Here is a 115,343-nt window from a genome sequence, read left to right as displayed (position 1 = left end):
GCGAAGGGGCTGAAGAGGATCCACAGGGCATCTAGGCGACCTACACTGCCGTCACCTACGGCAAGCCAGCCGCTGATAGCTGAACGCAACACCTGCCAGCCGGTTTGGTTATCGGGAAGAAGTGCGCCACCGCTAACCGCAGTGCTCCCCCACAGGCGCGCCGTGGCAAGGAGCATGCACAAGAGGACAAAACCGAGGATGAGCAGGCGGGCCTTGCGTGTGGCCGTCACCCACAGCTTTTTCTCTTTCTCTTCCAGGGGGTGGGGGCGATTGGCGAGTTGGATTTTTTCGCGAGCCGTGCGGGCAAGATCGCGTTTGCCTACACGAACATCTTTTCCGCGCGCCTCCAATTCCCGTATTGCCGAGGCGCGAACCTGGGTGTCCGCATTCTTTTTTGCCTCGCTAATAAGGCGTTTTCCTCGAATAATCGCTGGAATATCGGCGAGGATTCCGAAACCGCCTCGAATTTCGCCGTCCGCCAAGGCAAGCTCTTTGGTACACAGGCGCGCCAGAGCACGCAGTGGTGTGAGGAGAAGGTAGCCGAGGAAAATAAAGGGAACAAAGGCTGAAGGCGCGGCGAGCAGGGCGTTATAGATTTGTGCCCGGCGGCGTTTGGCGAAGGAGCCTCGCCCGCTTTCTCCTAGGGATGCGCGGGCATGGCGCACTTTCGCCTGGGGCACAACAACAACACGCCAACCGGCATAGTGGAGGCGTCGGCAAAATTCGAGCCCGTCCCCAAACGGCCCGAGGTGTTCATTCATTCCCCCTACCGCTTCGAAAGCTGTTGAGCGAATCAACATCCCGGCACTTCCCACGCCTAACACATCGGAACGGTTATCGAGTTGCCCTCCGTCCCGGTCATCTACGTCAACTTCCGGGACGCGCCGAGCCGTCCGGGTTGCACGGATTCCGACTTCAAGAAGTTTGGATGAATCCTCCCACGCTATCTGTTTGGGACCTGCCGCACCAAGGGTTGGTGAGGTGTCTAGGGCGCGGGAGAGTTCGTAGAGGGCATCGGGTTCGGGGGCGCTGTCCTCATGCACAATCCAGTAGAGGGTTGTTGGAGATACGGGCTTGTCGAGTTTCGCTATTTCAGCGTTCACTGCTTGCCCAAGAGTTGCGTAGTTTTCGTCGTCAACATTGACGATATTCACGGTTTCTGGTTTCAGGTTTGACTGTTCAACTGCGCGCTTCGTGTGGAAAAGATAGGGCGAGTTTGTTCTGGTGAATATAAATGCGTGGATTGTGAGAGCCATTATTCACCACTGGCTTTGTGGCGCCTTTCTTTGGCGATGCGCCTGCGATCATTATCGGACATTCCACCCCAGATTCCGTGACGGATATCGTGTTGAAGGGCGTATTCTAAGCATTCTTTGATAACAGGACATTCATGGCATACGGCTGTAGCCGGTGCAGTGGAACCACCTTTTTCGGGGAAGAATAAATCGGGATCGGTTTGTGCGCAGAGAGCTAGTTCACGCCAGGGTTGGGAGAATCCCTCAGCCTTTTCGTAACCGAGGTCAAAAATACCTGTCATGCGCTGTTGCGCTTCGGCACGCTGTTGCGTTACCGAATCCGCCACATATAGGGCATGAAGTTTTTTAGACACAAACCCTCCTCTTTTTCCGTTCCTTTATAAATTACACGCGTGTAACCCCCTTAAGTCAAGCAGGAACAAAAATTTACCCCATAGCGTATATATCAGCGTAGCCAAAAAGATAAAACCCTGAATTTTTCTTGAGTAAAAAGTCCTAGGTTTGCCGTTGCGGTAGTTTTTTCGTCCAAAATACGGGAAGATATAGGAATGAGAGGAATTATTCTTGCCGGTGGCTCCGGAACTCGGTTAAACCCGATTACGCTTGGTACGTCCAAACAGCTCGTACCCGTGTACGACAAGCCCATGATTTACTATCCGCTCACAACGCTAATGCTTGCTGGAATCCAGGATATTCTCGTTATTACGACGGTTGAGGACGCCCCGGCTTTCCACAGGCTTCTTGGAGACGGTGATCAGTTCGGAATTAATCTTCAGTTCGCGCAACAAAAAGTGCCCGACGGGCTGGCGCGTGCGTTCACAATTGGCGCAGATTTCATTGGCGACCAACCCGCAGGGCTTGTTCTCGGTGATAATATTTTCTATGGCCCGTCGATGGGGCGCCGCCTAGAGCGCAACACCAACCCTGATGGTGGAGCCGTTTTCGCCTACCACGTCTCCGACCCGCGCTCCTACGGTGTTGTTGAATTCGACGAGAACTTCAACGCTATTTCTATTGAAGAAAAGCCCGAAAAGCCAAAGTCTCATTTCGCTGTTCCCGGCCTCTATTTCTACGATAACGACGTTGTGGAAATTGCCCGTAATCTCAAGCCTTCGGCGCGTGGCGAATACGAAATCACCGACGTGAACCGCGAATATTTGAACGCCGGAAAGCTCAAGGTTGAAGTCCTAGACCGCGGCACCGCCTGGTTGGACACCGGCACTTTCGATTCCCTCGCCGATGCAACGAACTTTGTGCGCACCATCCAGGCCCGCCAAGGTTTGTCCGTCGGTTGCCCCGAGGAAGTCGCTTGGCGCCGTGGTTTCTTGAACGACGACGAACTGCGTGTTCGCGCCGAAAAACTGGTGAAATCCGGCTACGGCACCTACCTCCTGAGCCTGCTCGAGTCCAAGCACGACGTGCCGTCCTCTAACCTCTAATTTATTGGCGTTAGGAAGCTACGACAAAGGTACGTACTGTAATGTTCAAATTGTGGGGAGTGCGGATTTTCCACACTCCCCACAATTATTTTAATTTTTTTGAGATCTGTCCTCGACATAAAGTTTTCGTGAAATAAAGTTGTATACCATGACAAGAACCGTGGCATAAATCTTTGATACCGGCTCTGAAATACCGCAAATTTCTACGAAAACATAAAGGAAAATCTGATTGGCGACCAATCCGATGAGGGTAAGAATGGTAAAGATAATAAATTCTTTACGTTTACTTCGATCATCACGAGATTTAAACACATATCTCATACTTAATAGGTAATTAACAATGATTCCTATGGAGTACGAAATCGTGCTCGAAACAATGTAGTTAATTGATAGGGTGTATGTGAAAAATAAAAATCCACAATAATCTACCAGAGTTGAAATCACACCGACAAAGCCGAAACGAAAAACTTGCTTAATCAATGCTACGTATTTTTCGATTGTCATAGATTCTCTTTACTGCCCCATTAATATTTGACGTGCAAAGAGTGCAAATGTTGGCAGGATGTAAACATACAGACCAGCGTTATATAGATATACAGTTCCTGTTGATACCGACGGTTCCGTTATAGCTGAAGCCCTTGTTAGAGGAGAAGTGCCCGAAACCATCGCATCGGCTAATTTCATACGCTGAGCGCACAACACGCAGATTCCAATCATTAATGCGATAGCAAAAGCATAAATCACTTGTGGTAGATTCAGACCTAGTTTGTCAGCAATAGATTGGAAAGAGGGGAGTCCCGAATATTTAATACCTAAGAGTTTCGGGATCACTCCCCCATTAATCATGTTTTGATCCATGTAAATCGAGAAAAATATAACTGAATGCGCGATGATGAACACAAAGAAACCAGTGGCGAGAACCATGAGTTCCTGCATTTTTGGATGTCCTGCAATAAGAATGGCAAGGAAAGGGGTAACCAATATCCACCAGTACGTATTTGCCTGGAAAAGGACAAAGGGCAGGGCTAAAGAAATAAATGCGAGGTATATTGCCTTGTGGCGGAAATCTTCCTCGCTCTTTGGGGAGGATACATACGCATATATAGTAATTAACGCCAATGCAACCAATGCAAGTGAAACGTATCCGAAACTGAACGGTATACCATTATCAATTAACTTTGAGAAAAGATGCGCTCTTTGAGCCTTGGCAATCTCATACCCCGGCATTTTTTGTTGAAGAAGTTCAGTAACCAAGGTAACTGAAACGCCCAATGCCCCATATTTCATTAAGGGAAGAACCCGTTTTTCAACGAAAAGAATAAGGGGTGCAAACGCAAAGAAAGCGAACATTTTGCAGGCAATAGCAAGAGACATGATTAATGAAAACTTTATGTAATCATGTTGCACATAGAAAACCATCGCTGTAATAAAGAATACAAGAGTAATGACGTCATATTGCCAGAACACAGCATCGGCGAAAAGCGTAATAGGTGAAGCAAGATAAAGATACGCAGCCCACTTAGCAGTCCCCGAATCATACTCAAGCTTGCGTGCTAATTTTCCAACAAACCACGCAGTGAGGCACAGTAACGCAACAATAACAAGTTGTGTATACCTTACACATAACATTACCTGTGTCGCATTTGTGTAATCAAAACCGGTAAAAAGTGCCAGAATAATCGCGATTGGTATAAGGAAAATAGCAATAATCGCATAGAAAACAAAACCATACATGGCGATCATGATGGTTGAATCGGCAGAAATCGAATAGAAATTAACGAAGTTACCTGTGCAGATAGACCAGATAAGCAACATCGCATGTTGCACAGTAGCGTGCAGGTCTGAAAGATCGCGTAAGAAGAATAGAAAACCGATAAGCATCGACACAGCAGGAATAGCCCACTGCACCCGCGAAGGGCCCCGACTCAATGATATTTGCCTCAATGCACTAGCCTTTCATGTGTAACATCTGGTGGAGAAGGAACTATTCGATAGTTGTATGTGGAGATACATCTTCTTTTGTTCCGCCAATAATGGCAGGACGGTTTTCTCGTAAATAATCATTAGGATGAGAAAGAATAACAAAAAGTGGGCGCCCCATCGCCATGGATACCGAGGCTCCAAGATATTCCGCAATCACACCCAAAGAAATAAGAATTAAACCGGAGGTGACAAGTATGGTAATAATTGTTGATGACCAACCGATTGCTGTGGCAGGATGTACCATTTTGTTAACAAAAACGACGATTGCCATAACAAAACCTAAGATTGCTGTGAACCAACCAAAGAAGGATACAATGCGCAGACTCTGCGTCCCACTAGATACGACCATGCGTTTAAAATGAGCAAATAACGAGCGGAAAGTGTACCCAGATTTATGGTCGCCTTCATCACGCAAGTTCACTCCGGCAACCGCAACGGTAGAAATCCATCCCAAAGCAACATCCATGTAAACACCGTTACCAGCCGTTTTCGCTGCCGCGCGCGCAATTTCGCCGAGGATTAATCGGAAACTATTGTAATTCACGGAATCCTTAGTATTAAGAAGGAAATCAACAACTTTTTTCGCACCGCGAGATGCTATATTTCGTACAAACCCGTGCGGAGGCGCATTTAAGGGTTTTGCGTACACCAATGTTGCCGTTTCATTAATTGCTTGATCAAGGAGAATCCCAATATCGAAAGGATTCTGTTGTCCATCTTCATCTATGGTAACAACCCACTGACCTGTTGATTGAGTAATACCAGCGAGTGTGGCGGCATGTTGACCAAAATTACGCGAAAGCCACACAACTTTTAACCACGGATAACGCAAGGATAATTCACGCAGAACTTCAGGTGAGTTATCGTGGCCATGGTCATACACGCATATAACTTCATCAATAGTCCACGTATTGCTGTGTGGAGATGTATTGACACCTGTAAGCTGTTCAAGTTCAGCAAAGAGAGCAGGCAACGTGGAAGCTCCTTGATAAACCGGAATAACAACAGAAATTGAATGCAGAGTCTTTTCCGACATACTCCAACTTTCTTCTTCACACAATGTTTCTAGGTGTTTTACGTTTACTTATGGAGAAACTGCGCCTCAACCATAAGAAAATATTCACATTTCGAAACTATAGCCTGAAATAGTCATTCTTTGCGAAAAGGTGACGATTCGTATAACGCAATATCTAAAGAGCCATTCTTCTGTGGCATAATATCGATAGCGAGTGGTGTTTCAATATAAACCTCCTTGCGCAGAATTGATTTTGCGTTTCATCACGTTTCACTACACGCTTCTACACTTCTCATGCACATATAACGCATCACTCGGAAGGGAACGGAGCATGGATTTTTTAATTTTTGGCGGAAACGGATTTATTGGTTCTCATCTCGTTGATTCGCTTCGTTCTCGAGGGCATGACGTCAGTGTCTTTGACCTTTTCGACGGCTCGCGCCCTCATTGGGAAGCCAAAGATGTCACCTGCATTTCCGGAAATTTCCTTAACGTAGCAGAGGTTGCATCTGCTCTACATGGACATACCAACGTCGTTCATCTTCTCTCCCTCACCGACCCTGCGACTTCCCAAGCAGACCCTACTGTCGATATTCGGGCAAATCTCTTATCTTCTGTCACCCTTTTTCAAGCATGTGTACAAGCGAATGTGAAACATGTGTATTTCGCATCAAGTGGAGGAACCGTTTACGGAGTGCAAGAAGATAAGCAATTCTTCAAAGAAACCGATCCCACGTACCCCATCTCCCCCTACGGAATTGGAAAACTCTCTATCGAGCACTACCTTGATTATTTCAGAACCTCACACGGTTTAAACTCAACAATTTTCAGGATTTCAAATCCTTACGGAACACGGCAAAACCCTAATAAACGTCAAGGAATTATCCCGATCTTCCTCCAAAACATCCTTCACAATAAACCGTTAACAATTATGGGTGACGGCTCGATGACCCGTGACTATATTTATGTCCAAGATTTAGCAAAACTCATGGCACACGCAATGACTACCGATAATCCACATCACGTTTACAATCTTGGTTCCGGAACATCTACCAGTGTCAACGATATTGTTCATGCCATAACAGATGTTGTTGATTATTCTCCCGTTTGTGAGCACATCCCCGCCCCCGCATCCTACGTTCCCCATGTGGGGCTCGATATCTCACGGTGGATAACCGATTTTGGTGAGATGTCACTCAAACCTCTCCATGAAGGTATTCAGGCTACGTGGAATGAAATTTCTTCCCACGTAGCTTAACCCCACTGGCTCAACACATCAGTGATGTGTTGAGCCAGTCTTTCGTGAAGGTGCATTTTCGCACCTTCAAACAGCAAATGGATATGTTTTCGTTTGAGAAAGCCGGCCATCTGAGGTATACACTCTGAAATGAGTCCAGTAAATACCAGGTTGTGGCTTCCATGACGCCCACGGGCCTCTAAACTGAGTCACCCATTCCTTCTTACCTACGTCGTAAATAAGGATTTCGGTTCGCGCGCGTGGATTATTTGAAACGGCGCCCAGGAGGATATCGTTTGTACGCCATCCAGCATAGGTTCCATCCACCGCTGTTGTACCTGCCTGATACTTAAAGCTAATAGTTCTCATACCTATAAAGTCGTGCGTTTGAGCATGGCGCACTTCAACATGGAGCCAATAATTACCTTCTTCTGAACTCCATCCCGCCCAGTTTGCAGAATTCCAGCCCTGGAATTCTTTCCACTTTTTTGTGTCCAGGTTGTACTGCATAAAACGATATTCCAAAGGTACCGCTGATACGGGCGGGGCTATACCCACAGCAATATCTTCCTGACGTATTATCCAGGTCATATTCACAGGAGGATTTTTGTACCCAAACGCATTAAGATCAACTTTTCCTTGGATACCTGGCACGCGGCCACTTGACGTGTACTGCCATCCTCTATAGTTTTCATGATAATTAAAGCCGGGCCTTTTGCTGTAAGCGGCAACCCAATGTGTTTTCGCATGGATTGAGGGCTTATTCAGAACCCCATTCAACATTGCCCTGTAAGAATACACCGAAAGATTTGTGTATCCCGCTGCTTGCATGGTGGACCACCAGCTGTTAATAATACGTTCATATGCCTCAGGAGTTCTAGGAGACATGTGGGTACGTCCATCGCTAGGGTCTTTCCAGACAAATTCTTCGAGATCGTACACCACGGGGAGAGCCATATCTGAAGGCCTGACACCAGCTTTTTGTAACACGCTGATCATGTCACGTGCTTCTTGCACGGCATCTCTCTCATCTTCAGCATAAGAAAAATGGTAGACACCAAAAGGCATATTCACACTGCGGGCTCCATTGATATTACGGACCGCATAACCGTCCTCGTTCCCGCCACTTCCAAAGCCGGTACGAATAATCGCGCCTTCAATACCTGAATTCTTCACTGCCTGCCAGTCAATGCCCTTTTGCCACTTTGAAACATCAATAACTTTTTTGGCATCTTGAGCAAAAAGCTGTCCATCTCCATCAAAGAACGCTTTTGTTCCATTGTATGTTCCCCATCGCGCTCCCTGTTCATTACCGTCTTTAGGAGGAGAAGTAAGAGATTGGGCAAACGACGAAGGAATAACTGAACGCGAGCCAGCTACACCACCAAAAGTTTTAGGCGTTTGAGAAGCTAAAGATGGCCCGCTATTCGTCGAACCTTCAACTTCACCACTCTTTGTTGGATGACTACCCGGAGTTCCTTCCTTCTCAACCACCTTATTGTTATCTGGAGAAGTTTTCTTCTGACCAGGATCTGTTTTTTTCATCGTGTCCGGGTTGGGATTGCCACCTTCGGCACGAATATGTTCGCGGACATCTCCAACTTCTACCGGAATGAAAGACTCACCATTTGTTTTCGCTAAAGGATCGGGCGGAGTACCCCTGCTACCAACAATCTTTTTGTCTGTAATAACCGCACCGGTTTGGGCATTCTTAATTTCCCCGTCTTTGGTGAATACCACGTTTGGAGCAACAAGCTTATCTTTATCGCTAAGAGAGCTTGCAATCTTATCGGGTAGTTTCTGCCCGCCATTATCTTCAATATCTTGCGAGACCTCATTTGCCACGCCTTTATGCGTAGGAAATGATACTGCACCAGCCTGAACAAAACTCAAAGGGATAGTAAGCAATCCCACGAGCAATCCACTCACTACACGACGGTTCTGCATAGCCACTCCATTTTCGGATGATAGACAACCAAATCTTTAACTAAATTAAATTAACATGGCACGCGGAAAATCTCTATATGACACAACTCAAGGAGTCCTATCCCACTCGTCAAATAAACTAACTATTTTCCACCTAAAACAACAGGCGCAGCAACTTCCCAACGCTCTTTCCAGTTGCCGATTGGCTTGACACCTTCACGATGTAGAGCATCATGGCCTAGCACGGAGAAGTGTGGGCGAGGCGCCGCGCGATTAAATGAAGCAGAGGTTGCCTCTTCAACGCTTTCAGGGTCTGCCCCTAAATAGCCCACGATTTCACGCGCAAAACTCCACCAATTAGTGCGCCCCTGCGCTGTTCCGTGGTAGGTGCCAGAAGGAATATCTGCTTCAACCATGCGGATAATGAGGTCTGCAAGATCAACCGTCCATGTAGGCTGTCCAACTTCGTCGGTCACAACTTTCAATGTTTCGCCTTCAGAAAGGCGCTGCTGTATTTTCTTGGGGAAGCTCGAACCCTTAGCGCCGTACAACCAAGCGCTTCGAATAATGTAATAGTTGTCTGTTTCGCTACGAACCGCCCATTCGCCGGCGGCCTTGGTTCGTCCGTAGGCTCCCGTGGGTTGCATAATGACATCTTCTGAATACGGGCTTATAGCATCTCCGGAGAACACGTAATCGTTGGACACCTGAACGAATTTCACGCCAAGTTCCTTACAACGGCGAGCAAGAATTTGCGGTCCGGTTGCATTAATACTAAACGCCTCGGCTTCGTCTTGTTCGGCTTCGTCAATAGCCGTGAACGCCGCCACGTTAACAACAACATCGGTGTCTTTAATAAGCTGTGAAACAGCCTGAGGATCGGTAATATCCAGTTCATCTTTATCGACGGCAAGAACATCTTGGTCACGTTCGATAAGCATTTTCACCAAATCTGTTCCGAGCATACCGTGAGCACCCGTAACAACCCACCGCATAATTCCTCCACTCGTCACGCAATCCTATTTATCACACTAGAAATACTAAGAGTACTCGTTTAATTCTCAACTTTCTTTACCGCCTACATCACAATATGCCCCTGACAGACACGCTACAATTGGAAATACAGTCTTTACCCATTGAATAAAAGAGAAGGTTTTCCATGGAAATTCGCGAATTGAAGATTAAAGGTGCTTGGGAAGTCACAACAAAGCATTTCCCCGATGAACGTGGCATATTCCTTGAAGCCTACAAATCCAGCGAGTTTGAAAAAGCTGTTGGCCACAAGATTGACCTTCGTCAGGCAAATATTTCCGTCTCTAAAGCGGGGACGGTTCGTGGTATTCATTTCGCGGATGTTCCGCCCAGCCAGGCAAAATATGTTGTGTGCCCGCGTGGCGCCGTTCTCGATTTCGTTATCGATATCCGCGTTGGTTCCCCAACTTTTGGACAGTGGGATAGTGTTCTTCTCGATGATGTTTCACGCAAGGCGATTTACATTTCTGAAGGGCTCGGGCACTGTTTCGTCGCCCTTGAAGATGATTCAACCGTTCTGTATATGTGCAGTGCGGAATATGCTCCCGGGCGCGAACACGGCGTGAATCCGCTGTGCAAGTGCGTGGGCTTGGAATTCCCGGAAACTGATCGTAACGGCAATAAGCTCGAACTCCTCCTCTCCCCCAAGGATACCGAGGCGCTTGGCTTGTGCAAGGCGAAGAAGGCGGGCCTCCTCCCCTCATATGAGGACGTCCAAGAGTTCATCGCCACGTTGGACAAGTAGACGTTGGTTTTTCGACGACGGCACACTGTAGCCGTCGTCGTGATTTTTAAGGAGAAGTGATGGCTGACAGCGCCTTTCCGCAAGGTGATAGCAACGCTTGTATTGCCGTGTTTATTACCTATAAACCGGGAACGGATTGCGCACGCCAACTTGAGGCTCTTGCTCCACAGGTTGCGAAAATCCTTGTTGTTGATAATGGTAGCGACGAGGAAAATTGTGCGCTTTTGCGTAGCAAGGTTGAATCGCTAGGCGGTGAGTTCATCGGGCTTGGGGACAATTACGGCATTGCTGCCGCGCAAAATATTGGGATTAGGCGTGCTAAAGAGTTAGGCGCGCGCTATGTTCTTATTTCGGACCACGATTCGATTGCTTCCCCAACAATGGTTTCCGGACTTATCGAGGCCGCCAATAGCGATCCACTCATTGCTGGGGCTGGGCCACTTCCTTCCGAGAACCGCGAGGGAGCCGATCAGCTCGTGTATGTGGCTCGTAAGTGGTCGCCGAAACGCGCTCGCCCTGAGGAACTCGCGCAACCGACTCTAGATGTTCCCTTCCTCATTGCCTCCGGGTGCCTGCTCAAAATGGAAGCGCTCGACGATATTGGGCTTATGAACCAATCCATGTTTATTGACCACGTTGATTTGGAGTGGGGCTTGCGTGCACTCAAAGCCGGCTGGCGCCTCATCGCCGTTCCATCAAAGCACCTCGAGCATTCGCTTGGCGATGAAGTGGTCCAACTACCCGGGCGCGCCCAACCCGTCCACGTTCATTCCCCAATCCGTAACTACTATATCTTGCGTAACACCCTCCACATGGTACGTTCCGGGCTAATGCCTCCCAAATGGCGGATCCGCTACACATGGTGGGCAATGAAATATATGGCTTTCAATGGACTACTTGCTGATAGGCTACCGGATCGTCGAAAAATGATGTGGCACGCACTTAAGGATGGTTACCGGCACAGATTGGGGAAAATCGGGAAAGATACGTAACTTCGCGTAAACATCCCTAGGTAAGGCATGGTAGTACCCCGGCAAACACCTGGCAACAGATAATCAATCGCATATGAGGTGGCGCGTACATGAACTCCATAAAACACCATCCGAATGCAGATATAATCCAGAGGAATATCTCACTCCATCCGGTGTTCATACACGAAAACTTGATTATTTCACGTAGTATCGTTACAGATATTGATTTATCGAAAGGTTTGCTTTGACTGATAATACGCGGACTTACAACGCACTCGCGTATGAGCGTTTCGATCGTTTATCACACGAAGATTTGCGTCCAGTAGCACCCACACAGGGAAGGATTCGTGGCACACGCGCATCCTGGGTAGCGATTTGGGAATATCGAAATCTGTGGTGGCTTCTTGTGAAACGCGAGCTTAAAGCACGCTACAAAGATTCAGTTCTTGGCTTCCTATGGACATTAATCCGTCCACTCATTCAGCTTTTTATCTACTATTTTGCAATTGGTAAAATTCTGGGCGCAGAACGAGGAATCCCTGATTTTGCAGTCTATATTTTTGCTGGGCTTACGCTCTGGCAGCTTTTTAGTGAAATTGTTGCCTCGGGAACCACATCAATTATTGCCAATGCCGGGGTTATTAAAAAAGTCTATTTGCCCCGTGAAATATTCCCTCTCGCAGCAACTGGTGCCTCGGTCATTAATTTTGTTGCACAAATGGTTATTCTGGTGTTCGGGGCCTATTTTATTCGAGGAATTGATATTGTTCCGTTCATGATATATATCCCGGCAAGTATCCTTGTTGCCCTTGTTTATGGGGTTGCCTGCGCCCTGTGGCTATCTGCCGTGAACGTGTATTTACGTGATGTTCAATATCTTGTTGAAGTTGCACTCCTTGTGGGCATGTGGCTGTGCCCCATTCTCTATTCCTTCTCCATGGTTATCAGTATGGCTCCTGCATGGGTAGCTACAGTATTTTCCTGGAATCCTCTCAGCCTTGCAGTCATGGGAATGCAGGCAGGAGTGTGGAAAGCAGGTACGTTAACACAGGCAGTGTACCCTCCGAAACTCCTTACACATATAGGTATTGTGTTGGCAATTGGAATTGTCCTTATTTTCGTTGCTCAACGATACTTTGCGCGCAAGCAGAAAAACTTTGCTCAGGAGCTTTAAATGCCAGAATATACACGTCCCGATACTGCCAACGTCATCGAAGCTCGCGATATTGTCAAAAAATTTACGATGAAAAAAGCGAAATCTCTCAAAGAACGTATCGTCAATTTTGGCAGAACTAAAGCCCACGAGAAAAAATTCACTGCTCTCGATCATGTCAACCTTGAATTACGAGCCGGTGAATCTCTTGGACTAGCAGGGCCAAATGGTTCTGGAAAATCAACATTGTTAAAACATATTGGCGGGATTCTTACCCCAGATTCCGGGGAAGTTTTTGTTCGCGGACGTGTAGCTGCACTTCTTGAGCTTGGTGCAGGCTTCCACCCCGACCTTACGGGGCTGGAAAACATTTACCTTAATGCCTCTATTCTCGGTCTAACAAACGAAGAAATTGATGAACAACTAGAGTCCATTATTGAATTTTCCGGAATTCGTGATTTCATTGGAACTCAAGTTAAGTTCTATTCCTCCGGAATGTATGTGCGTTTAGCCTTTGCCGTCGCCGTTCATTCAAATCCGGATATTCTCCTGGTTGATGAAGTTCTTGCAGTGGGCGATGAGCCGTTCCAACGCAAATGCATGAATAAAATTAAACAATTCCAGGAAGAAGGCCGCTCCATTATCCTTGTTTCACATTCTGCGGAACAAATTATGGAGGTGTGCGATCGCGCCGTCGTCCTACAACACGGGAAAGTGATTGCAGAAGGTCCCGCAAAGGAAGCAATGGCTGTTTTGCATAAAACTTACGCTGATGAATTACAATCCTCCCTTGAAACAACCGAAAATAGCGAAGACAGCATAGTAAAAATTAACGACGTGACGATAGTTTCACCACTTAAGGACTACTACAACGGAGAAAAGTATCATTCCTCAGGCAAGGATCTTGATGTGCGTGTCAACATTACAGCACAACAACCCTTCAGCAACTACGACGTCATCATAGATATTGAAGACCTTGAAGAAACACTCGTTTTTGGGATAGATACCCGTTGGCGTCGCTACGCTATGCCGACGATAAACGGTGAAACTGCTATTACCTTCCACCTTCCCACCTTCTATATTGGGGATGGGAAATACGTTTTCAATGTGAAAATTCTAGACTCCTACGGAGTCCCCCAAGCAAGTAGCTACCGGACCTCGCTCTTTACCGTTCACAGCGACGCCATGACGAAAGGATACGTCAAAACATTCCCAACAATCCACGTGACCTCTAAAGATATCGACCAAGATGTTGTTGACGTAAAACCACAATCTTAGTATTTCGTTTTTATCCTAAAATATCACATCTAAGGTTGCCTCAATGGTTGAGCGTTGAGGCAACCTTTATTTTGCCGGATAACTTTAGCAAACCTTTTACACACACACATAATCCATATCAAAATGTACCCACGCAAAGAAAGAGCTTTCCAAGCTCCGAGCGAGTTTTACTTCTCTTAGCATAGAAACCCGGTAGGATGGGACTGTTAACGGCACGTTCATATGATGCCGATGTGTATTTTTTCTAGGAAAGGAAAACCATGCGCGTTCTTGTCACCGGTGGAGCCGGCTTTATTGGCGCTAATTTTGTTCACCAAACCGCAAAAATGTACCCCGATGCCAAGATTACAATCCTTGACAAAATGACATATGCGGCCAACCCGGATTCCATCAAGGGCGTGCCGAATACGGAACTCGTCGTCGGCGATATTGCGGATATGGACATCGTCGACCCTCTGGTCAAAGATTCCGATATCGTTGTGAACTTCGCGGCTGAATCTCACAACGATAATTCCTTAACAAACCCGCGTCCTTTCATTGATTCCAACATTATTGGAACCTACACCATCCTCGAAGCATGCCGTCGCCACAAGGTGCGGCTCCACCACATTTCTACCGATGAAGTTTATGGCGATCTTGCCATCGACGAACCCCGAAAATTCCTCCCCGGAGACCCTTACATCGGCTCCTCCCCCTACTCGGCATCCAAGGCGGCCTCGGATCTCCTTGTCCACGCCTGGGTACGTAGCTTCAAGATCGAAGCCACCATCTCCAACTGCTCCAACAACTACGGCCCCTACCAACACGTTGAAAAACTCATTCCGCGCACCGTCACCAACCTCATGGACGGCATTCGCCCCCGCGTCTACGGAACAGGCGAACAGGTTCGTGATTGGATCCACGTGATTGATCACAACACCGCCGTATGGGACATTATTAACAAGGGACGTGTTGGCGAAGTTTATCTCATTGGCGCTAACGGCGAACTCAATAACCTTCAGGTTATCCAGATGATTAACGAAGAATTCGGGCGCGAAGCCGACGATTTCGACCACGTAGCAGACCGCGCAGGACACGATCAGCGTTACGCCATAGATAACTCCAAACTCGTTGAAGAAACCGGATGGACACCAGAATTCACGAACTTCCGCGAAGGCCTGCACCAAACCGTTGAATGGTACAAGAACAATGAAGCCTGGTGGCGTCCATCAAAGGAAGCCGTTGAGGCAAAATACAAGAAGGCCGGACACTAAAAACCAGGTTCGCAAAGGCGGAGAAAAACCGGGTTGCGCAAAGGGCTAACCCTAAAATCCAGGTTTGCTAGCTCAGACACTACAAACCCAGACTTGCAAAGGCGGACGCCAAAAATCCGTGTTCGCAACCGACGCAGTGGTTCTTCACCTTGAGGTATTCGTGAAATTAATAATTCAGAGCTGTGGGCGCGTTTGCAACTGTGGACGCGCCCACAAGTATCTGCCGTCCTCACGTTATCTGGGTTGCTTTTCGCGTCCGTAGGAACGTGCCAGCACACAATCTGTCATGCTCTCGAGGAATACGCCCTCTCGGCTACCTGCTCGGACGCGCCCACACGTATGTTTAACACTCAGTTCTCTCACAACTCGCGCTTTTGCCCGGGACATGCACAACCCCACCCAAAGGGCTAAAATTGAGGACGTGAAGAAAGAAGAAGTTAAAGATCCCATTGTCTGGATCGACTGTGAAATGACCGGCTTGGACCTATCGATTGATGAACTTGTTGAAATTTCCGTCGTCGTCACTGATGGTGATTTAAACCCCGTGGATGAAGGTATTGATATTGTTATTCGCCCCAGCGAAGCGGCTGAAAACAGTATGGGTGACTTCGTTCGCGATATGCACACGAACTCGGGGCTCATTAACGAATGGGTGCAGGGCGTGGCTCTCGGGGAGGCGGAGCAGCAGGTTCTCGACTATCTTTCAGCGCGCATCCCCGCAGGCAAGGCACCCCTCGGTGGCAATTCCGTTGGCACCGATAAGATGTTCCTCGAAAAATACATGCCGAAGCTCATCGAATTCCTCCACTATCGTATTATCGACGTCTCCTCCCTCAAAGAGCTCACGAAGCGTTGGTATCCGCGCGTGTATTTTGCCAGCCCCAAAAAATTCGGAAACCACCGCGCCCTCGGCGATATTTACGATTCCATTGACGAGTTGCGTTACTATCGTGAGGTTCTTTTCCCGCACGACGACGGCCCCAACGTTTCCGAATCGGAAAAAATTGCGCATACAGTCGAAGGCAAGACGGCGAAACTGGTGTCCGCGGATTCGCCAACAACACCAGCATCAGCAGATAGCGCGGAATAGCGCGAAACAGCACGGAATAGCGCGAAACAGCACGGAATAGCGCGAAACAGCACGGAATAGCGCGAAACAGCACGGAATAGCGCGAAACAGCGCCTATATTTCTGAAGGAATTCCCGCAATTGCCGGCGCTTCAGGGCGCCTTGAATGCCTACACGAACCCGCCGGACAAATATCGGGCGCTGGGCCTAGAGGTGTTAACGCTGGGCGCTGAGCCCGCGGTGTGCCCTTCAATCGCTCCTCCACCAAATCGGCAAGTCCTCGAATGAACATTGGATTTAACTCCGGGGTGGCGGTGCGTATAAAAGCCAGACCGCATTTCGCGGCCGTCGCTCGCGCCTCATTATCCAAATCCCACAGGACTTCCATGTGATCGGATACAAAACCGATGGGAACAACCACAACAGCGGTACGTCCCTGACCCGGCAATTCTTCAATCACATCGTTAATATCCGGTTCCAACCACGGAACATGCGGAGGGCCACTACGCGACTGGTAAACCAAACGATAATTGAGCCTCTGCCCAACACGATTTTCCACTTCGCCACGCACGGCATCGATGGCTTCGCGATGCTGTTGGACATAGAGTCCATATTCCTGGCAAGCGGCAACAACGTCCTCAATCGTCGTCGTACAAGAATGAATTGAATCAACGCAATCTTTGGATCCCGCATTGTGATGGACGACGGAGGTTGTTGTGTATTCTGGTTCGGAACCTACATCTGAGGGTACGTGTTCCGGTATGGTGCCATGAGTTGAAGCTGCACATTCTGAAACAGAGTCTATACCGGCAACTACACTTTCTGAAATAGAGTCGATACCGGCAACTGTGTTTTTTGAAACAGAACCAGCCAAAACCTCACGCATATTAGGCCCAGACCGCGCATTATCGGCGCATGGAATCGAGTGCGTCGTAAATAAAACCTCAATATTTTTCGGCGCATGTCCTTCTTCAAGCAACCGCACATACGCCTGCGTAAGATCCTCAATAAAGGGTGTCAAAAAACCGGGGTGGTTGAAATATTCTCGAATTTTATCGACGGTGACCGCGCCGCGCAACCCAGTATGCTCCAGGGCGTTCGCGAAATCCTCCCGGTATTGGCGGCACGACGAATAGCCCGAATATGCTGAGGTCGTTACCGCAAGTAAAGTGCGATGTCCCGCCCGATATGCTTCTTCAACAGCTTCATGCGTATATGGCGCCCAGTTACGATTCCCCAAATAGACAGGGATAGTGAAGCCACGGCTGTTCAGTTCTTCCTCCAGAGCCTCCCGCAAACGCATATTTTGTTCGTTAATCGGGGAAACTCCGCCGTTGAGTCGATAGTGAACCGCTACTTCCTCCAGGCGTTCATCGGGAATCCCGCGCCCTGCCGTCACATTGCGCAGGAAGGGCACAACATCTGCCTGCCCGTCCGGCCCGCCAAAGCTGGCAAGAATCACGGCGTCGTAAGCAACCGGTTCCTCAACCCACAGATTTCCCGCTCGAACAGAACGCCCAACAGTTTCGCAGGCACCATACACGTATTCGCCAGGGTGTAGTTCTGCACTATTGGCAGGCGCTGAGGGCGCCTTACGCGCCGCAATCTCTTCCGCTTGGGCTCGAGAATGTTCACAAATACTCTCTGTTTTTTCGCTTATGCAGGCGTGTGCAGACGTCGCGTCTGATTCACACACCTGCCGCGAATTTTTGGGTGTTAATAGGCTCATAGGTATCGAAGAACGACCGGAAGCTCCCCGTATTCGATGCGTCGCCCAAAGTGGAAGGGAAGCTCATTCTTCATGTACATGCGCGCCTTGGTGTAGCGCATAGTTCGCATAAGTTCGACAAGTTCCGTCGGATCATCGCTCTCGAAGGCAAGCATCCACTCGTAGTCGCTCATAGCGAACGCAGCAACCGTGTTGGCAAGAACATTCGTGAACTTTGAGGCCTCAGACCCGTGTTCACGTAACATAAGGGCGCGCTCACGATTATCCATGAGGTACCAGTCCGCCTTGCGCACGAAGGGATAAATCGTAATCCACTTCCTGGGGGCGTGTCCTTCCTGGAACGCCGGCGCGTGCATCCTGTTGAATTCCGCAATAACGTGAACGCCACCAACCTGCCAGATGGGTTCCAGCCCAGCGAACAGAGGAGTCTTACGAATATCACGCATAAGAGCCTGGATATCTTGCAAATTCGGTCCGTGTACCCACACGAGCAGATCTGCACCAGCTCGGAAGTTGGATACGTCATACACGCCACGCACCGTCACGCGGCTCTTGTAGCTTTCAACGACATCCTCGAAGAGCTTCACTGCTTCTTCCGGATTATCAATGTCGGTTCCGCCCAGGGGGCGTTTAAAAATTGAATAGAGCGCGTATTGCGCCTTTGCGTCACGTTTCTGGTCGTGTGCCGTCCAGCTTGGATTTTTCTCCGGATGGTCATTAGTCACATTTTGTTCAGCCATACGCATATCCTATCTAAAAAGGAATTAGGTCCCTAATTTTGCGAGCGTGTGTCGATAAAAACGTCAATTATTGCTTGCGTTTTCTTGTGAATATGAAGGTCGACGACGCCCTGCGCACAGTCCGTCCGCGCATTTCTACGTACATTCGGTTCGCACACTTCTACGCGCCCCCGTTCGTCGTATAGTGGCGGATTTTCTTTGCACACCAGCCCAACGGTAAGTAGGGAAGGTGGTGGGGGCATGTGAGTGGGCAAATTTTTCCTCGCACACCAGACCAACGGTAGGTGGCACGCTTAGGAAGTGGCAGAATACCGGCGGATTTTTCCTTGAACGCCAGCCCAACGGTAAGGGCCGGTGGTTTGGCTCGGGGTTTCAAAATCTTCACTGTCTGTTCGCAACGCTGCGTGCATCACGCGATAGGTGCGGAAATCGACCTCGGTGCGCGCATCCAGCATGTCCATGACGCTTCGCGCATCCGCCCCCGTTTGAGCCAACACCTCCCGATAGCCAGGCTGCGGCACGGCGCAGAAGAATTCGCTCACCGCCCCACTGCCGTAACTAAACATCCCGATTTTTTTGTGCGTTAAATCTTCGGAATCGTTGCCGAGAAGGGAGGCCAAACCAATATAGAGAGCCGCCGTATAGGAATTTCCAATATGGCTGCCGTAAATGAGCCCGGCTTCGATAACGGAATCGTCCGTGTTCACGGTGTCGTTAGTGGCTTGCCGATGAACCCCCGTGTACTCCATGAGCCGGGCGTGTGCCTTACGCGCCATTTTGCCAAAGGGCTGATGATGGACAAAGCGCGCAAACTCGCCAATATCTCTGCCCCCATACGCGCGATAATCATCCCACGCCCCCGTAAACGCATCCATGTAAGCATCCATGGAAACGTGCCCGTGAACGTAAGGAGTGCTGGAATCGTTGGGGCGCCAAAAATCGTTAATGTCCAGGGTGTAGACCCCGCTGACCGGCTCAATTTCCACGAGTCGCGGGTTTGCGCTCACGAGCATCGCCACCGCACCCGCGCCCTGAGTTGGTTCCCCGGACTCGTCCGTCGTATATCTTGCAATATCGGAGGCAATAACAAGCGCTTTTTCTTCCGGATTACGTGCGACGAAAGCTAACGCAGTTTGTAATGCCGCGGTGCCACCATAGCACGCTTCTTTTAGTTCGACGGTGCGGATATGGCGAGGCAGTCCAAGAATTCCATGAATGAACACGCCACCCGCTTTGGATTGGTCCACGCCGGATTCTGAGGCGTACAAAAGTGTGCGGATACCATCCGTTCCCGTATGCGCAAGGAGTTTTGTGGCAGCTTCGGCTCCCATGGTGATGGCATCTTCGTCGAGAGCGGGAATACTCATACGTTCCTGCCCGAGTCCCTTATGGTATTTTCCGACGGGAACATCCAGTGCGTCCGCGAGTGCGGAAAGCGGCACCTGAACATGCGTTGTAGCAAGCGCTAATGCGTCAATTCCAACAGAAACCATTATTTCGCCTCGCTTTCTGGGCGGCTGCGGACTTCGACGCCGTGAATTGGGCAAGCCTCCACAGACGATGCGGGCGTGGCAGTTTGAGAATATGTTTGCTTGGGCGATACCTGCGCCTTATTTTTACCACGCTCGAATTTTCGGTGCGTGTGCATGAGTTCACCCGGATTGGTTTGCGCCGCCATTAAAGAAAGCTCCCCGCATAACACAACCGCGGCAATCAAACCCGCAAGCCTGCGCGAATTCACGCCCGGTTCCACGTTTTCACGCAAGCCCATGCGCTCCATCGTCTCGTCAATATTCGGCAAATCCTTGCCGTTCCCCACCGTCCCCACAATCAGATGCGGTAACGTGACAGAAAAATAGAGTCCTCCGTCGCGCTTCTCAACATGTGTGAAGCCTTGTGAACCTTCCACAATATTTGCACCGTCCTGTCCGCAAGCAAGATAGACAGCGAGGAGCATATTAGCATAATGTGCGTTAGCGCTTCTCAGCGCCCCCGCAAGCGTGGATCCCACCCAGTTCTTCCGATAATTTAGCTCTGCCATCGCATCCGCGTTTGTGCGCAGACGCTTAGCAAGAACCTCGTCGGGAATAAAAATATCGGCAATGACGCGCCGGCCACGCCCTAATATGCCGTTCACCGCGGACGGTTTCTTATCAATACAGTAATTTCCGGAAATGGAGCCGTATTCGAGTTCGGGGTGCGCCGCCGAGATTGCCTGCATCAACGCTTCGGATGCCTGGGTTGCCATGTTGTGTCCGGAAGCATCCCCGGTTGCGTATTCGCAACGGATATAGAGAAGATTTCCGACGATTTCCGGGTGAAGTGCAAGAAGTTGTGCGAAACGAGACTGCCCGGAAACAACGTTTTCCCACTGCGGGAAGCGGTCGAGAATATCGAGACATGCCTGGCTTGCGGTGTGGGCATCCGGCGCAATAAAAAGGATGGAGCGGGTCATGCGCTCATCAACGACGGTGATGTGGATGCCGCCATCGACCATGCGCGAAACATCGGCGCCACGGTTACATGAGGGCCACAGCGGGCTTTCGTAGGTTGCGAGGGGCACCTCGGCTTCGCCTGTGATGTCACCGCTAAGGCGGATGGGGCCAACCCATTTTGTGGGGATGGGCGTAACTGAATCTGGGATTACTCGTGAATCTTGCACATATATAGCGTACTAACTGCGCGCCTGAATTACTTTCTTCCTTCACATATTTGTGAGCTTGCCGCGAAATTTCACAGGCTCGACGCGGTGTGCGTCACGTGTAACGCGCAAAGCACCCTACGCGAAGCGAACGAGATCTCCGTGCAAGGTTACATCTGCGTTCGCAAGATCCGAAACTCGACGAGCCCCGAGAAGTGCCATGAGAGAACGCGAGTGCTCGGCCCACATTCCCAGTGTTTCGACGACGGCCTCCTCGCCAATCTGCGCCCTACGCAAAAAATGTCCCGCAACGCCCACAGCTTTGGCGCCCAACGCAAGCCCTCGCATCAGATCTAGTGGCGTGCGAACTCCCCCGCTCGCCGCAAGCGTTGGCAGTGCAGGGTGGATGAATTCGGTGGCACCCGGTTTCAAGGAACGCAGTCCGGTGGCAAGAAGGCACATCGCGGCGCTTTGTCCAAAACCGGCCATGTATGCGAAGTCCTTTAGCCGTCGTCGTTCATTTTCAATCGTGGCAAAATTAATGCCCCCGCGGCCGGACACGTCCGCAAACTCAACACCGGCGGAGGCGAGCTGGCGAAGAGTGCGCACAGACAACCCAAACCCGACCTCTTTGACGACTACGGGAACCTCAACGCCCTTCCGGATCCTTTCAATAGTGGCGAGCCAGTGGGAAAATTCGCGGTCGCCCTCGGGCATAATGAGTTCCTGAACGGCATTCACGTGAACTTGGAGGGCGTTTGCTTGAAGAAGATCCACGGCGCGTTTGGCATCGTCCACGCTTCGATTTACGCCAATATTGGCGAAAATAAAACCATCCGGGTTTTCCTCGCGAATCACCGTGAAGGTGTGGGCAAGCTCCGGATAATCAAGGGCAACACTGGTAGACCCCGACGCCATAGGCACGTGATATTCACGCGCGGCCACAGCCAGTCGGCGGTTAAGTTCGCCGGTGGCATGGCTTCCGCCCGTCATGGCGTTAATGTAGAATGGCGTGGCCCAACGGGCTCCAGCAAATTCCGTGGAAATATCGACGCTGGCGACGTCGCAAGCACCCAGGGCGTGATGGACAAATTCAACATTATCCCAGTCGTTGCGCTGTTCTTCTTGCGCAAGGGCATGGGCGACGTGATCGTCTTTACGCGAAGAATGAAGGGGCTGGTGGGAAAAAGTACTCACTCGGATTCCTCCTTCGTGGTATGAGTTTCGTTGGCGCCGGGCGAAGTCCCTCGCGGTAAGGGGTGGGAATCGATATAAGAGTTGGAGGAAGATTCGGCGCGGTTCTCTGCGGAAACCTTGGCGGAAACCTTCACGCAAGAGGTGGCGGAAGCCCCGGCGTGGGGCTCGGCAGGCGGGGTGACACGAAGAGGTAAAGGCTCGATTCCGGCGCTACGCCACTGGTTCAAAAGCTCAGCGTGATCACTACCTTCGGGCATAAAAGCAATCCCACAATCTCCGCCACCTGCGCCAGAGGATTTCCCGACTCCCCCACAATTTTCGGCACAATCGGCAAGGTGCTTAAGGAGCGGGGTTTCAATCACAACGCCCGTTTCTCGCTCCAAGGCGTTGAGGATTGAACGCGCCTGACGAATATCGTGCGCAATGCTTTCGCCTGCGCGCAGATGCCCCACCAGAGATTTCACCATTGCATCGGAAGATTTGAAGAGTTCGGTGACGGCTTGGGAGGCCACGCCCGCGCGGGTTCGGGATCGGCTCGTCACCTTACTTACTGCATATTCTGTGGAGGCTGGGGTGCCCGTCCACCCCACGAGGAAATCTGCCCGCGCGGGCGGTAGCTGCACCATGCACACCTCATCCCACACGCTTGATTGCAGCGTGCTCGTCACGGAATTTCGTTCGGCAAACTCCCGTATTTTCGCCCGTTCCGGACTCCGATACAGCACCCAGCCACGCAAAACAGCGGCCGCAATATCCCCGCCACTTGCCTTCGGCTCGCGCCGAACCACGGATATCATTGCCAGCTTATACACATCTAACCGGCTCAACTCAATCCCATAGAGCTGTGCCACAGCATCAATAATCGCCACGGTAATCGCAGCCGACGAGCCCAAACCGTACTTTCTGCCGTCGTCCTCAACCAACTCCGAAGAAATCTCTATATCATAGAGCCGCGCTTCAAAGGAACGTTCTGCACGGAGTTTCTCTATCGTCGTAATAGCATTTGCTACATAATCTTCACGCACGGCGTCAAAAACCGGTACGCCATCAACATGCCTCCACACAATAGGCGCAAAATGCCCGCCGCGTGTGCGAATTGTCCCCTCCCCGTCCGCGAGAGTCAGCTTCACATGAATAAATTTATTAACGGCGACGATAACAGCCACTCGTTCCGGCTGCACAATAGCATACTCGCCAGCGACATAGAGTTTGCCCGGCGCTCGGGTATGAATCACGATTCCTTCACACCCTTATTCACCAAATTTAAAGAACGACGAAAGTTGTTCCGTTACCGAACCGCCCAAATTGTTCACGTGTTCTGTTAAGCCACCCAAAGTTTCCGACAGCCCATCTACCCCAGGAATACCTTCAACAAAATTAGTGGCGTTGTCGCCAAGATTTCCGACGTGCTCCGCAACAGCTTCCATAGGATTCACAATATTACCGACTTGTTCAGCAACAGCAGCAACAGGATTGCCCATACCTGTTAAACGCGAAAGAAAATCAAACACCATCTGGTAACTCCCCGCTATTTTTTACGGCTTCAGCTATTATGCCATCCATATCAAGATGAGTATCGCACAGATGTGCCCCTCGCCCAGGTCCAGCAATCTGTGTACTTCCAAACCTCGACGCCTCTCTGGCGACCTTTTCGGCAAACTCGGGCTTCGTCAACAACACAACATTCGCGCCAGCATCCGAGGTGGCATAAACAGGGATACCGCGAGTGCGAGCCTGGTAAGCATACTCCCACACAGCCCAACTTTCGGGAGAAAGATACAGAATTGGTGGTTGCGCACTCATAATCACAGAGTGCATACGTAAAGCACTCAGCTCTGTTAACTCACCAATCCGCTCAAAATCGCCCTTTGCGCAAGCCTCCAACATATGAGGAAGCATCTGGCGCGTACTGGCCACCCACGCCTCATGGAAAGGAGAGGTTTCCTGCGTCCTCCTCATTCCCTCACGGGAGGTCACATCCTTATGAGTATTATCAAGAACAACCGTCACCATCGCCATCTCGGGCGCATCAACTGATTCCGCCACAGAAGTACAATCATCGCCCTCATGCCAGACGGCAACCCCGCTACACACACTCCTCGTTGCGCTACCCGAACCGCGCCGAGCCAAACGTGAAAGCTCCCGAGTATCAAGCTCCACCCCGTACTCAGCTACAGCGGCAACAACTAGGGCTGCGAACCCGGAAGCGGAAGACGCCAAACCCGCACCCGTCGGCCCGTCATTCACGGACACAACGTCAAGAAAAGGTAATTGAGGCGTTTCTTTTTCACACTCCGCCTTCATTTTTGCCGCACAGACGCTACGCACAACATCGAGAACCCGAGAAATTCGGCCAGTTGCACGCGTCCCAGCTAAACTGCCATTCAAAAAAAGGCGATCCGCACTAGCACCGGGGCGAACGCGAACCGTCGTCGTCGTCGGATGAATATCAAGAGTGAGAGAAAGCGAACCCGTCTGGGGAAGCATGAGCTCCTCATCAGCCTTCCCCCAATATTTAATAAGAGCAATATTTGGATATGCACGCGCAGTTTTCATGAACGCAACCTTCGTGAGGGGTCAACCCATGTCGGCCACGCATTACGCGCACCCGACTTTTTCAATTCCTGCGCCATAAACTCCGCTTCTTTTCGGCTCGTCGCAAGCGCAATAATGCACCCGCCGACGCCGCCCCCTGTAAGTTTCGCGCCTAATGCCCCGCAACTACGAGCAACACCCACAAGGTGATTCAACTCCGGGCAGGACACGCCAAGATCGCACAACATCTCGTGAGCACGCCACATATTCGCGCCCATAGCTTCAAGATCGCCCATACCCAACTGATCCACTGCCACGTTGGAAAACGAGCCAAGCTCCTTAATCATCGCATCAACCCGCGTCGAATCTTTTTCACGACGGTTTCGCACACCCATCACAGCTTTGCGTGTAGCGCCCGGAACACCCGTATCGGCAATCACCATGTGGACACGTTCGCCCACATAGACGCATTCAACTCGTGGCAAGACGAACTTAATCACGCCATTTGCTTGAACCGCGTGAGCATCCATGCCCGACGGCCTTCCGTGTGCCACGCGCTCAGCCGTCTGTGTTAAACGGAAAATCTGTTCCTTATCGAGGCGAACACCGGCGGCCTGCGCAACTGCCGTAATAACAGCCGACGCCACGGCAGCTGAAGAACCCAGCCCGCGAGCATACGGAATATCTGAATAAATCGTCACGTGCGCACCCATTCCGGGGGCAACAAAATCAAGAGCCGCATCGATTGCCGCAATAATCGGGCTCAAACTTGTAGGAGCCAAAGCAACCGGGCCACGATACAGTTCAGAATTCAGGACGGTTTCACCCATTGTGAGCGTCGCATTAGCTAAAACAGGGAGCACGTGAACCGGGAAAGCAATAGCGGGCGCACCATACACCACAGCATGTTCTCCAAAAAGAATGGCTTTACCGTGGGCGCGCCCCACACCAATATTTAATTTAGGTATGCCCGTATGGGTATCAAATACAGACAGTTGTTGCGATGTACTCAAAACCCACATTCCTCCATGGACGACGACAATTCTTCATTCATGACAAATAAAACACAATGATAGCCGCATCGTTACGACGTGGCACCCTGTCGCTATTTTACGTGAATAATCTCTATAGTAACCTGTAAAACGCCCGCGATGTAGCTTTATATGCGTCACCACGTCATGGTGCGTAACACCTGTAGCGCCTCGGCACACAACATGCAGGCGGGGATACCACTCTGGCACCGCCCGCCTACGCGCCTTTTATGCACAAGGAACGCTCACTAAACAACGCTCCTCAAATGCTCAGGGGCAGTTCGTAAAGGTGAAAATCCGAAACTTTCTTTCCGGGATAATCTAGCGTGAAGGGTCCCATGTCTGTAAACCCGTGCTTTTCGTAGAGCCTGCGCCCCGGAATATTTTCGGTTACTGCGTCCAGGCGGATTGCTCCAATACCGTGGCGAGGAGCTTGCGCAATGAGGCTATCCACGAGGAAATCTGCAACTCCTTGCCCTTGAGCCCAGGGGGCAACACCAAAAATATGAAGGACCCAGATATTTTTTCCACCATCGAGCGGGAGAACCTTCCACGGCGCTTTTTCTGCCCCAGAAACATGTTCGTGATTCACGGCAAAAGCCCCCAGGATGCCACTATCAACAACTCCTGCGATGCCACTGTCAGCAACACCCGCGACACCACTGTCAGCAACACCCGCGACACCACTGTCAGCAGATCCAGCGGTGTCCTCATCCGAAGTACTCGGGGCATTTTTGTCCCTAGACCTCGCACTATCGCAATCCGCATTCACACATGCCAGCCACATATTCCCCGCTTCTACATGGAAACGCAGATCGTCTGGGCGCGGGTGGTTCTCTGAATGCCAGTGGCAGTAATCCACGGTTTTCCCTAAATGTTCCTTAACGGCTTCATACATTGCAAGAATGTTGGGGTAATCGTCGATTGTTGCTTGACGGAAAATAAGAGATGTGGATTCGTTATGAGGCATGAGCGTAGTTTCGGCGTCGTAAAAATTGGTGTTCCCAGTTAGTTTAACAACCTTGGGTAAAAACGAAGCAAGGCCCAGGAAAACCTGGACCTTGCACGGGGTGGCCAACGGGACTTGAACCCGCGACCTTCTGGACCACAACCAGATGCTCTACCGGCTGAGCTATGGCCACCATACGTGCCGTTCCAGCGCGAGAACCGGATTGGCAACAGATATAAATCTTACCTAAAGACGAGGATTTTCACCAGTAAAGGCAATGTGAGGACTGACACCCCTCACGTGCTCAACCATTTCCTTTACGCCCGAAGCCCAGCACAGCGCTCGAAGCCATCATTGGGTTTGAACCCTATTAAAGCGCCCAAGTCCTTTCGCTGAGTTTGAACCCTTAAAGCGCCCAAACCTTACCACTTGGCTCGAACCATAATGGCATCCGCAAATTTATCAAGAAATTCGGGATTTTGATCGAGGTACAGGGATCCGTCGATCAATGAAATTTCCATAATAAAGAAGCCGTTAGGATCATTAGGTGCAGGAACCAAATCGACACGATTAAAGAGCAACAGATGATCGCGCCCAATCTTGGTGCGAATCGCGTCGTGAAGAGCGTGCCTAACTTCCTCACCCCACCGCCATTCTTTTTCGCGCGGGTTTGACGAACGCACAACTTCCTCGTGAATATCGTCCCCTGAACGGAAACGCGGATGCAACATGGGCGCTTTTTCCACAAGATAGGACGCCACCCCGTTAAGGAATACCAGGGAAATCTCGCCACTACGGTCAATATCCTCAAGGTAGCGTTGCACCATAACGGTTCTACCACGATCCAATTCATGTTGGGCGTGAAGAATCGCCTGACTGCGAGACATCGGGTCGGTTGCCGTGTATCGCCCGGTTCCGCGCCCGCCACTTGACACCGCAGGTTTAACGACGAAATCGCCGTGTGCCGGGAAACGGGTGTGAATCTGGTGCTTGGATAAATCTTCCCCGGCTTCCAGCCACGTGGTTGGAATTGTGGGCAAACCGCGCTTTTCTAAGTCAAGCAAATAGTGTTTATCCGAGTTCCATTCCATAACTCCAGGATGGTTGAGAACCTTGGGGACGCTGTGCGCCCACTCAATAAAATGTTTGCGATCTTTCCCGTAATCACGGACGGATCGAATTACGACGACACCAGCATCGCTCCAATCAGCATCTGGATCATTCCAGATTTTAATTTGAGGTTCAAGTCCTCGTTCTCGAAGAGCATCGGGCAAACCGGCTTCGCTGGGGTCAAGATTTGGCAAGTCGGAGCTTGTGACAAGAGTTACTTTAGGATCAGACACATACCCATACTACCGCCCCCCAAGGAAAATACCTAACTTTCCAGAAATAAAAAGGACGACGACACCAACCGGTGTGCCGTCGTCCCTTATACTTCACGTAATTATGCGCATATTACCCGCATAATGGCATGTTCATATCCGAATTTTATTGAGGACCTTGCCTTAATTTTTTAAGACGCAGCCTTAACAACGCTATCGACCTTATCCTGCAGTTCCTTCCAGGACACAATGAACTTATCTACGCCTTCGCGCTCAAGAAGCTCGGTTACGTCCTTCATGTCCACGCCAGCCTTCTCGAGAGCCGCAAAGTGTTCGCGTGCAGCCTTAATATTCGGCTCGATGGTGTTTCCGATAACTTCGCCGTGATCGAATGTTGCCTCCAAAGTCTTACCGGGCATAGTGTTCACCGTATTCGGGGCAACGAGTTCCGTCACGTAGAGCGTATCGGGAAGAGCCGGGTTCTTCACACCGGTTGATGCCCAGAGGGGACGCTGAACATGAGCGCCAGCCTTCAACAATTCCTGAGCCTCGGGCTGTGCGAAACGCTGTTCAAACAGCTCGTATGCCAGGCGCGCATTGGCAAGCCCCGCCTTGAAACGAAGATCGAAGGCTTCCGGCGTCCCAATAGCGTCCAGGCGCTTATCAACTTCCGTATCCACGCGGGAAACGAAGAAGGATGCGACGCTACGAATCGTTGAAAGATCAACGCCGGCGTCCTTCGCCTTCTTCAAACCTTCAAGATAGGCATCGATGACTTCGCCGTAGCGTTCGAGAGAGAAAATGAGCGTCACATTCACGCTAATTCCGCGTGCTATTGTTGCCGTGATTGCGGGCAGACCCTCTTTGGTTGCCGGAATCTTAATCATGGCGTTGGGCTTGCCAACTTTCTCCCACAGCTCAGCTGCCTGCGTTGCGGTTGCTTCTGTTTCGAATGCGAGTTCGGGGGAAACTTCAATGGACACACGCCCATCTTCTCCGTCGGTTGCGTCGTAAATCGGGCGAAGAACATCGCATGCGTTTTTTACGTCGGTAATAATAAGCGGGAAGATTGCGGCATCTTTTTCCGCACCTTCTGCCGCCACTTCCTTAATCTGTGTGGCGTATTCTTCGCCACCCGTGATGGCGTTAGCGAAAATCGTGGGATTTGTTGTCACGCCAGTCACTGTACGGTCGTCGAGATATTTTTTGAGCCCACCTGATGCGATAAGCCCGCGGGAAAGATCGTCAAGCCAAATGGATACGCCTTCTTTGGCGAGATTCTGTGTTGGTGTAGACATATATGTTCCTTCATACTATGTTGCGAGTAACACATTAAGTGTACACTTTTCCGCGGTTTCTAGCAGTCCGTATCGCTACACATCGTCGTTTGTTGTGACGGTAGAGGTTTGTTACAACGGCAACGGTTTGTTGCTACAACGAAGATTTGTTACGCCCCCAAGCCCGGTGCGTGGCCCTCCACTGTCAACAAGGCAAGCCCGCCCGTGCAAAAAAGCATCGCGCGTCAGCTACAGACGTCGCCCGTCGTCTTTTTCAAACAAATTCTGGACGTTACCCCAAATTCTGCGAATATCTCCAGGGTGGTTCATGGTATAGAGATGGATTCCATCAACACCGTTCGCAGCCAAATCGCTGATTTGCTGGGAGGCATACACCACCCCGGCTGAACGCAAGATATTTGTATCGTCGCCCCATTTATCCAACAGCAAATAAACGGTTTTGGGTATTGTTACCCCGCCACGTTTCGCCATGTTTATCGTGGATTTCATGGACATAATGGGCATAATCCCCGCCTCAACGGGAACGGTAATTCCTGCCGCGTCCAACATGTCGCGGAAACGATAGAATTTTTCGTTATCGTAAAAAAGCTGGGAAATGAGGGTGGTGGCTCCGGCGTCTACCTTGCGTTTGAGATTCTCAACATCCTGTTTCATATCCGGGCATTCGCTATGTCCTTCCGGGTAGCACGCCCCGAAAACAAGCATATCGGGATGTTTTTCGCGAATATAGGCAACTAGTTCGTTCGCGTAGTTGAAACGCCCCTGCGGTTCATAGCCCTCAAGCTGATCACCACGCAGGGCGAGAACGGCTCTCACCCCGGCCGCTTCAAACATGTCCAGGGTTTGATCAACCCGTTCTTCGCTCGAATAGAGAGCCGTCAGGTGCGTCACCACCGGGATGCGATATTCCTGACGGATTGTGTGGGCAATTCTTGCCGTAATCGTCCTATCGGATTGAGAACCATGCCCGTACGTGACCGAAATAAAATCGGGTTGCAGATCCGCTAAGCCGTCGAGGGTGTCATAAATGGTTCCGACGGTAGCGTTCCGGCGTGGCGGGAAAACTTCGAGGGAAAAAATGGGGCGTCGCATCAGTTAACTCACAGATTTTCGTAGAGATCGCGTTGCGGCAACAACATGTTCAAGCGACGGCCACGTTTCAGCGTTTCCGCGTGTTTTCAAGCCACAATCGGGGTTAATCCACACCTGATGTACATCTATTTTTGCCAGGATTTCTTTGATTCGTCCCTCGATTTCCACCTGTGTTGGGATTCTCGGGGAGTGGATATCGTATACGCCCGGCCCAACCTGAGTCTGGAAATGTGCGTCCTCAATGGCATCCAACACCACGAGTTCACCACGCGAGGCTTCGAAGGAAATCACGTCCGCGTCCATTGCGTCAATATCGCGGATTATATCGTTGAATTCGGAATAGCACATGTGGGTATGGATTTGCGTTGTTGGTTTTACGCCGGAATGCACAAGGCGGAAGGCCGGAATTGCCCAATCCAAATATTTCGTGTGCCAATCGCTCTTACGTAGCGGTAGCTTTTCGCGCAGGGCTGCTTCGTCGATCTGAATAACCCTAATTCCGGTGGCTTCCAAATCCAAAACCTCATCGCGGATTGCGAGCGCCAACTGCGTGGTCTGCTCCTCGTTACTCATATCTTCGCGTGGCCAGGACCAATTCAAAATCGTGACCGGCCCGGTAAGCATCCCTTTCACCGGATGGTCCGTGTTACTTTGAGCAAAAGCAGACCATTCCACAGTCATTGGTTCAGCCCGGCTAACATCTGACCACACGATTGGAGGCTTTACGCATCGCGTCCCGTAGGACTGCACCCAGGCATTCTTGGTGAACTTGAAACCATTGAGGTGTTGCCCGAAGTACTCGACCATGTCGTTGCGTTCAAATTCTCCATGAACCAAAACATCCAAGCCAGTGTTTTCTTGGGCGCGGAGGCAGGAAATAATCTGTTCCGCTATGAAAGTATGGTAATCGCTTTCGCTCATTTCTCCCCGCCGGAACCTCGCCCTCGCAACGCGAACTTCCTGTGTTTGCGGGAAGGAACCGATTGTTGTGGTGGGTAAGATGGGCAGGCACAGGGCGGCGCGTTGAGCAACCGCTCGCTCGTCGCGCGCCGGTGTGCGCACATAGTTCGCGTCGGTTAAATCAGCAATACGCTGTGCCAGTTGAGCATCACGCTCCACACGGTTGCCCGCAAAAAGGCTTACGTTCTGTGCAAGAATCGCTTCTTTTTCTGCCTCCGGGGTGTGTGGATCCGCAAGAACCGCAATATCTCGCAGTTCTCCAAGCTTTTCCACCGCGAAAGCGAAATGTTGCGTAACCTCAGCCGCTAGATCCGTTTCATCTGCTGTGGTGTAGGGAACGTGAAGAAGGGAACATGCGGTGTTCACCGCAATATTTTCTGTATGCTTGCGGAGTCTGGTGAGAGTTTCCAGAGTATCCGCATAGTTATTTCTCCAAATGTTACGTCCGTTCACGACCCCGGCACATAGTGTTGTATGCGGATTTACACCATTTTTTTCGACGACGGCGAGGTTCTCTTCTTTACCCTCCACAAGATCAAGGCCAACAGCATCAAAACCTAGGGCCTGGACGGCTTCATAAACATCCGCAATATGACCGAAATATGTGTTGAGTAAAATCTTGGCGCCATCTTCACGAGCGTTAAGAATAGGTTCATAGAGGGAGGTGAAGAACGCAATATCGTCGTCGTTCTTGTCGAGAACAAGGTACGGTTCATCAAACTGGAGCCACGTGGCACCGAGCGTAACAAACTTACGAACAATCTCCACATATGTCGCAATAAGGCTACCGACGAGTTCTGGGGTGGGAACAAGGGGTTCGTTTGAGGCGTCGGTTGCGAGTTTAAAGAATGTGTAGGGGCCGATGAGCACGGGTTTTGTGGCGATTCCCTGGGTGAGCGCCTCCGTGAATTCATCGAATGGTTTTGTGCTTGAAAGACGGAACGGGGTGCCAGGATCGACTTCCGGAACGAGATAGTGGTAATTCGTCGTGAACCATTTTTTCATCGGTAGTGCCGTGACGTCCCCGCGTTCGTCCTGATAGCCACGAGCCATAGCGAAGAGGGTTTCTTCGGGACTCTCGAAACCGAGGGCGCTGTAACGTTGCGGAATAGCTCCCAGCAAAATTGCGGTATCGAGGACCTGATCGTAATAACTGAAATCGTTACTGGGGATGAGCGTAATTCCGGCGTCTTTTTGAGCCTGCCAGTGGCTTGCACGCAATTCGGCTGCGACCTTGCGCATCTCTTCGATGGGAGTCATTCCCTTCCAGTAGTTTTCGATCGCTTTTTTCAGTTCTCTGTGCTGTCCAATGCGTGGAAAACCCGAAACGCTGGTAATAGTTGGCATAGTGACTCCCAAAATTGCCGAATACTTTCCTCCAAGATTTCCAGGAGTGCCCGGCCGTGTCAAGGAGCGGCTAAATCCGGCGCTTGCGTGCGCCAACGGCAATCACGCCACCGGCCGGCAAAACTTTCGCGGGATCAAGCTCCTCGGGAAGCGCCGATAAAACGAGAGAAAAAACAGCAGGTTTAGCCTGCGTCAACTCAAGTTTTCCGTTGTTTCGCTGCGCCAACTGCCGGGCAACATACAGCCCGATTCCCGTCGACCCTCCCGTGGAAAAGCCCTTCGTAAAAATTGTTTGCGCAAATTCCTCATCCACTCCCTTACCTTCATCGGCAACCTGAATCACCACGGTGCGTCCCTGCGCGTTTGAGGTCACCGTCGTCGTACCTTTTCCGTAACGGAGCGAATTTTCGACGAGGGTCGCAATAATTTGGGAAAGTGCGCGAGGGTCAGCCAAAACCGGGCCATGTTTTCCAGCTTTGAACGTGATTTTTCGGTACGCGAGCGCGAAAGGACGTGCCCACTCGGACAGTTGCTGAGTGAAAATCGGTTGAAGGGCAACAGCTTCGCTCTGCGCCTGAATATGGTGAGAAGATTCCAAAAGGTTGGTGACAACATTGGTGAGTCGCTCCACCTGTTCCAGGCACGCATTAACCTCAGACTTCACATCCTTATCGTCGGTAAGGTATTCAATTTCTTCCAAACGCATCGACAAAGAAGTAAGAGGCGTACGCAACTGATGTGACGCATCCGCAGAAAATTGGCGCTCGGCGCTAAGACGCCCGGCAACGCGATCCCCTGCGCGTTCGATTTCATTAAAAACAAGGTCGATTTCTTCAATTCCACTGGGTGTAATCACCGGGCGCGTCGTCCCCGACCCCAGCTGTTCGGTAGCTGCCGCAAGATAAATCAGCGGTGCCGAAATCTTACGCGACTGCCACAACGCGAGCGCCACCGCAAGGATGACCGTAGCCACAATGCCTATTATTTCAAGGCAGAAAAACACAATCATATCGTGGCGCACGGTGAGATAGCTCAGGTCGCGCCCCCACACGCGCCACACCGTGAAGGCAATTGGTCCGGTCAACAATATGATGGCGACACCTGCAACCATCGTGGTCATGAGGAGGAAACGTCGGCGCATTATTCAGTCTTATTCAGCCTCGAACCGGAATCCCACTCCGCGTACCGTCGCGATATATCGTGGTTTTTCCACATCCTCGCCAAGTTTTCTGCGCAACCACGAAATGTGCATATCCAGTTTCTTTGTGGATTCGGCGTTTCCCTCACCCCAGACGGTTGAGAGAAGTTTTTCACGGCTAATGGCATTGCCCGCGTCACTCATTAGGGCAACGAGAAGATCGAATTCTTTGTTGGTCAAGTGAAGTTCGCGTCCGTTTTTTGACACCGTTCTGGCGGGAATATCAAGGCTAATATCTTGGATCGTAAGAATCTCCGGGGCATTTGTAGATCCGCGATCCCAGCGACGCAGAAGTGCGCGCACACGTGCAAGAAGTTCTGCCAGCCGGAAAGGCTTAGTGACGTAATCATCCGCCCCAACATCCAGCCCAACCACCATATCTACTTCTTCACTGCGCGCTGTGAGAATAAGGATTGGGAAATCGTATCCTTGGTTGCGCGCGTTGCGTGCCACATCAAGCCCGTCCATATCGGGTAAACCCAAATCGAGGAGCATAATCTCAATGCCAGATTCGCATTCATCGAGCGCGTCAAGCGCTTCCTGCCCGGTTGTTGCCGTCAAAATAGTGTAGCCTTCACGGCTCAGAGCGCGGGTGAGCGGCTCAGAGATTGAGGTGTCGTCTTCAACAAGTAGCAAGGTAGTCACGGTTACAGTCTATTCCACATTGTGCACTACATTTGAGGTAGTCCGATATCAGAATTTTTACGACGGAGTTCGAAAACTCGTTTTTCCCCGAGCCCTTGAAGGTTCGTATTTCCCACATCAATCATATGGAACTGATCTTTCGCCACCATCGACAATCTTTGGGTAAGCGATTTTGTGGTAAGAATTGTTCCCGGGGAAGCTATGTCTGCGAGGCGAGCCACGAGATTGACAGGCGGGCCGAAAACATCCCCGAAACGTCCGAGGATTTTCCCCCATGTGAGGGAGGCGCGAACGGCAGGCAATTCAGGAACGTTGCGGAATTGCTCAACTGCTTTACATACGACGTTTGCTCCAGTGAGAACATCGTCGGCGACAAAGAGGAAAGCGTCACCCATGGATTTCACAACGCGCCCGCCATTGGAGGTGATGACGGCTCTACACACGTAATCGAAACGCTCGATGAGTGAAGCAAACTGAGAAACGTTGAGATGCTCCGTACGGTTGGTGAAGGAAACAATATCTATAAAACCAACGGCTCTAAATACGCGGTTTGCTTGGCTTTCGTCACTATCCATTTGCTCAATTTCAGCTTCGGCGTGCCGGATAAGCGCCGCCATTTGCCGATTCCACGCATATTCGAAAAGCTCAGAAATGAAGAGTTTATTATCGTGGAAGTAATCGAGAGCCCAGCGATGTGCAGAGGCCGTATTGTAGTTGAAGGCGCGTTGAGCATATTCAACGAGGGTTTCCATATGCCACTGTAGGAGCCTGTCACTCATATGGGAATCTGCGCGCAGAAGCGAGGAAATCCCGGCGTCGTCAAGCAGGTCATATTTAATAGCGAGCCCCAAATCTTTCATGGCTTTGATGTCGCCGTCGGAAAAAATGCGCTCCTCATTATCGTCTTCAATGGTTGGGAATCCCATGAGAAGCCAGAATCTGCGGATTTTATCTTTGGGCAATCCGCTAAGTTGTTCTGCTTGCTCTAACGTGTATTGGGCTTTGCCACCCTCAAGTTCGTCGATGAAAGATTCGGAAAGATGTTGTGTGTAGGTTTCGTAGTATTCTTCAGATTTTTCAGAAACTTCGCTTTCCGTTTCGGGCGTGTGCGTTATCGGTTCATCTTCCCATGTTCCTTCGCGTGGGATGACGACGCGTCCCTGGATTGTTTCAAATCCGCCGGTTTGGGGCTGATTTTCCATGGCTTTTTCGTACATTGATTGAATGAGGTTCGACGACATTCCGCGTTCTTCGTCTATTGATAATGAGTAAGGACCCGATTGAGACGCAGACGAGTGAAAAGTCGGTGATACACCCTGACTTTCCGTTGTCTTAAAATCCATTTTTTCGGGAAACACTTTATACTCGATTCTTCATCTTTAAGCGCACCGCCCCAACCCACGGACAGTGTTTTATGTCACACTTTAGTCTATGTGTGCATTAATGTCCAACCCTTAATTTTATCCTCCACGCACCTTCGGCACATAACTACATACCGCCTCGCATAACACGCCACTAATTTCGTACGCCCCTACACCTCGTTAATGAAGGAAAAGACGCGAACACCGTCGCTACCCACACCTACACCCACACCTACACACCTACCACACATCTCTGATTTCGTTCTTCCATCAAAACGTTTGCCTACGCACTTACCACATAACGAAGCACAGCAACACCGGCGAGTAAGATAAAATCAGTGTTTCGTCGACGAAAGTTGTAGGAATGAATACTAGAAACGTTTCCCATACGCGCCTTCCCCATCTCACTCTCACACTGGCAAGTAAATCACCCGCGCGTCTGGCAACCCTCCGCAACGCTGGTATTCACGCTAATGTTCAAGTGTCGGGAGTTGATGAAGAAGAGGTATTACGAAACATCCAAGCAACCCCCACACGCCAGGTTATGGCGCTGGCGAGCGCGAAAAGCCGTGCCGTTGCGCGGAATCTTCACACACCTACGGATTTCGTTATTGGTTGCGATTCTATGTTTGAATTCGACGGCGTTGTGTACGGAAAACCTCACTCTCCCGAAAACGCGCGAGAACGCTTGTTGGCGATGTCTGGAAAAACAGGCATTCTTCACACCGGACATTGCCTCGTTCATGTGGGGAGTGGAAAATCTTTGGCCGGCGTGAGCCACGCGCGCGTAACTTTTGCGCCGTTTAGCGCGGAATTTATTGATGCTTATATTGCCACCGGAGAGCCGATCGAGGTTGCGGGATCATTTACCGCCGACGGGTTGGGTGGCAGTTTCATCGATAATATCGAGGGTGATTATCACGGTGTTGTAGGGATTTCCCTGCCACTGTTGCGCCAGCTTATGGAGGGTTTCGGGCTGAGCCTCACGCAATTGTGGGAACCGCCGTTTGAACCTGAATATGGGACCCTCAGTGATGAAGCAGCAACATTATTGGCAACAAAATCTAAGCGCGGACATAGGAATGCGGATGGCTTTATGTTGTGCTCGTGCGGGCATACGCATTGGGGCATGAACGGCGCGGGTGGAATCCTGGCTTTTCGTGAACATTTTGAGCTGGGCGAAGACAAAGCTCACGACGTCGGCAAACAAAGAGAACGAGGGTCGCTAAACGAACAAGAGCACTTCGCGAGCCACACCACGCTAGATAAGGCTACAACAAACCACACAGAGCATCGCTTAAACCACGAGAACCACCACGGGCCGGAACTCCAAGTCCTACTTCAACTTCGTAGCCTGTGGAGCCATTCGGGCGGAACATGGGGATTCCCCGGTGGTGCCGTCAATTGGTCCGAGACTCCGTGGGAAGGTGCTTCACGCGAATTCGAGGAAGAAACTAGCATTTCTCCCTCTATTTTCAAGCCTGTGGGTGAGTATGTTCTCGACCATAACGATTGGCAATATTCTACGTTCGTAGCTCAATGTCCCGATGGTGTTGAAGCAATTAAGGATAAGGAGTCCTCCGAATTGCGTTGGGTCAATATTGACGACGTTGAAACCCTACCTCTTCTGCCGTCATTCGCTGCTTCATGGTCGATGTTAAAAGAGAAGTTTATCCTTTAATTTAGCAAAATATATGCCGACATATGTGATGGGAAAAGTGATGAGTGGTCATATTTTTGACCGTTGATAGGTGACGAGCCGTCACATTTTGACCGTTGATGTGGTTTGCTAGTTGTCGTTAATACCTTCAGGAAGTTCCGCAACATAGGGGTGATCGAAGGATTGGGGGCCGAGGGCTTGCGCTCCTCCCGGTGAGCCGAGTTCGTTAAAGAATTCTGCGTTCACTGACGTAAAAATTGACCATTCTTCCGGAACGTCATCTTCGTAAAATATGGCTTCTGTGGGGCACACCAGTTCGCAAGCTCCGCAGTCAACACATTCGTCTGGGTTGATATAGAGGGTGCGTTCGCCTTCATAAATGCAGTCAACCGGGCATTCGTCAACACATCCTCTGTCTTTAACATCGACACAGGGAAGCGCAATAACGTATGCCATGTGAAACTCCTTTCTTACCCTTATACACTACCCGCCACGTTTCACGTTGAAAAGGCAGGTTAGGCTTACTCCCTGTTGTTTTTCAGCACATGTTACATGCACAACAACTCATGTAGTACAGAGGATAGAGGACAAAATTGGAGGATATGGATATAACGTGGTGCCCCGGATATAAGAGGGAACTCTTATATCCGGGGCACGGGTTGTGGCAATGTGCTAATAAATTTTAGTTGCAGACGACTCCATTGAAGGGCTGATAGGTCCAGTCGTAGGAAGAATCCTCAATAACCTTCCCCTTTTCTTTCACTGTCCGGCCAACCGTCACCGTGAATCCTCGCCCGAATGCGGGTTCCGGCGTGCAACCGGGCCCGGATTTGTGCACAACGACAGGGGACCTATAGTTTCGAGGTTGCGAAGTTGTTGTTGTAACCTCAAAGTACTTGGTTGACCACAGCTTTGTTACGACTCGTCCGTTCTCGACGTATGCTTCCACAACGGCACCGTATGGGGTGCGGTTCTTCCACTTAACGTCGATTTGGCCACCCCAGAATGTGGATTCGCGTCCCATCGGGTAACGATCGAAGTACTTGGAGTGTGGCTTGTGCTCAATATTTTCCATACCCGCCAGGTATCCGATGTTGAAGGTGTTGGTTGCAAGTTGCGAAAGTCCTCCACCCAACGCTTTTGTAATATATCCGTTAACGACGACGTCGGAGGACACGTATCCTGAATTGCCATCGACTTCCCCTAGAGCTTTCTCAAGCGAGAAGGTTTCTCCGGGTTTAACGAGTGTATTGTTAATTGCTTTCGTTCCCACGCGAAGGTTTGTTGTACGCACAGAATCATTCGTCAATGGCGTGGAAATTTCGGCAACTACTTCTTTCACTCCCAGCGCATCAGCGTCTTTTGTGGAGAAAGCTGCCGGGACTTTACCTGTTTTCACTGTCATCACGCGATCTTTTGCGTCACTTTTTTGCATGGTTTCCAACAGCAGTTTCTTCAACTCCTCATCGGGAATACCTGTTCCATCCTCTGACGGGATAATTTGCGGAGTTGTGTGATTTACGATTTCAATACGTGCATCTTTACCGGGTTTGATTTTCTCTGGAACCTGTTTTTGCAGTATGGCGACGCTGTTTTTAGCGTTAATATCCACTGTCAGTTTGTTATCGACAACGGGGAAAGATGTCACGGACGCCAAATTTTCTGGTGTGAAATGAGCTTTTGCCTCATCGACGGTGACGTCAACATTCCCGGATACGATTGTTTTTGCCGTCGTATCCGCAAATTGTTGGGCGATTTTATCCGTAACAGCAGGATCTGTTTCCTCAAGTTTTAGAGCAATTTCTTTTTTACCCTCGAAGGCTTGAGATGTAAGAAGAGTTTGAGCTTTCTTGGCATTTACCAGCATTCCGGCTTTTCCCGGACCAACTTTCGGATTGGTGCCTTCAAATTTCACACTTGCATTAACAGGCTGGGTTCCCGATTCTTCGTTGAGAAGATTAATGTACGACGTGTATGTGGCATTATCAATCTTTGCTTGAGGTTCGAGTGTTTTCTTTCCACCGAATAGATGACCAAATACTTTGGCTGGGTTCAAACTAAACCCTGTTGTTCCATTCAAGGTTTTCTGCGTATCTAGGGCAACACCGTATTCTTTTGGCGTGATTTCATTCTTGTAGTCGCCAACCGTCACGGTAATTTTCTGTGCAAGGCGCGCCTCGATTTCTTTATCTAGTTTTTTGGTTGCGGAATCCTTTGTCAGTCCGCCGATATCAATTCCCGCCACTCGCGTACCTGAGGCGACGGTGTTCTTTATCATGTAGGCGTAGCCAACATACATAAGGGTAAGGAGAACAAGGATTCCAACAATAATGGCAGTCCAGAGTTTTCCTCGTCTGTTTTTAGTAACGGAACCCTTATTTTCCCCGTTTTTATCCGACGGTGTATCAACCTGTGTTTCTTCACCTGTAGCGTTATAGCTCGGGAAAGGCGCTTGTTGCACCGGCTGTTGCATGGTGTTATCTATGCCGTCGCCCTCACTGTTGTGCTCGGGATAAGGAAAAGGCCGTGCTGTTGGTTCTTCCGGAGTTCCGTTCACAATACTTCCTTCTAAATTCGTGAGAAATAATATTTGAAACTACGTTTAGTTTACTTGTTTTTACGTCGTATGCCGGGCCATAATCCACACACTGAATTTAATATTAGCCACACATGTGCCAGCCAGGGTTTGACGACCAATATGTTTTCATTCCAGGGAAAATATACCAATATGATGGTCAGCGCAAAAGATGTTAGATAAAAAGCAATCCATCCTTCTACTCCGCAGGCATCCCATACATATAGGGCGCCTGTGGCTACAAGTATTCCTGCAAGGATTAAACCCGCATACCATACGTCTGTCCCGAGGACGGGAAATCCTGCCATTCCTGCGTGGGTGAGGGTGCCAAGCAATGCGGTGAACATCCCTATAATAATCCCCATGGCTACGCGGAAAGCTAGGCGCCATTGTGCAGTTCTGTATCTGACAGATGCGTGTTTACTCAATTGCAGTTTGTTCACCGTTTCCCTACTTCCTTTGCCGTTCTCGCTTTTTACGCCCTGCAATACGTCCGCGTTGTGTGCTATCAAGAATAACTTTACGTACACGAACCGCTTCGGGTGTGACTTCAATACATTCGTCTTCGGCAGCGAATTCGATGGCTTCTTCCAACGTGAGTTTGTGTGGAGCTTGAAGGGTTTCGAAAACTTCAGCCGTGGCACTTCGCATATTTGTCATTTCTTTGGCGCGTACCACGTTGACGTCCATATCTTCGTCTCGCGGATTTTCACCCACGACTTCACCTTCATAGACTTCCCATCCGGGTTCAACGAAGAACGTTCCTCGATTTTCTAAACGTTGTAGCGCATAGGCGGTAACCTGCCCGGCTCTGTCCGAAACAAGGGATCCTGTGGCGCGGGATTCAATCTCTCCCATCCAAGGTGCGTATCCTTCCGCAATGGAGGACGCAATACCATTTCCGCGTGTTTGGGTGAGGAATTGGGATCTGAAACCAATCATTCCGCGTGCTGGAACGATGAATTCCATGCGAACCCATCCGCTTCCATGATTGTTCATGGTTTCCATACGGCCTTTGCGGGTGGCCATAAGCTGTGTAACTGTTCCCAGGAATTCTTCGGGAACGTCAATAGTGGTGCGTTGCATGGGTTCTTGGCGAACTCCGTCAATCATTTGTGTCACAACCTGTGGTTTTCCGACGGTGAGTTCAAAACCTTCACGCCTCATTTGTTCGACGAGGATAGCGAGGGCAAGTTCTCCGCGATCTTGCACTTCCCATGCATCCGGGCGGTCTGTGGGGAGAACGCGAATAGAAACATTCCCAACAAGTTCGGCATCGAGTCGATCTTTGACTTGACGTGCCGTGAGTTTGTGGCCTTTGCCGTCTTTTCCGGCAAGGGGTGAGGTGTTGATTCCAATCGTCATGGAAATGGCGGGTGGATCGACATGGATGGGAGGAAGCGGGTGGGGATCATTGGGATCCACGAGCGAATCTCCGATAGTGATGCCATCAATACCAGCAATGGCAACAATATCTCCGGGATGTGCTTCCTTCGCGGGTTTACGTTCCAAACCTTCTGTGACGAGGAGTTCGGAGATGTGTGCGGTTGTGGTTGTTTGCCCGCTATGGCGTACCCACCCAACGGTTGCGCCCTTCTTTAAAACACCGGAATAGACGCGCAGGAGCGCCAACCTTCCAAGGAATGGGGAGGCATCTAGATTCGTGACCTGCGCCACGAAGGGAGCGTCTTCTTCATAGGTTGGTGCGGGAATGTAGGTGAGGATGGCGCGGAAGAGCGGCTCAAGATCGGGGCTATCGGGAAGTTGCCCGTTGTCTGGCATGTTGAGCGAGGCACGTCCGGCTTTCGCGGATGCGTAAATCACCGGTGTTTCGAGTAGCGCATCCATCATGTCCGCATCTGGATCTTCAAGATCGGATGCCAGGGAAAGGAGCAAATCTTGCGTTTCTTCTTCAACTTCAGCGATTCTCGCATCCGGACGATCGACTTTATTAATAACGACGATAACTGGGAGTTTTGCTTCTAATGCTTTACGAAGAACAAATCGTGTTTGTGGGAGAGGGCCTTCGGATGAATCGACGAGGAGGACCACTCCATCCACCATCGCTAACCCGCGTTCTACTTCCCCGCCGAAATCTGCGTGACCTGGCGTGTCGATAACGTTAATGGTGATGCCGTTAGGTGAGTTAAATTCTTCAGCCGATGGGCCTTTGTAGGTGATTGCCGTGTTCTTTGCGAGGATTGTGATGCCTTTTTCACGTTCAAGCTCGCCTGAATCCATGACACGCACGCCTGTTTTTTCGACGGTATCGCGCTCCCCGAAAGCACCACCTTGCCACATGAGGGCATCGACGAGTGTTGTTTTTCCATGATCAACGTGGGCAACGATAGCGACATTTCGCAAATCGTAACGTGTTTTCACCTGTGTCCTACTTTCTATAACGCATTGCGTTGTTCGGGTTATGTGCGTTTTTCCCTGCTGGCTGGGCGTGTTCAGCAGAAATTTCTCGCGTACTTATCGTTGTCCTATACTCGATTCTGTACTCGATTCTGTACTCGCAGGTATCTCTATCCTGTAAACGCACGGGATTTATCGTACTCTTATCATTTAATCTGCGCCGTTAAGGAACGAAGTATAAGCTGGAAATCACAACATATACCACTTTTGAAAAACAATAAGATTGAATTACTTCGCTACAACAATCACATATCTTGAACGTTTTGACACTCAGCTCCTCAACCGAATCTCACACACGCTCCCACACCGGAAACCTTATCCGAACATCACATACTCCCCCATACTCCCGCACACAATCGATACATAGTGTAGAGATCATCCACATGCGATATTTCACGTGCTGAATGCATGGAAAGAAGCGGAATTCCCACATCGACTGTTGGTATTCCTAGACGAGTTGCCGTGAGTGGCCCCGTGGTTGTTCCGCAGGGAATAGCATTATTAGACACGAAAGATTGCAGTTTCGCTCCGGCAGATTGAGCAAATTTTCGTAGCATAGCGATGCCGTAAGCATCAGATGCATATCGTTGAAGTGCATTTATTTTAATGAGTACGCCTTCGCCAGCTACCGGAGGGTGATCCGGATCATAATGTTCGGGATAATTAGGGTTGAGTGAATGCCCAGTATCAGCGCTCACACACAATGAACGCGCACAAATCCGTTCATAGGCTTCCTCCCCTTGCGACCACAAGCCAATAATGCGCCGTAATATGCTTTCCAAAAATGGGCCACATGCACCCGAGGATGTTCCTGAACCGACCTCCTCATGGTCAAAAGCTACGAAAAGAGGAATAGCTGTGTCCATTATCGCCGTTGTCCCCTCGGCTAGCGAACGTGCACAATCCTCCATGGCACGCATGCTTGCAAAAACGGAAACTAGATTATCTTGGCGTCCAGAGGAAAAATATGATCCATTAACATGAGGTGGCTCCACACAGTATGAATGCAAATCATGCCCGGCAATATCTGAGGCACGCAAACCATCTACCTTGATTTCTGAAGCATTACTCCCCTGAACGCCTACCGGCCGAGCACTGCCGGCGATAAGATCCCAAAAATCTTCGCTCCTCGTGTACACGGGATGAATATCTTTTTGACGATTGATCTCTAGTTTGTCTCTATTTCCCCCAATAAGATGGGGCGCAAGCTGAGGAAGAACCATGCATGCCGGCGTTTTTACCAAATGCACATTCCCATCCATGTCCACAACACGCCCGGCAATCCCCATATCCCGATTCAACCAAGAATTGAGAAGCGGACCGCCATACACCTCAACATCAACCTGCGTGAAAGCCCCGTGGAACGAAACACCTTCCGGTTTCACCTTGAGACACGGTGAATCCGTATGGGATCCGATAATCCGCAGAGTCGCCCGGGAGGCATCCATTTTTTCTTCAGGCAACATGAAGGCAATAACAGCGCCTCCACGAATAACGTAAAACCCGCCACCTCGCACACTCTCTAACCAGGAATCCTCTTCCCGTAGACGTGTGAAACCACACGCATCTAACCTTGACGCAATGCGCGAAACTGCATGATACGACGTCGGCGAAGCCTCAATAAAGCCCGCAAAATCTGCAACATATTCCCTCTGAGTAACCATGAATTCAGTTTATCAAGGGGGTCCCTCATTATTTTTCGTGCGAACTTTTCGCCATCACGCGAACATAACGCACGTCCTCCGTCGTCGTGTATATATCATAAAAACAACGCGGAAAGAACCCCAAACCACACATGTCTCTCATATGGCATCCGAAAAACCCTCACAAACTTGCATACACAGGCATAATGCGTAGAATTCTTCCATGAGCAAACTTCACGAGGTCTCTTCCTCCTCGCGCGGTGCAGATGAAAAAAAGAAACCTCATAGCTCTCACGAGGCGACTTCTCATCCCCGCTCCATGAAGCGAAATGCACTCCTCGGGCTCGCGGCCCTCGGTGTTGTTTTCGGAGATATTGGCACCAGCCCGCTCTATGTTCTTCGGGCTGTTTTTACCGTACATGACGGGGCCGTCGCGCTTAACGAGAGCAATATTTACGGCGTCATATCCCTTATTATTTGGGTCCTTATTATTATCGTCACAGGCAAATACGTTTTAAACGTTCTGCGCGCCGATTACGACGGCGAAGGCGGAATTAGCGCCATGGTGACCCTCGTGCGTTCCCGGCTTAAAGCGCGCCCGAAAACTTCCACCTATCTTATTTATGTCGGCATGTTTGGTGCGGCGCTATTTTTTGGCGACAGTGTGATTACACCGGCAATTTCCGTCCTCTCCGCAATTGAGGGAACCCTCGTGGCAATGCCGGATTTGTCTCAATCTTTCGTTGTTCCCGTCGCCCTGGGAATTCTTATTGCCTTGTTCTCCGCACAACGTTTCGGCACCGAAAAAGTGGGGCACGTTTTTGGGCCAATCATGGCATGTTGGTTTATTGTGTTGGCTGCCATCGGGATCCCTCATATTCTTCACAACCCCGCGATTATTCGAGCACTTTCGCCACAATACGCCATCGCTTTTATTGCCTATCACCCCTTCGTAGCTTTCGTTGCCCTAGGCGCCATTGTGCTTGCCGTGACCGGCGCGGAAGCCCTCTACGCGGATATTGCGCATTTCGGGCGCCAACCGATTACGGGTGCGTGGTTCGTTTTCGTTCTTCCCTCGCTGTGCATCAACTATCTTGGTCAGGGCGCTAACCTTTTAGCGGATATGAACAATGTGCGCGACCCCTTCTTCACCATGGTTCCCCAATCGTATGCTTTAGCGTTGACATTATTGGCGACGGTAGCCACCGTTATTGCCGCGCAGGCTGTTATTGCGGGATCGTATTCTGTTGCTCGCCAGGTCTCCCGCCTCGGGTATCTTCCGCATCTTACGGTTCGCCACACATCCGCACGCGAATCGACGCAGGTTTATTTACCTGGTGTGAACACTCTACTTATGGTTGCGGTGTCCTGCGTGATCATTATTTTCCAGGATTCTGAGCGGTTGTCCTCTGCTTACGGTTTGGCTGTCTCTACCGATTTCCTTCTTACGACGATGCTCCTCATTACCGTTACGCATCTTGTATGGCGTTGGAAACCCGTGTGGACAGTGCTCATGGGCGGAATTTTGCTCTGCATTGAAATACCGTTATTCGCCGCAAATTGCGCAAAAATTTTCACAGGTGGTTGGTTGCCACTTGTTATTGCGAGCGCCCTCATGATTGTGATGACAACATGGCGACGTGGAGAAAAAATTATTACTGCGAAACGCGCGGCAAATGAAGGTCCTCTTCAAGACTTCCTCTTCCTTCTTGAAAAACAACCGCCTCGACGTATTCCAGGAACCGCGATTTACCCGCATTCCCTTATCAATACGGCACCGTTTGCGCTGAAAGTTAATACTAAAATCAACAGGGCACTTCACGACCATGTGATTATTTTGTCCCTGAAAACGGCGCCACGTCCCTATATTGCCCAGGAAGATCGTGTCAAAATTGAGCGACTTTCCACCCAGGGTGTCGTTCACTTTACCATTACCTACGGCTTTATGGATTCACGTAATGTTCCCGAGGATTTATTGTGGGCGCAGAAGGAATTCGGGCTCACAACATGGAAGCTCCATCAGGCAACCTGGATGCTCAGCCATATTGATGTGCAGGTAGCGAAAAAATCCAGGATGAGCACGTTGCGGACAAAACTTTTTGTGTTCCTCTCCAAGCTTTCTGCCTCCCCGCAATGGAATAAATCTCTGCCACGTTCTCGAACTTTGGAATTAGCGCGAACGGTTGCTATTTAGTAGCTCTTGGGTGAGTGAATAATCCGCAACTCTTTAATTTTTTCGAGCAAGATATGCGCGATATGGTAGCGATTAACTATGTGGGGTAGCCGGCTTCGGCTACCCCACATAGTTAATCGGCCAGTCGGCTAGCCCACATAGTGTGCGTTATTTACCGACGCGCCCGTGAATCGCTACAAGGGCAACGCGAAGTGCCGGCTCGAGGGAAGCCTCGGGATCCGCATAGAAGAACGGGGAGTGGTTGGCGGGCGGGTTTTCGCCGAACTTTTCAACCTGTTCGCTACCCATTCCACCATAGAGCCAGAACACACTGGGAACACCAATCGCATCACCCCAGTACACAAAATCTTCGGAAAAACCGAAGGATTCCTTAACAATATTCAAGGGCGCACATTCAGGAAGCCCGCCACTTCGCGAAAAACCAGATTGGCCATCCTCGTTGGCATGATTGGCAAAGACCTTTTCTGCTGCCTCAACCAGTTCACGGCGCAAACGTTCGGTTGCTTCGGGCTCATTCGTCGTCGCAACAACGTGACGAATACAGCGAATGAAGGGTTCAGGAGCTCCGCTCGCTTCTGCCTCCGCTCGGGCAATACGTGCAATCCCGTCTCCAATAATCTTCCCGGTTTCCTCGTCCCTAAAACGGGTATTAATAAGCAATTGAGCCGAATCGGGAATAATGTTATCCGCTGTACCTGCAACAAACTTCCCCACCGTCACAACCGCGTTTTTATCGGGATTCGTCATGCGGGCAACGATGGTTTGGAGTCGCATCACAACGGAGGCACCCAAAACGACCGGGTCAATTGCGGTGTGGGGCTGGGAGCCGTGTCCGCCACGCCCACGCATAATAATTTCGTAGCCCTCGCTCCCCGGAAGCGCCCCACCTGGGTAAAGGCTCACCCATCCTGCCGGGCGAGGCACCACATGGGCGCCATACATGACCTCAGGATGTGGCATGCGATCCCACATTCCGTCCTTGATCATGAGGTGCGCACCTTCCGCACTCTCCTCGGCAGCCTGGGCGATAAACACAATCGTCCCGCTCCACAGCTGAGGATGCGCAGCAAAAGCACGAGCCGCCCCAAGGAACACAGCCATATGGGAATCATGCCCGCAGGCGTGCATCACACCTTCGTTTTCCGAGGCAAAGGGCAACCCGGTGTCCTCCTGGACCGGCAAACCATCCATATCCGCGCGGTACCCCACACAAGGCCCTTCCCCGTTTCGCATGACGCAGGCAAAACCAGGAGTACTTGCGCTCTCAACAAACTCAAGGGTGACCCCTGGCCCGCACTCCATATTTTCCAGCTTGGTGCGTAATCTTTTCGCTGTAGCAACCTCTTGAAGGGAGCGCTCGGGGAAACGGTGAAATTCTTTTTGCGCCTCGTGAAGGGTGCGTAGTTCTTCATCTGTTGGTAAAAGTTCGACGGGTAACATGATTCTCCTTCATCCTTCTATAGTTTAGCTGTCACCTGGAAAAGTGAAGAGAATTCTCGGCGTTCTTCACACCATTTGCCAGCGCGTCGTCGAAAATATGCCTTCTGCGCACCCCAATAAAACGTAACATAACAGAATCGTTATATTCGCATTTTTCCCAGGTTTCACATAACTAGCTTGGGTAGTATATATATAAAAGGTCAGACAGGAGGTGCGCCATGTATCGCAATATTTTTTGGGATTTAGGCGGAACCATGGTGGATACATATCCTCAATTGGACACTATGCTGGCTGGCGTCGTGAAAAAATCAGGATACAACGTCCTTGATCTCAATGTTGCGCAGTTAACTCGCGTCTCCACAAAACATGCAATCAATGTTCTCAGCGAACGTTTCGGAATCCCTGAAGAAGAGTTCCGCACAGCAGAGCGCGCCCTCAAACACTGTTGGGAAACGAATCCACCCTGGCCCATGCCCGGCATCACGGACATTCTTGACCGCGTCAAAAGCGTCGGTGGTTTAAACCTTGTCGTGACGAATAGAGATAGGAAAAGTGCGGAAGCGTTGTTGCGTGGTTTAGGTCTTGATGTTGACGATATTGTATGTCCCGAGGACGGATTCCCGCGCAAACCAGATTCGGCAATGCACCTCTATTTCCTGGACAAGTATGGTCTTGAGCTGTCGGAATGTCTCGCGGTCGGGGATCGATCCATTGATATTAACGTTGCTCACGCCGTGGGAATGGATGTAGCTCTTTTAGAAACACCGGGAGTGCCCATGGACGCTCCTGATGCGGATATTCACATTCAGGCGCTTGCCCAGCTTCTCCGTCTAATCGGCTAAGTTCTTTTTTCAGGGCTTGTGGCAAGTTCTTTCCTCAGGGCTTGCAGATTATTCCGATTATCGTCGCCAATATTCTCTTACAAAAATCCTGGGCCATTAACACCCGCTTGTGGCTTATTCGTCAACGAACTGAATAAGGTAAGATTTCATACATAGTATTTCTTGGGAGAAGGTTTATGCAGGGAACGTGCTTAATTACAGGTGGAGCTGGTTTTATTGGTTGCGCATTGAGCCATTTGCTTGTGGGAAAATTTGACAGAATTGTTGCGGTGGATAACCTACATCCCCAAGTTCACGCCAAACCCGTTCGCCCTATCGGCTTACATCCTCATGTGGAGCTCGTTATCGGAGATGTTGCGAACAACGCCATGTGGGATTCTCTGTTGAAGGACACGAAACCCACCGTTGTGATTCATTTGGCTGCAGAAACGGGAACTTCTCAGTCGCTCCTTGAAGCCACGCGCCATGCAACGGTAAATGTTATCGGCACAACCCAAATGACGGATGCTTTTGCGCGCCACGATACTATCCCGGAAAAGATTATCCTTCCCTCGTCTCGCGCAGTATATGGCGAAGGTCGCTGGCAGGATGAGAACGGAGAATTCGTCTACCCGGGTATGCGTACCCACGAAATGCTGGTGAATGGCGAGTGGGATTTCAAGAATTTACATCCAACAGCTCAGGAAGCATCAACCGTTACCGCTAATCCAGCCAATGTTTACGCGGCCACCAAGTTGGCTCAGGAAAACCTGCTTGCTTCTTGGTGCGGTTCGATGGGAAGCGAATGCGTCACGTTCCGCCTCCAAAACGTCTACGGTGTTGGTCAGTCCCTCACAAATCCCTACACCGGGATTATCTCCATGTTTGTGCGTTGGGCCAAAGCTGGGAAAACCATTCCCGTGTACGAAGATGGCAATATTATCCGTGATTTTGTGTATATTTCAGATGTCGCTGAGGCAATTGTTGCCGGCGTCCTTCACGGGCATGCCACTCCTCACGCCTACGATGTAGGAACGGGCGTTCAAACAAGCGTTATGGATGTAGCACGTATTGCAACCACCACCTACGGCGCCCCAGAACCACAGATAACCGGGCAGTTCCGTGAAGGAGATATTCGCGCCGGTTGGGCAGATATTTCCCGCACGACGAAGGATCTGGGATGGGAACCTCGCGTGTCTCTTCAGGAAGGAATGCGTTTGCTCACCACCTGGTTGGATGAGGGTGGGCAGATTTAGTCCCGCGCTTGGCTATCTGGAAAAATCGCCAAACAACACTAGACCTTTAACGTGTGTCTTCCCCTGAATAATGTACGGGAGGGCACACGTTTTTCCTGATACCTTTATCCAAAATACCCTTCGATAGTCAACAACTCGCGTTTCATCTCCACTCCCCCGCCATAGTTGCCGAGGTTTCCACCGCTTCGAATAATGCGATGGCAAGGTAAAAATATGGGGAGAAGATTCGAGGCACACCCCATTCCCGCAGCGCGCACAGCTTTAGGATTCCCTGCGAGGCCTGCTATATCCTTGTACGTGGCGGTTTTCACATACGGCACGTGAGAGAGCGACAATTGAGCGCGGTGCGTGAAGTTCAGATAATCCTTGGCTACGAGGGCAAATTCGTAAGCGTCCTCAGGAAGAAGATGCTTCGCTTGTTCGACGATATCCGCGTATTGCGCCACCTGTTCCTTATTCGTCGCCCCTGTGGGGACGCGAAGAAACTGATGGACATCAAGGGGAACCGTGAAGATTCGGCGTTTTCCAGTGAAGTATTCGGCTATTTGTGTTTGTGCCGTGTGAAGGATTGTTCCTGCATTGAGTTTCTTCTGTGAAAGGTTTATGTATTCACTGGGGGTGGCGGAGCCACTCTGTTCAGTAATACTGTATTCGACGGATAAATCCTTCTGCTGCGCACAACCTTCTTCACTTCTAAGGGGCTCGGCCCCGTTATCCGAGGTGATATTAACAGGCGTTAATGAACCTGGAAATACAGGGTTCCCGCAGTGGTTTCTAGTCGGAAGATGAACATGCACAATGCCCGTGTCAGACGCGCACAACCCTATTTTCCCCCACGGGGATTGGACACTTCCCTTGAGAACACAACCTTCCATAATTTAACGATAGACGATGAGATGTAGTGTTGCGTACCCCTTTCGTCGTAACGAAGATTTGCAACTATGATGCTACTTGGCCTTTGTCCCGCCTACCTTTGCAATCCCTGCGAAAACGCCTTTCATCACATAGCGATGGACATGGAAAAGAACGTATCCACAGACACCTGTGAGTACACAAATATTTCCGAACGCAAAGTATTTAGCCGCAGTTCCATATGTTGTGATGGGAGAAAGACTGAACATCACCATAATAATGACGTGGTGAACGAGGAAAATCGCGTAGGAATATTTGGACACCCACGCAATAACTTTGCGGATTGGTTGCCTGTCAAGAAATTCTGCTAGAACGGCGAGTATCACAAATGCCGCAATACCAACAAAGGTTGTGGCAACATCTTCCGGTATTTGTGGAAGAAGTGAGGAAGCAATAAGAATTCCTAATGCGGGGACTACGGCCCATACCGGGAGCTTTTTCCAGTATTGCGCCATATAGATTCCAAAGAACAGTTCAATAATCCTGACCGGCAAGAAAATCGCGGGTGCTACGTAATGGGTTCCTGAATACCACCAGAAAAGGAAACCTCCCCAAATGGCGACTCCAACTATTGCCGTTATCCACGGGAATCGTTGAACTCCCCAGAGCATAATCGGGAAAAAGAAGTAGAAGATGACAATAAAGCCGAGGAACCATTCACCCAATAAGTACATGTTCGGCAGGCCAAGATTTGCGACCATACCGTCCACACCGAGAATACTGAAGATTACCGACCATTTTGGTTGCCCGTTGGCTAGTGGCCGCAGGTGTAAAGCAAACAGTGTGAAGGCTCCAACAATGTAAGCAATCCAAAACATAGGGTAGATTCCCATGAACCTGCGGTAAAAATAGTGGCGCAGATTCATTCTTTTCCCGTATGTTACCGTGAGGGCCGAGGCCGAAATAATGAGGAAGAGGGAAACCCCCAAATTGCCCACAAAGATATTGAACGGGTTATTGAATAGTAACCAGCCACCGTTTGAAAAAAACGGATTGTTGAAATGTGTGAGGACAATGAGGAAGACACTGAGAGCGCGAATAAAATCAAGGTAAAACAGTCTTTTTCTTTTCGGTTTAACCGTAGTTTCATTGACTTTACTCACGGAATTTTGTTCATTCTTCCCTGATATGCTCTCTCCATTCATATGAATTACTATCTCCTGATTTTACGGTAAAGCTGACGTAATTGATTGTATGCGGAACTCGGTAAAACCTTACGCAAAACCCGAACAGGAAGCCGTCCAGCAGCAATATTATTCATGGGTAGTTGCCAGGTGCGAAGAATATTCTGCGTGTAGTAATCAAGATTTGTTAGTTCCAAACGGCTAAACTCGTCTGAAAAGCAATATGCCGAGAAGTAACCTTCGGACTGAGGGACATAAGCATAAGCACGTTCAATAGCGTGAAGAATGGTTCCGTCTGTATTATTTGGTTCTGGCGGAAAATCTTCATATGTCCAGCCATAATCATACAGTGGTTTCAATGCTTCTGGACGGAACCAGAACATAGTTCCAAGCGGAGCGACTGGTTCCTTGCTATTCGTTAACGGAACATTGGCACCTAGTTTTTTGAGCAGTTTCTGCGTATTGTAAAAATTCGGACCCCAGCTTGACATGATGTACACAGGGAAATATTCTCCGTGGTTCGGAGCTGTAGGGAACATCATGCCCAGGCGTGGTTCTTCATCAAACTTATTAATAAGATTTTCCACATATTCTTTTGTCGGGAAAAGATTATCAAAACATTTACGTGCGAACCCTTCCCCAACGGATCCCTGACTAAGCTGAGTTACCTTTTTATCATGAGCAAAGCACACAAGATCATAATCATTAATAATATCTTTTACACCAACCAAGAGAGCTGAAACATCACGCCCCCTATTCTCAATCTGACGGACAATAACATTATAGGGAAGCCCTTCCGTTGCCCGCCTCACCTGGCGTTCTTTTTCTTCACCTCCCACCGTGAAAATAACATCCGTCCCCTCCGGCATGGAGGTAACATATTTCAGGAGATCCTTCAAAAGATCCATATAATACACATGCAAAATCAACGCAACACGATTATTCTTCCGCTTTAGTGCTGGAGGATTCAGCGCTTTTGTCGGAAAAATATACGTGAGTTTCATGTTACGCACAAGATCCATTAAGTTCGATGTACGCAACAGATTGTCCCAGATAAGATTCACATCGTAATCGGTGTGGTCACGTAAATATTCATATAAATCCATCGGTGCCGAACCTATAGATTGCATCAGCACATCACGATAATCATGGAAGAACGTTCGACGCTTAAAAATAGGACAGCGCTTATCACGAATAAGCTGAACTGGCGCAAACAACACGGGATGACGGTTATAGCTTTCAACATCCTCAGTATTCACATAGACATCCGACACGAAACCAAGATCCTCAAAACGCTTCGTGAACGGAACTTCATGCCTAGCAACAGAATCTGTGTAATCTTTTATTTCCGGCAGGTTCTCCCAGTACTCCTGGAAAACAGACGACGTAATTAAAGAACGTCGATAAGCATGAAAATGCGATTGAATATGACGAGGAACAAAACCTTCCGGAGTTTTACCGAACAAATCCACGTCAATCTTGTGAAACCAAGTAATACCCCAGAAATCTGTATCCCTGCTATCCATCTCGGCAAACATTTCCTTGAACGGATATACCGGCCCCATAATAGTGGCGTTAAAAAGAACAACCTCATCAAACGAGCTCAACTTATCCCATCCGGCATCTAATAATGCCGTACGATACGCCCAAGCATCCAAACCTTCATTCTCACGAACAATCAGTTTGTCCGCCCAGGACTCAAACTTCGCTCGCCCTGCATCGTTTAGCTTTCCATTGACAACGATGCACAGTTCGTCCAAGTTCTTTTTCATATCCAGAACCAAGGTATCTACGTAACCATCCACGACACCATCACCGTCGTAGAAAAAGAAAATTCCAAAACGTTTCGGATTCTCGAGCATCTTCATAATTTAATCCTTTATCACGAGTGTTCTAGAGTCATTCGAGAGGCGTGTAGATAAGACTACTTTTCTGTAGCCAAAATATGATTGATTTTGGTTGCATCTCCCCAGGTTCCTGGAGAATCGTAGGGACGATCCGGGAACGCTCCATATTCAAGAGAAATCTTAAGGTTGTTTTCCTTAATATACGCTTCAACCCTATCTGCAAGAGACATCGGCTTACCCGTGCAAGCATTGATTGTGCCGGTCACCTCCGTTTGAAGAGCAGTTGCACCAATCTGGTGCGCCAGTTCATCTACCGTAATGAAATCGTAGAGATTCTTTCCTTGCGTAAAGGGGAATGTTGTTTTCCCTTCATTGGCAGCAACCAAAAGCTTGGAGAAAATGGAGTTTCCTCGGACATCGTCGCCCGTAATGTAGTAGGCGCGAACCCACTGGAGAATCGCGTTATTCTGACGCGCAACTAATTCACTGAATTGGCGCAACGCATTTTTGGAAATACCGTAGAGTGAGGCCGGATTGCATGGAGAGTTTTCGTCTATAGCACCTTCCCAATAGCCAACCTCATGCATTGTTCCCATAACAACAACCTGCGGGCATCCGCCTTTGTAGAGGTTTTCAATAAAATGCATGTGGTCTGCAAGGTAATCAATATGTGCCGGAGAATTATGCTTAAAGCCATCACGCCACGCCATATGAATGACAACATCCGGGCGCCCAAGCTGATCGTAAATATCCTCATTGCCAGAAAAAATATCTGCGGAAACTACCTGTGCGCGAGGATCTACTCCGTCGACCTTAAAATCAACAACCGTTACATTTACACCTTTATCTGCAAGATATGAAACCACATGGCGCCCAATATAGCCACCAGCACCCGTCACCAATACAGTTTTCACATTTTTCACCATAGGCAAATATTAACACACTATAAAATCACTCATTTCATAATGTAAAACTCTTCATAAACGCCCAAGTTCACGCTCCTGATTTACAACATGTTTTACGCGTACATTCATTAGCGACGCGTTCCTTCAGACATTAAACATACATACTCGTAGACGCGCACTAAACGCAGGCACTTAGAATAACTGTAGTATTATTGTCGTTAATGCCACATAGTAATTCGCACAGGCGTCGATTACTCGCAAAGGAGCAAAATGTCTGAAAATAAAGATAGTTTAGTTACTATTATACTGCGTACGAAAGATCGCCCTGTTTTGCTGAAACGTGCCCTACGCTCCGTGGCGATGCAGACATTCAACGATTACACTCTTGTGGTTGTTAACGACAACGGCGACGAATCCGTCGTGAAATCTCTCATTAGTGAGCAACCCGAAGCTTTTCAGGAACGAGTTCTATTTATTAATACAGGGGGGAACACCACCCGCGAAGGAGTTTTAGCTTTTGGTTTAGAAGCTCACCACGCTCCATTTTTTGCTATTCACGACGATGATGACACCTGGGAACCAGAATTCTTAGAAAAAACAACCGCTTTCATGAGGGAACATCCAGATTACGCCGGGGTTTCAACACGAACAGATGTGATATTTGAAGAAGTTAACGGGGAGCAAATCCGTGAGATAGATAGAAAAATATTGGCTACTGATAAAAGATCAATTTCCCTTCTTGATAGTGCGATAGAAAATTATTGCCCCACTATTTCCCAACTAATCCGCAGGGATATTGCTGATCAAATTGGACATTGGAGAACAAACTTCCCGGTACAAGCTGACTGGGATTTCAATATTCGTGTCTTGGCAAGCAAACCAATAGGTTTCATTGATGCCCTCCTTGCACATTGGCACCAACGTGAAAGTGCCACCGGCTCCATGGCGAACTCCGTATTTTCTGAACAAAACGAACACCGCGATATTAACCGGCAAATTCGTGAAGAATATCTACGTGCTGATTTAAATGAAAACGCGAAATATCCTGGTCTAGGCCTTCTGCTGGCAGAAGCGTATTATCACCGGGAAACCATGGAAAATATCACTTTATTGCGCGAACAAATTGCCTCCGTTCAGCAAAGCCTCTACCATGAAATAAAAGAAACAGCGCGTCAAGTACAACTCCTACACCAACAGTTAGATGGTTTGCGTAATCAAATATCCCAACTCGCACAAATTACAGAAAACAATAGACCTTTATATCGGCGCGCCCTTGACCGTCATCGCAGAATGAAAGGCTAAGCCGTGAACTGCTCCTAAAAAGGGTGGACTAGGGAATCATTCACCTACTGACAGGAAGGACAGTTCATACTTTCCGCATTCTCGAACAAAGGGGTGCTTGTTGTTACGAGATCTTATTGATAGTTTTACCACGCCCGGAGTTACAAAAGGGTGGCTTGAGTTTGGTAGTTTAGGACGGTCATTGAAGCGATGGAATCCAACCCCTTACCCAAAGCTCTCATCTAGTTTTCCATATATTGTTTCCGCCCCATTGGCGTTAAGAATATATCTGCCCTACACATTAAACCTAAATTCGACCACGTCCCCATCCTGCATAACGTAGTCTTTGCCTTCCATGCGAAGCTTGCCAGCTTCTTTCGCGGCATTCACGGAGCCGTACTCCATAAGATCCTCGAAACTCACGACTTCCGCCATAATAAATCCGCGCTGGAAATCTGTGTGAATCACGCCGGCGGCCTGCGGAGCGGTGTCGCCCTTATGAATTGTCCAGGCACGCGCCTCCTTGGGGCCCGCCGTCAAATAGGTTTGCAAGCCGAGCGTGTCGAAGCCGACGCGCGCAAGCTGATCCAGTCCGGATTCTTCCTGCCCGGTTTCTTCGAGCAGTTCGGCTGCTTCCTCCGGCTCTAATTCAACAAGTTCTGCCTCGAATTTTGCGTCGAGGAAAATTGCCTGCGCGGGAGCCACGAAGTCCCGCAACGTGGCTTGCATGTCTTTGTCCACCAGCCCTTCGTCGTCCGTGTTAAACACATAAATGAAGGGTTTTGTTGTCATGAGCTGGAAGCTTTTAATGATTTTTTCTTCAAATTCTCCGGCGTGATTGGAGAGAACTTCCCCGGCTTCAAGGAGATCCACGGCTTTTTTCGCCACGTCCAACACTTCGGGATCGGTTTTCTTCCCGCGGACTTCTTTTTCGAGGCGCGGTATAGCTTTTTCCAGGGTTTGTAGGTCCGCAAGGATTAGTTCCGTTGTCACGGTTTCGATGTCGTCCTTTGGGTCGACGCGGCCGTCGACGTGCACAACATCCGGGTCCGCAAATGCGCGCGTGACCATGCAAATCGCGTCTGCCTCACGAATATTGGCAAGAAATTGGTTGCCAAGCCCTTCGCCTTGGGATGCGCCTCGTACAATCCCCGCAATATCAACGAAAGAAACTGTTGCGGGAAGAATCTTTTGAGACCCAAAAATCTCTGCGAGCTTATTCAATCGTTCATCCGGTAGCGGAACGACCCCCACATTCGGTTCAATCGTGGCAAAGGGATAGTTGGCAGCCAGCACGGTTGCACGGGTTAAAGCGTTAAAAAGCGTGGACTTACCGACGTTTGGGAGTCCTGCGATACCAATTGTTAAAGACACGTCCTTAATTGTACCGAGTTCGTCGTTTTTTATCTCCTGTAGCGCGTATTCTCGGGGTTCTTCGCATCGTGAATTATTTTTTACGACGACGGATGCCCGGAAAACATATACCATTCTGCGCAGTTTTTGATTTTTCGCGGATGTAAGGACATGTGCTTGCCGTATTTTCGTTGGCGCAATATGACGCGAGACAAAAACCCTTTTCTTTCGTCACTTTTTCGTAGCGCATCCTCCTGGGTGAAGGTTAATCGTGCTTCTCTCGGTGAAATTGAGTGAAGTTTGCGTGAAATATATTGGGATTCTCTAATAAGGGCATTTTCTACAGCGTCGTGAAGTTCGAGCAAAAAATAGTGAGGGACCCCCATGGTTATATTGGGGTATGACTATTTCACTGCTTTCATGTGTTGTTTTCGCCCTCGCATTTGTTGTGGGTGGAGTTCTTGGCGTGGTTTTCGGGCGTCTTTCTGGGCAGAGGTGCGCGCAGAATAATGTGCGTGGTTGGGAGAAGGAGATTGCGGATCTTCAGGCTCAGCTTGCATCGGAGCGAACTCGTTCTTCTATGTTGGAGGATTATGCCACGCATATGGAGGAAGAGACGCGCGATGATAATAATGTGTTGCGCGCGCTTGGCCCTATCCAACAGTCTTTACAAACGATGGATAATCTTGTTCGCCATGTTGAGAAACAGCAGGCGGCTCAACGCGCTCAGCTCAATGAACAGTTCGCGAACGCAACCCGCATTCAGGAACAGTTAGCGAAGGAAACGTCGTCTTTACGGGGCGCGCTAACCGGGCATAGTTCCCGCGGCATGTGGGGAGAAATGAAACTTCAACGTATTGTTGAGGTTGCCGGTATGACGAAACATGTTGATTTTGATACCCAGGTGTCAACTGTTTCGGGGAGCAGGCCAGACATGGTGATTCATCTTCCAGGAAACTGCCATATTGCGGTTGATTCAAAAGTTCCCTTATCTGCACTTCTTGCTCTACAAGATCTATCCAATACGGATAGCAATGTTACATATTTGCGTAGCCAAACAGATGAGCCGAGAGAAATCCGTTCGCAACGCCAAGCCCTTCTGAAACAGCACACGCAAGATATGAGGGCACATATTAGAGAACTTGGAAAAAGAAATTATCCAGCACTCTTCCCTGGCTCCCCACATTTCACCCTCATGTTCCTTCCTGCCGAGTCCCTGCTGTCTTTAGCATTGGAAGAAGATTCCACTCTTCTCGAGTATGCATATTCTTATGGTGTTGCGCTTGTTTCTCCCACCTCTCTACTAGCCATATTGCGGTCGTTTACGTCGGTATGGTCCACAGCTTCCGCAACAGAAGATGCAAAGAAAGTTGTGGAACTTGGGAAAACACTCGTGTCTCGTTTAGAGTCATTTATGAAACATATGGAAACTTTAGGTAAAAGTTTAAGTTCCGGGGTCAATAGCTACAATAAAGCCCTAGGATCCTTAGAAACAAGAGTTTTTGCCACAGCACGGAACTTGTCTTCTTTGGAGTGCTCTCTCGAAACACCCGCCCCTATTGAGGCTTCTCTTCGGATAGTAAATACACCCCAACAAGATGAAACGCCCTAATATTTCACCACAACCAACCTCCATGTCGAAGTTATTCCGCAGTTTCGCCAGTTTCGCCCGTTCTGTCAGCCCACTACCTACGTTCTCTCAGCCCAGGATGCTTATTTTTCACTCGTAGGGAACCGACAGCCGACAGCCGACAGCCGACAGCCGATCAATACCCTCGCTCTGTCTGGAAATAAACCCAATATCTCACTCTCAACACACCACAGATGAAAGAAACATGGCAAGATGGAAGTTATGCCGACACGTGTACCAGTCCCTCCTCATCTACCCCAGATGGCTCACCAGACGTCACCTGAGCATCCGTGGCCTTTGCGATTGCTTTCTGCAAAAGTGCGCGAATATGTTGAGGCAATGTCACGCCTCTGGGTTGAAGGTGAAGTGATGACACTTCAACGCCGTCCGGGAGCCAAAGTCCAGTTTTTAACGTTACGAGACACGGAAGAACAGGTCTCGATGACGGTGAAAATCATGAGCCATCTTCTTCCTCCCACGGTGTCGTCAGGTTCACGCATAGTTGTATGGGCAAAACCGGATTTTTATCCCGGCAATGGTTCACTGTCCTTATGGGCACAAGAAATTCGTCCCGTCGGAACAGGTGATATTCTCGCACGAATCGAAGCCTTAAAAGCTCGCTTACAAGCCGAAGGGCTTTTCGCACCCGAACGTAAAAAACCACTCCCCTTCCTTCCGCGCTCCATCGGACTCATTGTTGGACGCAACACCAAGGCAAAAGAGGACGTGATTGTTAACGCCACATTACGGTGGCCAGGCGTGCATTTCACAATCCGTGAAGTTCAAGTTCAAGGAACAGCCGCGGTATCCCAAATGATTCCGGCGCTTCAAGAACTCGATTCCCTCCCCTATGTTGATGTCATTATTCTTGCCCGAGGTGGGGGATCCGTTGAGGATCTCCTTCCCTTTTCAGAAGAACCGCTCCTTCGAGCTATTGCAGCAACCAACACGCCAGTCGTATCAGCCATTGGGCACGAAGGAGATAATCCCATTTCTGATTATGTCGCCGATCTTCGCGCATCTACCCCCACCGATGCGGCGAAAAAAGTCGTTCCAGATATGCGCGAAGAACTCGCACTCATTACAACGTCACTCGAACGTATGCGTCGCGCACTTGCTTCCCGTATAGCCCGCGAACAAACCACATTATCGGCTCTTACAAGCCACCCCGTCCTCGCAAATCCCCAAACCATGGTGAATATGCGCAGGCAGGATTTGGAATCCTTACGTTTATGGATGCACACACATATGCGACGCGCACTATCGCAAGAAACAGCTAGCCTTCATTCTTCACTCTCGCAGCTACGTGCGCTCTCTCCCAAAGCAACACTCGAACGTGGATATTCCATCCTTCTGGATTCATCCCGCCACGTACTTTCCGATTCACGCCACACACACATCGGTGAGAGCCTCACAGCCGTACTTGCACGCGGTACATTAGAACTTGAAACGAAAGGACTTACTCATGGCTGATACACAACACCGCCACGAACACGAAGAGGATCTTCACGCGAAAATTGCCAAACTCAGCTATGAAGATGCACGCGCACGGCTCGTCGATATCGTTACCCGCCTCGAACAAGGCTCCATTCCCCTTGAAGAATCCCTGCGCCTGTGGGAAATAGGAGAAGCACTAGGAAAACACTGCCAGGCATGGCTAGACGGTGTTGCCCAGAGGATTAACGATGCCGAAAACGGTGAAACATCGGCATCAACCACAAACATTGCGGGAAATACCGCACAAAACCACGAACCCACAAGCAATGGCGCACAAAACAACACACCCGCAAGCAATACCGCACACCCTGTGAGCAACCGAACCACACAACCCAACGATAACAACCCCGCACAACCCAACGATAACAACCCCGCACAAACAGACCACAGTCACAATCAACAGCCACAGCCTAACCAGGACACGCACCCCCACAAAGGCCAATCCTCCACACAGCGTTCAACTACACAAGAAGATAAGATTTCCGCACTTCAACAAGCCGTCAACAATGTCCGCTCCGAAGATATTCCCGCAGTTACACTTCCCGCCACCCACACGAAACCGGCAAATGTCGAACTTGAAACATCCGCTGAAGATAACGGGGAGGATTTCAACCCGGAAGATGAAGAAACGACGGCGCTAGACACCACTCCACTCACTGTCCACCCGGAGGATTTCGAATGAGCGTAGTTATCCTTGGAGAAGCAGGCGGATATAAACAAGCATCCGGGTGGGCACCCTACCGGATGCTTGAGAGCGCTGCATATATTACCACCGTCGGACGCGAAGTTTTCTTCATCACAACCCCCCTAACGAACACCTTCCCTCAGGAAACATCTGTGTATGCAAGCTCACACCACATCGATATGACCTACTCGGATATAGAACATATTTCCACGCTCACAACCGAAACCTTTATAGCAGCCGTCACTAACCTCATCATTGAGAGCCTTTACCACCCACGAACGGTCGTTTTTGGAGGAAAAACCTGCCATAATCCCCTCCTCACACCGCAGCTCGCCAAAAAACTACGAGACATTCGACAATATTCGACGCTTGTATATGTTCCAGCCATGGAAGAATACAGCCTGTTAGACAACGCCAACTCAACGCCACCGGACAATATGCGTAAACATTCTGAATCCCTCGTCGAAATATCCGATATTGTCATTGCGACCAGCGAAGATATTCGCATGCTTTATGGCTTCGACGCAGCGGAAAGAAACTTCACCAATATTTCCGACTACTGGCTCGGCTTAGGAGCATCACTTATTTTCTTCCTGCTCGCGGACGGATCCACACTCGTTTTTACCAAAGCCGGTGAATCCCTACGCCTTCCGTCATTAGACGAAGATGAAACGCACGGCACTGATACAAACACACCTGCTTTTCTCACAGCATGCATTGATGGGCTCGACAGGGTGAGCCTTCTCGGCGGAAAAGCACGCGAATCCTTGGAAAATATTTCCACCTCAAATGTTTTCAGCGTCTCTTCGCTAGCAACAGCGACCCGTTCCCTAATGAACAAAACCCCCGGAAGGAAACGGCCCATAACACGCATCGAAATGATGGATGCCTTCTTGGAATATCAAAGCTACAACAATATTTTGTAACCCCACAGGGAAGGCGATAAAGCAAGCGCCAAGGCAAACAACAAGGCAAACAAACTCGCCCAAACGGGCGCACTCACGGGAACCAGGCCACGCAAAAGCGCGGACTAAAAAACCACGTGCGCGAACAAAAGCGCGGACTAAAAACCGCTACTCTACACGAAAATGCTCCGGGATTAAGCGCCTTTGCGCCTATCTCGAAGCGTAAAATCACGCAGAGCACGCAGAAAATCCACACGCCGGAACGCCGGCCAATATGTTTCACAAAAATAAAGTTCTGTGTGAACAGACTGCCAGAGCATGAAACCGCTCATCCGTTGCTCACCCGAAGTGCGAATAACCAAGTCGGGATCCGGCTGTCCTCGCGTATATAAATGGTTCCCGATATCCTCCAAACTGAAATCCTGGGCAACCTGTTCGAGTGTTTTACCCGCCTCAGCCTGCTCATGCAAATACGCCTGCACCGCATCCGTTATTTCCTGACGCCCGCCATACATTACCGCAATATTCACATGAAGTTTGCTACTCCCGCCCTCCTCAGGCTTCGGCGACCCGTGTGCTTGAGCAGATTCGGGTGAGGAATTCATTAACGTTGATTGCGTTGATACAGCGTGACGCAGACGCCCAGCATAATCGCCTGGAAGCATATCCAAATTCCCGACGATAGACATCTCCCACTCGTGAACGCTCGCCAAGTTCTCCACCGTCGTCGCTATAATCTCCAAAAGAGGTTCCAACTCTTCTTTCGCGCGTTTCACGTTATCGGTACTCAACAACCACAACGTAACTAATTCGATACCAGATTCGCTACACCATCCGAGAAAATCCGTAATTTTTTCCGCACCACGCGCATGTCCGTACGTCGCAGAACGCCCAATTTCCTTCGCCCACCGACGATTCCCGTCGAGCATCACCGCAACATGTCTCGGCATACGCGTACCCTTGAGCTGACGTTGTAAACGAGACTCGTACATTCTATATAGCCACGACGGTCCAGACATTCAACCTCCTCATATCTCACACCAGTTTACCCAGAAAACATGACGGTTAATGTATTAAACTACAGACTAGAATGTATCTCAATCACCATGAGGTTTCATAGGAAAGCAATGTCAGCCACAACCACACTACATACGATAATTCAGCGTCGAAAGAATTTCCTCGCATCGCTCCCCAAACCGGCAGCGCGAGGTTGGCAACATGCGGTTATTGCCCCACTCGCCCTAGCCAATATGATTGTTCAAAGTATTTTTGCGCCAATATCTGGCATCCTCGCCGGTGTCATTATTTTCGGCATCTGTAGCGTTGTGCTTTTCGGCAATTCTGCCGTATATCATCTCAACTCGTGGCGCCCGCGCGTCGAACGAATTTTACGAAAATTCGACCACTCCAATATCTACCTCCTTATTGCGGGAACCTACACGCCCATATCTATTGCTCTCATGCCACGCTCAACATGCATTCTTGTTCTCAGCATTATCTGGATTGGTGCGACGGGCGGGATTCTGCTTGCAAACATCTGGCCGGATGCCCCGCGTTGGCTGTCAACACCGATTTATATTGCCTTAGGATGGGTTGCCGTCTGGTTCGTCCCCGTGATTTGGGCAAATGGTGGCCCTGCGGTTGTGTGGCTTATTTTCGCTGGCGGTTTGTGCTATACATTGGGCGCTCTCGCCTATGGTTTCCGCTGGCCTAACCCCTGGCCGCGCGTCTGGGGATTCCACGAGTTCTTCCACACCGGCACGCTTGGAGGATTTATCTGCCACGCCATTGCCGTATGGTTGGCAATGTTCGCAGTTTAGTAGCACAAGTCAGCCACACGTAGAAAGGGACGGACACACTACGTTCGCAATGTTCGCGGTTTAATAACGCAAGTCATCAGGGTGGGCGTGTACGCACATGAGACGACGTTCCGTATCCATAACTCCCCTTAAGCCATCCACAATAAATCCCTATGTTACTCCAGCAAACGCTGATATACTTTCCCTATCCAGAATGCCCAATGGGCATAATTTTTTATGTTTGAGGACGCCCCCGGGTGCCACCCGAGCGTCCTTATTTTCGTCCTGGCGTGTAAGGAAAATCCCTGAACGCCAGGTTTTGTCTAGTAAAAACAGGTTTTGTCTAGTAAAAAGGAGCATCATGGCTGAAGAAAAAAAGACATGGTTGTCACCCGAAACTTACGAAAAGCTTCGCGGCGAACTTGAACATATGAAAACTGTTCAACGTGAGGATATTAGGAAAAAAATTGAACAGGCGCGTTCCGAAGGGGATTTGCGCGAAAACGGCGGTTACCATGCGGCACGCGAAGAACAATCTAAGCTGGAAGGTCGAATCCTGGAGCTTACGCACCTGTTGGAAAACGCAGACGTTTCCGCACCTCCTAAGGGCGACGTCGTTGCCTCCGGTTGCGTGATTACCGCTAAAATACGCGGGGTGGAAGAAACATTCCTGCTCGGTGCGCGCGAAGCATCCAACCTCGTCGACCTAGAAATTTATCCCGAAAGCGCTCCGCTCGGTGTGGCTATCATGGGCTTGAAGAAAGGCGACACCACAACATTCAAAAACCGTATGGGGCGCCCTGTTAAGGTTGAGATTATCGACATTAAGCCGTTTGAGGGCTAATCGTTATGGCAAACCTGCCTCCGCTCCCCGGGCGCGCGCACTACCCCGGTAGCGGAAATCCCCCCGGTCACGCGCAGCACATTAACCCGAACCCCGCGCCTCACGTCGTCCTCGGGACAAGCGTCCTTGCGGATCCGGCACCGGGCGAAGAACTTATATATCTTGCAATGGGGTGCTTCTGGGGTGCGGAAAAACTCATGTGGGAATTGCGTGCCCGCTTCCCCAACGCCGTTATTGAAAATCCCCTCAGCAATAGACGCGAGAAGTATTTTGGTTGCCATCTGGCCTGTACGATACTGTAAGGTATGAACGTCATCCATTTGTGAGCCTTATCCCGGCTCATCCATCACAATAAGGAGAAGACATGGATCAAAAACTTCCTGAAGTTCTCGGTGACTTTGGTAAAAAACCCGTCCTTAACTGGCCGGAAACAGAGGCGCCTAGCGGGCTTGTTGTTGAAGTATTACATGAAGGAAATGGGCCGGTTATTCAGGCCGGTCGTCAAATTCAGGTTGACTACCATGGCGAAATCTGGGGTGGGCGTAAGTTTGATTCCAGTTTTGACCGCGGAAATCCCGCAGTATTCGGAATCGGTGTTGGCCAGGTTATTCAGGGATGGGATCGCTCAATCCCAGGGAAAACAGTAGGTTCCCGTCTGCTTATTTCGATTCCGCCGGCAATGGGTTACGGCAAGCGTGGCGTTCCGCAGGCAGGAATCGGCGGAACAGATACACTCGTTTTCGTCGTCGATATTTTGAAGCAGTTCTAAATACTCCGTAGCTAGTCGCTAGCAACGATACGTAATAAAAATACATGGGGTGGGGGCGCAACTTTTAAGTTGCGCCCCCACCCCTATAAAATCCGTGACCGTCAGTACAACCGACACGTCACATTCATCTCGATTTTAATCACGCATCGCATTCGCAATAAGAACGACAACGCGAAGAACTTCGATGTAAATCCATAGAACCGTCATAACGATACCGAAACCAACTGTCCATGAGAATGACTTCGGTGCTCGATTTTCAACTGCCAGCTGAGCTGTTTCCAAATCCATAATAAGAATGTAGGCGGCCACGAGGATTATACCCAGCCCTAAAATCAGACCAAGGGTTAAATTACCACCAAAACCGCGGAGATTTGGCCCGCCGAAAGCGGAGATAATCAGGTTGATAATTCCGAAAATGACGTAGGCGAAAAGAATGGACATCGCGATTTTACGCCCGCGTGGTGTTGTGCGCACTCGCCCAGACATGTGCAGGAACACTGTAACGCCAACAACGATTGTTGTTCCCAAGATCGCCTGGAAGGCAACGCCGGGATAGAAATTATCAAAGAACTTGGTGATTGCGCCAAGCGCAACGCCTTGAAGAGCAGAATACGTTATGCTGATCCCCGGTCCAACGGACTGCTTAAAAGCACCAATCATGCCGACAATAAATGCCCCGATAGATGCCGGCAACATAACCGCCAGCGCTGTCTGCATGGGGACGAAAACCATAGTGATTGAACCAGCGATAATTGACACCGCAAGCAAGATGGCGGTTTTGACCATGGCATCGTCGTATGTCATTGAAGATTCGCTGGCTACCGGATAAGCATTGCTTTGTGCGTATGGAGAATCGTATCCCATACCCGGTTGCGTATTTTGATACCCAGAGTAAGGCGCGCCCTGCTGATAGGAAGAGCCAACGCGAGAATCGGTTGCCACATTTCCACCACCAAGGTACGAAGTATTTGGAGTAGTGGCACCCTTCTGGAAATAGGGGTTCTTACTCATAATTGGATTAGACAATATTCTTCCTCCTGTGAGACTCATACAGTCACAAGTAAACAGAGTTATGCTGTAATTTACCTGGAAAATGCCGATAAATCACATTTGTTACGGTACAGTAGTTTTCTCAAAAAAGCTATTACATGACTTTGGTGCCACACACGAAATCTTCGCTCACCAACACTCGACGTTGCCAAAATTTTCGCTCCCCATCACACCGTGCGCCCAAAGACTTCTCTGCCCAACACTCCACGTACCCGTCGAAATACTTGCCACTTATTAACGCCCTGCCTAAGGTCAATGAAGAAAAGGTTACAATTAAAAAATGTTAGCAGTTCATAACCTAACGAAAAGATATAAAAAGGTCACAGCTGTAGATGACCTCTCTTTCGCCATCGAACCCGGGCGCGTTACCGGCTTCCTCGGCCCGAACGGTTCAGGAAAATCCACCACTATGCGGTGCATCCTCGGACTGGATAACCCGACATCGGGATCAACTTCCATCTATGGACGCCTCTACAAGGACCTCCCCTCGCCTCTAACAACCGTAGGCGCACTCCTTGATCAAAAAGCCTTCCATCCCAAACGGACACCGCTCCAACATCTCCAAATTTTGGCAACACTGTACGGTTTCCCCAAAAAACGGGTAGATGAAGTCCTCGAAATGACAGGCATCACAAGTGTTGCGAAAAAACGCATCGGCGGTTTTTCTCTAGGTATGTCTCAACGCCTCGGTATCGCAACAGCCCTGCTAGGTGACCCTAAAGTTCTTCTTTTCGACGAACCAGTTAACGGACTTGACCCAGAAGGTGTGCGCTGGGTTCGCGAATTGTGCCAACACCTTGCATCGGATGGTAGAACCGTTTTCATTTCCTCCCATCTCATGAGCGAAATGGCGCAAACCGCGCAAGATATTGTCATTATTGGGAAAGGACGCCTTATCGCCCAAGGCCCCATAAGTGATTTCGTCAATGCTGAACAGAACACTCTCGTCCAGCTCATGTCCCCCAAGGTGAGCGAAACAGAAGAGCTCCTCACCTCGTCAGGCTTCACCTACACGGCACAGCGTAGCGATTCGGATCCGTACCCCACATTCATTATTCGAAGCAACGATGCCCCGGCGCTCGGCCAGCTCATGTTTAACCGCAATCTTCCGATTTACCACCTTTCGACAACCCATCGCAGCCTTGAGGATATTTTCATGTCCTTCACCTCATCTGCTGTGGATTATCGTTCTGGAATAAAAACGACGGAACCGGGCCACCAGCCCCTAGCGCCATCGAACACTAACCCATTCCCGCCACAGGGAGGCCAAGCATGAACGCGAACCCGCAGGAAACACAAATGAATACCAGAGTCCCTATTTCCACGGAACTGCCAAGCACCCCCTTTAAACCAACATTCTTCAGGCAGGTGTTAGGTGAGCTTCTCAAATTCTGGAAAGCTCGCTCCAATATCTGGCTTATTGCTATTACACTCTTCGTCGTCCTTCTTTTCTCCTACATTTTATTTAACGAGCTGAGCAAGGACGACATGGTGCACACTGCTGGCAAGGTGTCCTCAACTGCCATTCTTACGAGTATTTTCCCCTTCTGCTTTATCACCATACTCACAACCGCAACACTGCTTGTGACAACAGAATATTCGCACAACACCATGAGGCAAACGGTTCTTGCCTACCCGAAGCGGTGCTCCTGCGTTCTCACAAAACTAGTTGCGGTGTTTATTAGTGCCTTAATTATCGAGGCCGTCTCAACCCTGATGGTCATTTCTATCGGGTACATGTTCGGCATCCAACCAGCTTTCTCCGACGGGCAATGGTGGGTCCTGACAATGGTGCTGATTCTCCCCGGATGCCTCGCCATATTATCGATGTCCCTGGGTTACCTCGTACGATCCAGCGCCGGGACAATTTGCTTAACGTGGCTACTGTTCGTCATCGACTCGATTCTGCTCGTTCTTCCCATAGACTTCATGCATGAATACGTTTTTCCCTTCATGCCGGGGGCTCTTTTGAACGACGTTTTGCGCCCGGTAAATGACGGTTTCAGTGATATGTTCACCCTGATTGAATTGTCTGACCACGACCTTATTAGGCACACGCATCCCGTTCTTGCTTTCCTTTGTATCCTGGTGTGGTCGTTCGGATTCCTCGTTCTCGCCATGGGACGTTTCAGGAAATCTGATATTTAGACCTTTATTGTGAAGGACGACGGATGTGGGTGGTGCGCTTCGGCGCACCACCCACATTGTCACGTATTTATTAGTACCCCCGGTGAGACTCGAACTCACACTGAACAGATTTTAAGTCTGCTGCCTCTGCCATTGGGCTACGGGGGCATGATGGACATTATATACGCAAAATCCTCAAAAATAGTAGACTTGAGAAGAATTTTTGTCAATTCGTTGGGGCATTTGCCTACATTTTTGCAGGAAAATGCATCTGGCTTTCGCCGGGATATTCACCTAACGTGATGTTTGACATACCTCAACTAGCGCTCTGCGCGCACAGAGATTTATTAAGAAGTTTAGATATAGATGAATACACAAGATGCAAAGAAACGTTTGCACCGTGGCCGTTTAAGCCCCGGTCCTATCGCCCGGTATAAGGCAGCCCTCCAGCAGGATTCTTTCGCCGGACTTGTCCTTGTTCTTTTTGCAATTTCAGCTTTAGTTTGGGCAAACTCGCCTGCCCGCGACAGCTACGTGGCACTCGCCGAATACCATTTTGGCCCGAAAAGCCTCGGCTTGAACCTGAGCGTCACCGAATGGGCTAGCGATTTTCTTCTCGCACTGTTCTTCTTCCTGGTCGGCCTTGAGTTGAAGCAGGAATTCACCATTGGTTCCCTGCGCGACCCACGCAAAGCCGCCGTCCCCATCCTTGCCGCCTTCACCGGCATGGCTGGCCCCATCCTCGTCTACTGCGGTGTCCAGATTATTACCGGTTCAGGTGTGTACGACGGCTGGGCAATCCCGGTTGCCACCGATATTGCTTTCGCTCTCGGCATTTTGGCTATCGCGGGTAAGGGCATGCCTTCAGCGGCCGGTATTTTCCTCATGACCCTCGCCATTGCGGACGACCTCGGTGGCATTATCGTTATAGCCATTTTCTTCAGCGACGGCGTAAACTTCCTGTGGCTTTTGGGTGGCTTCGCTATCGCAGCGGTTTTCGGCCTCCTCTGCTTCAAACGTTGGAACCGCTGGTATCTCCTCTGGCCTCTCGCCCTCGTCACATGGTATTGCTTCTTCCGCGCGGGCGTTCACGCAACAATTTCGGCAGTTTTGCTGGGCTTCTGCGTCCCCACAACCGTGCGCGCAGATGAAGAACCAATGACGGTTCGTTTCGCCCACAAGTTCGAGTTCTTCTCCGCCGGTGTTGTCCTGCCGATTTTCGCCTTCTTCGCTGCAGGCGTGAATATTGTGGACGCGGGCGGTATTGTCCCGCTCCTCGTTGACCCGGTAGCTATCGGCATCTATCTCGGCTTGCCCCTCGGTAAATTCCTCGGTATTTGCGGTGGCACCATCCTTTTCATTAAGCTCTTCAAGCTCAAACTCGGGGACGGTATGCGCATGGGTGATCTTGTCCCCATCTCGGTTCTCGCCGGTATTGGTTTCACAGTCTCGCTTCTTATCGCAACCCTCAGTTTCCCTGCGGGAAGCGTTCACGAAGCACATTCTCGCGTAGGCGTTCTCCTCGGAACCCTGCTTTCGGTTATTTTCGGCTACATTCTCGCACACCTGCGCGTGCGCACACTGCGCAAACGTGGCCTCATCGCCACCCAGGAAGAAGAGGATGCTCTCGACGCGAAACTGAAAGAAGAGGAACAGACCTACCACAAGCGCAAGCGTGAAGAAGAAGAGCGCGCCCACCAACAACGCAAGCGCACTCAGAAATAAATCCCCTGTTTTTCTTTTTTATAACGACGACGAAGGACGCGCAGTTCTTCGTCGTCGTTTTATATCATAGGTTTCCACGGTTGGGGTTCACGTGCTGCCCACAGGGCAAGGCCGTCCAAAATATCATATTCGGAGGTCGTTACGTGGGAAATTTTTGTGCCGCGTTCGGCGCAGCGTTGCACAATTCTCTCAACAACGGTTTCCCACACGAGCGCGCCCGCCCCAATCACGGGGACGCGCCCAGGATGCATGAAACCGAGAGCCGCGCGTTCTTCAGCCGTGGCCGCAATATACCATTCGCATTGGGCGGTGATGTCCGCAATCGACATGGCTGTGCCGTGAACGCGCGAGGAGTCGTAGGTTTCCAGCTTTAGGTGTGCGGCCGTAACGGAAGTAACGGTTCCAGCAACGCCAATAATATGCTGTGCCCGGCCGATATCGACGTGCGCTTCGGCTTCGTCCAGTGCGCGGTGAATATCTTTGCGCGCGCTACAGATTTCTTCCAGCAGTGGTGGATCATTGCGGAAATGCCGTTCTTTCATGCGCACGCTTCCAACGTTCATGGAGAACGCCTGGAGAACCTGCCCCTGATCCGTGCCGAGAACGAGCTCTGTTGATCCGCCACCCACATCGATAACGAGGATTGTTTCCGCGTCGCTATGGTTCGTTGTGGATAGTGCGGGGTCACACGGTTTTGTGTCGTTGGCGTTCTCGACGGCGTTTGTGCTGGAATTTCTAGCCGCGTCCGTAACGGGAGCATCATAGAGTTGCCGGGCGGAAATTGCTCCGGCGAATGAGGTTTGTGCCTCTTCTTCACCGCTTAACACCTGCGGGTAAATGCCCATACGCGCATGGACGCCCTCAAGGAAAATATTTCGGTTTGACGCATCTCGCGTTGCGGAGGTCGCCGCAAAACGGACGGACTCAACACCGTATGTGGTACACAAGCGGGCATAATCATCAACCGCGGTAAGTGTTCGTTCAACTGCTTCAGGGACAAAATATCCGTTCTTATCAACGTCTTGCCCCAGGCGAACGATCTGCATATCTCGATGAAATTCCTGGGTTACGCGCCCATCTTTATCAATATCGGCAATAAGGAGCCTAATTGAATTCGTTCCGCAATCAATTCCCGCAACAATCATGCATTTATTTTAACCACGCACCCCGCCACCTCAACATCTTTCAACATTTCTCACCCCTCGCCGTCCCAACGCTACGTGCCACCAGCGCTATTTGCCCTTGTCTTACGGGAAGATCACACACCCCCAACGCTACGCTCCACAAAACCCGCCAAATCCCGTCGAACATAACTCAAAAACCCCACAAAGCCTCCGCGCACCCCGCCCGAAAAAAATTTGCGCAACTTTTCCATGACCTCTCTTAAAATAGATGTTAATTCGCCTCTACACTCCGAGTACGTGGCAATGATGTCACACAACATACTCAATGAAGAGAGAGATTATGAAAAAACATCTAGTAGGGTTTTCTGCAACCGCAGCATCCCTTGGTGGTTTGCTTTTCGGCTTTGACACATCCGTCATTTCCGGAACAACGGACGCTATGCAAAAACTCTGGAATTTAAGCGCAGGCGAACTCGGTTTCACGGTCTCGTGCGCACTTATCGGAACCATTATTGGCGCGCTGGGTGGCGGAATGCCAGCCGATAAATACGGCAGGCTCCCCATGCTCAAAGTCATTGCCTTCCTTTACACCACCACGGCCGTTCTTGTAGCCGTCGCCCCAACATGGTGGTTCTTTATTGTATTCCGCACGCTAGGCGGTGTGGCAATCGGTGCCTCATCAGTGATTGCGCCACTATATCTTGCGGAAATTGCGCCGACGAAACGCCGCGGGAAACTCGTGGCAACCTTCCAACTCAATATCGTGATGGGTATCGTGCTTGCCTACCTGTCCAACTTCATTATTGTGAAGCTGATGCCCATCGAGATCGGGTGGCGTTGGATGCTCGCGGTCCAGGCGGTTCCCGCGGTCGTTTTCTGGATTCTCTGCTACGTAATCCCCGAATCCCCGCGCTGGCTCTACCGTAAAGGGCGCACCGAAGAAGCCAAGGAAATTATGGGTGGTTTATTCGACGACGACGAATACAATCGCGTTCTCACGTTGCTGCGCAAGCCCCAGGCAACACAGAAAGCAAGCGCACCCTTCTTCAATAAACATAATGCACGCCCCATCTTCATGGCTGCCCTCATCGCGTTCTTCAGCCAGTTTGCGGGAACGAATGCGGTGCTCTACTATGCTCCTTCCCTGCTCGCCAATGCGGGAATTCCGGGAGATGCGGCCTTCGCAGCCTCAATCCTCGTCGGTTTAACGAACCTCATATTCACCTTTATTGGACGCGCACTTGTTGACCGCGTCGGAAGGCGCCCGCTCGTGGGTTGGGGAACCGCAATTGACTGTATTGCCCTCTTCGCTATCGCCTTCATCTTTGCTCGTAGTGGCGGGAAATTGGACCAGCAGAGCGGAATCCTCGTTCTCGTATTAATCCTTGTATTCATTGCGGCTCTGGCAACAGGTATTGGCTCGGTTCTCTGGGTGTTTATTTCCGAAAGCTTCGCTCCGGCATATCGCGCCGGTGGCCAAGCGGTTGGCTCCGCCTCGCACTGGATCAGTGCAGCGATTATTTCGGGAACGTTCCCGGTTCTCTTCGAATGGTCCAAGACGGGAACCTTCATTTTCTATGGTGCATGCATGTTCGCTGCCGTCTTGTGGGTTATTTTCCTCATGCCGGAAACTAAGGGACGCGCACTCGAAGAAATTGGCGCTGACACAACGAATTAACCGAGGAAACTAGGACACACAATGAACGTCACAATGGCCGATGTCGCTCGCCACGCCCAGGTCTCCGTCACCACCGTATCTCACGTAATGAACGGCACCCGGCGCGTGAACCACGCAACCCGCGAGCGCGTCCTTGCCACCGCCCGCCAGCTGGGCTACAAGCGACGTTCAACTGTTCGCTCCCTTGGCGTGGGTGGTACGCCCACTATCGGCATGGTCGGTTCCTTTATCCATAGCGAAAGCACACGCCAACAGTTCATGGATATTGCGGAGGCGATGGGAGAATCGGGGTGGCACGCGAGCCTCCTTGACTCTCAATCCTCCCCGATTGTGGAAGAGCAAGCCGTTGCGGTTCTTCTTTCCCAGCATGTTGATGCCGTGGTGATTTCACCGCTTGCCGGTTGGCGGCGCCACAGTTTGCGCCTGCTTCGAGCGCATGGCGTGCCCTTCGTCGTCGTAAATAATCTGGATCATGGGGTGGTTGCAACCCAAATTGGTGTGGATCGCACGGCGGCTTCCCAGGAATTAACGGCTAGTGTTTTTCGCGCTGGCGCAACCCTACCTGTCCTTGTGTATCCCGATCGTGGGATCGACGGTGGCACGAATTTCATGCGGGGTTTCGAGGCTGCGCATCGCCAGGAGCATCGCGCGGTAAAACGTATGCAACTGTTGCGCGGTTCGCGTTCGGATCACTATATGGAACATATTTTCCGGCAGGTTCTTGAGGCTGGTGCGGATGGTTTCGTCCTCGGTTCCTCATATTTTGTGCGTCCTGTCATGCGGGCGTGTGCGAATGCGGGCCTGTATCTTGGTAAAGACGTGTGGGTGGGTGTTTACGACGACGCCCCGCACCTCCTTCTTTACCCGGAGTTCTTTATTCGCGCCGAAGTTCCCTCTTTTGAGTGTGCCAACTCGGTTGTTGAAACGCTTGGGCACGCCTTGGATCCTCACTCTCCTCTCACATACGGGACACATTCGATTGATGTGTCTCTCATCGCCACGGCTCATAGTGGCCTGGTTCTTTCTTCTGAACACGATAGGGACGCTTCACTTCTCGACGACGCCGACTCTCCACATGCACGGGTTTCGTTTGGCGTTTTGCGTCCTTCTGCTCACGGGAGGCGCCATGCTGGCTGGCTTCCCACACATATTCATTCATCGTTAGCTGTAAAGGAAAATATTATGACTCCCTCTCTTTTCCCTGATCGTTACTTCCCCGGTTTACATATCCGCCCGAAATTTGGGTGGGTGAATGATGCCAATGGTTTCCATAAAATTGGGGACACGTACCACATGTTCTATCAGTTCAATCCTCTCGCGCCCTGGCATAACCAGATTAATTGGGGGCACGCCACATCCAAAGATTTAGTGAACTGGACGGAGCAACCTGTCGCGTTAAAGCCCCGTCATGGGGAGAATGATTCTGCGGGCTGCTGGTCCGGTGTCGGATTAATGGTCGACGGCGAATCGAACCTGCTCTATACCGCGGTGTCGGTAACTGACGGCCCTTCGGTTACTGTTCTCGCCCAACAGCGCGCGGATAAATCCGGCTGGGATCGCGTGGGCGTAGTTGCCGATATGCCACCTGTTGATAATGTTCGCGCCATGCGTGACCCCTTCATTTTCGAGGTGGATGGGCACCGTTGGGCGATTCACGGCGCGGGTTATGATAACGGGACGGCCGCGGTTCTCGTATATAACGCTGACGATTGGCATAACTGGACGTATGTGGGGCCGCTACTCACCGGCGAAGATCCTATTGCTTCCATTCACGCACCCGCACATATTTGGGAATGCCCCCAGCTTGTCCAGGTTGATGGACGTTGGGTGTTGGTGGCGTCTCTCTGGGTTGAGGCCGAAAGCCTCATGGATCATCTCAACGGCGTGGGGTATCTTGTGGGCGACCTTGATTTTTCTGCCGGTTACCCGACGTTCATTCCGAGCACTGGTGGCCAGTTTGATCGTGGTAGTGATTTTTATGCCCCGCAGTGCAAGATTGAGGATGGTCGCGTCCTTGTGTGGGGTTGGTCCTGGGAGGGTAGCGACCGCACCGATGAAGCGATTGATTCCTCAGGATATAATGGCGCCTTAACTTTCCCGCGCGAAATTGTGATGGATGGTGAGGGCCGGATTGTGCAACGTGTTGCCCCCGAGGTGCATCTCTTGCGCGAAAAGGATTCTGCTCAGGAAATTCAACCGGGGATCCGGGTTTCTCAACCTCGCGCTTTCAGCATTGATTTTGTTGGCGAAGGCAGTTTCCGACTCATCGATAACGGAACCGGACGTATTTTGCTGGATCAGCAGGTTCATCAGGAGGCAAATCTGTGGGTCGATGGTTCTATGGTGGAATATTTCAACCGCGAACCGTCGCTCACGGTTCGCGTCTATCCTGAGGGCGAGTTGTGCGTGGAAGTGAGCGAAGGTGTGAAGGCAACATCATATGTTCTTTCCGCTTTCGATGCTGAGGGCCGGCGCCCTGACGCTTTCCGTTTCCTCGATTCCGCGTCCTAAAATCACCATTTTTCGACGACGGATTCGGCGCGCTCGCTCAAGTTGTCCCAAGAATTTCACAAAAACGTGCGGTAGCGACAACACAACGCGCACACTCATCGAGAATTCGGAACACCGTCAATGCGAGCGTAGCCGGAAAAAGTCACGGGAAAAGTTACGGATAATGTTACGGGCGAACTAGGCTGCGGATGTTACTCGCAATGGCAGACGCTTGGATCCCAGTCGATGCGTTCAAGCGCCATATCGCCGAAGGGACACACGCCTTTCCCGACGCTGAGCGAATAGCCGGCGAGTGCGTGAAGGCATTTGATACGGTTCGGCATACCTCCTGCGGAGAAGTCCTTAATTTCGGGGACTTCTCCCAGGAGGTTTCGTCGTTCAATATAGATGCGATGCGCTTTCGCATATTCCGCTTGGAGACTTTCGCTCCCCTTTAACAGCTCGTTATATTCAGCCATAACGCCTTCACCTTCAAGGTGGCTGATTTCTTTCACAACATACGGAAGGGTGAGATAGAACAGCGTCGGGAAAGGCTCCCCGTGCGCAAGGCGTGGCTGGGTAATCGTTACGGCCGGGCGTCCGCAAGCACAACGCGCCCCAATACCCACAAGCCCTCGCGGAACGCGCCCCAAATGGAGCGTCAACGTCGTCGTATCACCCTCGCGAACAGGTGAGGCGTTCACGGCGATACGTGTGAGTAATTCTTGAGAAATATCGAGTTCCATAACTTCCTTAAAGTGATGCAGTAAAAATGTTGTGATGACCTTCAGTCATAGGTTTCCATCACTTAGCTTTTGTGGGAATCGGTGTGGGAATTTCCGCCCCGGGGCGCAGAGTTTCCTTACTTCCGGGCTCATAGACGGGAGCCGCGTTGGGGTTATCCAGGGTGCCCCGAGAGGCGTGGCCCGCAATCTGTAACGTATCCCAGGCGGTAACATACCAAGGCGTATTCATCCGACGCTGTTCGTTAACAGTATCCACACGCTTTTGAAGTTGTTGGAGGGCGCTACCCTTTGCCGGGTCGCCCGCAACATACAGACGCTGCCCAGGCACCACATATCCGAGACGAACTCGGGCTTGAGATTTCACAAACTCGGGGTCCGACCACATCGCTTTTTCTTTTTCCAAGATTTCGTTGTGTTCCTGCACTTTACTCAGTTGCGCCTGAACAGTACGTAAATCGCGTTGTTGACTTGTGTATCGGTTCGCTGTGGGAATAATGATAATGACAGCAAGAATAATAAAAAGTGCGACGACGAGAGAGCTGACGCTCACGGTTCCTTGACGGCTACCGGCTTCTACAGTAATTCGGGCTCGGCGTCTACCTGAACGCACATTTTTCCCACCCGGACGATTCCCTTTCCCATCGTTGGAGAAAGGACGACGATGCGAGACGGAGGACTCCGTTACGCCGGAATGTTTGTTTGAAGGTTGATGTGAACGGCGAGAAGATTGATTGGAATGCTCGGAAAAACTCCTGCGCCGTTGTGGCGAGGAACCTTTCATGGGACGTCGTGCATTCATATGCTCAAGTTTAGCTAATAACAATGCTGGAAGCTAAAAGCGACAACGGCTTCAATGCAATAAGTGGGCTTATCCATATATTCTCAAACATGACTTGTGGGCGCATCCGAAAGGATGCGCCCACAAGCTAAAAACAGGTAAAACTTCAGGGTTACTGTAAGCCTGAAGTTACTGTAGGCCCTTTATTCACACCGGTTTTCATCGAAAAATAAAACCATTCTAGGCGCAAGCTGGGATCCTTGCGTAAACCTTAGTTTTCCTAAAATTTAGGCCTTGAAACGTGGGAAGGCCTTGCGTCCAGCATATTCTGCATCTTCAGCAAGTTCATCTTCGATGCGGAGCAACTGGTTGTACTTGTTCACGCGCTCGCCACGAGCCGGAGCACCCGTCTTGATCTGACCGGAGTTGGTGGCAACTGCGAGATCAGCCAAAGTGGTGTCCTCTGTTTCGCCGGAGCGGTGTGAGGTAACGGAGGTGAAGCCTGCACGGTGTGCAAGTTCAACGGCTTCGAGGGTTTCTGTCAAGGTACCGATCTGGTTTAGCTTCACGAGGAGTGAGTTCGCAGCCTTGAGTTCAATACCCTTAGCAAGACGCTTGGGGTTGGTAACGAAGAGATCGTCGCCAACGATCTGAACACGATCGCCAATTTCGCTGACGAGCTTAACCCACCCATCCCAATCTTCTTCGTTGAGCGGATCTTCGATGGAGACGAGCGGATACTTGGTGATGAGTTCTTCGTAGTATTCGATCATTTCATCGGAGGTGCGTTCCTTACCTTCGAAGGTGTAGACGCCATCCTTGTAGAATTCGGAGGAAGCAACATCGAGGCCGAGTGCAACATCTGCGCCGGGCTTGTAGCCAGCCTTATCAATGGCTTCAACGATGAGATCGAGTGCTTCTGCGTTGGAATCGAGATTCGGCGCGAAACCACCTTCGTCGCCAAGGCCGGTGGAAAGTCCACGTTCCTTAAGAACAGCCTTCAAAGTGTGGTAGATTTCGCTTCCCCAGCGAAGAGCTTCCTTGAAGCTTTCAGCACCGATGGGGAGAATCATGAATTCCTGGATATCAACGTTGGAATCAGCATGTGAACCACCGTTGAGAATGTTCATCATGGGAACGGGCAGAACGTGAGCGTTCGGGCCACCAATGTACTGGTAGAGAGCCAAACCGGCAGATTCTGCAGCGGCATGTGCAACAGCCAAGGACACGCCAAGAATAGCGTTGGCGCCATACTTGCCCTTGTTGTCTGTGCCATCAAGATCGATCAGGAGGGCATCGAGTGCACGCTGATCACTGGCATCCATGCCAATGAGTTCGGGAGCGAACACTTCGTTAACAGCTTCAACAGCCTGTTCTACACCCTTGCCAAGGTAACGCGACTTATCTCCGTCACGCTTTTCAACTGCTTCAAAAGCGCCAGTGGAGGCGCCTGATGGAACAGCCGCACGCTTGTAGGTGCCGTCATCCAAAACAACTTCAACTTCGAGGGTAGGGTTACCGCGTGAATCAAGAATTTCGCGGGCGTTAAGTGCCTCAATGAAAGCCACAGGTACTCCTTCTTTAATGTTGTGCCACTCTTCGTGGCTACCTGTACGGGATTTTCCCGCCATTTCTATTGTCCCCTATGGAACACTCTCACGTCACATAAAAAGAGAAACACCACATTTTTACACGTCGTACTATTTTTTCCTTGGGTGTACGACGAAAAACGAGGACTTTTTACCCACCCAACAACCGCATTCACACAATGCACAAATACCCGCACGTACGTCGTATAACGTCATTTTTTACACGATGATAACGTAACGCACATTATTTTTTGTGAATTACCGGCTTCTTAGGGGTACACTTATCTAGATCTGTGTAAAGACAACGAAAGATATCGTTATGAAAATAGGTGAAGAAAGCGCAGCTCACGCCTCTAAAGATTTTTCGACCATACACAAAATAGTGGCGTGGTCCGTACATTTCTTTACAATGACCGGCTTACTCTGGGCTATTCTCGCCATTAACGCCCTCTATACAGAAAACATTAAAGAAATGTGGATTTGGCTCGTCATCTCTCTCGTCGTTGATGCAGCCGACGGCCCGATGGCGCGCAAGGCGCGCGTTAAAGATGTTCTCCCACATTTCAGTGGTGCGATGGTCGATAATATCGTCGACTACATTACCTGGACTCTCATCCCCGCAATGTTCATTATGCAATGCCTGCCTCTGGGGCCAGGTTACCTGCCTTTCATTGCTGGAGCTTTTATTCTTGTCTCCTCCATGTTCTGCTACGCCAACACCCTCATGAAATCCAATGATTGGTATTTCGTCGGTTTCCCGGCAACGTGGAATGTTATCGCGGTTATTATGTGGCTGTTCTCCGTGCCAATGTGGCTTAACTGGATTGTTATTGTTGTGTTCTCGGCACTCGCCGTTATCCCCTGGAAGTGGGTTCACCCCTTCCGCGTAAAAAAGTTTCGCGCCGTTACCGCAACCTTCGCAATTATTTGGACGGGAACAACCGCGTGGCTTATCGCCGTTTATCCCGAAAATCCGGCATGGCTCGTGATTCTCTGGCTGATTTCCGGTTTGTGGATTGTTTTCGTTGGGTTGCTGCGCACGTTCTTCCCAGTGTTTATGAGCACGCAACACTCCACTCACGAATAATATTTAGTGCAACAAGCGTAAAATAATATTTTTAATACGACGACGAGTTTCTATCCCGTTTTTCGTCGCCCTTGTTTGGACAGTATTCTTTGAAGGGATGAAGCGTTCGCGCTTGTCCGTCGTCCTACTATAAGAAATAACTTTGGACCTGCGAGAATCCCCTATTCTTAGGCTTCTTTCGCGCAGGGAACGCGCAACAACGTAATCCCGCCACATTTTGAATCCCTCCACCACAAAAGCCGAGGAAATCAACACAATAATAATGTAAATGACATCTGGAGGGTAATGCTTGCCGTGGGAGGCAAAATAGACGTAGGGCGCCATAAACGTGACAATCGTGGTTACCAAGCCAACAAGTCGTTTCCACGTTTGCCCCGCGGTGACCATCGTTAAAATACCCCAGGTGTACGGGAGCGCTGTTACTATATCAATAGTCCACAATACCCAAAGGGAGCCTTTGAACTCGGGCACGAACATTACAGGCAGTACGCGAAGCATCGAATAAATCAGGACGACAACATACGCTAAAAACTTAAAATTCGTGAAAATTCGTACGAAAATATTACGGTGATGGAGCTCAATCCCGACCTCGCGCAAAGCCTTTTCGTGCCGCAAAGAAACACAGAGCGCATCGACGTTATGGAGGGAATCGCGTAACAATAGCATATCCCTAGCATCTCCGCGTTGAATGAGACTATCGACGACGAAACGTGGCACAAGCCCGGATGGAATAATTTCTCTTCCCTGGTACATTTGGGCAGGCCCGAGCTCTAGAACGGCACCATAAGGCAAAATGTGTTGCCAGCTTTCGCGTTCTTCCTGGGTCATGGGGATAATCCAGAGACGGATTTTTTCTTCAAAGGAATCACGTAAATCGCGGGCGAATTCGGCGCGTTCTTCAGGAGTTTCAGGGATGTGTAGGTGGTCAAGTTCGCGGATATGGCGGTCGCGGATATCGGCGAGACGATCCACACCCGTTCCAATACGCACAGCATCGGGCCATAGCTCCATAGAGCTGCCCGCGACGATGCCTTGAAGAAAACTCACGCAATTATCATATACGCTGTTACTCACTTAGTAACGTTTATTAGCCAGTTGCGTGAAACGCCACTATTAAAACAGTTAGCCGTTACAGCTGTTTACTCACCTGTAGTAGCTCGTAGCGCACCTAACCGCAAGAGAATTAGAGCTACGTGCAACCACCTCAAGAAGCGTGAGGGGCAAGACATAAGGGGCAGAACGTGAGTGACGGCGCGCAAGGGAGCGTGCGTGAACTATCAAACTATCCCTTCAAACATCCGCCCACACGCAACTCTAACCGGCGCAAAAGTAACGTGCCTACGCACTCACCCAATACTCGCTATAAACACGGAGGTAATGAGCCTCTCAACCCACGAAATGAGTTCTTCACCCTCCACTGCCTGAGCCTGTCCGAGCTTTTTCCCGCCCACAACAGGCATTGGAACCAGTAGCACGCGAATTGCAGGCTTCAGCAAAGCCCCGGGATATAGGCGTTTGAGGCGCGCCTGGCGGGAATCGGGCAACTCAACAGGCGATAAACGAATATTTCTTCCCACAACCGTTATTTCTTCAATTCCAACGCTTCGCGCCAAATCACGAAGTTCCGCAATGGCGAAAAGCCTATCCACAACCTCTGGTATTTTCCCGTAACGATCCACGAGTTCCCCGCGAATTTCTTCGCGTTCCTCATTGCTGCGAGTCCCGGCCAATTTCGTGTATATTTCGAGCCGAAGCCGCTCGCTGGGAACATAATCTTCCGGCAAAAATGCTTCAACCGGAAGCTCCACACGTATTTCTTTCGCCTCATCCTCATCGGGCATCTCGCCACGAATTTTCGCAACGGCTTCGGAGACCATGCGCACATACAGGTCAAAACCTACGCCCTCAATATGCCCGGACTGTTCGCCACCCAACATATTTCCAGCACCGCGAATCTCTAAATCCTTCATCGCAACCTGGGTTCCCGCACCCAAATCAGTATTCGTCGCAATTGTTCGCAAGCGTTCCAGAGCCGTTTGCGTTAACGCCTTACCCGGTTCATACAGGAAATACGCGTAGGCCCTCTCGCGTCCACGCCCCACACGCCCGCGTAGCTGGTGGAGCTGAGAAAGCCCCATTTTGTCCGCATTATCCACAATGAGCGTATTGGCGTTGGAAATATCGAGGCCGGTTTCCACAATCGTCGTACAAATAAGCACATCGATATCTTTGTTCCAGAAACTCTCAATAATATTTTCCAACTGCCGCTCACCCATTTGGCCGTGGGCAATCCCCACACGCGCCTCAGGCACGAGCGACTTTATCTGCGTGGCAATCCGATCCATGTCCGTTACGCGGTTATGAACATAGAAAATTTGGCCGTCGCGCAATAATTCACGCCGAATCGCCGCCTTAATCTGCTTATTTTCGCGCGCCCCCACATACGTGAGAATCGGGTGGCGTTCTTCGGGCGGGGTTGCCAATGTGGACATTTCACGCACGCCCGTAACCGCCATTTCCAGGGTTCGCGGAATTGGGGTTGCGGACATGGAGAGAACGTCAATGTTGGGATACATTTGTTTTAGAGTTTCTTTGTGTTCCACCCCGAATCGTTGTTCTTCATCAATGACGACGAGCCCCAGCTTCTTGAATCTCACGTTTCCTGTCAGGAGCTTATGTGTTCCTATGACGACGTCAATTTTTCCGCTCGCTAGATCGTTCACAACCTGTGCGGATTCTTTCGCGGTTTGGAAGCGCGAAAGCGAGCCGACGGTGACTGGGAAACCCGCATAGCGTTCTTCAAAGGTTTCGCGGTGCTGGTCCACAAGAAGGGTTGTGGGGACGAGGATTGCTACCTGGTATCCGTCTTGGACGGCTTTAAATGCTGCACGAACCGCGATTTCTGTTTTTCCGTAGCCAACATCCCCGGAAATAAGCCGATCCATAGGCGTGGGTTTTTCCATATCGGTTTTGACTTCGTCAATGGTGTGGAGTTGGTCTGCGGTTTCTTGGAAGGGGAATGCGTCCTCAAGTTCGCGTTGCCAGGGGGTGTCTGGGGAAAACGGGATGCCTTTTGAAGCCACGCGCGAGGCGTAGAGGCGAATAAGTTCTGATGCAATACGCCGGGTTGCCGCACGGGCGCGTGATTTTGTTTTTTCCCAGTCGGTTCCGCCCATTTTGTTGAGTTTGGGCGCTTCTCCGCCACTGTATTTGGAAATATGGTCGAGTTGGTCGGTGGGAACCCAGAGTTGATCGCCGGGGGCGCCTCTGCGAGTTGGTGCGTATTCGAGAACAAGGTATTCGCGCTGGTTATCTTTGCGGTGTCCGACGCTTCGTTTTTCCATTCTCACAAATTTTGCGACGCCGTGGTGATCATGGACAACAAAATCTCCCGGTTTCAGGGAGAGCGGGTCAACGGTTTTCTTTGTGCGTCGCTTAGGTAGCGTGCGCATATCGCGCGTGGAGGAGCCACCACGTCCCGTAATGTCACTCGCCGCGAAGAGAGCAAATTTTGCTCCCTCCATAACGAAACCTTCAGAGATGGGGGCGACGGTGACATAGACGATTCCCGGAGTGAGTTGTTCAGGTAGATCCAGTGCCAGACGTGAAGCAATATCGTATTCTCCGAGCTGGTCTGCGTATCTGCGGGCCAGGCCCGGGCCGTCCACGACAAGCACCTGCTTCCACGATTGGCGGGCGTGTTCCTTCATGGCGTTCATTGCGGCATCCATTTTGCCCAGGAATTTCAAGGGTTCTCTGGCGTGAACAGCGTATCTTGTATCGAAGCCTCCAAAGGCCCACCAGGAAAACCCGCGCTCCATGCAGTGCGCGCGTGTTTGGGAAACGCTCGCAAAATTGGCTACTCCGGCTTGGATAGGCACTTTTCCGCCCGCAACAGCGCTTGACCAGGCGGCAGTTAAAAATTCTTGTGTGGTTGCCAGGAGCGATTCGGCTCGTTGCTCTACTCTCTCCGGTTCAGCAATAATTACGCGGGTTCCCTCCGGGAACGTGTCCGCAACGGCTTCCATGCGATCAACAAGCAACGGCGTGAGAGACTCCATGCCTTCAGGGGCAATACCCGCCACAATACTATCCAACATGTCAAGCGCACCGGGAAGTTTTTCCATGAGTACGCGCGCCCTCTGGCGAACCTCCGAGGTGAGCAAAATTTCACGACATGCCGGGGCGTAGAGCTCCTTACGTGTGTCCATTGATCGCTGATCTGCGACGGCAAAGGCGCGAATGTCCTCAACTTCGTCGCCGAAAAACTCTATGCGCAAAGGATGGGATTCTGTTGGAGGGAAAACGTCAAGAATCCCGCCCCGAACCGCGAACTGCCCGCGCCGTTCCACCATATCAACCCGCGAATACGCTGCCCCCACGAGCGCTTCTTCGACTTCCTCCATCGGATATTCTTCACCCACACGCAAGCGAACCGGCGCAAGTTCGCCCAATCCTGCGGTTATTGGCTGTAAAAGAGCCCGCACGGGCATAATCAGGACACGCAATCGGGCATCGAATTCTTCCGGATGTGCAAGGCGGCGAAGGACGAGAAGCCGTTGTGCTACAGTGTCGGATCGTGGGGAAAGCCGCTCATGCGGGAGGGTTTCCCATGCCGGGAAAACCTCGACCTGGTCTGTTGCCATATAGGGCGCGAGCGCGGAAGAAAGCTGCTGTGCATCCCTTCCCGATGCTGTAACGACGACGTTGAGGGGCGTTTCCTTCCCCTCGCAACACAGCGCAACCGCCAGGGGAAGAAAACCGCGTGGCATGGCAATATTCGTCGTGGCTGAGGCGTTTTCGAGCGCGTTGCTCACAGCCGTATCGGCGCTGACTAGGGAAAGGAGGGGGCGTAAATCCATGCTGAGTTACCTATGGTTGGTGTGGTTCTGTGCTGAATTGATAGGTTCGTCTAGCTGCCGGCTAGGCATTATCTACAGTACATCTAACTGCTAACGGGAAACATCCGTTACCTAAAGTTGAGGTAGATAGCCGGCCGAGCATATTACTACTTGTGGTTGGTGTGGAGGTTGAGGGTTGCTTTCTCAAGTCCCTGGCTAATGATTTCCTCGATAGCGTCGGCCGCTTCGGAAATAAGAATGTCGAGTTCTTTCTTTTCGGTTGACGTAAAAGGACGCAACACGAAATCGGCCGGGTCTTGGCGCCCAGGCGGGCGTCCAATTCCGAAACGCACACGAATATAGTTCTTGTTTCCTAGGGATTGACTAATGGATTTCAGCCCGTTGTGGCCGCCCTCTCCCCCGCCTCGTTTTAAACGCAGGCTGCCAAAGGGAAGATCTAATTCGTCGTGAATAACAATGAGGTTTTCTGGGGTGGCGTGATAGTAGCTGAGCAGGGATGAAACCGGCCCGCCGCTCACGTTCATAAAGGAATTGCTGCGGCCCATCACGATACGTGTGCCGTCTTGTCCGGAAGCAACGCCAATGCGGGCACTCGCGTGGGTGGTGTTGGTGGCTTTGTGGACACTGAGGCGTAACCCTGCACGTCTGGCGAGTTCGTCAATCACCATACAGCCAATATTGTGGCGTGTTGTTTCGTACTGGGCTCCTGGGTTTCCCAGGCCGATAATTGTGTACATTACTGCTCGCTTTCTCCCTTTGTAGCCTAGCAAAAAGGCGGGAGGAACACATAGAGCGTTCTCTCCCGCCTTGGATCACAATCTTTGAGGTAAGTATTGCAATAATCGCAACACATTCGCGGACATTAACCTCTACGCACGTAGTAGCAGATGCGTGGTACGAATGCACCATTTTCATCTACGTACGCGACGCATCCTGTTGTGTTTTTTTCATGCACGTGACGCGCCAGATTGTGCAAATTATGTGAATTATTCAGCTGCAGATTCTTCTGCCTTGGCTTCATCTTCTGCATCGGCTTCTTCTTCAGAAGCTTCAACTTCAGGAAGAATGACGGACACAATGATTTCGTCTGCCGGGAGGAGAACTTCCACGTCGTCGGCGTGCTTGAGATCTGCAACGGTAACACGTTCGCCATCTCCGAGGCCTTCCACATCGGCGACGATGGTTTCGGGAATGTCGATAGCAGGCGCCATAACGAGGACGTTCAAAACGTCAATGGTGTAGATGAGGCCGGATTCCGGTTCTCCAACAACTTCAACCGGAACTTCAACTTCAACCTTTTCATCGCGCTTGACGCGGAGAAGATCGATATGTTCAATGTTGCGGGTGAGCGGGTTGCGCTGAATATCTTTCACGAGTGCGAGATGATCTTCGCCTTCAAGACAGACGGTGACAAGAGCGTTAGCATTGCCCTTAGTTGCAAGGAATACATCATGGGAGTTGATACCCATATGCTGCGGTTCTTCACCGTGGCCGTAGAGAACGGCAGGGGTGTTGCCGTCGCGGCGCATACGGCGTGAAGCGCCCTTGCCGAATTCTTTGCGGGTTACCGCTTCAAGCTTTGTTGATTCAATTGCCATAGCAGGCTCCTTTTTACCGTGCACAATGATTGTGCTTTGTTGCAAACACAGCGTGTTTTCACGCCACGTGTTCTGCACGTAACGCACGTGCGGGCGGCCTCGGGCAGGCCGCTAAAGCCTGCTACGTCGATAACGTTCCATACGATTCGCACGCGGTGTAATCCGCGAGCCGTTTTGCTCACAAACCTTTTTCAAGGCATTGTTCGCATCACGCGCTGTGCACACCACGTAACTATTAGCCACGCGCCGTTCCAGCAATACGCTTTCAAACCGGGCGCTGTGCAACCACAGCCGAACCGTATTTTCCCTCGCCGAAGCAACCCAACCATTTTAGCGTTTTTCAACGAAAAGATAAAGAAATATCCCCCATTTTTGGGGGATATCACGTTATGTGGCTCATAAGTCATGTGCCGTCAAAAAACGCCTAGGCAATGTCCCTAAAAGACTCAGGAATATCCCTAAAAGACTCAGGAACGTCCCTAAAAAGACTCACCCGTTGCGCGCTATCGGCACCGTTCCTAGTAGGCACCATCGAAGAGGCTCGTTACCGAACCGTCCTCAAAGACTTCGTCAATGGCGCGCGCCAAAACCGGCGCAATCGAGAGAATCGTGAGCTTATCGAAACGCTTTTCTTCCGAAATCGGCAACGTATCCATCACCACAAGCTCGCGAATCGGCGCATTGGAGAGCCTCTCAACAGCAGGCCCAGAAAGAAGTGCGTGCGTTGCGGCCACAAGGATGTCCTTCGCCCCCGCATCTTTCACAACGTTAATTGCACCAACCAGGGTTCCCGCGGTGTCGATCATATCGTCGACGATAATGGCGGTTTTTCCGGCAACGTCACCGACCACGCGGTTCGCTTTAGCAACATTGGCGCGCGCAATATCGCGTGTTTTGTGAACGAAGCTCAACGGCAACCCACCCAGGCGCGCAGCCCACTGTTCGGCAACCTTAATACGTCCGGCATCTGGGGAGACCATCACGGCTTCGTCGTGCATAATACGTTCGCGAATATATTTCACCAAGGTCGGCATTGCCCACAGGTGGTCAACCGGACCGTCAAAGAATCCCTGCGTCTGCGAAGCATGCAAATCAACGCTCATAATACGATCCGCGCCCGCAGTCTTAAACAAATCCGCCACAAGACGCGCCGAAATGGGTTCGCGCCCCTTATGCTTCTTGTCCTGGCGAGCATAGGGATAGTAGGGAGCAACCACGGTAATACGCTTTGCCGAAGCGCGCTTGGCCGCGTCCACCATCAAAAGAGTCTCAATCATCCACTTGTTAATCGGCTCAGTGAATGACTGCAAAATGAAAACGTCCGCCCCGCGCAGAGATTCTTCGTAACGTACGTAGATTTCTGTGTTGGCGAAGTCGTAAATCGTCGTCGGAAGCATTTTGATGTGCAAGCATCGTGCAACTTCTTCCGCCAATTCTGGATGCGCCCTACCTGTTACTAAAACAAGGCGCTTATCGTTACTTACCCGCATGCCCGTGCTCATCGCTGTACTCCCTTGTTGTACCTATGACCGGTGATCGTAATAGTTAGCGAGAACCGTTTCCCCGCTATCAATAGTTGTATCTCGGAGGTAAACATGGCGCGCCACGGCTCCCTGTCCCACCTGAACATTGTCAAATTCGCCCGGCCCAATATGCGCGTGTGCACCGATATGTGTGGCTCCACGCAACACCGTTCCGGGTTCAATTCGTGCATCATGTTCCATAGTGACCTGGACGTCCACATACGTAGTGGCCGGGTCAATAATGGACACCCCTGCACGCATCCAATTTTCCACAATGCGCCGGTTCATATCCGCACGCAACGTAGCTAACTGGACAAGATCGTTACATCCTTCGGCTCGGCGATAATCGGGAACAATGTAGGAGCCAACTCCCCTGCCTGCCTCATATGCTTTGGCGACCACATCGGTGAGGTACACCTCGCCCTGCGCATTATTCGTCCCGAGATTGTTAATAACCGAGCGGAGGAAGTCAACATCGAAAACGTATGTTGACGTGTTGATTTCGTTGATGTTTCGCTGTTCTTCAGTTGCATCTTTATGTTCGACGATGCCGCTGATAATCCCGTCCTTATCGCGAACAATTCGCCCATAACCGTGGGGGTCTGGGACGCGCGCGGAGAGAACCGTAACGGCGTTGCCTTCGTGGCGGGCAACGAGTTCGCTGAGCACATCTGTTCCGAGGAGCGGGGTATCTCCCGCCATAACAAGAATTGAACCGGACATCTCGGCAGGCAATGCGTTTAATCCGCACCATACCGCGCGTCCGGTTCCTTTAATATCGTCCTGATCAGCAATAATAAGATGTGAATCGCACTCTAGTGCGTGGCTTGCGACTTTATCGCGTTCGTGGCGAACAACAACCACAATATTCTCAGGTTCGAGGCCTTTCCCGTAAGCAATTGCGTGCCCCAGAAGCGTTCGCCCACACATATCATGAAGGACTTTCGGCTTCTCGGATTTCATACGAGTCCCCTGACCCGCGGCTAGAATGACAACGGCGCTCAGGGTTGCCATATTCGACCCTTTCCACGTGCTTCACCATTGGGAAAAACCTGCCGGTTCTTCGTTCCTCCTCTAGGATTCGAACCTAGAATAACGGTTCCAAAGACCGCTGTGTTGCCATTACACCAAGGAGGATCGCTTCTTTTTAGCCACACTAAATTAGCCTTAAAGAAACACGGAATGAGACTAGTTTATACTAAAAATAGGTTCTTGGCATAATTGAAAACATGAAAAAGACCTCATCGGCTAATTCACCGCGTAAAAAAGCACGGATGTCGAGAACAGAACGCCGGTATCAGCTCATTGATGTGGCGCGTCAACTTTTTGCCACCCAGGGGTATGATGCCGTATCTATTGAGGAAATTGCAGCTCAGGCAGGGGTATCCAAACCCGTCGTCTATGAACATTTTGGGAGCAAAGAGGGCATCTATTCGGTTGTTGTTGATCGCGAATTGACAACTCTCACCGATATTTTGAATGACAGAATGAATGTTGGGGCGCCGGAACGTGAGGTTTTGGAGTCCATTGTGATGGCGGTTTTTGATTATATTGAGTCAAATCCCGACGGTTTCCGCCTCCTCGCCCAGCGTTCCCCCACAACTCTTGGCGGGAGTGCTTCTTTCTCGACGGTTATCGACGACGTTGCAGATACGGCATCCGAGTTGTTGGCTCCCATGTTGAAACGTAATGGGCTTGACCCCCAATATGCCCGGATTTATGGGCAGACTTTGGCTGGTTCGCTCTCCCAGGTTGGGCAGTGGTGGGCTGATGTGCGTGAGCCGTCGAAGGAGATTTTGGGTGCGCACGTCGTGAATTTCATGTGGTATGGGTTACGCGGGCTTGAATCGGAGCCAAAACTGCTTCCGCGCCACAACTCCCTGAAAAATTCGGAGTAAATACCCCAACCTCTTTCAAAATACTTGCTATCCCCCCCCCACCGGTACAATTAAGTGATAAAAGCTAGTCATATCAACACTGATTGTTTAGATAAGTAATTAAATGCAGGCTTTAGCTGGCGCCACAAACACTGCTAGAACCACTGCATGAGGAATTTATTTCAGCACAATTTAAGGACACCATGCTTTCTTTCAAACATATTAACAAGAGCTTCGGCTCTAACCATGTCCTTCGAGATCTCAGTTTCTTCGTGTTGCCCGGAGAGATTTTCGGCTTCGTGGGATCTAACGGCGCGGGTAAAACAACCGCCATGCGTATTGCCTTGCGCCTGCTCTCCCTAGATAGTGGCGAGGTTACGTGGAATGGCGCCCCACTTGATTTTGAGGCACGCAGGCGCATTGGCTACATGCCTGAAGAACGCGGACTCTACCCTAAAATGACGGTCGCCTCCCAGCTTATCTATTTTGCCCGCCTCCACGGATTAAGCCAGGCTGACGCTGAAACCGCCATGGAAAAATGGACCGAACAGCTTGAAATCGCCCACAGGCGCGACGACGACGTTCAAAAACTCTCCCTCGGAAACCAACAGCGAGTCCAGTTAGCGGCCGCGCTCATTCACGATCCCGATCTTCTTATTCTCGACGAACCCTTCTCGGGCCTAGATCCTGTTGCCGTGAATGTGATGAGCCAGGTTCTTCGCAAAAAAGCTAACTCCGGGGTTCCCGTCATTTTCTCCAGCCACCAGCTTGATCTCGTAGAAAAGTTCTGTGATCGCGTAGGGATTCTTTCCGCGGGGCATATTGTTGCCGACGGAACCGTGAACGAACTTCGCCAAACAGCCCGCCCGGTTTACGCTCTCGCTGTTGAAGGCTCTGCCAATACTGTTTTCACGGCATTCACGAACGCCGGTTTTTCTCCAAGACGCGACCCACTCGATGGGTCCAGCGAAGCACCAACGTTTGCGGGAACAACGCGTATCGTCGTCGAACTAGATAATGATACCCAGGAAAGGGAACTTCTTGAACTTGCGCTCACGGTTGGGAGCGTTCGAGAATTTTCACCCAGGCGCCCGCATCTAACGGAACTTTTCAAAGATTACGTTGTCGCTTCGCCCGCGGCGAGCAGGGACATGCCCGCATCGAAGAAAAACCGTGGAGGTTTCGGTGGGCTATCGAATTTTGGTGGGTTGTTGAGTTTTGGAAAGCGAGGAAAGTAAATGTTATCCGTCATTATTAAACGCGAATATTTCAATATTATGAAGTCCACGGGCACCAAATGGATGCTCATTATTCTGGCGTTGTTGGTGGTGTGTGGCTCCCTCGCTCTGCGTTTCTTCGTTGTTGACGCAAAATCTGACGATCAGGACCAATCTTCCAATGTTGGTGGCAACGAGACGGTTCTTGTGGCCAACAGTGCAAAGGATATTGCGCCGTTCCTGGAAGCCTTCGGGATAAAACCCGTTATGACGGATAAGGAACCCGCTGTTGCCCTCGAAAAAAACAACCCAGATAAGGCGGAATACATGATTGGCGGGAACCCGCCAAAGTTTGAATATTACGTCAGTAATGTTTCGCTACAGTCGAACTCTGCTTTCTCTACGAAAAGCGCCATTAAAGAGGCTTTAAAGACTTACACTTTACAGAAAGCCAATGTTAATCCTCAAATCCAGCATGAACTCCTTACTATTACTCAGGCAGAATTTGTTCCAGCTAGTGATAAAGGAGATGCCATTTCGGAGTTAGCTGGAATTGTTATTGCCATAGTTGGCATCTCTATTTCGCTATTCTTTATTATTTTGAGTATGCAGGGCATTGCGTCGGGCATTTTGGAAGAAAAATCATCGCGGGTTGTAGAAGTTATTTTGTCGACGGTTCGTCCGCGCACCCTCCTGTTGGGCAAACTCATCGGTGTTGGTGGCGGGCTAATGACGCTGAGCCTACTCACTCTTGGTTTGATCTCAGGTGGCCTATGGTTTAGTGGAATATTTGCATATATTCCCGCACTCAACGTGAACATAGCCTATGTTATTCTTACCCTTATTTTCTGGACTGTTTTGGGGTACTTCACTATTGCCGCAATGATAGGTGGCGCGGCAGCAACGGTTTCTCGCCAAGAAGACTTCGGTGGCTTGAACACCCTCTTCATGTTCGTGCTTTTCGTTCCGTTCTACACCTGCCTGTTCTGGTTACAAAACGGTATTGTGAGTGAGGGCGTTGCCAATATTCTCTCCTATGTTCCCTTCTTCTCCCCCTTCATGATGCAATCGCGCATGTTCATGGGAACAGCAGGGTGGATGGAAATTGTGGGGGCTATTGCCATTAACCTCGTGGCGATTTATCTCCTCACGCTTCTTGCCGGAAAAGTCTACGAACGTAGCATTTTGCGCATGGGCGAGCGCGTGAAGCTCTCCCAAATCTTCCGCAAAGCGGCCTAAGGTAAAAAGTCTCCTCATGACAAAAGAGATCTAAGATTAAGCAGCCTACGGCTAGAACGATCTACGGTTAAAGCGACTTACGGTTAATTGTTAAAACAAATGTGTGGGTAAGGCATAACGCCTTACCCACACATTTTTGTTCAAGCCTAGCTTTAGGTCTGCTCTGTGGCTCAGCCCTCGGCCTGTTCGGCGGCGAGCAGCCACTCTTCTTCCAGGGCGTCGAGTTGCGCACACAACTCCGCATCTTGGCGTCCGGCCTCGGCCATTGCCTCATAATCCGTTCCGGTAGAAAGTTCGGCAGTTTTCTCTCGAACCTTCTCCAACTGCTGGCGCACCTTCTCCATTTTGCGTTCAATGCGTGCCGCCTCTTTACGGGCTTCACGGCGTTGGGCGTTCGTTAAAGCGGTGGTGGCCGAAAGTTCCGGGCTACCGTCGTCGTAACTAGAAGAAGACTCCCTGAGTTTACGCTCATTTTCTTCCTGCGCCTGCGCAATCTGCTTGGCACGCAACCGGAGGTATTCTTCAACGCCACCCGGTAAATCACGCAACCCGCCCTGGATAACACACATTTGGCGATCCGTCATACGCTCCAACAGGTAGCGGTCGTGCGAAACCACAATGAGCGTGCCCGCCCAGCCGTCCAGAACGTCCTCCATCGCGGCAAGCGTATCCGTATCCAAATCATTCGTGGGTTCGTCGAGAAGCAAAACATTCGGTTCCGCCATAAGAAGCCGCATGAACTGGAGTCGGCGCCGCTCCCCGCCACTAATATCTGAAACCCGCGTCCATGCGCGTTCCTTCGTGAACCCCATGCGTTCGGTGAGCTGGCTCGCGGACATCTCCTTTTTGCCCACCGTCACATGCTGGGCAACCTCCGCAACCGACTCCACAACCCGCAAATCCGCAACCTTATCCAGCTCGCGCGTATGCTGGCTCAACTCCGCGAGTTTCACCGTTACCCCGCGTTTCACGTGCCCGCCACTTGGCTCAACACGCCCGGCCAGCAACGCCAACAACGTAGACTTCCCGGCGCCATTCGGCCCCAAAATCCCCACGCGCTCCCCCGGCGCCAATCGCCACGTCACGTTCGTCAAAGTTGGCGCATCCGCCCCCGGATACGTGAAACTCACATCCTCCAGGTTAATGACCTCTTTACCCAGGCGAGCGGATGCCATTTTCATCATATCCACCGTGTCGCGCGGCGCGGGAACATCGGCAATAAGCGCCTCGGCCGCCTCCACACGAAAACGCGGTTTTGAGGTTCGGGCAGGCGCGCCTCGACGCAACCACGCAAGTTCCTTTCGCAGCAGGTTTTGCCGTTTTTCTTCGGCGACGGCCGCTTCGCGCTGGCGTTCCGTGCGCTGGAAAATGTAATCCGAATATCCGCCCTCGTAAACGTCCACACGCCCGGGGATTTGCCCGCTATGTGTTTCCACACCGGGGATAACCTCCCACAGGCGGGTTGCAACGGCGTCAAGGAACCAACGATCGTGGGTAATGCAGACACATGCGCCCTGAGCGCGCGGGCCACCAAACCGCTCATTCAAATAGCCGGCAAGGAACGTAATCCCCTCCACGTCCAGGTGGTTGGTAGGTTCGTCAAGGATAAGGACATTGGCGTCCCGCGTAAGAGTATGGGCGAGGGCGACGCGCCTGCGCTGCCCGCCGGACAACTCATCCACCCGCGCATCGAGCGGAATATCGGGAAGTAGCCCGGCGTGAAGTTCGCGCACCCGAGCATCGCTTGCCCACGTGAACGTGGACACACCGCCATGGATTGCCTCCTGAACCGTGGTGTCCGGAAGTGAATCGTTTTGGCTGAGCAGGGCGTAACGCACATTATTCGCCGCGGTAATTGTGCCTTCTGTGGGTTCCAGATCTCCCGCAATCATGCGCATCAGCGTTGTTTTTCCGCCACCGTTAGGGCCGACAACCCCGATTCTGTTTCCGTCCTCCAAGCTCAGAGAAATATTGGAGAGAATGTGGCGTGCGCCGAGCGTCATGCCAATGTTTTGTGTGGAGAGAAGATGTGCCATAACGTGTTTTGGGTTGAAGTCAAGGGTTGAGGATGCGGGTTGAGGGTTAAAGGTTAAGGTTCAAGGTACGGGTTGAATAATGAGGTTCAAAATATGTTACACGACGAATTCTTTTCTGTGCGTATAGGCTTCGCGCGCGATATTAATAAAATCTGTGATGCCGAGCTTTTCGCCACGTAGCTGCGGATCGATTCCGGCAGCTAGGAGAATTTCTTCGGCGCGCCAAGCGTTTCCGGCCCAGTTGCGTAACGCCTGACGGAGTGTTTTCCGGCGTTGAGCGAAAGCCTCATCAATAATCTCGAACACGGTTTCGCGGTCAACACCTGCGTGGAGGGTGCGTAGTGCTTCGTCGTCGTATAAATCTATGGACACGAGTGCGGAATCCACATTGGGTACGGGCCAGAAAATATTGCGGGAAATTCGGCTCCCGCGACGCGCCGCACCATACCATGCGGTTTTTACGCTGGGAACGCCGTATGTTTTACTTCCGGGAAGCGCTGCGAGCCGATCCGCGACCTCAAGTTGTACCATAACTGTGACGTGGCGTAGGCTCGGTAGCGCCTCAAGGAGCGTAAGAATAATGGGAACCGCAACATTATAGGGCAGATTCGCGACGAGTTTGGTGGGTGCGTAATGTGTATGCGTAATCGCGGTTCGGTTCTGCTGTTGAGTATTTATTGGTGCGCAATGCTGTGGTTCACGTATGTGAGAGTTGCTCATATCTTCCACATGTTGCACATTTTCATGTGCGGTATTCGACGGATACCGGGGCTCTGAAAACTGAGTGCCGAGTGCTTCCGGTATTGCAAGTTGCTCGGGCGAATGAATGGTTAAAGCGTCAGCGTGAAGGAGCGCAAAATTTTCTGGTGTGTTACACCGTGCGGTTATGGTGTGCGGCAAAAGGTCTGCTATTGTATTGTCTATTTCGATGGCGCTGAGGTATGCCCCTGCTTCAAGAATCCCTAAGGTAAGCGAACCTAAACCTGGCCCCACTTCCAGCACATGATCGCCTGGTTGCACGCCTGCTTCGCGCACTATTTTGCGTACGGTTGCACTATCGTGAACAAAGTTTTGTCCGAGGGTTTTTGTTGGACGAATATTGAGTTTATCGCATAAATCGCGAATATCCGGCGGTTTAAGAAGGCTCGTTGGAACGGCTACATAAGCATCTATGTCGTCTGTTTTCTCCACGGTGCTATTCTACCTGGTTACGCCACTAGGGCATCATACGCTATCTACTTTGCGTAGCCCGCAACCCGGTTTAGTACCAACCCTTGCTCTGGAATGCACCCCATGCGCCACAGGGGCTTCCGTAACGACCTTTAATGTAGCCCAATCCCCAGCGAATCTGCGTTGCAGGGTTTGTGCGCCAATCCGCGCCGGCAGACGCCATTTTAGAACCAGGCAAAGCCTGCGGGATACCGTAAGCACCCGAAGAGCGATTCTGACTCTGGTAGTTCCACCCCGACTCACGATTCCACAGATTCACCAGGCAAGAAAACTCATTCTGGCTCCACCCGTAAGAAGAGAGCATTCCTGAAGCAATTTCCTGGGCACTTCCAGCAGGAACAGCAGGGCCACCTGCGGGAATACCGTCAGCACCGGAAACGCCCTCTTTGGTTCCAACTTTCACTACGCCATCCACACGTTCCTGCTTTTGAACCGCGAAAGTAATAGTGCGGGACACTTCTTTTCCGTTTTCCATACGAATACGGTATGTATTAGCAACTACGCCGTTCTTGGCCTGTTTTTCAACCTGCTTTTTCCCCTTAGGAAGATTAGCGTCTTGAACTTCCTGACTTTGAGCGACGTCAACATCATCCTGGGTTACGGTTGTATAGGTTACACGAGTAATACGAACGGTTGAACCGTCCACCGGGCGGGTAGCGAGCCCCTGAGAAACTTCATCATCTCCGGCAACTGTAATACCTGCGGAACGCAAAGCATCACCAAGCGTGGTTGCGCGGGTAGTAATCTTCTTGGAATGTCCGTCGAACACAACAGTTAATGAAACCTGTTCGCCTTCCTTATCGCTAGTTGCAACAGCTGTTCCCGTGTTGTTATCGGGCTGAGCGAACGCCGGTTGAATCGAGTTTTCCGCAAAAACACCGTAAACAGAACCCGCCATTAACACTGCACAACCGGCGGCGAGAGCCTTATGAGACATCGGTACGGATGCCACGCGCGAACTCCACGACTTGGAGAAAGAGGAGCCTTTTACCGGCTCGGACACCTTCGCAGGTTCGCAAATAGCTACCAACTGTTCTGTGCCGGTGGCCTTCTCCGGCTGAGACATCGTTAAAATATGTTCGACGTTAGTTGCCCTTTTCTGGGCGAGACCTTCACGTTCTGCTCGGAGGGCTTTAGAGCGCGCACCTAGCGGACGATCTGCTAGTTTCGCGTTGACTTGGTTTTCCGTAGCGCTGTGACGTGCCAAGATTCCTCCAGAAATACTTCTTTTATTATGGTTGCTTAATGCGCGCAACCCCAGCCACGTAACGTGGCACATGACAATCTTTTTTCATTCTAATGCCGATTCCCCGGAGGTTAAAGAATCGTGAGCCAGCTCAAGACTTTCCTTTCAGGTTTCGCACAGATAACTTTTCGGCGATTCCCCGACTCGTTTCGTTACGTATTGTGCATAGCAATAAACTACAGTAGCGCCTTCGTGAAAATAACTGCAACGAATACCGTAGTACATGCAAGCGAAACGTCGCACACGCAACTAAATACTGTAGTACACGTAGGTGAAACGCCACACGCGCAACTAAATACCGTACACGTCCTTCGTCGTCCTGTTGAGACGCTCACACCACGTATCCTCATCCATACCGCGAAGCTTCGCCCCAAAACGCGCCGTCCACACGGCAGCGTAGGGCGCATTGGGATGCCCGCGCCACGGAACCGGCGTCAAATAGGGCGCATCGGTCTCCAACAAAATCAGATCCTCCGGGAACGCCAAAAACGCTTCGCGCATAAACTCATTCGCCTTATACGTGAGTTGCCCACCAAAACTCCCGTACCACCCGTGTTCCGCACAAAGCCGTGCAAACTCTGCATCCCCGGAAAACGCGTGAATAACCGTCCGTTCCGGCGCCCCATCCTTACGCAGAATCTCTACAATATCGGCGTGCGCCTCACGATCATGAATTTGCAGGGGCAGATCCAACTCCTTGGCAAGCGCGATATGTGCGCGCATCGACGCCTTCTGAGCAGCCACACCATCCTCCGCCGTCCGGAAATAGTCCAGCCCGGTTTCCCCTATCGCAACAACACGGGAATCGCGGGCAACATCGGCAACAACCCCGATTGCATCCTCCAGAGAATACTCGCGGTGATGCTCATCCAAACCCGTGTCCAAACCATCGGCCGCAACGGTTGTTACCCCGCAGTGAAGAGCCGCCTCATTGGGGTGAATCCCCACAACCGCGCTGAACGCTTGCGGATACGCCTCAACAATATCGAGGGTTGGGCAAATCGCGGGCAATTCGCAAGCGCAGGTGAGCGCGTGGCGAATCCCGGAAAGCTCCATGCGCCTGGCGTGCTCGGCCGCGCTCATGGGTGGCGGAAATGTTGGGTCATCCCCAGGGAAAATCTCGCCCTCACTGTAGTTGACGTGCGTATGGTTATCGACAACTCCCGCCCGCAACGGCTCGGGAATATCCGGATATTGGCTACGATCCTTTTTCCGTTTGGAATGTCCCACGGTTTACGCCTCGCCCTCCCCGAAACCGAGTCGGGCAAGCTCCTCGTCCACAATACTGGGATCGAGTTTCACAAAAGCGGGCTTAGGCTTAGAAATCGGCGTTCCCGGACGTACCGCAACCCGCGCCCACGGATGCTGTTTCGTGTAATCTCCGGTAATAATCACCTGCGGTTTACCCGAATCAAGATCGGTTGTTTCGACGAGTTCCGGCATCGGGGCAATCATTCCGTCCCCACCAAGAACCGCATCGATGTGGTTAGAAGAATGTGGCAAGAATACGCTCATCATGGTGTTGAGATCACTAATCACCTGGATGAGTGTCCACAGCACGGTTGCAAGGCGCTCCCGCTGAGATTCATCCTTCATTTTGAACGGTTCCGTCTCAGAAACGTAAGCGTTTGCTTCACCCACAAGCCTCATAATTTCTGAAATCGCGGCGCGCTGATGATGCGTTGCAATAAAATCACCAACCGTCGTAAAACCTTCTTCAACGTGCGCAAGAAGCCTGCTGTCAATATCTTCCAGCTCACCGGGAGTCGGAATTTCCCCGAAATTCTTGGCAATCATTGCGCAACACCGGTTGACAAGATTTCCCCAACCGGCAACAAGCTCCGAATTATTGCGTCGCACAAACTCGCTCCACGTGAAATCGCTATCGGATGTTTCCGGGCCGGCAACACTAATAAAGTAGCGCAACGCATCCGGCTGGTAGCGCGAAAGCACATCACGAACATAAATCACAACGCCCTTGGACGAGGAAAACTTCTTGCCCTCCATCGTCAAAAATTCAGATGCCACAACCTGGGTGGGGAGGTTCAATCGTTCCATATTTCCCGGTTTCCCGCCGAGCGAGCCTTCCCCGTTATAGGCAAGGAGTTCGGCCGGCCAAATCTGGGAGTGGAACACAATATTATCTTTACCTTGGAAGTAATAGGATTCGGCAGCGCCATCATTCCACCACTTACGCCAATCTTCCCGGCTTCCCTCGCCGTTTAATTCACGGCGACGAGCCCATTCAATCGAGGCAGAAAGGTAACCAATCACGGCATCGAACCACACGTATAGGCGCTTATTCGGGTATTCTTCCCACCCCGGAACCGGAATCCCCCACGTAATATCGCGAGTCATGGCGCGTGGGCGAATATCTTCCAACAGGTGCTTCGAGAAGCTAATCACGTTGGGGCGCCAGGTTCCCGATTCGTCCACTTCGTCCAACCATTCGCCAAGGCGTTGCGCTAACGCGGGCAAATCGAGGAAATAATGTTCGGTATCCTTAAAAATCGGAGCTTTTCCGGAAATCTTGGAGACGGGTTCAATTAAATCTTTTGGATCAAGCTGGTTTCCACAGCTATCGCACTGATCGCCACGCGCCGGGCGATATCCGCACAGCGGACATGTCCCCTCAATATAGCGGTCCGGCAACGTATTGCCCGTCTCCGGGTCAATTGCAACAGGCATCTCGCGCACAATCATGTACCCGTTATCACGGCAGGTGCGGAACATATCCTGGACCACATGTTCGTGGTTTTTCGTCGTCGTCCTTGTGAAAAGATCATAGGACAGCCCTAAGGCAACAAGATCCTCAACAATAATACGATTATTTCTATCGGCGAGTTCTTCGGGCGTAATACCTTCTTTATCTGCCGCCACCAACACCGGGGTTCCGTGCTCATCGGTTCCCGAAACCATGAGGACATCATCGCCCACCATGCGCTTGTATCGTGAAAAAACATCGGAGGGAACACCGAAACCGGCAACATGTCCAATATGGCGAGGCCCGTTGGCATATGGCCATGCTACTGCTGAAAGAATATTCGTCATATATCTAGGGTACTCTGACAACACGAAAAACTGCGCGTTTTGGGGCAAAAATGAATATGTTCTCACTTAAACCCCTACAAATCGCTACAAAACACGGCCAGCACTTCACAATCCTGCACAACTTCGCTTAGTCTAGTGTCAAAGGTTTTCGCACTACCGATGTCACATCAGGAGTTTTCATGGATCAGGTACGAGCACTCATTATTGTTGATGTACAACCCACGTTTTGCGAAGGTGGCGCTTTAGCCGTTGAGGGCGGAAATGCGTGTGCGGAACGGATTGCCGATTTTGTCACCGATTTTTCCGACGAATACGATCTCATTATCACCACACAAGATTGGCATGTTGATCCAGGTAGCCATTTCTCAGATAACCCGGATTTTGTTGATTCTTGGCCACCCCACGGCGTTGCAGGCACCGCAGAAGCTGAACTTCACGAGGCAATTGCCTCCCTACCTATTGACATGTCGGTGAAAAAAGGCGAATACTCAGCCGCCTATTCCGGTTTTGAAGGCGTAGATGAGGAAGGAAACAAGCTGGAAGATCTGCTACGCTCCCACGATGTTACCGACGTTGATGTTGTGGGGATTGCAGAATCGCATTGCGTGAAAGAAACTGCGTTAGATGCTCGACGCGTTGGCTTCCGCACTCGCGTTTTCAGCGATCTTACCGTCCCGGTGAGTGAAGATTTAGGTGCCCTGGCACGCGCCGAAATGGACGATGCCGGCGTGGAACAGCTCAAAAGCGGTGAAGGTTTCGGATTCTATGAGGAGGCCGATACCGATTTCGACGACGAATACTCAGACGGTGCAACAAGTTCTGCGAGTTTCGATTCCGACCTTGACTTTGATGAAACAGAACCCGACGATTTCGATGACGATGTTGATTTTGAAGCCGATGAGGACTCCTCGGAAGATAGCGTCGAGGCTGACTACGTCATTTACGAGGACGACGATTTCGATCTAGACTTCGACATCGATGAGGACATCGATTTTTCCGACGACGCAGACGATAGCGATTTTGATTTCTCGGATATTCGCGGGAAAAATATGCCGAATTAGTGAGTGCTTTCTTTCAGCGCGAGCGCACCTTGATAAATCATATTTTTCTTCATACCAGTTTTTTCAGCAACGAATTCGGCAGCGTCCTTTAAACGCAAGCCACGTTCGTGCAGATTTAACGCATCCCGGATTGCTTCGTCACTATTGGCTTGAGATACGCTCTCTTTCGTCGCCCCCGATACAACAATAACTATTTCACCTAAAACCTCACCCGAAAACTCAACGGCTAACTCGGACAAGGAAGCGCGCACAACCTGCTCGTGAGTTTTAGTAAGTTCGCGGCACACCGCACCCAACCTTTCCTCACCGAGCTCTTCAGCCATTACCCTCAAAGTATCGGGCAGGCGCCTGGGAGAGTCAAAGAAAATCAACGTGCGCGGATCTTTACGTAAACCCTGACACACATCACGCAACTCTTGTTCTTTACGCGGTACAAAACCTTCAAAACTGAAACGATCCGTCGCTAAACCGGAGGCCGCGAGCGCAGTGAGAACAGCGGAAGGGCCAGGGGCAATCGTCACGGGAACACCGGCTTCGCGCGCACGGACAACCAACCTATAACCGGGATCCGAGACGGAAGGCATACCTGCGTCGCTAACCTGGAGAATACGCTTACCTTCCAGCGCAAGTTCAATAAGATAGGGGCCACGTTGAGCTTCATTATGTTCGTAGTAGCTAAGAACGCGCCCGCTCACCTCCACCCCGAGCCGCGTGGCAAGGTTAAGAAAACGTCTCGTATCCTCTGCCGCAATAACATCCGCGTTCTGCATTTCAGTAACGAGGCGACGTGTTGCGTCCTCGTCGTTTCCAATAGGTGTAGCCGCGCAAATAATCACGTTCCTATTGTGCCAGGTTTCAGGACATGTTTTCTGCGAAATATTTATATCCACCGCCAAGGAAACACCTAACGTTATCGATAACCGTAGAGCCCCAACGCTCATAAAGCGCGGCCTTACGCCACTAATTCAACCTTTTCGATAAACTTTTTACGTGACCCAGAGAACCCAGACCGCATTTTTGCCCCCGGATGCACAGCAACGTTACGAAAACGAGCTTCGTGGACGCCTCGGTCTGTTTCCCGTCGGCGAAAAAATTTTATCTGACGCACAACGCCGTCTTTCCTGGATTCTCACGGGTGTTGTTGCCCTGTTCGCAGCACTTGTGCGGTTTGTCGGACTCTCTCACCCAAATAATCTTGTTTTTGACGAAACCTACTATGTGAAGGGAGCAAATTCCCTCCTTCGCCTCGGCTATGAGGCAAAGTGGGAGGGCGGGGTGAAAAACGACATCTATTTCTCCATGGGAGACTATTCATACCAAACGACCACCGCCGATTATGTGGTCCACCCTCCACTAGGAAAATGGTTAATGGCTGTAGGCCAGTGGCTGTTTGGGCAAACTAATGGCTATGGGTGGCGTGCAACGGTGGCGGTGTGCGGCGTTCTGAGCGTCATTTTGCTTATCCGAATTTCCCTACGCTTGTTTCTTTCCCCGTGGATTGCGGCTTTCACCGGTTTCCTCATGGCGATTGACGGCATGGGTATCGTATTGTCTCGCACAGGACTTCTTGACAATATTTTGGCGCTCTTCATTCTCCTCAGCTTCTGGGCAATACTGAAAGATCGTGATTCTTCGCGGGCTGTTTTGGCCCACAGCGTTGCTTTTGGGCGGGTTCGGTGCGACGGAACCGTGTGCAAACTCGGCCCTAATATGCACATTCGTGGCTGGCTCCTCCTTGCCGGGCTTTTCCTTGGCGCTTCCTGCGCGGTGAAATGGTCCGGTATTTATGCGCTCGCCGTCTGCGGAATAACCGTGTATGCGTGGGGAACGTTCGCGCGACGCACAATTCACATTAACCGTTGGGGTGTTGCTGGCTTTTGGAAAGAAGGAGTTCCCGCCTTCTTCCATCTCATCCCGATTGCATGTGTTACATATACTTTGTCGTGGCTTGGATGGTGGCGTAACCCGCATTCGTGGGGGCGCGGATCGCTTTATGGAAAAACTCAGGGAACAGTAGATGATTCAGTGTGGCAAAAAATTCAAGAACTATGGAATTACCACATGCAAATGTGGGATTTCCATAATGGTTTAAGCACGAAACACACGTATCAGTCGCAGGCATGGGATTGGTTATTACAACTTCGCCCCGTGTCCTTCTACTGGGAAGGCGTAGGGAACACACCAAAAAACTGTGGTAGCAAGGAATGTGTCCAAGCTATCACCTCAATTGGTAACCCTCTGCTGTGGTGGCTTGCCTTCGCGTGCCTATGGGTAGTGCTGTGGTATGCCCTTCGTCAACGCGATTGGCGTGCTTGGTTTATTGTCTGCGGTTACGCAGCCCTCTGGTTACCCTGGGTATGCTACACGAACCGCACAATTTTTGAATTTTACGCGATTGTCTTTTTGCCGTTCGTCTGCCTTGCGCTCACCTTCGGTCTATGCGTCCTGACGTCTAATCTTGGCAAACCTCATGTCTCCGGCACTGAAGAAAGCGTTATTTTTTCCATCTACCCGACCCATGCGGAGAACGACGTATGGGTTCTCCCCCAACCGGATTCCGAGAATATCACGGTTTACGACGACGAAAACACCGACGTCCCTACTTTTTCAGAGATTGTGAATTCCCCTCAGGACTCGCCTCCTTGGTGGACATTTACACGTTGTCCTTTTTCTCTCGTCATTTTCGTGACCGTAGCCGTCGTTCTCTTTATTTTTTCCGCATTCTGGTACCCGTTGTGGACGGGAATGTCGGTTCCTTTCTGGTTCTGGCAAATTCATATGTGGCTGGCAACCTGGGTGTAAACTTTTCACCACCCCACCTCCACATTTCTGTATGTTTTTACTCGATACACAAAATTTTCCCCATTCATTCAGACAATTCTCAGATGAACAACGAATAATATTGCGGTGTCTATGCCGAAAGGAACGGAATGAACAATTCCTCGGAACGTCGTGATGCGGACGAGTTTTCACAATCGTGGGATCCTTATTCTCAACCACGTACCTTTACGTATAATGACGCCAATTCGTCAACGTCAAACTCGGATACTTATGGGAATGGTTATTTTGATTCATATCAGAATGGTGCATATGGCACACCTTCGTCGTCGAACCCCTACGTTCGTCAAGGTGTCCCATCACAACAACCGTTCTCGCCTCAAAACGATTCTTCCCCACACCCATTCTCATATTCGGGGAACACGTCACCGTACCGTCCACTCAACGAGGATTCACAAGGTTACCGGCAACAGCCCTTCTCCTCTCCTTACGAAAATTATCCGTCACCCGGGCTTGGCTCGCCTTACAGTAGCCTCTCTCTGACTTTCCCGGATTCTTTTGAAGAACCCGCAAAGCCGAAACTGCGCGGAGGCAAAATCGCTTTCATCGGTATTATCGGCATGGTTATTGCCCTTCTTATCGGCACCGGGGTGGGCTATTCACTTCCCGACTTTTTCCACAACAAATCCACCTCGCAAGATTCTCTTAAATATCGTTACGACGACGGAAACGCGGGGCCGCGAAACAAGTCAGACAATAGGGACGAACCCTACATGCCCTACTCTGAGGACAACGAATCTCAAAACGCCCCCCATGGAAGTTCACCTATTCAAAAGGGCACAAAGGTGAAAACACCCGGCGTTGTGCTCATTAATACTCGTGTCGTTATGGGTTTGGGAGCCGGAACCGGGGTTATTTTGACTTCAGACGGACTGGTTGTCACGAATTATCACGTGGTGATGGGTTCAGAAAAAATACGTGTTGAAATTGCTGAAACAGGTAAAAAATACGATGCTGAAGTCGTGGGACATGACGAAACGCGCGATATAGCTTTGCTGAAGCTAAAAAACGCAAGAAATTTGACTCCCGCGAAAATTTCTACGACCCCGGCTAAAGTTGGTGACGCCATTAGTGTTGTCGGTAACGGTAGCGGACAGGGATATTTGACTGAATTACACGGAAAAGTCCTGAGGCTCAACCAAAATGTTCGTATCGCCAACGATGACGGTTTGGGATACAGCACTCTAGGTGGCATGATTTTCACGGATGCGGATGTGGTTCCGGGATATTCTGGTGGACCAATGTTTAATTCCCGCGGTGAAGTTGTGGGGATCGATACGGCAGCAAGTCAGGGCAAGACTTCTGAGGAAGTTAATGGTTATGCGATACCCATTTCTAAGGTTATGTCTGTTGTGAACCAGATTAGACGTGGGGAAAGTAGCGGGACTGTCCGTATTGGACGTAACGCCGCCCTGGGTATTACGGTTGCGAAGGCACCTTCCGGTGGTGTAATTATTCAAGCTGTCCAACCGGATTCTGGAGCTAGGGAAGCCGGATTGGAAAATGGGGATATTATTTTGAAGCTTGCCGGCCAGGACGTTCGTTCGCCTTCTCAAGTTGCGAAAACTGTTCGGACATACTCGCAGGGCGATGTTGTTGATGTCACCGTCCAAAAGAGTGATGGTTCGCAACAAACAGTGAAGGTCACCCTCGGCGCTTCGCCCATTAACTAGTGCACCGCAAGCCACGCACCCAGCCATCGGGTGAAGGAAACCTCGATACTTCAACGTTGTTCAGCTACGGAAACTAATTCTTTCTTGCCGTCAAGTAAAGGAAACCTCGGTTCTTCACCGATTACTCGTGTTCACAAACATAAGACGGCATTCGAAAAGTAACAAGCCAGACTAAACTAACGGTGTGAATACTACAAAAACTCAAACTACGGTCGCAGACCCCACCCCACACGTGGCGGGTTTGCATCGCGATTTGCGCAACCGACATATTCAAATGATTGCGCTGGGTGGCGCTATCGGTACAGGGCTTTTTTATGGTTCCCACAGTTCCCTTAGCTTGGCCGGCCCGGCGATCCTGCTCACCTACCTTGTTGGTGGCCTAACAATCTACCTTGTTATGCGTGCCCTTGGTGAAATGAGCGTGGACTCCCCAGTTGCCGGCGCCTTCTCCTATTACGCCTACAAAAACTGGAGTGACCGCGCAGGTTTCGTTTCCGGGTGGAACTACTGGTTTAACTATATTTTTGTAGCCATGGCGGAACTTTCCGTTGTTGGCGTCTATATTAACTACTGGTTCCCCTCTGTCCCGCACTGGTTAACCGCAGCCTTCTTCCTTGTCTTTATTACGGGCGTGAACCTCATGGGCGTGCGTGCTTTCGGAGAATTCGAATTCTGGTTTGCGGCGATTAAAGTTTTCGCCATTATTGGGATGATTGTTCTGGGACTGTGGCTTATTATTTTCCAAGTCACCTCACCGAACGGCGTTACACCTAGCGTGTCCCATCTGGTTGACCACGGCGGATTCTTCGCCCAGGGGGCTAAAGGCGCGGTTCTGGCTTTCGTCGTCGTCATGTTTTCTTTCGGTGGTATTGAGCTGATCGGTATTACTGCCGGTGAAGCGGAGCACCCCGAAAAATCTATTCCTCACGCCATTAATTCGGTTATTTGGCGTATTTTGTTGTTCTATATTGGGGCACTCGCCATTATCATGTGCGTTGTTCCGTGGGATTTTATCGACGGAAACTCTAGTCCTTTCGTCCAGATTTTTGATAGCGCCGGTATTAAAATTGCAGCGCATATCTTGAATTTCGTCGTCATTACGGCGGCTCTGTCCGTTTATAATTCCGGGCTGTATTCAAACGGCCGTATGCTCTACGCACTGGCGGAACAGGGCAACGCGCCCAAGGCTTTCCTGCGTTTGTCCAAGCGCGGAACACCGGTTATTGGCGTTATTGCGTCCTCAGCAATTACCGTCGTTGCGGTTGTTATTGTGCTGTGTTTCCCAGATTTTGCGTTTAACTATCTGATGAGTGTTGCGCTTATGGCGGGGTTGATTAACTGGACAATGGTGATGATTACGCAAATCAAGTTCCGCAAGCGCATTGGTGCCCAGCGCGCTAAGGAACTAAGTTTCAAGCTTCCTGGCGGAATTATCTCCAGTATTTTCGTACTCATTATGATGGCCGCATGTACGATTTTGATGCTTGTCCAAGAGTCGTATCGCATGTCTGTAGCGATTGGAGCGATATGGCTTGCGGTATTACTCGTTGCTTACGAAATTAAAAAACGTTCCAGTAAGAAAATCGTGGCACACAACTAGAAATACTTTAGTTTTACGACGGAGTTCGGGGTGTTGGTATTTACCAACACCCCCAACTGTATCGGAAACTATAGCTCTAGAATTCGCCATCGATTGGCGAATTTGCCACAGCCTTTTTGTTCACGAACTCCTTAATACCCAGATCAATCAGTTCATGCCCATACCCGGATTCCTGCCTTTTTAGCGGTCCTCTTCCTCAATATAGGATTTAATGGCATCCGCACTATTCGGCATATCAACCGTGAACTGTTCGCGTTTAAGCATGTCCTTCACAACGTCGCTAGCATCCGGAGCGTCCTGCCCTAACGCCTCCACAACGGTTTCCCTGAACTTATCGGGCTTAGCTGTTTCCATAATCAAAACAGGCAGGGTGCCGTCGCTTAAACGTTTCGCAACCGTCACGCCATCTGCCGTATGAGGGTCAATAACCACGCCAGTTTCTTCAAAAGTTGCTCGAATCGAGTCGAGGCGATCCTGATGAACACTTTTTGCTGAAGCGAACCCGAATTCTGCACCCAAACGCGCTACATACGATTCAAGATCCACAGTTCCCTGCGCATCAAGTTGCGCCCACGCCTCAGGAAATTCCTTAGCGCCCACAAGATCGTACACAAAACGCTCAAGATTAGATGCCTTGGAAATATCCATCGAGGGACTGGATGTTGCATACGTGTTTTCACGACTACGCGGAGTGTAATGCCCGGTGGTAAAGAATTCGTCGAGAACATTATTCTCATTCGTTGCCAACATAAGCCGAGCAATCGGAACGCCCATGCGCCTGGCAAGATGCCCCGCATAAATATTTCCAAAATTACCGGAAGGAACACACACCGCAATCTCACGATGCCCGGCGTTTTCCGTCGTATAGTCTTCATCCACAATATCGGTGTAACGCAACCACGCCCAGAAATAGTAGACAACCTGCGCCGCTATACGCCCGAAATTAATGGAATTCACGGCACCAATATGGTGTGTGCGCTTGAAATCGGCGTCATTATTGACAGCTTTCACAATGTCCTGGCAGTCATCGAAAACGCCATCGACCACGAGATTATGAATATTGGAGTCCGTAATCGAATACATTTGCGCGCGCTGAACCGCACTCATGCGCCCCTTGGGAGAAAGCATATACACCGAAACTCCCGGTGCGCCCTTAAAAGCATGTTCCGCACTGGATCCGGTATCCCCCGAGGTTGCCCCCACAATATTGAGTGTGCGCCCAGTTTTCTCAAGGACATACGGAATTGCTTGCCCCAAGAATTGCATGGCAAGATCCTTGAAGGCCATCGTCGGTCCGGCGGAAAGCCCGACGAGGAAAAATTCGTCGTGAAGATACGTCACGGGAACCGTGTTTTCCGGGAAACGATCCGTCCCATAAGCTGTTTCGGTGATGCGCTCAAGATCCTCGCGAGGAATATCCGTGGCGAAAAGCCCGATAATACGCGCCGCTAACTCTGCGTAGCTGAGGTCACGTAGAGCCGCTAACTCATCCGTGTTCAGCCGTGGTGTTGTTTCCGGAACGACGAGACCACCGTCCGGGGCGAGTCCGTCGAGCAAAATATCCATGAAATTCGCTGGCTCCATGCCACCACGAGTTGAAACAAACTTCATTATGCCTTCCCAAAGTGAGCGTATCTGTGTCATTATCTCCACCGGTTCCCTGCCGGTAACCGGTTATCGCTACCCTCAAGGATACGCGAGTTTCTTGCGACGACGGAACACGCACTTCATCGTGAACACCCAAAGAGCTTCCAGAAATAAAATACACGTGTTTTTACATGTCAATGAATCATGTCCCGCATTTTTTCCGTTATCAACGCACTGAGAACAACTTTTCCTTTCTGCTTTATTTGTTTAGCTATATTCCTGTAGCTGTAACCACCTACCTGAGCTCAACGGGTTGGTTCTCTGGATGAAGTAGTGGTATTCTCCAGGGGGATAGATTCAGCTACTGCACTAGATTGGAAGGTATAATGTTCGACCTTAAGGACATGTTCGTATCTTTTGCAACACATGCCGGCAGAGCGTTGCTTAAACCAGCTCGTATTGTTAGAAAATTACTGATCGTAACCTTGGCCTGTGCTTTGGGTTTCGCGCTATCGAGCCCGTCTTTGGCTCAAGCCGAGAATCTACAGATTAGCTCCCAGGCTGGCGATGGCCTAGAGATCGGGCCGGAGATTATTGGGCAACCCGTGCGTGGTGCTATACCGGCACCGACCATTGACCCAGTCTATTACGATGCCACAACTATTTCTGGCGGTAATGTACAACGAAAAAGAATACCTGGTGTAGGGATTGTAAGGTCGACTGTATATGTGACCCTAAAAGCTAAGAATGGTAACGTAAAATTCACTGGTTCCGTTACTCCTAGACGTGGAACTACTTGGACGGTAACTCTGCCTAACAACATTAAAGTTGCAGCAGGCGATACTGTGACGGTCTATCAAACTTTGGGTGGCGATACATCTTCTGTGGTGCCCGCAAATGCTGAGCCATCAAAGGCGTTCGCGAATAAAGACAAGATCAAAATGCCAGTAGGAGAAATCTGGATAGAACAACCGGACGCCAACATTGTAAGTGACGATGAGCAAGCAGAAGCTATTGAAATGCTGAAGAAAGTCAATCCGGACATTGTGAATGACTTTGACCTTGCCAAAACTAAATTCTCTATCAATACCGCGGACCATGCCTACTATGAAGTAACCTATACCGATGGGTCAACCTCCGGAAAAATTGAAGCTACGGACCTAAAAATCAAAACGGTAAAGGAAAAATCTACTGGTTTGACAATACAAAAAGTCCAGGTAACAGACGGAGAGATTATCGTTACACTTGATAAAGAGGTTGCCGCAGGTACGAAATTTTATTTTGTCAAATATTTTACGGATGGAGAGGAGAGGACGTTTGGCGAAAATGGAAGCTGTAAAGTGGACAAATCTAACCCACAAGAGATGTCTCAAGCAGTAACCAAAGACGGCAAAAAAGTTACTTTCCCAATCGAGGATAAGGTTAAAGATTTAGAACTCGGAAGAGAGTTCGGTATCGTTGTCAAAGAGCCACATAAATTCCGTTCTTGCGCGAAGTCTGAGCCGGTAGTAGCAACCCCCGACAAAGTCTACGTGAGAGATCCTCACAAATTAACGGATGCCGATAAAAAAGCCATCGATAAAGCTATTCGAGATGCCAATACGGTAAATGGCGTATCTAAACTCCCTGATGGAAATCCTGGTACTGATTGGGAAGGAATCCCTGCAGTTATACAATTTGATGACAGCGGAAATGTTAAGATATTTAGTGCTAGTGATGCGGAAGTTACTTATGATAGTAATTGGAATCCGGTACCTGTAAAAAATCCAGATGGTTCAGTCAAGGTAAAAGAGGGAGCTCAACCAGTAATAACATTCCCTGCCAAGGATCTGGTGAAAAATATTGCACCTAAATCTCCTGCGATTGCGGTAGATACGAATACCGGCAAAGTCACCATTACTCCACCGGCTTATAAAGATTCCGGTGATGATACCGACTTGCTGTCTTACACCGTCACCTATAAGGATGCTTCTGGAGCGGAGAAAACCGTCACTGCAACGCGAGATTTGCAAAGCAATAAATGGAGCGGACCGGGTGTTAATGAAGAATCCGGTGTGATCACTCTGAGCGTGGAAGACATCGAACTCGCCGGGACCATCACGGCAACCGCAAAGGATAATGGCGGTCTAGAGGGTGACACCGATAAACTCGTTTCAGATCCAGCAACCAAGAAGCTCGAAACTGCCACTGTTAGCTACAACGGTAACGGCGGCACCGGCAATATGGATGGCAAGACGCTCAACAAGGGCTCAAAGTACAAGATTTCGGATAATGCTTTTACTGCCCCTGATAGCACTCCGGAGTTTAAGGCATGGGAAATTGATGGTCAGGAAGTAGCGCCAGGCACCGAGATTACGGTCACCAAAGACACCGAGGTGAAAGCTCTTTGGAAGAAAGTTGACCAGAAGCTTACGCTGACAGTCGATCCCAACGAGGTAACCATCGTTAAGGGTTCGCCGATGCTCAGGCCGATGAACGTCGAGGCTCACTCTACTTCTGTGGGCGGCCCCATCACTCTGCAGACGATCTGCCTGCCGAATAATCAAAGTATGCCGAGCGGTGTGGCTCTGGTGGGCGCCACACAGGATGCGCAGCCGCCAACCGGTTACAAGGCCCGCGCCACGGCAAGGATCGACGGCAACGCTAACCAGGCTGACGTCGGCACCTATAGCTGCTGGGTTTACGCTAGCCTGAACGGCGTCACCATCGACGAGAATGGCAATGCCACCGGCAGCGGCACGACACAAGCCAAAGAGGGTGTCAACTGGGTGCGCATGCCGGTCACGATTCACGTTGTCGAGAAGTTCGTTCTGCCCAAGACGGGCGTGTTTAGCCTCAACTACGTCGCGGGTTACGCGGCGCTGTTGATAGTTGCTTTGACGGGGGTTGGCTACCTGCGTCAGAACAGGCGTGAAAAGTCCACGGTTTAAGTGGGGTCCGCCGGCCGGGCAGCCAAAACTGGCCGATCGGTGGAAAGCCAAATAACTCATCTTGTGCCCGCTGGAGAGATCCAACAAGCACAAGTTGGGACGAGATAATCACCAATTCGAATGATGGATATAATAGGGGGCATCGAAAGATGCCGGGTCCGAAACTTCGGGTAGCAAGGACATCAACCAATGTCAAAAATGAAAATGAAAGGAATAGTAATGACTAAGAAAAAGTCATTCCGCAAGTTGCTAGCAGCAGCTTTCGCGCTGACGCTAGTCGGCGGACTGGGCGCTGGCGGAGCAGCGAACGCTGCGCCCACTGGCACTGCCCCTTGGGCACACGGAGCACCGACCACGGGCTCGATCAAGATCACCAAGACAGATGACAAGAACGGTGGCGCCCCGGTTAAAGGCGCTGGCTTCACCGTCACTCAGGTCACCAAAATCGGCAATGATGACGTGAATACCACTAGCTACGAAGGCTGGGAGACCATCTATAAAAACGTCGATGCGATGAATAAAGGCACCGCTACCGCTGTTACTACCGGCACTGTGCATTCTGAGCAGAAGACTGGCGACAATGGTGAGACAACCTTCTCTAACCTCCCGTTAGGCCTCTACCAGGTCGAGGAGACCACGATTCCTGCTGGCTACACCGTGGATGTCAAGAAGTTCTACATGACCGTCCCGGAAATCACCGGCACCGATTCGACCAACCTGACCTACAACTACGACGTAACCGTTAACCCGAAGAACGTCGACGTGACCGGCAACGTCACCAAGAGCGACCCGTCGGGTAGCGTTGTTGGCGCGGGAGCTGATACCAGCTACACCGTTACCGCCAAGCTGAACAAGTCCAAGGGCACCGAACAGGGCGCTAAGGATCTGACCGCGGCCGATATTAAGAGCTTCGCCATCTTCGATGACGTCCAGCTCGACGCTTTCGTTGATCCTACTGCGGACGTTGTAGGTGATGTGAAGGCCGGCGACACCAAGCTGACTCTGGGCGATGATTACACTGTTTCTGTCACAGCCGACCCGGCTGGTTCTGGTTACACCGATGGTACGCGTAAACGTGTCCAGGTGACCTTCACCGAAGCCGGCCTTGGAAAGATCGCTGCTGAGGCCAATAAGGCCGGCAACGAGGGCAAGAACATTCCTGTCACCGCTGTCTTCAACCTGAAACTCAAGGACAATCTGTCTGGTGTGATGAAAGACAGTAAGGGTAACGTTGTCGTAGTCAACAAGTTCGGTTTCATTCCCGGCTACGGTGATGGCGAGAACCCCACCGTCCCGGTTGTCCCGAACCCGGGCAATCCCGATCCGGACAACCCTGGTCCTTCAAACCCGACCATGAGGTTCGGCGATTTCCAGATCGAGAAGATCGACGCCATCGATAGTGCTCCACTTCAGGGCGCAGAGTTTATCGCCTTCGCCAATGAGGCTGACGCCAACAACTGTGTTAAGTCCGACGATCGGTCGAACTGTTCAGGAGTTGCTGCTGAGTACGGCACCAAGACCACCGGCGCTGACGGCAAGACTGAGGGTTACAAAGCCAAGGCAGGCATGGAATTCTATGTGGTTGAGAAGAAGGCTCCTTCGGGCTACATCCTCTCCGGCAAAGTAACCCATGTCACTGTTAAGCCTGGTACCAGCGTCTACAGTATCACCAACGTCCGGACCAAGGGCTCTGGCACGTGGTTCAACCTGCCTCGCACCGGCGCCATCGGAGTTGGCATCTTCGCTCTGGTGGGCGCTGGCCTGGTAGCTGGCGGTACCGCAATGCACATGCGTTCGCGTCGTCGTGAAGACGCCTAACAACGCGTAGCGGTAGATAGCCGTTGAACAGTGTGTGGGGGCTGGCCAAACGGTCAGCCCCCACACACTCTCTAAAACCACACGCAGGCTAGTTACTGCGAAAAGACACGGTAGGAAGAATGAGCGAAGATCTCCAAGGCCACAACGAGGCAACCGGCAAGGCTACGCGAACCTCTCTTGCAGACGACGCTTATACTCCCGACCCCGAATACCGAGCCTTTCGCGGCTCGGACGACCAGGCCAACGACAAGAAAAATCGCCGAAAGCGCTGGACACCACTAATCTTCATTCTGCTGGGCGTGCTCTGCCTGGCATACCCGATCACCTCGACCGTCTGGAACAACCACCAGGCCAAACTGGTCAGCCGCGCCTACGAGAACCAGGTGAACAAGCAGTCCCAGGACTTGAAAGACTCCTACATCAAGCGTGCCAGGGAATACAATGCCACCCGCAAGGGCTTCCCGGTGCTCGACCCGTACCTGGGCAACGTGCTCCCCGACTCGCCCGAATACCAAAAATACCTGAATGTGCTCGACCAGCCGAGCGGCATGATTGGCGTCGTCAAGATCCCCAAGATCCAGGTCAAGCTACCGATTCGGCACGGCACCGAGCATGACACCCTGCAAAACGGTGCCGGCCACATGTTCGGCTCCGACCTGCCGGTCGGCGGTGTCGACCGACACACGGTCATCACAGCTCACACCGGCCTACCGACTTCCACCATGTTCGACCGGCTGACCGACCTGAAGATCGGCGACGAGTTCTTCTTCGAGGTTCAAGACCAATCATTCGGTTATCGCGTCACCAGAATCGACGTCGTGAAACCCAATGACCCGTCCCTGCTCGGCCGCGAAAAGGACAAAGATCTGGCCACCCTGCTCACCTGCACGCCCTACGGCATCAACTCCCATCGACTGCTGGTGACCGGCGAGCGAATCTTCCCAACCCCGCAAATCCCCGCGGTCGACGGCACCCAGTGGTCGTGGTGGATGACCTTGTTCTTGATTGCAATCGTGATTTCGTTGCTGATCGCGACCCAGGTGGCCCGCTACCTGGCTGCCAGACGCAAGAAAGAGAAGGAAGAGGAATCCGCCGAGGGCGCTGAGGCTCCCGATTCACTTGCCGAACTCGCCTAGCCAGACTCGTTTTTTCGTCCGGAAAACCTGGCTTATTTGAAGAATGCAGAGGCGTGGTGGCCTGGTGCTTCGCAGATTGTGGGTCAAGACTTGTTAGATGAGTGATGGTCATGCCTCACTTATCCATCATGGATGTCTTGCCTGGCGTAGTTAGCATGAGTGATTATGCAAACCGCATAGTAAAATTTATGTAAATCGCGAAGTATCATTTATACAAATCGCACATTTTAGAGTTGTGTGGAGGCTAACGTAAAACCTGATGGGTGTTCAAGGAGGGCGCTTTGATCATTCGAGAAGTGTCGGAGAAGATGCTGTCCCTGGCTCGCCAATTTCCAATAATCACGCTAACCGGGCCAAGACAAAGGGGTCTGCTGTGGGTTTTCGAAGAGCAAGACACAGGGACGCTACGGATACCTAGACGATGTGTACGACGTTGCAGAGGAGGAACAGCGATGACGAACCCGCCCA

93 protein-coding genes, 3 tRNA genes and 2 pseudogenes (2 of these 98 only partly in view) are annotated in these 115,343 nt (G+C 50.6%); 38 read left to right on the top strand and 60 right to left on the bottom strand.

The genetic code is table 11. The features are described 5' to 3' along the window. Both G445_RS0102980 and G445_RS0102975 read right to left on the bottom strand, forming a co-directional pair. On the bottom strand, positions 1-1,256 hold the 5' end (the start) of the coding sequence (locus G445_RS0102980; protein ID WP_022866085.1) for a glycosyltransferase. It extends 1,771 nt beyond the left edge of the window; only the first 1,256 of its 3,027 coding nucleotides appear in the window; it begins with the start codon at positions 1,254-1,256; its stop codon lies beyond the left edge, outside the window. After that, entirely contained in the window at positions 1,256-1,537 is a 282-nt protein-coding gene (locus G445_RS0102975) for a WhiB family transcriptional regulator (RefSeq protein ID WP_026420892.1), read from the bottom strand. The genes G445_RS0102980 and G445_RS0102975 overlap by 1 nt, the downstream gene beginning before the upstream one ends. A gap of 267 nt (positions 1,538-1,804) precedes the next feature. Between G445_RS0102975 and rfbA the strand changes: the two genes are divergently transcribed. Beyond that, positions 1,805-2,695, top strand: coding sequence for a glucose-1-phosphate thymidylyltransferase RfbA (gene rfbA / locus G445_RS0102970; RefSeq protein WP_022866083.1), 891 nt, complete (start codon positions 1,805-1,807; stop codon positions 2,693-2,695). Between the two features lie 90 nt (positions 2,696-2,785). Here rfbA and G445_RS0102965 read toward each other — a convergent pair whose 3' ends face one another. From G445_RS0102965 to G445_RS09435, 3 genes are all read right to left on the bottom strand, one after another. Continuing rightward, positions 2,786-3,199 (bottom strand): GtrA family protein, encoded by a 414-nt coding sequence (locus G445_RS0102965; protein ID WP_022866082.1) that lies wholly within the window; start codon positions 3,197-3,199, stop codon positions 2,786-2,788. 9 nt (positions 3,200-3,208) lie between these two features. Continuing rightward, positions 3,209-4,603 (bottom strand): hypothetical protein, encoded by a 1,395-nt coding sequence (locus G445_RS0102960; protein ID WP_022866081.1) that lies wholly within the window; start codon positions 4,601-4,603, stop codon positions 3,209-3,211. A gap of 76 nt (positions 4,604-4,679) precedes the next feature. Continuing rightward, positions 4,680-5,714: a glycosyltransferase gene (locus G445_RS09435; RefSeq protein WP_022866080.1), complete on the bottom strand. Its 1,035-nt coding sequence runs from the start codon at positions 5,712-5,714 to the stop codon at positions 4,680-4,682. Between the two features lie 310 nt (positions 5,715-6,024). Between G445_RS09435 and G445_RS0102950 the strand changes: the two genes are divergently transcribed. After that, positions 6,025-6,951, top strand: coding sequence for an NAD-dependent epimerase/dehydratase family protein (locus G445_RS0102950; protein WP_022866079.1), 927 nt, complete (start codon positions 6,025-6,027; stop codon positions 6,949-6,951). Positions 6,952-7,017: 66 nt separating this feature from the next. Here G445_RS0102950 and G445_RS09430 read toward each other — a convergent pair whose 3' ends face one another. Together G445_RS09430 and rfbD are read right to left on the bottom strand one after the other, a co-directional pair. Then, positions 7,018-8,877, bottom strand: a complete 1,860-nt coding sequence (locus G445_RS09430) for a glycoside hydrolase family 25 protein (protein WP_022866078.1) — start codon at positions 8,875-8,877, stop codon at positions 7,018-7,020. A 122-nt stretch (positions 8,878-8,999) separates the two neighbouring features. Next, positions 9,000-9,869, bottom strand: a complete 870-nt coding sequence (gene rfbD / locus G445_RS0102940) for a dTDP-4-dehydrorhamnose reductase (protein ID WP_306718278.1) — start codon at positions 9,867-9,869, stop codon at positions 9,000-9,002. Positions 9,870-10,015: 146 nt separating this feature from the next. On the opposite strand from rfbD, the gene G445_RS0102935 reads away from it, so the two are divergent. The 6 genes from G445_RS0102935 to orn all read left to right on the top strand — a co-directional run bounded on the left by G445_RS0102935 (position 10,016) and on the right by orn (position 16,378). Further along, positions 10,016-10,633 carry a dTDP-4-dehydrorhamnose 3,5-epimerase family protein gene (locus G445_RS0102935; protein WP_022866076.1) on the top strand — a complete coding sequence of 206 codons (618 nt, stop codon included), beginning with the start codon at positions 10,016-10,018 and terminating at the stop codon, positions 10,631-10,633. 59 nt (positions 10,634-10,692) lie between these two features. Then, positions 10,693-11,625 carry a glycosyltransferase family 2 protein gene (locus tag G445_RS0102930; RefSeq protein WP_022866075.1) on the top strand — a complete coding sequence of 311 codons (933 nt, stop codon included), beginning with the start codon at positions 10,693-10,695 and terminating at the stop codon, positions 11,623-11,625. Between the two features lie 223 nt (positions 11,626-11,848). Beyond that, positions 11,849-12,778, top strand: coding sequence for an ABC transporter permease (locus G445_RS0102920; RefSeq protein WP_022866073.1), 930 nt, complete (start codon positions 11,849-11,851; stop codon positions 12,776-12,778). Next, on the top strand, positions 12,779-14,035 hold the full coding sequence (locus tag G445_RS0102915; protein WP_022866072.1) for an ABC transporter ATP-binding protein: 1,257 nt from the start codon (positions 12,779-12,781) through the stop codon (positions 14,033-14,035). A 260-nt stretch (positions 14,036-14,295) separates the two neighbouring features. Beyond that, positions 14,296-15,288, top strand: coding sequence for a dTDP-glucose 4,6-dehydratase (gene rfbB, locus G445_RS0102910; RefSeq protein ID WP_022866071.1), 993 nt, complete (start codon positions 14,296-14,298; stop codon positions 15,286-15,288). A 385-nt stretch (positions 15,289-15,673) separates the two neighbouring features. Next, positions 15,674-16,378 (top strand): oligoribonuclease, encoded by a 705-nt coding sequence (gene orn, locus G445_RS09425; RefSeq protein ID WP_051126985.1) that lies wholly within the window; start codon positions 15,674-15,676, stop codon positions 16,376-16,378. A gap of 93 nt (positions 16,379-16,471) precedes the next feature. Here the strand turns inward: orn and G445_RS11885 are convergent, their stop codons facing one another. The 19 genes from G445_RS11885 to G445_RS09385 form a co-directional block, all read right to left on the bottom strand. Continuing rightward, the gene (locus tag G445_RS11885) at positions 16,472-18,085 is read right to left on the bottom strand and encodes a ferrochelatase (protein ID WP_022866069.1); all 1,614 of its coding nucleotides are present in this window, start codon (positions 18,083-18,085) and stop codon (positions 16,472-16,474) included. Beyond that, positions 18,082-18,825 (bottom strand): hydrogen peroxide-dependent heme synthase, encoded by a 744-nt coding sequence (gene hemQ / locus G445_RS0102895; protein WP_084676441.1) that lies wholly within the window; start codon positions 18,823-18,825, stop codon positions 18,082-18,084. Before hemQ ends, G445_RS11885 begins: the two co-directional genes overlap by 4 nt. A 32-nt stretch (positions 18,826-18,857) precedes the next feature. Beyond that, positions 18,858-19,067: a hypothetical protein gene (locus tag G445_RS0102890; RefSeq protein WP_022866067.1), complete on the bottom strand. Its 210-nt coding sequence runs from the start codon at positions 19,065-19,067 to the stop codon at positions 18,858-18,860. A 51-nt stretch (positions 19,068-19,118) separates the two neighbouring features. Further along, positions 19,119-20,318 (bottom strand): hydroxymethylglutaryl-CoA synthase, encoded by a 1,200-nt coding sequence (locus G445_RS0102885; protein WP_022866066.1) that lies wholly within the window; start codon positions 20,316-20,318, stop codon positions 19,119-19,121. Next, positions 20,318-21,487 (bottom strand): hydroxymethylglutaryl-CoA reductase, encoded by a 1,170-nt coding sequence (locus G445_RS09410; protein WP_022866065.1) that lies wholly within the window; start codon positions 21,485-21,487, stop codon positions 20,318-20,320. Before G445_RS09410 ends, G445_RS0102885 begins: the two co-directional genes overlap by 1 nt. A gap of 117 nt (positions 21,488-21,604) precedes the next feature. Beyond that, a complete protein-coding gene (gene fni, locus G445_RS09405) occupies positions 21,605-22,663 on the bottom strand; it encodes a type 2 isopentenyl-diphosphate Delta-isomerase (protein ID WP_022866064.1) in 1,059 nt (352 codons plus the stop codon). Continuing rightward, on the bottom strand, positions 22,660-23,898 hold the full coding sequence (locus G445_RS09400) for a phosphomevalonate kinase (protein ID WP_022866063.1): 1,239 nt from the start codon (positions 23,896-23,898) through the stop codon (positions 22,660-22,662). Before G445_RS09400 ends, fni begins: the two co-directional genes overlap by 4 nt. 15 nt (positions 23,899-23,913) lie before the next feature. Then, entirely contained in the window at positions 23,914-24,177 is a 264-nt protein-coding gene (locus G445_RS0102865) for a hypothetical protein (RefSeq protein WP_022866062.1), read from the bottom strand. Beyond that, positions 24,167-25,219 (bottom strand): diphosphomevalonate decarboxylase, encoded by a 1,053-nt coding sequence (mvaD, locus tag G445_RS09395; RefSeq protein WP_022866061.1) that lies wholly within the window; start codon positions 25,217-25,219, stop codon positions 24,167-24,169. Before mvaD ends, G445_RS0102865 begins: the two co-directional genes overlap by 11 nt. Continuing rightward, entirely contained in the window at positions 25,216-26,211 is a 996-nt protein-coding gene (gene mvk / locus G445_RS0102855) for a mevalonate kinase (protein WP_026420890.1), read from the bottom strand. Before mvk ends, mvaD begins: the two co-directional genes overlap by 4 nt. A gap of 280 nt (positions 26,212-26,491) precedes the next feature. Next, a complete protein-coding gene (locus tag G445_RS11115) occupies positions 26,492-27,199 on the bottom strand; it encodes a GNAT family N-acetyltransferase (protein WP_156825531.1) in 708 nt (235 codons plus the stop codon). Positions 27,200-27,298: 99 nt separating this feature from the next. Next, positions 27,299-27,371 (bottom strand) — tRNA-His (locus tag G445_RS0102845). A gap of 229 nt (positions 27,372-27,600) precedes the next feature. Then, positions 27,601-28,521: an ATP-grasp domain-containing protein gene (locus G445_RS0102840; protein ID WP_022866059.1), complete on the bottom strand. Its 921-nt coding sequence runs from the start codon at positions 28,519-28,521 to the stop codon at positions 27,601-27,603. A 170-nt stretch (positions 28,522-28,691) separates the two neighbouring features. Beyond that, complete coding sequence (gene tal, locus G445_RS0102835) at positions 28,692-29,798, bottom strand: transaldolase (protein ID WP_022866058.1); 1,107 nt, start codon at positions 29,796-29,798, stop codon at positions 28,692-28,694. 228 nt (positions 29,799-30,026) lie between these two features. Then, positions 30,027-30,890, bottom strand: a complete 864-nt coding sequence (gene metF, locus G445_RS0102830) for a methylenetetrahydrofolate reductase [NAD(P)H] (RefSeq protein ID WP_022866057.1) — start codon at positions 30,888-30,890, stop codon at positions 30,027-30,029. A 3-nt stretch (positions 30,891-30,893) separates the two neighbouring features. Continuing rightward, positions 30,894-33,197, bottom strand: coding sequence for a 5-methyltetrahydropteroyltriglutamate--homocysteine S-methyltransferase (metE, locus tag G445_RS0102825; RefSeq protein ID WP_022866056.1), 2,304 nt, complete (start codon positions 33,195-33,197; stop codon positions 30,894-30,896). Positions 33,198-33,267: 70 nt separating this feature from the next. Continuing rightward, positions 33,268-34,338, bottom strand: coding sequence for a sensor histidine kinase (locus G445_RS0102820; protein WP_022866055.1), 1,071 nt, complete (start codon positions 34,336-34,338; stop codon positions 33,268-33,270). Positions 34,339-34,347: 9 nt separating this feature from the next. Continuing rightward, on the bottom strand, positions 34,348-35,040 hold the full coding sequence (locus G445_RS0102815; protein WP_022866054.1) for a response regulator transcription factor: 693 nt from the start codon (positions 35,038-35,040) through the stop codon (positions 34,348-34,350). A 26-nt stretch (positions 35,041-35,066) separates the two neighbouring features. After that, positions 35,067-36,383, bottom strand: coding sequence for an adenylate/guanylate cyclase domain-containing protein (locus tag G445_RS09385; RefSeq protein ID WP_156825530.1), 1,317 nt, complete (start codon positions 36,381-36,383; stop codon positions 35,067-35,069). A 382-nt stretch (positions 36,384-36,765) separates the two neighbouring features. On the opposite strand from G445_RS09385, the gene G445_RS10745 reads away from it, so the two are divergent. Further along, complete coding sequence (locus tag G445_RS10745) at positions 36,766-38,082, top strand: Maf family nucleotide pyrophosphatase (protein WP_022866052.1); 1,317 nt, start codon at positions 36,766-36,768, stop codon at positions 38,080-38,082. Positions 38,083-38,190: 108 nt separating this feature from the next. On the opposite strand, the gene fdxA is transcribed toward G445_RS10745, so the two are convergent. From fdxA to G445_RS09370, 5 genes are all read right to left on the bottom strand, one after another. Next, on the bottom strand, positions 38,191-38,517 hold the full coding sequence (fdxA, locus tag G445_RS0102800; RefSeq protein WP_022866051.1) for a ferredoxin: 327 nt from the start codon (positions 38,515-38,517) through the stop codon (positions 38,191-38,193). A gap of 226 nt (positions 38,518-38,743) precedes the next feature. Beyond that, positions 38,744-40,618, bottom strand: a complete 1,875-nt coding sequence (locus G445_RS09375) for a VanW family protein (RefSeq protein ID WP_022866050.1) — start codon at positions 40,616-40,618, stop codon at positions 38,744-38,746. A gap of 50 nt (positions 40,619-40,668) precedes the next feature. Further along, positions 40,669-41,079 (bottom strand): hypothetical protein, encoded by a 411-nt coding sequence (locus G445_RS0102790; protein WP_022866049.1) that lies wholly within the window; start codon positions 41,077-41,079, stop codon positions 40,669-40,671. Positions 41,080-41,086: 7 nt separating this feature from the next. Further along, a complete protein-coding gene (gene typA, locus G445_RS0102785; protein WP_022866048.1) occupies positions 41,087-43,018 on the bottom strand; it encodes a translational GTPase TypA in 1,932 nt (643 codons plus the stop codon). Positions 43,019-43,380: 362 nt separating this feature from the next. Then, positions 43,381-44,718, bottom strand: a complete 1,338-nt coding sequence (locus tag G445_RS09370) for a M18 family aminopeptidase (protein ID WP_022866047.1) — start codon at positions 44,716-44,718, stop codon at positions 43,381-43,383. A gap of 202 nt (positions 44,719-44,920) precedes the next feature. Here G445_RS09370 and G445_RS0102775 point away from each other — a divergent pair, with 202 nt between their 5' ends. Continuing rightward, entirely contained in the window at positions 44,921-46,891 is a 1,971-nt protein-coding gene (locus G445_RS0102775; RefSeq protein ID WP_022866046.1) for a potassium transporter Kup, read from the top strand. A gap of 147 nt (positions 46,892-47,038) precedes the next feature. Here G445_RS0102775 and G445_RS0102770 read toward each other — a convergent pair whose 3' ends face one another. Continuing rightward, positions 47,039-48,331, bottom strand: coding sequence for an amidohydrolase (locus G445_RS0102770; protein ID WP_022866045.1), 1,293 nt, complete (start codon positions 48,329-48,331; stop codon positions 47,039-47,041). 218 nt (positions 48,332-48,549) lie between these two features. Between G445_RS0102770 and G445_RS0102765 the strand changes: the two genes are divergently transcribed. Both G445_RS0102765 and G445_RS0102760 read left to right on the top strand, forming a co-directional pair. Beyond that, a complete protein-coding gene (locus tag G445_RS0102765; protein ID WP_022866044.1) occupies positions 48,550-49,173 on the top strand; it encodes an HAD-IA family hydrolase in 624 nt (207 codons plus the stop codon). Between the two features lie 176 nt (positions 49,174-49,349). Next, positions 49,350-50,408 (top strand): NAD-dependent epimerase/dehydratase family protein, encoded by a 1,059-nt coding sequence (locus tag G445_RS0102760; RefSeq protein WP_022866043.1) that lies wholly within the window; start codon positions 49,350-49,352, stop codon positions 50,406-50,408. Positions 50,409-50,512: 104 nt separating this feature from the next. On the opposite strand, the gene G445_RS10740 is transcribed toward G445_RS0102760, so the two are convergent. The 4 genes from G445_RS10740 to G445_RS0102740 form a co-directional block, all read right to left on the bottom strand. Continuing rightward, positions 50,513-51,283 (bottom strand): methylated-DNA--[protein]-cysteine S-methyltransferase, encoded by a 771-nt coding sequence (locus tag G445_RS10740; RefSeq protein WP_022866042.1) that lies wholly within the window; start codon positions 51,281-51,283, stop codon positions 50,513-50,515. Between the two features lie 72 nt (positions 51,284-51,355). Then, positions 51,356-52,423, bottom strand: a complete 1,068-nt coding sequence (locus G445_RS09360; RefSeq protein ID WP_040430373.1) for an acyltransferase family protein — start codon at positions 52,421-52,423, stop codon at positions 51,356-51,358. Between the two features lie 50 nt (positions 52,424-52,473). Beyond that, a complete protein-coding gene (locus G445_RS0102745; protein ID WP_022866040.1) occupies positions 52,474-54,312 on the bottom strand; it encodes a rhamnan synthesis F family protein in 1,839 nt (612 codons plus the stop codon). A gap of 56 nt (positions 54,313-54,368) precedes the next feature. After that, entirely contained in the window at positions 54,369-55,217 is an 849-nt protein-coding gene (locus G445_RS0102740) for an NAD-dependent epimerase/dehydratase family protein (protein WP_022866039.1), read from the bottom strand. A gap of 249 nt (positions 55,218-55,466) precedes the next feature. Here G445_RS0102740 and G445_RS0102735 point away from each other — a divergent pair, with 249 nt between their 5' ends. Then, positions 55,467-56,498 (top strand): glycosyltransferase family 2 protein, encoded by a 1,032-nt coding sequence (locus tag G445_RS0102735; protein WP_022866038.1) that lies wholly within the window; start codon positions 55,467-55,469, stop codon positions 56,496-56,498. Between the two features lie 273 nt (positions 56,499-56,771). Here the strand turns inward: G445_RS0102735 and ychF are convergent, their stop codons facing one another. Both ychF and G445_RS11445 read right to left on the bottom strand, forming a co-directional pair. Further along, a complete protein-coding gene (gene ychF, locus G445_RS0102730) occupies positions 56,772-57,851 on the bottom strand; it encodes a redox-regulated ATPase YchF (protein ID WP_022866037.1) in 1,080 nt (359 codons plus the stop codon). A gap of 80 nt (positions 57,852-57,931) precedes the next feature. Beyond that, a complete protein-coding gene (locus G445_RS11445; RefSeq protein ID WP_022866036.1) occupies positions 57,932-58,216 on the bottom strand; it encodes a hypothetical protein in 285 nt (94 codons plus the stop codon). 14 nt (positions 58,217-58,230) lie between these two features. Here G445_RS11445 and G445_RS09355 point away from each other — a divergent pair, with 14 nt between their 5' ends. From G445_RS09355 to G445_RS0102705, 4 genes are all read left to right on the top strand, one after another. Then, positions 58,231-59,442 carry a DNA recombination protein RmuC gene (locus G445_RS09355; RefSeq protein WP_022866035.1) on the top strand — a complete coding sequence of 404 codons (1,212 nt, stop codon included), beginning with the start codon at positions 58,231-58,233 and terminating at the stop codon, positions 59,440-59,442. Between the two features lie 279 nt (positions 59,443-59,721). Further along, on the top strand, positions 59,722-60,933 hold the full coding sequence (xseA, locus tag G445_RS0102715) for an exodeoxyribonuclease VII large subunit (RefSeq protein ID WP_306718275.1): 1,212 nt from the start codon (positions 59,722-59,724) through the stop codon (positions 60,931-60,933). After that, positions 60,926-61,639, top strand: a complete 714-nt coding sequence (locus tag G445_RS11110) for an exodeoxyribonuclease VII small subunit (RefSeq protein WP_022866033.1) — start codon at positions 60,926-60,928, stop codon at positions 61,637-61,639. The genes xseA and G445_RS11110 overlap by 8 nt, the downstream gene beginning before the upstream one ends. Next, positions 61,636-62,568 carry a hypothetical protein gene (locus tag G445_RS0102705; protein WP_022866032.1) on the top strand — a complete coding sequence of 311 codons (933 nt, stop codon included), beginning with the start codon at positions 61,636-61,638 and terminating at the stop codon, positions 62,566-62,568. The genes G445_RS11110 and G445_RS0102705 overlap by 4 nt, the downstream gene beginning before the upstream one ends. A gap of 173 nt (positions 62,569-62,741) precedes the next feature. Here G445_RS0102705 and G445_RS0102700 read toward each other — a convergent pair whose 3' ends face one another. After that, positions 62,742-63,566 carry an undecaprenyl diphosphate synthase family protein gene (locus G445_RS0102700; RefSeq protein ID WP_022866031.1) on the bottom strand — a complete coding sequence of 275 codons (825 nt, stop codon included), beginning with the start codon at positions 63,564-63,566 and terminating at the stop codon, positions 62,742-62,744. A gap of 108 nt (positions 63,567-63,674) precedes the next feature. On the opposite strand from G445_RS0102700, the gene trhA reads away from it, so the two are divergent. The 4 genes from trhA (at position 63,675) to G445_RS0102675 (ending at position 65,959) form a co-directional block, all read left to right on the top strand. Continuing rightward, complete coding sequence (gene trhA / locus G445_RS0102695) at positions 63,675-64,367, top strand: PAQR family membrane homeostasis protein TrhA (protein ID WP_022866030.1); 693 nt, start codon at positions 63,675-63,677, stop codon at positions 64,365-64,367. Between the two features lie 340 nt (positions 64,368-64,707). Further along, on the top strand, positions 64,708-65,190 hold the full coding sequence (locus G445_RS0102685; RefSeq protein ID WP_022866029.1) for a GreA/GreB family elongation factor: 483 nt from the start codon (positions 64,708-64,710) through the stop codon (positions 65,188-65,190). Positions 65,191-65,195: 5 nt separating this feature from the next. Continuing rightward, complete coding sequence (locus tag G445_RS11730) at positions 65,196-65,492, top strand: hypothetical protein (protein WP_022866028.1); 297 nt, start codon at positions 65,196-65,198, stop codon at positions 65,490-65,492. A 62-nt stretch (positions 65,493-65,554) separates the two neighbouring features. After that, a complete protein-coding gene (locus G445_RS0102675) occupies positions 65,555-65,959 on the top strand; it encodes an FKBP-type peptidyl-prolyl cis-trans isomerase (protein ID WP_022866027.1) in 405 nt (134 codons plus the stop codon). Positions 65,960-66,094: 135 nt separating this feature from the next. Here G445_RS0102675 and G445_RS0102670 read toward each other — a convergent pair whose 3' ends face one another. Further along, the gene (locus tag G445_RS0102670) at positions 66,095-66,970 is read right to left on the bottom strand and encodes a Bax inhibitor-1/YccA family protein (protein ID WP_022866026.1); all 876 of its coding nucleotides are present in this window, start codon (positions 66,968-66,970) and stop codon (positions 66,095-66,097) included. Between the two features lie 319 nt (positions 66,971-67,289). On the opposite strand from G445_RS0102670, the gene G445_RS0102665 reads away from it, so the two are divergent. Both G445_RS0102665 and G445_RS0102660 read left to right on the top strand, forming a co-directional pair. Next, positions 67,290-68,285, top strand: coding sequence for an ABC transporter ATP-binding protein (locus G445_RS0102665; protein ID WP_022866025.1), 996 nt, complete (start codon positions 67,290-67,292; stop codon positions 68,283-68,285). Positions 68,286-68,308: 23 nt separating this feature from the next. Next, on the top strand, positions 68,309-69,157 hold the full coding sequence (locus G445_RS0102660) for an ABC transporter permease (RefSeq protein WP_169511054.1): 849 nt from the start codon (positions 68,309-68,311) through the stop codon (positions 69,155-69,157). Between the two features lie 74 nt (positions 69,158-69,231). On the opposite strand, the gene G445_RS0102655 is transcribed toward G445_RS0102660, so the two are convergent. Continuing rightward, a tRNA-Leu gene (locus G445_RS0102655) sits at positions 69,232-69,304 on the bottom strand. 198 nt (positions 69,305-69,502) lie between these two features. Here G445_RS0102655 and nhaA point away from each other — a divergent pair. Further along, on the top strand, positions 69,503-70,861 hold the full coding sequence (gene nhaA / locus G445_RS09345; RefSeq protein WP_084676420.1) for a Na+/H+ antiporter NhaA: 1,359 nt from the start codon (positions 69,503-69,505) through the stop codon (positions 70,859-70,861). A gap of 59 nt (positions 70,862-70,920) precedes the next feature. Here the strand turns inward: nhaA and G445_RS09340 are convergent, their stop codons facing one another. Continuing rightward, complete coding sequence (locus tag G445_RS09340; protein WP_022866023.1) at positions 70,921-72,006, bottom strand: Ppx/GppA phosphatase family protein; 1,086 nt, start codon at positions 72,004-72,006, stop codon at positions 70,921-70,923. A gap of 319 nt (positions 72,007-72,325) precedes the next feature. Between G445_RS09340 and G445_RS0102640 the strand changes: the two genes are divergently transcribed. Both G445_RS0102640 and G445_RS10735 read left to right on the top strand, forming a co-directional pair. Next, entirely contained in the window at positions 72,326-73,663 is a 1,338-nt protein-coding gene (locus G445_RS0102640; protein WP_022866021.1) for a sugar porter family MFS transporter, read from the top strand. Between the two features lie 21 nt (positions 73,664-73,684). Continuing rightward, positions 73,685-76,174, top strand: a complete 2,490-nt coding sequence (locus G445_RS10735) for a LacI family DNA-binding transcriptional regulator (RefSeq protein ID WP_022866020.1) — start codon at positions 73,685-73,687, stop codon at positions 76,172-76,174. A gap of 191 nt (positions 76,175-76,365) precedes the next feature. On the opposite strand, the gene G445_RS0102630 is transcribed toward G445_RS10735, so the two are convergent. The 3 genes from G445_RS0102630 to eno all read right to left on the bottom strand — a co-directional run bounded on the left by G445_RS0102630 (position 76,366) and on the right by eno (position 79,245). Then, positions 76,366-76,899 carry a DUF501 domain-containing protein gene (locus G445_RS0102630; protein WP_022866019.1) on the bottom strand — a complete coding sequence of 178 codons (534 nt, stop codon included), beginning with the start codon at positions 76,897-76,899 and terminating at the stop codon, positions 76,366-76,368. A gap of 58 nt (positions 76,900-76,957) precedes the next feature. After that, positions 76,958-77,698, bottom strand: a complete 741-nt coding sequence (locus G445_RS09330; protein ID WP_102165430.1) for an FtsB family cell division protein — start codon at positions 77,696-77,698, stop codon at positions 76,958-76,960. A 266-nt stretch (positions 77,699-77,964) separates the two neighbouring features. After that, the gene (gene eno, locus G445_RS0102620; protein WP_026420883.1) at positions 77,965-79,245 is read right to left on the bottom strand and encodes a phosphopyruvate hydratase; all 1,281 of its coding nucleotides are present in this window, start codon (positions 79,243-79,245) and stop codon (positions 77,965-77,967) included. A gap of 340 nt (positions 79,246-79,585) precedes the next feature. Here eno and G445_RS09325 point away from each other — a divergent pair, with 340 nt between their 5' ends. After that, a complete protein-coding gene (locus G445_RS09325; protein ID WP_022866016.1) occupies positions 79,586-80,353 on the top strand; it encodes a CDP-alcohol phosphatidyltransferase family protein in 768 nt (255 codons plus the stop codon). A gap of 3 nt (positions 80,354-80,356) precedes the next feature. Here G445_RS09325 and G445_RS10730 read toward each other — a convergent pair whose 3' ends face one another. From G445_RS10730 to G445_RS0102580, 7 genes are all read right to left on the bottom strand, one after another. Next, complete coding sequence (locus G445_RS10730) at positions 80,357-81,400, bottom strand: hypothetical protein (protein WP_051126983.1); 1,044 nt, start codon at positions 81,398-81,400, stop codon at positions 80,357-80,359. A gap of 299 nt (positions 81,401-81,699) precedes the next feature. Beyond that, complete coding sequence (gene mfd, locus G445_RS0102605) at positions 81,700-85,215, bottom strand: transcription-repair coupling factor (protein ID WP_022866014.1); 3,516 nt, start codon at positions 85,213-85,215, stop codon at positions 81,700-81,702. Between the two features lie 146 nt (positions 85,216-85,361). Further along, positions 85,362-85,952 (bottom strand): aminoacyl-tRNA hydrolase, encoded by a 591-nt coding sequence (gene pth / locus G445_RS0102600; RefSeq protein ID WP_022866013.1) that lies wholly within the window; start codon positions 85,950-85,952, stop codon positions 85,362-85,364. Positions 85,953-86,201: 249 nt separating this feature from the next. After that, positions 86,202-86,813, bottom strand: a complete 612-nt coding sequence (locus G445_RS0102595; protein WP_026420882.1) for a 50S ribosomal protein L25/general stress protein Ctc — start codon at positions 86,811-86,813, stop codon at positions 86,202-86,204. 518 nt (positions 86,814-87,331) lie between these two features. Further along, positions 87,332-88,315, bottom strand: coding sequence for a ribose-phosphate diphosphokinase (locus G445_RS0102590; RefSeq protein ID WP_022866011.1), 984 nt, complete (start codon positions 88,313-88,315; stop codon positions 87,332-87,334). 21 nt (positions 88,316-88,336) lie between these two features. Then, complete coding sequence (locus G445_RS09315; RefSeq protein WP_022866010.1) at positions 88,337-89,350, bottom strand: NTP transferase domain-containing protein; 1,014 nt, start codon at positions 89,348-89,350, stop codon at positions 88,337-88,339. A gap of 52 nt (positions 89,351-89,402) precedes the next feature. Beyond that, positions 89,403-89,473 (bottom strand) — tRNA-Gln (locus G445_RS0102580). A gap of 137 nt (positions 89,474-89,610) precedes the next feature. On the opposite strand from G445_RS0102580, the gene G445_RS0102575 reads away from it, so the two are divergent. The 3 genes from G445_RS0102575 (at position 89,611) to G445_RS0102565 (ending at position 92,669) form a co-directional block, all read left to right on the top strand. Further along, on the top strand, positions 89,611-90,234 hold the full coding sequence (locus G445_RS0102575; protein ID WP_051126993.1) for a TetR/AcrR family transcriptional regulator: 624 nt from the start codon (positions 89,611-89,613) through the stop codon (positions 90,232-90,234). Between the two features lie 182 nt (positions 90,235-90,416). Continuing rightward, a complete protein-coding gene (locus G445_RS09310; RefSeq protein ID WP_022866008.1) occupies positions 90,417-91,451 on the top strand; it encodes an ABC transporter ATP-binding protein in 1,035 nt (344 codons plus the stop codon). Beyond that, on the top strand, positions 91,452-92,669 hold the full coding sequence (locus G445_RS0102565; protein WP_022866007.1) for an ABC transporter permease: 1,218 nt from the start codon (positions 91,452-91,454) through the stop codon (positions 92,667-92,669). A 170-nt stretch (positions 92,670-92,839) separates the two neighbouring features. Here the strand turns inward: G445_RS0102565 and G445_RS12040 are convergent. From G445_RS12040 to metG, 6 genes and pseudogenes are all read right to left on the bottom strand, one after another. Next, positions 92,840-93,739: pseudogene (locus G445_RS12040) on the bottom strand (ATP-binding cassette domain-containing protein); the annotation flags it as partial. Positions 93,740-93,928: 189 nt separating this feature from the next. Next, positions 93,929-94,672: pseudogene (locus tag G445_RS12035) on the bottom strand (ATP-binding cassette domain-containing protein); the annotation flags it as partial. 129 nt (positions 94,673-94,801) lie between these two features. Beyond that, the gene (locus tag G445_RS0102555; protein WP_022866005.1) at positions 94,802-95,896 is read right to left on the bottom strand and encodes a ribosomal RNA small subunit methyltransferase A; all 1,095 of its coding nucleotides are present in this window, start codon (positions 95,894-95,896) and stop codon (positions 94,802-94,804) included. A 70-nt stretch (positions 95,897-95,966) separates the two neighbouring features. Further along, positions 95,967-97,142, bottom strand: a complete 1,176-nt coding sequence (locus tag G445_RS0102550; RefSeq protein WP_026420880.1) for an aggregation-promoting factor C-terminal-like domain-containing protein — start codon at positions 97,140-97,142, stop codon at positions 95,967-95,969. A gap of 330 nt (positions 97,143-97,472) precedes the next feature. Beyond that, the gene (locus G445_RS0102545; RefSeq protein WP_022866003.1) at positions 97,473-98,411 is read right to left on the bottom strand and encodes a TatD family hydrolase; all 939 of its coding nucleotides are present in this window, start codon (positions 98,409-98,411) and stop codon (positions 97,473-97,475) included. A 3-nt stretch (positions 98,412-98,414) separates the two neighbouring features. Beyond that, a complete protein-coding gene (metG, locus tag G445_RS0102540; RefSeq protein WP_022866002.1) occupies positions 98,415-100,232 on the bottom strand; it encodes a methionine--tRNA ligase in 1,818 nt (605 codons plus the stop codon). 179 nt (positions 100,233-100,411) lie between these two features. Here metG and G445_RS0102535 point away from each other — a divergent pair, with 179 nt between their 5' ends. Continuing rightward, positions 100,412-101,293 (top strand): isochorismatase family protein, encoded by an 882-nt coding sequence (locus tag G445_RS0102535; RefSeq protein WP_022866001.1) that lies wholly within the window; start codon positions 100,412-100,414, stop codon positions 101,291-101,293. Here G445_RS0102535 and rsmI read toward each other — a convergent pair. Beyond that, positions 101,290-102,183 (bottom strand): 16S rRNA (cytidine(1402)-2'-O)-methyltransferase, encoded by an 894-nt coding sequence (gene rsmI / locus G445_RS09305; RefSeq protein WP_306718271.1) that lies wholly within the window; start codon positions 102,181-102,183, stop codon positions 101,290-101,292. The genes G445_RS0102535 and rsmI overlap by 4 nt on opposite strands. Positions 102,184-102,283: 100 nt before the next feature. Here rsmI and G445_RS0102525 point away from each other — a divergent pair, with 100 nt between their 5' ends. From G445_RS0102525 to G445_RS09295, 3 genes are all read left to right on the top strand, one after another. Continuing rightward, a complete protein-coding gene (locus G445_RS0102525; protein ID WP_022865999.1) occupies positions 102,284-104,095 on the top strand; it encodes a dolichyl-phosphate-mannose--protein mannosyltransferase in 1,812 nt (603 codons plus the stop codon). 128 nt (positions 104,096-104,223) lie between these two features. Next, positions 104,224-105,804 (top strand): S1C family serine protease, encoded by a 1,581-nt coding sequence (locus tag G445_RS10725; RefSeq protein ID WP_022865998.1) that lies wholly within the window; start codon positions 104,224-104,226, stop codon positions 105,802-105,804. Positions 105,805-105,988: 184 nt separating this feature from the next. Further along, positions 105,989-107,404, top strand: a complete 1,416-nt coding sequence (locus G445_RS09295; RefSeq protein ID WP_306718270.1) for an amino acid permease — start codon at positions 105,989-105,991, stop codon at positions 107,402-107,404. A 180-nt stretch (positions 107,405-107,584) separates the two neighbouring features. Here the strand turns inward: G445_RS09295 and thrC are convergent, their stop codons facing one another. After that, positions 107,585-109,015, bottom strand: a complete 1,431-nt coding sequence (thrC, locus tag G445_RS0102510) for a threonine synthase (RefSeq protein WP_022865996.1) — start codon at positions 109,013-109,015, stop codon at positions 107,585-107,587. A 362-nt stretch (positions 109,016-109,377) separates the two neighbouring features. Between thrC and G445_RS0102505 the strand changes: the two genes are divergently transcribed. From G445_RS0102505 to G445_RS0102490, 4 genes are all read left to right on the top strand, one after another. After that, positions 109,378-111,921, top strand: a complete 2,544-nt coding sequence (locus tag G445_RS0102505) for a hypothetical protein (protein ID WP_022865995.1) — start codon at positions 109,378-109,380, stop codon at positions 111,919-111,921. A 219-nt stretch (positions 111,922-112,140) separates the two neighbouring features. Continuing rightward, positions 112,141-113,739, top strand: a complete 1,599-nt coding sequence (locus G445_RS0102500; protein ID WP_026420879.1) for a SpaH/EbpB family LPXTG-anchored major pilin — start codon at positions 112,141-112,143, stop codon at positions 113,737-113,739. A gap of 119 nt (positions 113,740-113,858) precedes the next feature. Beyond that, positions 113,859-114,875, top strand: a complete 1,017-nt coding sequence (locus G445_RS0102495) for a class C sortase (protein WP_022865993.1) — start codon at positions 113,859-113,861, stop codon at positions 114,873-114,875. Between the two features lie 452 nt (positions 114,876-115,327). After that, positions 115,328-115,343 carry the beginning of a helix-turn-helix domain-containing protein gene (locus G445_RS0102490; protein ID WP_022865992.1) on the top strand. Its footprint extends 215 nt past the window's final position, so 16 of the gene's 231 nt are visible here — the first part of the coding sequence; it begins with the start codon at positions 115,328-115,330; its stop codon lies off the right edge, out of view.

The sequence above is a fragment of the Actinotignum urinale DSM 15805 genome, from assembly GCF_000420445.1.
Classification (GTDB): domain Bacteria; phylum Actinomycetota; class Actinomycetes; order Actinomycetales; family Actinomycetaceae; genus Actinotignum; species Actinotignum urinale.
Note: the sequence above shows the minus strand (reverse complement) of the source record. Positions and strands in the feature narration are given on the sequence as shown.

Excerpts from the sequence above, each read along its gene's own strand:
- G445_RS0102975 (WP_026420892.1), bottom strand. The coding sequence starts at position 1,537 with ATGACAGGTATTTTTGACCTCGGTTACGAAAAGGCTGAGGGATTCTCC.
- rfbA (WP_022866083.1), top strand. The coding sequence starts at position 1,805 with ATGAGAGGAATTATTCTTGCCGGTGGCTCCGGAACTCGGTTAAACCCG.
- G445_RS0102965 (WP_022866082.1), bottom strand. The coding sequence starts at position 3,199 with ATGACAATCGAAAAATACGTAGCATTGATTAAGCAAGTTTTTCGTTTC.
- G445_RS09435 (WP_022866080.1), bottom strand. The coding sequence starts at position 5,714 with ATGTCGGAAAAGACTCTGCATTCAATTTCTGTTGTTATTCCGGTTTAT.
- G445_RS0102950 (WP_022866079.1), top strand. The coding sequence starts at position 6,025 with ATGGATTTTTTAATTTTTGGCGGAAACGGATTTATTGGTTCTCATCTC.
- G445_RS09430 (WP_022866078.1), bottom strand. The coding sequence starts at position 8,877 with ATGCAGAACCGTCGTGTAGTGAGTGGATTGCTCGTGGGATTGCTTACT.
- G445_RS0102935 (WP_022866076.1), top strand. The coding sequence starts at position 10,016 with ATGGAAATTCGCGAATTGAAGATTAAAGGTGCTTGGGAAGTCACAACA.
- G445_RS0102930 (WP_022866075.1), top strand. The coding sequence starts at position 10,693 with ATGGCTGACAGCGCCTTTCCGCAAGGTGATAGCAACGCTTGTATTGCC.
- G445_RS0102915 (WP_022866072.1), top strand. The coding sequence starts at position 12,779 with ATGCCAGAATATACACGTCCCGATACTGCCAACGTCATCGAAGCTCGC.
- rfbB (WP_022866071.1), top strand. The coding sequence starts at position 14,296 with ATGCGCGTTCTTGTCACCGGTGGAGCCGGCTTTATTGGCGCTAATTTT.
- orn (WP_051126985.1), top strand. The coding sequence starts at position 15,674 with ATGCACAACCCCACCCAAAGGGCTAAAATTGAGGACGTGAAGAAAGAA.
- G445_RS11885 (WP_022866069.1), bottom strand. The coding sequence starts at position 18,085 with ATGAGCCTATTAACACCCAAAAATTCGCGGCAGGTGTGTGAATCAGAC.
- hemQ (WP_084676441.1), bottom strand. The coding sequence starts at position 18,825 with ATGGCTGAACAAAATGTGACTAATGACCATCCGGAGAAAAATCCAAGC.
- G445_RS0102890 (WP_022866067.1), bottom strand. The coding sequence starts at position 19,067 with ATGCCCCCACCACCTTCCCTACTTACCGTTGGGCTGGTGTGCAAAGAA.
- G445_RS0102885 (WP_022866066.1), bottom strand. The coding sequence starts at position 20,318 with ATGGTTTCTGTTGGAATTGACGCATTAGCGCTTGCTACAACGCATGTT.
- G445_RS0102865 (WP_022866062.1), bottom strand. The coding sequence starts at position 24,177 with ATGGTGTTTGATTTTCTTTCGCGTTTAACAGGTATGGGCAATCCTGTT.
- mvaD (WP_022866061.1), bottom strand. The coding sequence starts at position 25,219 with ATGAAAACTGCGCGTGCATATCCAAATATTGCTCTTATTAAATATTGG.
- G445_RS11115 (WP_156825531.1), bottom strand. The coding sequence starts at position 27,199 with ATGCCTCATAACGAATCCACATCTCTTATTTTCCGTCAAGCAACAATC.
- tal (WP_022866058.1), bottom strand. The coding sequence starts at position 29,798 with ATGTCTACACCAACACAGAATCTCGCCAAAGAAGGCGTATCCATTTGG.
- metF (WP_022866057.1), bottom strand. The coding sequence starts at position 30,890 with ATGCGACGCCCCATTTTTTCCCTCGAAGTTTTCCCGCCACGCCGGAAC.
- metE (WP_022866056.1), bottom strand. The coding sequence starts at position 33,197 with ATGCCAACTATTACCAGCGTTTCGGGTTTTCCACGCATTGGACAGCAC.
- G445_RS0102820 (WP_022866055.1), bottom strand. The coding sequence starts at position 34,338 with ATGCGCCGACGTTTCCTCCTCATGACCACGATGGTTGCAGGTGTCGCC.
- G445_RS09385 (WP_156825530.1), bottom strand. The coding sequence starts at position 36,383 with ATGGATTTTAAGACAACGGAAAGTCAGGGTGTATCACCGACTTTTCAC.
- G445_RS10745 (WP_022866052.1), top strand. The coding sequence starts at position 36,766 with ATGAATACTAGAAACGTTTCCCATACGCGCCTTCCCCATCTCACTCTC.
- fdxA (WP_022866051.1), bottom strand. The coding sequence starts at position 38,517 with ATGGCATACGTTATTGCGCTTCCCTGTGTCGATGTTAAAGACAGAGGA.
- G445_RS09370 (WP_022866047.1), bottom strand. The coding sequence starts at position 44,718 with ATGGTTACTCAGAGGGAATATGTTGCAGATTTTGCGGGCTTTATTGAG.
- G445_RS0102775 (WP_022866046.1), top strand. The coding sequence starts at position 44,921 with ATGAGCAAACTTCACGAGGTCTCTTCCTCCTCGCGCGGTGCAGATGAA.
- G445_RS0102770 (WP_022866045.1), bottom strand. The coding sequence starts at position 48,331 with ATGTTACCCGTCGAACTTTTACCAACAGATGAAGAACTACGCACCCTT.
- G445_RS0102765 (WP_022866044.1), top strand. The coding sequence starts at position 48,550 with ATGTATCGCAATATTTTTTGGGATTTAGGCGGAACCATGGTGGATACA.
- G445_RS0102760 (WP_022866043.1), top strand. The coding sequence starts at position 49,350 with ATGCAGGGAACGTGCTTAATTACAGGTGGAGCTGGTTTTATTGGTTGC.
- G445_RS10740 (WP_022866042.1), bottom strand. The coding sequence starts at position 51,283 with ATGGAAGGTTGTGTTCTCAAGGGAAGTGTCCAATCCCCGTGGGGGAAA.
- G445_RS0102745 (WP_022866040.1), bottom strand. The coding sequence starts at position 54,312 with ATGAAGATGCTCGAGAATCCGAAACGTTTTGGAATTTTCTTTTTCTAC.
- G445_RS0102740 (WP_022866039.1), bottom strand. The coding sequence starts at position 55,217 with ATGGTGAAAAATGTGAAAACTGTATTGGTGACGGGTGCTGGTGGCTAT.
- G445_RS0102735 (WP_022866038.1), top strand. The coding sequence starts at position 55,467 with ATGTCTGAAAATAAAGATAGTTTAGTTACTATTATACTGCGTACGAAA.
- G445_RS11445 (WP_022866036.1), bottom strand. The coding sequence starts at position 58,216 with ATGGGGGTCCCTCACTATTTTTTGCTCGAACTTCACGACGCTGTAGAA.
- G445_RS09355 (WP_022866035.1), top strand. The coding sequence starts at position 58,231 with ATGACTATTTCACTGCTTTCATGTGTTGTTTTCGCCCTCGCATTTGTT.
- xseA (WP_306718275.1), top strand. The coding sequence starts at position 59,722 with ATGGCTCACCAGACGTCACCTGAGCATCCGTGGCCTTTGCGATTGCTT.
- G445_RS11110 (WP_022866033.1), top strand. The coding sequence starts at position 60,926 with ATGGCTGATACACAACACCGCCACGAACACGAAGAGGATCTTCACGCG.
- G445_RS0102705 (WP_022866032.1), top strand. The coding sequence starts at position 61,636 with ATGAGCGTAGTTATCCTTGGAGAAGCAGGCGGATATAAACAAGCATCC.
- G445_RS0102700 (WP_022866031.1), bottom strand. The coding sequence starts at position 63,566 with ATGTCTGGACCGTCGTGGCTATATAGAATGTACGAGTCTCGTTTACAA.
- trhA (WP_022866030.1), top strand. The coding sequence starts at position 63,675 with ATGTCAGCCACAACCACACTACATACGATAATTCAGCGTCGAAAGAAT.
- G445_RS0102685 (WP_022866029.1), top strand. The coding sequence starts at position 64,708 with ATGGCTGAAGAAAAAAAGACATGGTTGTCACCCGAAACTTACGAAAAG.
- G445_RS11730 (WP_022866028.1), top strand. The coding sequence starts at position 65,196 with ATGGCAAACCTGCCTCCGCTCCCCGGGCGCGCGCACTACCCCGGTAGC.
- G445_RS0102675 (WP_022866027.1), top strand. The coding sequence starts at position 65,555 with ATGGATCAAAAACTTCCTGAAGTTCTCGGTGACTTTGGTAAAAAACCC.
- G445_RS0102670 (WP_022866026.1), bottom strand. The coding sequence starts at position 66,970 with ATGAGTAAGAACCCCTATTTCCAGAAGGGTGCCACTACTCCAAATACT.
- G445_RS0102665 (WP_022866025.1), top strand. The coding sequence starts at position 67,290 with ATGTTAGCAGTTCATAACCTAACGAAAAGATATAAAAAGGTCACAGCT.
- G445_RS0102660 (WP_169511054.1), top strand. The coding sequence starts at position 68,309 with ATGAATACCAGAGTCCCTATTTCCACGGAACTGCCAAGCACCCCCTTT.
- nhaA (WP_084676420.1), top strand. The coding sequence starts at position 69,503 with ATGAATACACAAGATGCAAAGAAACGTTTGCACCGTGGCCGTTTAAGC.
- G445_RS09340 (WP_022866023.1), bottom strand. The coding sequence starts at position 72,006 with ATGATTGTTGCGGGAATTGATTGCGGAACGAATTCAATTAGGCTCCTT.
- G445_RS0102640 (WP_022866021.1), top strand. The coding sequence starts at position 72,326 with ATGAAAAAACATCTAGTAGGGTTTTCTGCAACCGCAGCATCCCTTGGT.
- G445_RS10735 (WP_022866020.1), top strand. The coding sequence starts at position 73,685 with ATGAACGTCACAATGGCCGATGTCGCTCGCCACGCCCAGGTCTCCGTC.
- G445_RS0102630 (WP_022866019.1), bottom strand. The coding sequence starts at position 76,899 with ATGGAACTCGATATTTCTCAAGAATTACTCACACGTATCGCCGTGAAC.
- G445_RS09330 (WP_102165430.1), bottom strand. The coding sequence starts at position 77,698 with ATGAATGCACGACGTCCCATGAAAGGTTCCTCGCCACAACGGCGCAGG.
- G445_RS09325 (WP_022866016.1), top strand. The coding sequence starts at position 79,586 with ATGAAAATAGGTGAAGAAAGCGCAGCTCACGCCTCTAAAGATTTTTCG.
- mfd (WP_022866014.1), bottom strand. The coding sequence starts at position 85,215 with ATGGATTTACGCCCCCTCCTTTCCCTAGTCAGCGCCGATACGGCTGTG.
- pth (WP_022866013.1), bottom strand. The coding sequence starts at position 85,952 with ATGTACACAATTATCGGCCTGGGAAACCCAGGAGCCCAGTACGAAACA.
- G445_RS0102595 (WP_026420882.1), bottom strand. The coding sequence starts at position 86,813 with ATGGCAATTGAATCAACAAAGCTTGAAGCGGTAACCCGCAAAGAATTC.
- G445_RS0102590 (WP_022866011.1), bottom strand. The coding sequence starts at position 88,315 with ATGAGCACGGGCATGCGGGTAAGTAACGATAAGCGCCTTGTTTTAGTA.
- G445_RS09315 (WP_022866010.1), bottom strand. The coding sequence starts at position 89,350 with ATGGCAACCCTGAGCGCCGTTGTCATTCTAGCCGCGGGTCAGGGGACT.
- G445_RS0102575 (WP_051126993.1), top strand. The coding sequence starts at position 89,611 with ATGTCGAGAACAGAACGCCGGTATCAGCTCATTGATGTGGCGCGTCAA.
- G445_RS09310 (WP_022866008.1), top strand. The coding sequence starts at position 90,417 with ATGCTTTCTTTCAAACATATTAACAAGAGCTTCGGCTCTAACCATGTC.
- G445_RS0102565 (WP_022866007.1), top strand. The coding sequence starts at position 91,452 with ATGTTATCCGTCATTATTAAACGCGAATATTTCAATATTATGAAGTCC.
- metG (WP_022866002.1), bottom strand. The coding sequence starts at position 100,232 with ATGACGAATATTCTTTCAGCAGTAGCATGGCCATATGCCAACGGGCCT.
- G445_RS0102535 (WP_022866001.1), top strand. The coding sequence starts at position 100,412 with ATGGATCAGGTACGAGCACTCATTATTGTTGATGTACAACCCACGTTT.
- G445_RS10725 (WP_022865998.1), top strand. The coding sequence starts at position 104,224 with ATGAACAATTCCTCGGAACGTCGTGATGCGGACGAGTTTTCACAATCG.
- thrC (WP_022865996.1), bottom strand. The coding sequence starts at position 109,015 with ATGAAGTTTGTTTCAACTCGTGGTGGCATGGAGCCAGCGAATTTCATG.
- G445_RS0102505 (WP_022865995.1), top strand. The coding sequence starts at position 109,378 with ATGTTCGACCTTAAGGACATGTTCGTATCTTTTGCAACACATGCCGGC.
- G445_RS0102500 (WP_026420879.1), top strand. The coding sequence starts at position 112,141 with ATGACTAAGAAAAAGTCATTCCGCAAGTTGCTAGCAGCAGCTTTCGCG.
- G445_RS0102495 (WP_022865993.1), top strand. The coding sequence starts at position 113,859 with ATGAGCGAAGATCTCCAAGGCCACAACGAGGCAACCGGCAAGGCTACG.